Source organism: Porcincola intestinalis, assembly GCF_009696445.1.
GTDB classification, from domain to species: Bacteria; Bacillota; Clostridia; order Lachnospirales; family Lachnospiraceae; genus Porcincola; species Porcincola intestinalis.
The window spans coordinates 57,672-173,014 of sequence record NZ_VULZ01000004.1; the positions used below are offsets into that span (position 1 = coordinate 57,672).

The 115,343-nt window shown below is 49.5% G+C and carries 100 protein-coding genes and 2 pseudogenes (1 of these 102 only partly in view); 12 read left to right on the forward strand and 90 right to left on the reverse strand.

The window, feature by feature from the left end; all coding sequences use genetic code 11:
- Window positions 1-35: 35 nt before the first annotated feature.
- The 22 genes and pseudogenes from FYJ35_RS05155 to FYJ35_RS05255 form a co-directional block, all read right to left on the reverse strand.
- The gene (locus FYJ35_RS05155; protein WP_235906380.1) at window positions 36-1,118 is read right to left on the reverse strand and encodes an NAD-dependent epimerase/dehydratase family protein; all 1,083 of its coding nucleotides are present in this window, start codon (window positions 1,116-1,118) and stop codon (window positions 36-38) included.
- A 10-nt stretch (window positions 1,119-1,128) separates the two neighbouring features.
- Window positions 1,129-1,845 carry an IspD/TarI family cytidylyltransferase gene (locus tag FYJ35_RS05160; protein ID WP_154524153.1) on the reverse strand — a complete coding sequence of 239 codons (717 nt, stop codon included), beginning with the start codon at window positions 1,843-1,845 and terminating at the stop codon, window positions 1,129-1,131.
- Window positions 1,846-1,912: 67 nt separating this feature from the next.
- Window positions 1,913-3,340 (reverse strand): CDP-glycerol glycerophosphotransferase family protein, encoded by a 1,428-nt coding sequence (locus tag FYJ35_RS05165; protein ID WP_154524156.1) that lies wholly within the window; start codon window positions 3,338-3,340, stop codon window positions 1,913-1,915.
- A 32-nt stretch (window positions 3,341-3,372) separates the two neighbouring features.
- Window positions 3,373-5,463 carry a hypothetical protein gene (locus FYJ35_RS05170; RefSeq protein ID WP_154524159.1) on the reverse strand — a complete coding sequence of 697 codons (2,091 nt, stop codon included), beginning with the start codon at window positions 5,461-5,463 and terminating at the stop codon, window positions 3,373-3,375.
- An 84-nt stretch (window positions 5,464-5,547) separates the two neighbouring features.
- Window positions 5,548-6,432, reverse strand: coding sequence for a glucose-1-phosphate thymidylyltransferase RfbA (gene rfbA / locus FYJ35_RS05175; protein WP_154524162.1), 885 nt, complete (start codon window positions 6,430-6,432; stop codon window positions 5,548-5,550).
- Between the two features lie 49 nt (window positions 6,433-6,481).
- Window positions 6,482-7,645 carry a UDP-galactopyranose mutase gene (glf, locus tag FYJ35_RS05180; protein ID WP_154524165.1) on the reverse strand — a complete coding sequence of 388 codons (1,164 nt, stop codon included), beginning with the start codon at window positions 7,643-7,645 and terminating at the stop codon, window positions 6,482-6,484.
- A gap of 275 nt (window positions 7,646-7,920) precedes the next feature.
- Window positions 7,921-9,765, reverse strand: a complete 1,845-nt coding sequence (locus tag FYJ35_RS05185; protein ID WP_154524168.1) for a DUF4422 domain-containing protein — start codon at window positions 9,763-9,765, stop codon at window positions 7,921-7,923.
- Entirely contained in the window at window positions 9,762-11,054 is a 1,293-nt protein-coding gene (locus FYJ35_RS05190) for an ABC transporter ATP-binding protein (RefSeq protein WP_154524171.1), read from the reverse strand. Before FYJ35_RS05190 ends, FYJ35_RS05185 begins: the two co-directional genes overlap by 4 nt.
- Entirely contained in the window at window positions 11,054-11,827 is a 774-nt protein-coding gene (locus FYJ35_RS05195) for an ABC transporter permease (RefSeq protein WP_154524174.1), read from the reverse strand. Before FYJ35_RS05195 ends, FYJ35_RS05190 begins: the two co-directional genes overlap by 1 nt.
- A 235-nt stretch (window positions 11,828-12,062) precedes the next feature.
- On the reverse strand, window positions 12,063-14,315 hold the full coding sequence (locus FYJ35_RS05200; protein WP_154524177.1) for a DUF4422 domain-containing protein: 2,253 nt from the start codon (window positions 14,313-14,315) through the stop codon (window positions 12,063-12,065).
- A 15-nt stretch (window positions 14,316-14,330) separates the two neighbouring features.
- Complete coding sequence (locus tag FYJ35_RS15360; protein ID WP_154524180.1) at window positions 14,331-15,257, reverse strand: glycosyltransferase family 2 protein; 927 nt, start codon at window positions 15,255-15,257, stop codon at window positions 14,331-14,333.
- On the reverse strand, window positions 15,254-16,264 hold the full coding sequence (locus FYJ35_RS05210) for a glycosyltransferase family 2 protein (RefSeq protein WP_154524183.1): 1,011 nt from the start codon (window positions 16,262-16,264) through the stop codon (window positions 15,254-15,256). Before FYJ35_RS05210 ends, FYJ35_RS15360 begins: the two co-directional genes overlap by 4 nt.
- Window positions 16,261-17,070 carry a glycosyltransferase family 2 protein gene (locus tag FYJ35_RS05215; RefSeq protein WP_154524186.1) on the reverse strand — a complete coding sequence of 270 codons (810 nt, stop codon included), beginning with the start codon at window positions 17,068-17,070 and terminating at the stop codon, window positions 16,261-16,263. Before FYJ35_RS05215 ends, FYJ35_RS05210 begins: the two co-directional genes overlap by 4 nt.
- Window positions 17,071-17,098: 28 nt before the next feature.
- The gene (locus FYJ35_RS05220; RefSeq protein WP_154524189.1) at window positions 17,099-17,527 is read right to left on the reverse strand and encodes a DUF2304 domain-containing protein; all 429 of its coding nucleotides are present in this window, start codon (window positions 17,525-17,527) and stop codon (window positions 17,099-17,101) included.
- 30 nt (window positions 17,528-17,557) lie between these two features.
- Complete coding sequence (locus FYJ35_RS05225; RefSeq protein WP_328597048.1) at window positions 17,558-18,259, reverse strand: glycosyltransferase family 2 protein; 702 nt, start codon at window positions 18,257-18,259, stop codon at window positions 17,558-17,560.
- Window positions 18,260-18,356: 97 nt separating this feature from the next.
- Window positions 18,357-19,406 carry an acyltransferase family protein gene (locus FYJ35_RS05230; protein WP_154524195.1) on the reverse strand — a complete coding sequence of 350 codons (1,050 nt, stop codon included), beginning with the start codon at window positions 19,404-19,406 and terminating at the stop codon, window positions 18,357-18,359.
- Window positions 19,406-21,991 carry a YfhO family protein gene (locus tag FYJ35_RS05235; RefSeq protein ID WP_154524198.1) on the reverse strand — a complete coding sequence of 862 codons (2,586 nt, stop codon included), beginning with the start codon at window positions 21,989-21,991 and terminating at the stop codon, window positions 19,406-19,408. Before FYJ35_RS05235 ends, FYJ35_RS05230 begins: the two co-directional genes overlap by 1 nt.
- Window positions 21,991-22,332, reverse strand: coding sequence for a hypothetical protein (locus tag FYJ35_RS15365; RefSeq protein ID WP_331469143.1), 342 nt, complete (start codon window positions 22,330-22,332; stop codon window positions 21,991-21,993). The genes FYJ35_RS05235 and FYJ35_RS15365 overlap by 1 nt, the downstream gene beginning before the upstream one ends.
- A pseudogene (locus FYJ35_RS15185) lies at window positions 22,307-22,917 on the reverse strand (glycosyltransferase family 2 protein). Before FYJ35_RS15185 ends, FYJ35_RS15365 begins: the two are co-directional and overlap by 26 nt.
- A gap of 16 nt (window positions 22,918-22,933) precedes the next feature.
- Entirely contained in the window at window positions 22,934-23,848 is a 915-nt protein-coding gene (locus FYJ35_RS05245; RefSeq protein ID WP_154524201.1) for a glycosyltransferase family 2 protein, read from the reverse strand.
- 74 nt (window positions 23,849-23,922) lie between these two features.
- On the reverse strand, window positions 23,923-24,378 hold the full coding sequence (locus tag FYJ35_RS05250) for a GtrA family protein (protein WP_154524204.1): 456 nt from the start codon (window positions 24,376-24,378) through the stop codon (window positions 23,923-23,925).
- 255 nt (window positions 24,379-24,633) lie between these two features.
- Window positions 24,634-26,124: a glucosyltransferase domain-containing protein gene (locus FYJ35_RS05255; protein ID WP_154524207.1), complete on the reverse strand. Its 1,491-nt coding sequence runs from the start codon at window positions 26,122-26,124 to the stop codon at window positions 24,634-24,636.
- Window positions 26,125-26,547: 423 nt separating this feature from the next.
- On the opposite strand from FYJ35_RS05255, the gene FYJ35_RS05260 reads away from it, so the two are divergent.
- On the forward strand, window positions 26,548-27,045 hold the full coding sequence (locus tag FYJ35_RS05260) for a transposase (RefSeq protein WP_205839725.1): 498 nt from the start codon (window positions 26,548-26,550) through the stop codon (window positions 27,043-27,045).
- Window positions 27,046-27,126: 81 nt separating this feature from the next.
- On the opposite strand, the gene FYJ35_RS05265 is transcribed toward FYJ35_RS05260, so the two are convergent.
- The 13 genes from FYJ35_RS05265 to FYJ35_RS05325 form a co-directional block, all read right to left on the reverse strand.
- Window positions 27,127-27,891 (reverse strand): hypothetical protein, encoded by a 765-nt coding sequence (locus FYJ35_RS05265; protein ID WP_154524213.1) that lies wholly within the window; start codon window positions 27,889-27,891, stop codon window positions 27,127-27,129.
- Window positions 27,869-28,495: a hypothetical protein gene (locus FYJ35_RS05270; protein WP_154524216.1), complete on the reverse strand. Its 627-nt coding sequence runs from the start codon at window positions 28,493-28,495 to the stop codon at window positions 27,869-27,871. Before FYJ35_RS05270 ends, FYJ35_RS05265 begins: the two co-directional genes overlap by 23 nt.
- A 32-nt stretch (window positions 28,496-28,527) precedes the next feature.
- Window positions 28,528-28,671 (reverse strand): hypothetical protein, encoded by a 144-nt coding sequence (locus FYJ35_RS05275; protein WP_154524219.1) that lies wholly within the window; start codon window positions 28,669-28,671, stop codon window positions 28,528-28,530.
- 79 nt (window positions 28,672-28,750) lie between these two features.
- A complete protein-coding gene (locus FYJ35_RS05280) occupies window positions 28,751-29,131 on the reverse strand; it encodes an RloB family protein (RefSeq protein WP_154524222.1) in 381 nt (126 codons plus the stop codon).
- Complete coding sequence (locus tag FYJ35_RS05285) at window positions 29,128-30,417, reverse strand: AAA family ATPase (protein ID WP_154524225.1); 1,290 nt, start codon at window positions 30,415-30,417, stop codon at window positions 29,128-29,130. Before FYJ35_RS05285 ends, FYJ35_RS05280 begins: the two co-directional genes overlap by 4 nt.
- 544 nt (window positions 30,418-30,961) lie before the next feature.
- Window positions 30,962-32,653, reverse strand: coding sequence for a dihydroxy-acid dehydratase (ilvD, locus tag FYJ35_RS05290; RefSeq protein ID WP_154524228.1), 1,692 nt, complete (start codon window positions 32,651-32,653; stop codon window positions 30,962-30,964).
- A 12-nt stretch (window positions 32,654-32,665) separates the two neighbouring features.
- Window positions 32,666-33,313: a cyclase family protein gene (locus FYJ35_RS05295; RefSeq protein WP_205839726.1), complete on the reverse strand. Its 648-nt coding sequence runs from the start codon at window positions 33,311-33,313 to the stop codon at window positions 32,666-32,668.
- A gap of 164 nt (window positions 33,314-33,477) precedes the next feature.
- Window positions 33,478-34,383, reverse strand: coding sequence for a dihydrodipicolinate synthase family protein (locus FYJ35_RS05300; RefSeq protein ID WP_154524234.1), 906 nt, complete (start codon window positions 34,381-34,383; stop codon window positions 33,478-33,480).
- Window positions 34,384-34,445: 62 nt separating this feature from the next.
- Entirely contained in the window at window positions 34,446-35,414 is a 969-nt protein-coding gene (locus FYJ35_RS05305) for a phosphoglycerate dehydrogenase (protein ID WP_154524237.1), read from the reverse strand.
- Between the two features lie 26 nt (window positions 35,415-35,440).
- The gene (locus tag FYJ35_RS05310; protein WP_154524240.1) at window positions 35,441-36,430 is read right to left on the reverse strand and encodes an ABC transporter permease; all 990 of its coding nucleotides are present in this window, start codon (window positions 36,428-36,430) and stop codon (window positions 35,441-35,443) included.
- 15 nt (window positions 36,431-36,445) lie between these two features.
- The gene (locus FYJ35_RS05315) at window positions 36,446-37,432 is read right to left on the reverse strand and encodes an ABC transporter permease (RefSeq protein WP_154524243.1); all 987 of its coding nucleotides are present in this window, start codon (window positions 37,430-37,432) and stop codon (window positions 36,446-36,448) included.
- The gene (locus FYJ35_RS05320) at window positions 37,429-38,961 is read right to left on the reverse strand and encodes a sugar ABC transporter ATP-binding protein (RefSeq protein WP_154524246.1); all 1,533 of its coding nucleotides are present in this window, start codon (window positions 38,959-38,961) and stop codon (window positions 37,429-37,431) included. The genes FYJ35_RS05315 and FYJ35_RS05320 overlap by 4 nt, the downstream gene beginning before the upstream one ends.
- Window positions 38,962-39,099: 138 nt before the next feature.
- Complete coding sequence (locus tag FYJ35_RS05325) at window positions 39,100-40,251, reverse strand: sugar ABC transporter substrate-binding protein (RefSeq protein ID WP_154524249.1); 1,152 nt, start codon at window positions 40,249-40,251, stop codon at window positions 39,100-39,102.
- A gap of 428 nt (window positions 40,252-40,679) precedes the next feature.
- On the opposite strand from FYJ35_RS05325, the gene FYJ35_RS05330 reads away from it, so the two are divergent.
- Complete coding sequence (locus tag FYJ35_RS05330; RefSeq protein WP_154524252.1) at window positions 40,680-41,549, forward strand: helix-turn-helix domain-containing protein; 870 nt, start codon at window positions 40,680-40,682, stop codon at window positions 41,547-41,549.
- A 177-nt stretch (window positions 41,550-41,726) separates the two neighbouring features.
- Here FYJ35_RS05330 and FYJ35_RS15190 read toward each other — a convergent pair whose 3' ends face one another.
- The 6 genes and pseudogenes from FYJ35_RS15190 to FYJ35_RS05355 all read right to left on the reverse strand — a co-directional run bounded on the left by FYJ35_RS15190 (window position 41,727) and on the right by FYJ35_RS05355 (window position 49,042).
- On the reverse strand, window positions 41,727-42,791 hold the full coding sequence (locus FYJ35_RS15190) for a zinc-dependent alcohol dehydrogenase (RefSeq protein ID WP_328597049.1): 1,065 nt from the start codon (window positions 42,789-42,791) through the stop codon (window positions 41,727-41,729).
- Between the two features lie 24 nt (window positions 42,792-42,815).
- Window positions 42,816-44,420, reverse strand: a pseudogene (locus FYJ35_RS15195) (mannitol dehydrogenase family protein); the annotation flags it as partial.
- Window positions 44,421-44,448: 28 nt separating this feature from the next.
- Window positions 44,449-45,339, reverse strand: coding sequence for an alpha/beta hydrolase (locus FYJ35_RS05340; RefSeq protein ID WP_154524258.1), 891 nt, complete (start codon window positions 45,337-45,339; stop codon window positions 44,449-44,451).
- Between the two features lie 41 nt (window positions 45,340-45,380).
- A complete protein-coding gene (locus FYJ35_RS05345) occupies window positions 45,381-46,361 on the reverse strand; it encodes an ABC transporter permease (RefSeq protein ID WP_154524261.1) in 981 nt (326 codons plus the stop codon).
- A complete protein-coding gene (locus FYJ35_RS05350) occupies window positions 46,354-47,877 on the reverse strand; it encodes a sugar ABC transporter ATP-binding protein (RefSeq protein WP_154524264.1) in 1,524 nt (507 codons plus the stop codon). The genes FYJ35_RS05345 and FYJ35_RS05350 overlap by 8 nt, the downstream gene beginning before the upstream one ends.
- Before the next feature lie 130 nt (window positions 47,878-48,007).
- Window positions 48,008-49,042: a sugar ABC transporter substrate-binding protein gene (locus tag FYJ35_RS05355; RefSeq protein WP_205839727.1), complete on the reverse strand. Its 1,035-nt coding sequence runs from the start codon at window positions 49,040-49,042 to the stop codon at window positions 48,008-48,010.
- A 327-nt stretch (window positions 49,043-49,369) separates the two neighbouring features.
- Here FYJ35_RS05355 and FYJ35_RS05360 point away from each other — a divergent pair, with 327 nt between their 5' ends.
- The gene (locus FYJ35_RS05360) at window positions 49,370-50,557 is read left to right on the forward strand and encodes an ROK family protein (protein WP_154524270.1); all 1,188 of its coding nucleotides are present in this window, start codon (window positions 49,370-49,372) and stop codon (window positions 50,555-50,557) included.
- Window positions 50,558-50,892: 335 nt separating this feature from the next.
- Here FYJ35_RS05360 and FYJ35_RS05365 read toward each other — a convergent pair whose 3' ends face one another.
- The 3 genes from FYJ35_RS05365 to FYJ35_RS05375 all read right to left on the reverse strand — a co-directional run bounded on the left by FYJ35_RS05365 (window position 50,893) and on the right by FYJ35_RS05375 (window position 53,727).
- Window positions 50,893-51,342, reverse strand: a complete 450-nt coding sequence (locus FYJ35_RS05365; RefSeq protein ID WP_154524273.1) for a YhcH/YjgK/YiaL family protein — start codon at window positions 51,340-51,342, stop codon at window positions 50,893-50,895.
- 67 nt (window positions 51,343-51,409) lie between these two features.
- Window positions 51,410-52,441 carry an inositol 2-dehydrogenase gene (iolG, locus tag FYJ35_RS05370; protein WP_328597044.1) on the reverse strand — a complete coding sequence of 344 codons (1,032 nt, stop codon included), beginning with the start codon at window positions 52,439-52,441 and terminating at the stop codon, window positions 51,410-51,412.
- 377 nt (window positions 52,442-52,818) lie between these two features.
- Window positions 52,819-53,727 (reverse strand): D-2-hydroxyacid dehydrogenase, encoded by a 909-nt coding sequence (locus FYJ35_RS05375; RefSeq protein WP_154524276.1) that lies wholly within the window; start codon window positions 53,725-53,727, stop codon window positions 52,819-52,821.
- Between the two features lie 217 nt (window positions 53,728-53,944).
- Between FYJ35_RS05375 and FYJ35_RS05380 the strand changes: the two genes are divergently transcribed.
- Complete coding sequence (locus FYJ35_RS05380) at window positions 53,945-55,141, forward strand: MFS transporter (protein ID WP_154524279.1); 1,197 nt, start codon at window positions 53,945-53,947, stop codon at window positions 55,139-55,141.
- A gap of 123 nt (window positions 55,142-55,264) precedes the next feature.
- Here FYJ35_RS05380 and FYJ35_RS05385 read toward each other — a convergent pair whose 3' ends face one another.
- The 4 genes from FYJ35_RS05385 to FYJ35_RS05400 all read right to left on the reverse strand — a co-directional run bounded on the left by FYJ35_RS05385 (window position 55,265) and on the right by FYJ35_RS05400 (window position 58,806).
- Complete coding sequence (locus tag FYJ35_RS05385; RefSeq protein WP_154524282.1) at window positions 55,265-56,647, reverse strand: alpha-amylase family glycosyl hydrolase; 1,383 nt, start codon at window positions 56,645-56,647, stop codon at window positions 55,265-55,267.
- 167 nt (window positions 56,648-56,814) lie between these two features.
- Window positions 56,815-57,288, reverse strand: a complete 474-nt coding sequence (locus tag FYJ35_RS05390) for a threonine/serine exporter family protein (protein ID WP_154524285.1) — start codon at window positions 57,286-57,288, stop codon at window positions 56,815-56,817.
- Between the two features lie 70 nt (window positions 57,289-57,358).
- Window positions 57,359-57,712: a hypothetical protein gene (locus FYJ35_RS05395; protein ID WP_235906384.1), complete on the reverse strand. Its 354-nt coding sequence runs from the start codon at window positions 57,710-57,712 to the stop codon at window positions 57,359-57,361.
- 305 nt (window positions 57,713-58,017) lie between these two features.
- Window positions 58,018-58,806 carry a threonine/serine exporter family protein gene (locus FYJ35_RS05400; protein ID WP_154524288.1) on the reverse strand — a complete coding sequence of 263 codons (789 nt, stop codon included), beginning with the start codon at window positions 58,804-58,806 and terminating at the stop codon, window positions 58,018-58,020.
- 298 nt (window positions 58,807-59,104) lie between these two features.
- On the opposite strand from FYJ35_RS05400, the gene FYJ35_RS05405 reads away from it, so the two are divergent.
- Window positions 59,105-59,917 carry a tyrosine-protein phosphatase gene (locus FYJ35_RS05405; protein ID WP_154524291.1) on the forward strand — a complete coding sequence of 271 codons (813 nt, stop codon included), beginning with the start codon at window positions 59,105-59,107 and terminating at the stop codon, window positions 59,915-59,917.
- A 29-nt stretch (window positions 59,918-59,946) separates the two neighbouring features.
- Here FYJ35_RS05405 and FYJ35_RS05410 read toward each other — a convergent pair whose 3' ends face one another.
- The 14 genes from FYJ35_RS05410 to FYJ35_RS05475 all read right to left on the reverse strand — a co-directional run bounded on the left by FYJ35_RS05410 (window position 59,947) and on the right by FYJ35_RS05475 (window position 76,622).
- Window positions 59,947-60,687 (reverse strand): response regulator transcription factor, encoded by a 741-nt coding sequence (locus FYJ35_RS05410; protein ID WP_154524294.1) that lies wholly within the window; start codon window positions 60,685-60,687, stop codon window positions 59,947-59,949.
- A gap of 31 nt (window positions 60,688-60,718) precedes the next feature.
- Window positions 60,719-62,632, reverse strand: coding sequence for a sensor histidine kinase (locus FYJ35_RS14965; protein ID WP_154524297.1), 1,914 nt, complete (start codon window positions 62,630-62,632; stop codon window positions 60,719-60,721).
- A 71-nt stretch (window positions 62,633-62,703) separates the two neighbouring features.
- Window positions 62,704-63,321 carry a DUF624 domain-containing protein gene (locus FYJ35_RS05420; protein ID WP_154524300.1) on the reverse strand — a complete coding sequence of 206 codons (618 nt, stop codon included), beginning with the start codon at window positions 63,319-63,321 and terminating at the stop codon, window positions 62,704-62,706.
- 87 nt (window positions 63,322-63,408) lie between these two features.
- Entirely contained in the window at window positions 63,409-65,454 is a 2,046-nt protein-coding gene (locus FYJ35_RS05425) for a glycoside hydrolase family 31 protein (RefSeq protein ID WP_154524450.1), read from the reverse strand.
- Between the two features lie 49 nt (window positions 65,455-65,503).
- Complete coding sequence (locus FYJ35_RS05430) at window positions 65,504-66,388, reverse strand: carbohydrate ABC transporter permease (protein ID WP_154524303.1); 885 nt, start codon at window positions 66,386-66,388, stop codon at window positions 65,504-65,506.
- Window positions 66,385-67,290 (reverse strand): carbohydrate ABC transporter permease, encoded by a 906-nt coding sequence (locus FYJ35_RS05435; RefSeq protein WP_154524306.1) that lies wholly within the window; start codon window positions 67,288-67,290, stop codon window positions 66,385-66,387. Before FYJ35_RS05435 ends, FYJ35_RS05430 begins: the two co-directional genes overlap by 4 nt.
- 93 nt (window positions 67,291-67,383) lie before the next feature.
- Window positions 67,384-68,706 (reverse strand): ABC transporter substrate-binding protein, encoded by a 1,323-nt coding sequence (locus FYJ35_RS05440; protein ID WP_205839728.1) that lies wholly within the window; start codon window positions 68,704-68,706, stop codon window positions 67,384-67,386.
- 283 nt (window positions 68,707-68,989) lie between these two features.
- A complete protein-coding gene (locus FYJ35_RS05445; RefSeq protein ID WP_154524312.1) occupies window positions 68,990-71,002 on the reverse strand; it encodes a glycoside hydrolase family 127 protein in 2,013 nt (670 codons plus the stop codon).
- A 120-nt stretch (window positions 71,003-71,122) separates the two neighbouring features.
- Window positions 71,123-72,244 carry a LacI family DNA-binding transcriptional regulator gene (locus tag FYJ35_RS05450; RefSeq protein ID WP_154524315.1) on the reverse strand — a complete coding sequence of 374 codons (1,122 nt, stop codon included), beginning with the start codon at window positions 72,242-72,244 and terminating at the stop codon, window positions 71,123-71,125.
- Window positions 72,245-72,347: 103 nt separating this feature from the next.
- Window positions 72,348-73,196 (reverse strand): carbohydrate ABC transporter permease, encoded by an 849-nt coding sequence (locus tag FYJ35_RS05455; protein ID WP_154524318.1) that lies wholly within the window; start codon window positions 73,194-73,196, stop codon window positions 72,348-72,350.
- A 14-nt stretch (window positions 73,197-73,210) separates the two neighbouring features.
- Window positions 73,211-74,116 (reverse strand): carbohydrate ABC transporter permease, encoded by a 906-nt coding sequence (locus FYJ35_RS05460; RefSeq protein ID WP_205839729.1) that lies wholly within the window; start codon window positions 74,114-74,116, stop codon window positions 73,211-73,213.
- A 201-nt stretch (window positions 74,117-74,317) separates the two neighbouring features.
- Complete coding sequence (locus tag FYJ35_RS05465; protein ID WP_154524324.1) at window positions 74,318-75,583, reverse strand: ABC transporter substrate-binding protein; 1,266 nt, start codon at window positions 75,581-75,583, stop codon at window positions 74,318-74,320.
- Window positions 75,584-75,936: 353 nt separating this feature from the next.
- Window positions 75,937-76,329 carry a putative toxin-antitoxin system toxin component, PIN family gene (locus FYJ35_RS05470; protein ID WP_154524452.1) on the reverse strand — a complete coding sequence of 131 codons (393 nt, stop codon included), beginning with the start codon at window positions 76,327-76,329 and terminating at the stop codon, window positions 75,937-75,939.
- A gap of 5 nt (window positions 76,330-76,334) precedes the next feature.
- Entirely contained in the window at window positions 76,335-76,622 is a 288-nt protein-coding gene (locus tag FYJ35_RS05475) for an AbrB/MazE/SpoVT family DNA-binding domain-containing protein (protein ID WP_331469146.1), read from the reverse strand.
- Between the two features lie 176 nt (window positions 76,623-76,798).
- On the opposite strand from FYJ35_RS05475, the gene FYJ35_RS05480 reads away from it, so the two are divergent.
- Both FYJ35_RS05480 and FYJ35_RS05485 read left to right on the forward strand, forming a co-directional pair.
- Window positions 76,799-77,287 (forward strand): sigma-70 family RNA polymerase sigma factor, encoded by a 489-nt coding sequence (locus FYJ35_RS05480; protein ID WP_328597045.1) that lies wholly within the window; start codon window positions 76,799-76,801, stop codon window positions 77,285-77,287.
- A complete protein-coding gene (locus FYJ35_RS05485) occupies window positions 77,284-78,741 on the forward strand; it encodes a DUF4367 domain-containing protein (protein WP_154524327.1) in 1,458 nt (485 codons plus the stop codon). Before FYJ35_RS05480 ends, FYJ35_RS05485 begins: the two co-directional genes overlap by 4 nt.
- On the opposite strand, the gene trhA is transcribed toward FYJ35_RS05485, so the two are convergent.
- Entirely contained in the window at window positions 78,736-79,377 is a 642-nt protein-coding gene (gene trhA, locus FYJ35_RS05490; protein WP_154524330.1) for a PAQR family membrane homeostasis protein TrhA, read from the reverse strand. The genes FYJ35_RS05485 and trhA overlap by 6 nt on opposite strands.
- 342 nt (window positions 79,378-79,719) lie before the next feature.
- Here trhA and FYJ35_RS05495 point away from each other — a divergent pair, with 342 nt between their 5' ends.
- Complete coding sequence (locus tag FYJ35_RS05495; protein WP_154524333.1) at window positions 79,720-80,340, forward strand: DUF1836 domain-containing protein; 621 nt, start codon at window positions 79,720-79,722, stop codon at window positions 80,338-80,340.
- Between the two features lie 12 nt (window positions 80,341-80,352).
- On the opposite strand, the gene FYJ35_RS14640 is transcribed toward FYJ35_RS05495, so the two are convergent.
- The 6 genes from FYJ35_RS14640 to FYJ35_RS05525 form a co-directional block, all read right to left on the reverse strand.
- The gene (locus tag FYJ35_RS14640) at window positions 80,353-81,594 is read right to left on the reverse strand and encodes a nucleotidyltransferase family protein (RefSeq protein WP_331469149.1); all 1,242 of its coding nucleotides are present in this window, start codon (window positions 81,592-81,594) and stop codon (window positions 80,353-80,355) included.
- A 195-nt stretch (window positions 81,595-81,789) separates the two neighbouring features.
- On the reverse strand, window positions 81,790-82,563 hold the full coding sequence (locus FYJ35_RS05505; protein WP_235906409.1) for a sugar phosphate isomerase/epimerase family protein: 774 nt from the start codon (window positions 82,561-82,563) through the stop codon (window positions 81,790-81,792).
- On the reverse strand, window positions 82,460-83,779 hold the full coding sequence (locus FYJ35_RS05510) for an ABC transporter ATP-binding protein (protein ID WP_235906387.1): 1,320 nt from the start codon (window positions 83,777-83,779) through the stop codon (window positions 82,460-82,462). The genes FYJ35_RS05505 and FYJ35_RS05510 overlap by 104 nt, the downstream gene beginning before the upstream one ends.
- A 3-nt stretch (window positions 83,780-83,782) precedes the next feature.
- Entirely contained in the window at window positions 83,783-84,727 is a 945-nt protein-coding gene (locus tag FYJ35_RS05515) for a carbohydrate ABC transporter permease (protein ID WP_235906389.1), read from the reverse strand.
- The gene (locus tag FYJ35_RS05520) at window positions 84,717-85,604 is read right to left on the reverse strand and encodes a carbohydrate ABC transporter permease (RefSeq protein ID WP_154524339.1); all 888 of its coding nucleotides are present in this window, start codon (window positions 85,602-85,604) and stop codon (window positions 84,717-84,719) included. Before FYJ35_RS05520 ends, FYJ35_RS05515 begins: the two co-directional genes overlap by 11 nt.
- Before the next feature lie 117 nt (window positions 85,605-85,721).
- A complete protein-coding gene (locus FYJ35_RS05525) occupies window positions 85,722-86,984 on the reverse strand; it encodes an ABC transporter substrate-binding protein (protein WP_235906410.1) in 1,263 nt (420 codons plus the stop codon).
- Between the two features lie 228 nt (window positions 86,985-87,212).
- On the opposite strand from FYJ35_RS05525, the gene FYJ35_RS05530 reads away from it, so the two are divergent.
- Complete coding sequence (locus FYJ35_RS05530) at window positions 87,213-88,487, forward strand: MFS transporter (protein WP_154524344.1); 1,275 nt, start codon at window positions 87,213-87,215, stop codon at window positions 88,485-88,487.
- On the opposite strand, the gene FYJ35_RS05535 is transcribed toward FYJ35_RS05530, so the two are convergent.
- The gene (locus FYJ35_RS05535; RefSeq protein WP_154524346.1) at window positions 88,465-89,253 is read right to left on the reverse strand and encodes a nucleoside/nucleotide kinase family protein; all 789 of its coding nucleotides are present in this window, start codon (window positions 89,251-89,253) and stop codon (window positions 88,465-88,467) included. The genes FYJ35_RS05530 and FYJ35_RS05535 overlap by 23 nt on opposite strands.
- A 143-nt stretch (window positions 89,254-89,396) precedes the next feature.
- On the opposite strand from FYJ35_RS05535, the gene FYJ35_RS05540 reads away from it, so the two are divergent.
- A complete protein-coding gene (locus FYJ35_RS05540) occupies window positions 89,397-89,678 on the forward strand; it encodes a DUF2325 domain-containing protein (protein ID WP_154524348.1) in 282 nt (93 codons plus the stop codon).
- Window positions 89,679-89,781: 103 nt separating this feature from the next.
- On the opposite strand, the gene radA is transcribed toward FYJ35_RS05540, so the two are convergent.
- The 17 genes from radA to FYJ35_RS05625 form a co-directional block, all read right to left on the reverse strand.
- Entirely contained in the window at window positions 89,782-91,446 is a 1,665-nt protein-coding gene (gene radA, locus FYJ35_RS05545; protein ID WP_235906390.1) for a DNA repair protein RadA, read from the reverse strand.
- 71 nt (window positions 91,447-91,517) lie between these two features.
- Window positions 91,518-91,931 (reverse strand): endosialidase, encoded by a 414-nt coding sequence (locus FYJ35_RS05550; protein WP_154524350.1) that lies wholly within the window; start codon window positions 91,929-91,931, stop codon window positions 91,518-91,520.
- A 31-nt stretch (window positions 91,932-91,962) separates the two neighbouring features.
- On the reverse strand, window positions 91,963-94,491 hold the full coding sequence (locus FYJ35_RS05555; RefSeq protein ID WP_154524352.1) for an ATP-dependent Clp protease ATP-binding subunit: 2,529 nt from the start codon (window positions 94,489-94,491) through the stop codon (window positions 91,963-91,965).
- A 42-nt stretch (window positions 94,492-94,533) separates the two neighbouring features.
- Window positions 94,534-96,072: a cadherin-like beta sandwich domain-containing protein gene (locus FYJ35_RS05560; RefSeq protein WP_154524354.1), complete on the reverse strand. Its 1,539-nt coding sequence runs from the start codon at window positions 96,070-96,072 to the stop codon at window positions 94,534-94,536.
- A 6-nt stretch (window positions 96,073-96,078) separates the two neighbouring features.
- Window positions 96,079-97,356 carry a phosphoribosylamine--glycine ligase gene (purD, locus tag FYJ35_RS05565; protein WP_154524356.1) on the reverse strand — a complete coding sequence of 426 codons (1,278 nt, stop codon included), beginning with the start codon at window positions 97,354-97,356 and terminating at the stop codon, window positions 96,079-96,081.
- Window positions 97,353-98,018 (reverse strand): phosphoribosylglycinamide formyltransferase, encoded by a 666-nt coding sequence (gene purN, locus FYJ35_RS05570; protein WP_277067436.1) that lies wholly within the window; start codon window positions 98,016-98,018, stop codon window positions 97,353-97,355. The genes purD and purN overlap by 4 nt, the downstream gene beginning before the upstream one ends.
- Window positions 98,019-98,161: 143 nt before the next feature.
- The gene (gene purM, locus FYJ35_RS05575) at window positions 98,162-99,190 is read right to left on the reverse strand and encodes a phosphoribosylformylglycinamidine cyclo-ligase (protein ID WP_154524358.1); all 1,029 of its coding nucleotides are present in this window, start codon (window positions 99,188-99,190) and stop codon (window positions 98,162-98,164) included.
- 81 nt (window positions 99,191-99,271) lie between these two features.
- Window positions 99,272-99,778: a 5-(carboxyamino)imidazole ribonucleotide mutase gene (gene purE / locus FYJ35_RS05580; protein ID WP_154524360.1), complete on the reverse strand. Its 507-nt coding sequence runs from the start codon at window positions 99,776-99,778 to the stop codon at window positions 99,272-99,274.
- A 29-nt stretch (window positions 99,779-99,807) separates the two neighbouring features.
- A complete protein-coding gene (locus FYJ35_RS05585) occupies window positions 99,808-102,003 on the reverse strand; it encodes an aminopeptidase (RefSeq protein ID WP_154524362.1) in 2,196 nt (731 codons plus the stop codon).
- Window positions 102,004-102,044: 41 nt separating this feature from the next.
- Complete coding sequence (locus FYJ35_RS05590; RefSeq protein ID WP_154524364.1) at window positions 102,045-102,362, reverse strand: DUF6142 family protein; 318 nt, start codon at window positions 102,360-102,362, stop codon at window positions 102,045-102,047.
- 106 nt (window positions 102,363-102,468) lie between these two features.
- Window positions 102,469-102,963 (reverse strand): VanZ family protein, encoded by a 495-nt coding sequence (locus FYJ35_RS05595; protein ID WP_154524366.1) that lies wholly within the window; start codon window positions 102,961-102,963, stop codon window positions 102,469-102,471.
- Window positions 102,960-103,631: an orotate phosphoribosyltransferase gene (pyrE, locus tag FYJ35_RS05600; protein ID WP_154524368.1), complete on the reverse strand. Its 672-nt coding sequence runs from the start codon at window positions 103,629-103,631 to the stop codon at window positions 102,960-102,962. The genes FYJ35_RS05595 and pyrE overlap by 4 nt, the downstream gene beginning before the upstream one ends.
- A gap of 117 nt (window positions 103,632-103,748) precedes the next feature.
- Window positions 103,749-104,672 (reverse strand): dihydroorotate dehydrogenase, encoded by a 924-nt coding sequence (locus FYJ35_RS05605; protein WP_235906392.1) that lies wholly within the window; start codon window positions 104,670-104,672, stop codon window positions 103,749-103,751.
- A 171-nt stretch (window positions 104,673-104,843) separates the two neighbouring features.
- Window positions 104,844-105,683 (reverse strand): dihydroorotate dehydrogenase electron transfer subunit, encoded by an 840-nt coding sequence (locus FYJ35_RS05610; RefSeq protein ID WP_154524468.1) that lies wholly within the window; start codon window positions 105,681-105,683, stop codon window positions 104,844-104,846.
- Window positions 105,684-105,831: 148 nt separating this feature from the next.
- Window positions 105,832-106,902, reverse strand: coding sequence for an orotidine-5'-phosphate decarboxylase (gene pyrF / locus FYJ35_RS05615; protein WP_154524370.1), 1,071 nt, complete (start codon window positions 106,900-106,902; stop codon window positions 105,832-105,834).
- The gene (locus tag FYJ35_RS05620) at window positions 106,899-108,275 is read right to left on the reverse strand and encodes a dihydroorotase (RefSeq protein ID WP_154524372.1); all 1,377 of its coding nucleotides are present in this window, start codon (window positions 108,273-108,275) and stop codon (window positions 106,899-106,901) included. The genes pyrF and FYJ35_RS05620 overlap by 4 nt, the downstream gene beginning before the upstream one ends.
- Before the next feature lie 41 nt (window positions 108,276-108,316).
- Window positions 108,317-109,807: a polysaccharide deacetylase gene (locus FYJ35_RS05625; protein WP_328597046.1), complete on the reverse strand. Its 1,491-nt coding sequence runs from the start codon at window positions 109,805-109,807 to the stop codon at window positions 108,317-108,319.
- Window positions 109,808-110,001: 194 nt separating this feature from the next.
- Between FYJ35_RS05625 and FYJ35_RS05630 the strand changes: the two genes are divergently transcribed.
- The gene (locus FYJ35_RS05630) at window positions 110,002-110,538 is read left to right on the forward strand and encodes a DUF4364 family protein (RefSeq protein WP_205839730.1); all 537 of its coding nucleotides are present in this window, start codon (window positions 110,002-110,004) and stop codon (window positions 110,536-110,538) included.
- 113 nt (window positions 110,539-110,651) lie between these two features.
- Here the strand turns inward: FYJ35_RS05630 and FYJ35_RS05635 are convergent, their stop codons facing one another.
- Window positions 110,652-112,232 (reverse strand): cell wall hydrolase, encoded by a 1,581-nt coding sequence (locus tag FYJ35_RS05635; RefSeq protein ID WP_154524376.1) that lies wholly within the window; start codon window positions 112,230-112,232, stop codon window positions 110,652-110,654.
- A 318-nt stretch (window positions 112,233-112,550) separates the two neighbouring features.
- Here FYJ35_RS05635 and FYJ35_RS05640 point away from each other — a divergent pair, with 318 nt between their 5' ends.
- Window positions 112,551-112,916, forward strand: a complete 366-nt coding sequence (locus tag FYJ35_RS05640; RefSeq protein ID WP_154524378.1) for a zinc ribbon domain-containing protein — start codon at window positions 112,551-112,553, stop codon at window positions 112,914-112,916.
- A gap of 111 nt (window positions 112,917-113,027) precedes the next feature.
- Here FYJ35_RS05640 and FYJ35_RS05645 read toward each other — a convergent pair whose 3' ends face one another.
- Both FYJ35_RS05645 and mgtE read right to left on the reverse strand, forming a co-directional pair.
- A complete protein-coding gene (locus FYJ35_RS05645; RefSeq protein WP_235906393.1) occupies window positions 113,028-114,296 on the reverse strand; it encodes an ArsB/NhaD family transporter in 1,269 nt (422 codons plus the stop codon).
- Between the two features lie 418 nt (window positions 114,297-114,714).
- Window positions 114,715-115,343: the 3' portion of a magnesium transporter gene (gene mgtE / locus FYJ35_RS05650; RefSeq protein ID WP_154524382.1), read on the reverse strand. 727 nt of this gene lie beyond the right edge of the window; only the last 629 of its 1,356 coding nucleotides appear in the window; the start codon falls outside the window, past its right edge; its stop codon occupies window positions 114,715-114,717.

Genomic DNA, 115,343 nt, shown 5'->3' on the forward strand with positions numbered 1-115,343 from the left:
CCAGGCAGAAGCCCGGTCTACCTGCTCATGAGTCCTTACTGTACCGATCGGAGGATTTCCACCGTATGCCGCAGTCCTGTCTCCATGTCAAACCGCGCCCTCCAGCCCAGGTCTTCCAGCTTTCTGCTGTCAAGAAGCGCCTTGGTCGCCCTTGAATATCCGGCCGCTTCCACCTGGTCCGGAATCTCAAAGACCACCTTCGTGCCCGCTTCCTTCGCAATGAGCGCCGCCAGATCCTTCAGGGTGATATCGCAGCTTCGCGTCGCAATGTTGTAGGCTTCCCCACAATCTCCAAGCAGCAGAACTGTCAGCAAGCCAGAAACCGCATCGCAGACATAGGTATAGGAATAATTCTGGGTCCCCGCGCTCTTGAGCACGATGTCTTCCCGCTCTACACCCTTCCTGATAAACTGGGAAATCGCCTTCGTGTCACTCATCAGCATGGACGGGCCGAACGACCTGGTGAACCTCGGAACCACGACATCCAGCCCCTTCTGCCGGATATAAGCCTGGCAGAGCGCCTCGCCCGCCCGCTTGCTTTCCGGATAGCCGGCGCGCATCGTATTGCAGTCGATGTAGCCGCAGTACTTCTCATCAAACAGCTCCACATCGCCTCGATTCTCCCCATAGATTTCATTGGAGGAGGCAAATGCAAACCGCCTTGCCCCGGCCTTCGCCGCAAACTCCAGAAGATTGTTCAGACCGATGATGTTCGTCACGACCGTCCCGATCGGATCCGTCGCGTAGGCGACCGGGTGTGTGTTCGAAGCTGCATGAAAGACATAGTCCACATGCTTCAGTCCCGCTACCCGGAGCGATTCCTTCAGATTCTCCACGTCATCAATATCACACTGGATAAATGTAAACAGCGGATCGCCCCAGTATTCCTCGAACCTTGACTTTCCTTTCTGTGCATTTCTCCCCAGTGCGAGGAGATGGCAGCCCAGACCATCCTCGCGGTTTTTCTTCATCAGCACATGAATCAATGTGCTCCCGATCATCCCGGTTGCACCCGAGATCATGAAGGATGCGCCCCGGAGCTTCTCCCACGGGAGCGCCAGTGCGGTCACGCCGCTCAGATCCTGCTGAAACAGTTCACTCTCCAGAAGTCTCATCATCAAAATACCCTTACTTCAGCCAGTTATCCCTGTCCATCTTCAGATACGCCTTGAACATCTCCAGATCATCCTTCGTTGTCAGCTTGATGTTCTTGTCAGAGCCCGCCGCAAAATACAGCCGCTCCCCCAGCTCCACCATCATGGTGTTCGTGTATGAGGAACCCTTGATCCCGATCCCCTCCGCGAATGCCTTGTGATACGCCCAGTCCAGCTTCCCGAACTTGTATGCCTGCGGCGTCTGTACCCGTCTCAGCGTCTCACGCGGTATATACTTCACCGTCGAGATCTCGTCATCCTTGACGAAAATCTGCTCATTGTAGGGCATGGAAGTGACGCCATTGCCATACTTCCGGCACGTCTCAATTACGTCCGAGAGCACAGAAGCATCCACCAGCGGACGAATGCCATCGTGGATGATGACAATATCATCCTCCGCACACTTGTCCTCCAGGCCGTAGACACCATTCCGGATCGATTCCTGTCCGGAATTCCCGCCCGGCACGATCCACTTCAGCTTGTCGATACCGAACTGCTTTGCATACGCCCAGACCACATCGTGCCATCCGTCGATGCAGACCAGCTCAATCGCATCGATCAGCGGGTGTTTCTGAAACCCCTCCAGCGTATAGATCAGCACCGGCTTGTCATACACATTGATAAACTGCTTCGGAATATCCTGTCCCATGCGGTGGCCGGAGCCACCCGCGATAATCAGTGCAACGTTCATATATCCATCCTCATAAAAAATGTATCATAGACGTCCACCATACCACAAAGTCCAGAATCGGGCAATCTTACGTATCTACAGCTCCGGAAGTCTCCCTATCTTCCCCGAAGCAATGTTCCCTGATCCTCTCTGCAATGCGCGCGGTCGACTGCCCATCGCAGGCAGACAGGTACCGCTTCAGGAATGCATCCCTTTTCTTTGCCTGGCTACCTATCCAGCTCGCTGTCTGTCCCCCGTTCCCTGATTCCAGTGCCCCGTCATCCACTTTGCTTTCGCCGGTGCACAATCCCGGACCGTCATCTCCTGCAGCCCGTCTGACCGCATCTGCCAGCCTGTCAGCATCCTTCACAATCTCTCCCGGAATCTCATGGATATCCATGTAGGTTCCACGCTGCGCCATGTAGGTATCGAGATCCGGAACATATAGCACCAGACCACCATGCACGCCCAGGCTGCCATGCAGATCCTGCTGATTTCGAATCTGCGCTGCCAGCAGGTACTCATAGATCAGAGACGAATAATCCGCGATCAGCACATCCACAACCGGGTAAAGCTGCTCCGTCGGGATCGGGCAGTGATTCTTCACCGCCTTCCGTGCCTCCTTCATATGCGGGTGCACCCGTGTCAGGACAAGGTACTCTTTCCCGAGCTGTCTCTGAAGCTTCTCTGTATCCAGATCCATCAGGCCCGGCTGCCCCGCATTCCCGCGAAATGTCGGCGCCCAGAGCACAACCTTCCGGCGTTTTCTCAGGCTGTCTGTCTTTCTGCCGCCCCTGGCTCCTGTCTCCCTTCCGCTTCCAGCTCCTGCCTCTCCGCCACTTCCTGCATCTGACTCTCTGCCACTTCCAGCACCAGTTTCCTCGTAGACGTCCGGGTACAGCTCCCGGAACGCCTCAATGCACCTGTATCTCCATTTTCTCGAGAAATACAGGTCTGTCCGGCTGACGCCAATCGCCTGCACCTCCCCGTGTGTCCGGTGCATCGCGGACGAAAATGGTTCCACCGCCGCTTCCGCGCTGACGGTAACCAGGCTCAGGTTCCGGTACACATCTCCATGATACCCCTCCGGAATATCGTCCTTCGCATCATACCCGAACTTCTTATAGCAGCCGCAGGCATGCCACAGCTGGACAACCATCGTGTCCCTCTTCTTCCGGCAGGAAGCAACCGGCAGGAAATTGTCGCAGACAACGACCACTGAAGCTCTGGCGTACAGTTTCATGAATCGCGTCGAATATTCCATGACCTCCGCTTTCGACGCCCTGCCAAAATCCAGGTACATCTCTACGATATGGTAAGCCGGCTGAACACGGCTCTGTTTCAGTCTCCGGTACAGCAGCTCCATCGCTTCCGGCCTGCCGTCATGGTGGGCATCCGCGAAGACAACCAGATTCCGCTCTACCCTGCAGCAGCGGTGAAGGTCATACACCGCCGGCAGATACACATTCTGAGAAAACATCTTGGCCTGCTGCTTCAGCTGAAATTCTGCTCCCACAAGTGTCTCCCTTCCAGTATGCCATTGCAAGGTCACGCCGCCTCATCCGCATCCTCATCTTCGGCAGGTTCCATTCCGACACTCCCGCTGGTCCTGCTTCTTTCTGAAGCGGTCTGACCGGCTGTTTCGATCTCATCCCCTGCGCTGGTTTTCCCATCTGTATTCCTCAAAACAGGAACTGCGTTTTGATTCATCTGCTTCATCAGATCAAGGCCAGCCACCATCCCATTCTCATACCGGACTTGATACAGCTGCCCGTCCGAAATCTGATCCGGGGTGACGTTCATAACGAATACGGTCTCCAGATTCTCCGCCAGATATTCATCCGCCGCGTACAGCCAGATGTACTGATAATTGCCCTCCGCAAGAATCTGCGGCAGATTCTCCAGCTTCGGCGTATCATACTCCTGAATCCGGATCTCACAGCCGTTCTCCGTGAAGCGCCACGGATCACTCAGGTAATTGCTGGACTGCCTGCCAAGATGGTAGAACGCAATGTTCTGCGGATACTCATTATCGGTGCGCTGATTCAGGAAGTAAACCCTCTCTCCTTGCACCGCCTTACTGACTTTCCTGACTTCCGTATTGGCCTCCGTGATGTCCTCGCTCCCGCTGATCTGATAATCATTGAATGCCGTCGCAGACGACAAGAACTTGTCATTGATTCCCCAGGAAAAGAACAGAAGAAGTCCCAGTGCGCCTGCCTGAACAATCCTGCGCCTCGTCGTCACTCTGGAAAGAAGGAGCGTCTCACCCCCCTCTTCTGTGACACTTTCTCCTGCGGAAAACCACAGCGTCAGCACAATCATCAGGTCATAGATCATGAGAATGCTGAAATACCGCTTGATACCCCTGACAATGACCGCCTCCTCATAATTGAACAGGCAGATATAGGACGCCGCCAGGAACACAAGAAACAGAACCGCTGTTGCAATGAGGTACCCGATCCTTGCTTTCGCTGCATTCCTCCTCCCAGTCAGCCAGCCAAGCCCAATCAGCAGGACGAAGAACAGCAGCATGAACATAAATGGATAAAGTTCGAGCCTGGACGCTCCGCCGAGCTTCTTCCCGAAGAACGCATTGCCAAGCGCCCCCATCACTCTTACAGCCTTTTGAATAGAAGGCTCCCCCGCGTTCAGCAGCTTCTTTACAGATGCAGGGAAAATCCCGGGGACATAGCCCTTGCAGATCAGGAGGAGAAATGCTCCTGCACCTGCTACGACAAGGAGCAGAAGAGCAGCTTCCACAACACCTGTCCTCACACGAAACCTTCTATCACGAAATCTTATGTTTTCGATGATCCTCTCTGTAAGTAAAAACAACGCAACGATCAGCGCCATCAGAGCGCCCACATAGGACTTCAGAAATACCAGCGTAAGGAGACCTGCCACCAGAACGATCGTCTCCTGCTTCCTGCGTTCCTCTTTCCTGTTCAGCCACCAGCCTGCAAGCCCGCCTGCCCAGGCGGCCGCCGGAAGATCTGTATACAATGTTTTATAAGGATACAGATAAAGCGAATAAAGCGACACAAACAGAATCATACTGTATAGAAGAACAGACTTCCATTCTTTCTTACCCTTGTAAGACCAGGGCAATAGCAGCCCAATCCACAGCATCAGAAAAGAAGCCGCATACATCCCTTGTTCACTGTATCCGGTCAGCTTCTGGAAGAAAAGCTGGAAGAACGATGCCGCATAAAACTGCCCTGCGATTCCGATCTCCGTCCAGTTAACCAGACGGTCCTGTTTCTCCATATACCGAACTGTTGCTCCCCACAGATGGAATTCATCGATGTGCTGAAGCGGTGCATGCCAGAACATAGCCATTCCATAGAGTAAAACCAGCACAAGTATCCAGAATACCGGTACGTTCCATGCATTCCCGATATCTCGTCCCCGGATTTCAGCGATCAGATTCCAAAAGAGACCAACGACACCCAGCACCACCAAAATCGCTTGTCCATAGAAAAAGGTTCCTGTCTTTCCACTTAGAAAAAGAAGCCCCACCACAACCGAAACCGCCAGAAACATTCCTTCGCCAAACCTGACTCGCAGTAAACGCATCAGGAGAACCGCTATTCCTGACAGAATGAAAAATCCCGGGATCATCATCAGTATGTTCATATCGCTTCCGATCCTTTCACTTGACACAAAACAAAAATCGGCGCAACCACACTGATCTCAACGGGCTGCGCCAGAATTATCTACTTACTCTGCATCTTCCTGCTCCGCGGCAATCCCGTACAGGTACTGTCCATACTGCGTCTTCTCAAGAGACTTCGCCTGTTCCAGCAGATTGTCGATTGTAATCCAGCGCTTTTTCAGCGCCACTTCCTCTATGCAGCCAATCATCTTCCCGCTCCGCTGCGCCTTCCGGATCTCTCCCGCAGCATCATACAGGCTGTCAGCCGTCCCTGCATCGAACCAGGAATATTCATCACCGAGTGTCACGACATTCAGCTCGCCCCGCTCCAGATACGCATTGTTTACGGATGTAATCTCCAGCTCACCTCTTGCGGATGGCTTCACCTGCCGGGCAATGTCTACAACCCTGTTATCGTAAAAATAGAGCCCTGGAACAATATAGTTGGACTTCGGGTGCTTCGGCTTCTCCTCAATTGAAATCGCCTTCCCATCCTGGTCAAACTCCACAACGCCAAACGCCCTCGGGTCTGGGACATAGTATCCGAATATCGTCGCACCCTTTCCGTTATCCAGCTTCGCTGCCGTCTTCAGTTTCCGGTTAAATACCGGCCCGAAGAAGATATTGTCACCAAGCGCCAGACATACGGAATCGTCTCCGATAAAATCCGCTCCGATCAGAAATGCATCTGCAATGCCCCGCTGCACCTTCTGCTCTTTGTATTCAATCCGGATTCCAAGCTGCGAGCCGTCCCCAAGCAAATCCTGAAATGGCTGCACATCATCTGGCGGAACAATCACAAGGATGTCCCGGATTCCCGCCTGCATCAGCACTGATAGAGGATAATAGATCATCGGTTTGTCGTACACCGGAAGCAGCGGTTTGCAGATCGGAAGTGTGATTGGATACAGCCGGGTTCCCTTACCCGCAGCCAAAATAATACCTTTCATGCCTCATCCTCCATTCCTGATTCCCTCGTCAGACCAGCCCGCCGAATTCTCACTCGGCAAGCACTTTCCTGCTGAACTGCAGCGACGATGCTATAACCTTATCCATATCATAATACCTGTATTCTCCAAGCCTCCCGCCGAACAATACCCTGTCCTCCCGATCGGCAAGTGTGCGATACCGTTTATACAGGTTTTCATTCTTCTCATCATTGACCGGATAGTACGGCTCATCGCCCGGCTTCCACTCAGAAGAGTACTCGCGGGAGATCACTGTCTTCGGAAGGTCATTCCCATCCGAATCCTTTCCAAACTCAAACCACTTGTGTTCAATGATCCTTGTCCAAGGGGTCTCCCTGTCCGTGTAATTGACCGCTGCATTCCCCTGGAAGTTCGGGGTATCAAGAAGCTCCGTCTCAAAGCGAACACTTCGGTATTCCAACGTTCCATGACTATAGTCATAAAATGCATCAATCGGTCCTGTGAAGACCACTTTCTCTGCAATCTGATTCCAGTGTTCTCTGTCCTTCAGATAGTCCTCATTCAGCCGGACCTCAATGCCCTCCAGCATCCTTTCGACCATCCGGGTGTATCCGCCCACCGGAATCCCCTGGTACAGTGCGTTGAAATAATTGTTATCAAAGGTCAGACGCACCGGCAACCGACGAATGATGAATGCAGGAAGCTCCGTGCATGGTCTCCCCCACTGCTTTTCTGTATAGCCCTTGATCAGCTTCTCGTAGATATCTGTCCCGATCAGAGAAATCGCCTGTTCCTCCAGGTTCTTCGGCTCGAATGGCACATCTGCAGACAGTCCCCTATCCTGCTGTTTCTTGGCTATATAATCCTTCTTCTGCTCTTCAATCTTTGCAGCTGCTTCCTGTGGTGTCACAACGCCCCACATCTTGTTGAACGTATACATGTTAAAAGGAAGCGAGTACAGCTCCCCATGATAATTTGCAACAGGCGAGTTCGTAAAGCGGTTGAAAACAGCAAACCGGTTCACATAGTCCCACACTTCCTTGTCATTCGTGTGAAAAATATGCGCGCCATAACGGTGGACATGGATTCCTTCCACGTCCTCCGTATATACATTGCCGGCTATATTCGGCCGTTTGTCAATCACAAGAACCGACTTGCCTGCAGCCTTCGCCTCATGCGCAAAAGTAGCGCCAAACAGACCTGCCCCTACTACCAGGTAAGCATACTCTGACATGTTAATATTCTCCTATTATCCAGATTCAGGCTCTTGTTTTAACTTTCATATTAAAATGATTTAGGTCCCATAAGATCGTAGTGCTACTTCGATATAAAGTACTTTTCCATCTTTGCTCTGCTCTTTGACAAATGAATACTTTTCAGGAATCGATTGATTTTTCTGCTAGTCCCCAAGAGCCTGTGGATTGGTCAATGGTCGCCACTATAAAACTTTTTCCGCCCAAATCAAATATTATGTTAGTTTAGAAATTCGCTAAATCAATTAAAAACGAATCAATTAAAAATTTTACTATAAATCACATCTAATATCGCTCTCCTATGGGTTCCAGCCGGAAAGACACGATTTACTATTGGCCTTGCTTTTGGAAATCCCCTCCACTCCTTTTTTGCAGCTACTGCTTCCTGATATGCCAAGCGTTGGATTAAGACTTCATAATAAATCGAATTTCTTGCGTACTTCCAGAATAATTCAGCATAATCTGAGTACGGTTGCTGCCATGGCTTATCAGGCCCTGCGTAGTGAATTATTTTAGGATGACTTCTAGCATCCATATACTCATCTCGTAAATATTTAGGCGCTCTGTTGATAATATTCGGAATACGTATTCCACGCCAATTTGTCATAACATTCCAAGACATATCTATAATCTTTGTTTTATCCTGTGCCAAAAAATTTAGTACATCTTGATCAAGAAGCTGCCATTTGTATGATGCAGCGAATTCTAACATTTCTTTTGTACTGTACGTATCTCTGAATTCCTTTAAATTAAAAAGTAATACCCCAGCCTGAAAGTATTCGTACGGCTGTTTAATTTTTAGCACATTATCCATGTACTCTTTCTTATCTGGTTCAAATCCATTATACAAACCAGCTGTATCTGCATCATGGCATCCTGCAAGTAGATAACCGTCTATATCTTCATTATAAAGCTCTGCCAAATCGGCATTCACAACAATATCCGAATCTAGATAGAGAACTTTATCGTAATCAGGTAAGATACTGGGCATCAGCAATCTAAAGTATGTTTCTAATGCAAAGTGTCCCCGTAAAAATAAATGAGCAAATTGCTTCTCATATTTGCTTACATCAAGAAAACGCAATGATACATTATTAATGTCAGAAAACTGTTCAGAAAGTCTTCTCTTACTTTCTGGTGATATATCCCGATTCATGATAATAATATCGTAATTATAATAACTCGAAATATGATCCCTTATTGATAAAAGCAATGTTGACACATATGGAACATAATAATCATTTGCAGAAAGTGCTATTGCAATATTATGTTCAGCGTACGCTGGTATAAGTTGAACTTCCGGATCTGTATTTAAAAAAGCAACTGTTTGAAGCTCTTTGATAGAATAGTCTCCATGGTCTTTTAAATACAAACAATATATATTCAACAATCTTTCTGCCAGATGTCCTGGTGTTCTGATTGCCTCTACTGAATAGTCTTTGTAATCTATTCTTTTATCACATTCTTTAAGTATGTCAAAGAGCCACTGACTATAGTTCTCAAAAATTTGTTTTTTCATAATGAACATGTTGTTTAAATAAGTCATATGTCCATTTTCATATTTTTCCGCATATTTAACAAAGTCCGGATATTTCTCATTTAGAACATCCATCATAATATCCAGATCAGTAGCATGTAAATATCCAGATCCCAGGTATTGCTCTCTCATATTTTTGCCCATATGGGGCATTTTCGTAATATCCTTTTTTTCGGGGAGTATAATATCATATCGTTCGATAAGAGATGATATTGTCTTCCCATCAAGTCCATATTTTTTTTCTGCTGAGCGATCAAGAATGTCTTCTACTACATTTCCCCAAATATCAGTTTTATACCTTTTCACTGTATTAAATGAGAGATATCTGCGATAATGAAAAAATCCGTAATAATCCTGATCAGTGATATTCTTCCATGCAAAATACTGTGCAGTTAACTCGCAATATCTCGGATTGCTTAATGATATATTATCACCCACGTCATCGTATATCATCCCTTCAAAACGTTCCTTGCGCAATGCACTACCAACTTCAATCGGTTTTAAAATATCATTTTTTATGAAAGAGCATTCTTTATGACAAGAAATAAAAATTGTACTTTTCATAGCTGATCTCCTTTTGTTAAACTCCACTTATTTTCAATAGCAACAGGTCTCGACCCAAATGAATACTTTGCAGAAACGTGAAAATAGATAAAATGTGTCAAGCAATCGAAATCTTCCCCCTCCGGAGAACGAATTACCGCTTCTAGAATATACTCACCAGCTGCTAACGGTAGATGTGTCAATCGCATTGTCCCCTGCCAAATATGATCAAGATTTAAATAATACCCATACTGTAAATAGCTTTCAAATGACGCTAACCATATTCCGTCTTTTGTAATGATGTTAAATATCACATTTCCCTTCAGGTTCTTACGTTCAGATACAATTGAAAATGTAATATTAGCCTCTTCATTATAAAAAAACATCCTACAAGGTTTCCCCCCCGCATCTCGAAGAGAGATCTCCTGAAATCTTGCAATCATGTTTCCAGATCTACGGGCACTACTACCTGCCTGGTTCGTAATTTGCTTAATAGGATACTGGACATTAGGATCCTGAATAACAGTTTTAAAAAGCTCTGACTCCTCCATTCTCATCCTAGCTTGGGCCATATCATCCATTGCAGTTAAATAATCACTACATACCTGATATGCATCACCATCTCTGCGTATTTTACCCGCATCAAGCCAGATCACACGATCACATATGCTTTTAATTTGATCCATTGAATGAGATACTATTACAATTGTTGTTCCAGCTTTTTTTATTTCCTCCATTTTATCGAAGCATTTTTTTTGAAAGTTAGCATCCCCGACAGCTAATATTTCATCTACCAATAAAATATCGGCACTGACATTAATTGCTATTGAAAATGCCAGTCTCATATACATTCCTGAAGAATACGTTCTGACAGGACTATCAATATACTCCTCTAGCTCAGAAAACCTAATAATATCGTCTAATCTCTCATCTATTTCGTGCTTTTTTAGTCCAAATATGGTAGCGTTAATGTAAATATTTTCTCTTCCTGTCATATCCGGATGAAATCCAGCTCCTAATTCAATCAAACTAGATATCTTCCCATGCATGTATATGGTTCCGGAATCTGGATATAGTATCTTATTCAATAACTTTAGTGTAGTGCTTTTCCCACATCCATTATGTCCGATTAATCCAAGGGCTTGCCCCTTTTTCACCGTAAAACTAACATCATTAAGTACTTGATTCAAAACATAATTATGCCTTTTTCTAAACAGCACCCAATCCTTAAAAGTATGACTTTTGTCTTTATATATCCGAAAGTTCTTACTAACATGGTTTACTTCTATTGCAATTTTATTTGTGTTCATTACAGTTCCTCTGCAAAACGTTTTTTAATTTTATTGAACACTGAATACCCAATCATCAGTATTACAATACCCTCAATGAGAGGAATCAAATATTCTCGCGGAGCAGTCCACCTATGAAAATATAGAATATCATGGTAGCATGTTATTACCTGTGTAAGTGGGTTTAAAAACAAAATTCGTTTCATTGGATAAGTAACATCATCCAACGAATACATTATTGGAGTCGCCCAGATCCACGCCATAAGAACAACCTGTATAACATACTCCAAGTCACGAAAATACACAGTAATTGCCGATACAAAAAATGAAGCACCTAAGCACAAGATCAGTTCTATTAGAACAACAATCGGTAACAATACGATTTGGTCTGAAAACCCAATTCCCGAAATAACTAGGAACACTGCCATGACTGCAAAAGATAGTAACATATTTATTAATTTTGCAATTACCTCTGATATTACTAGTACTTCTCTAGGAAAATATATTTTTTTCACCATTTCAGCATTGTAGATAATTGCTCCTGTTCCCTGTCCTAACGAGTCAGAAAAAAAGGTCCATGGTAATATTCCTGACATTAGAAAAATATAGAAATTGGGCATATTGTTATGGAATATATTTGTAAAAACAAGAGAATATATTAAAATTTGAAAAAGCGGACCTAAAAAAGCCCACAAAAATCCAAGCACTGACTTCTCATATTTTCCACGCAGTTCACGTCTCACCAGACTCCAAATCATATCTCGATAGCTATAAATCTCTACTATATTTTTCATATGTTCTATTTGCTACCTCAATTATCCATTATGCCAATAAAATCTATTCCTCTTTATTCCGCATACAACTTTCTATAACAATTCAATTATTAGAAGAAAAACTATTATTTTTCTACCTAAAGAACCATACTCCAAAGTATACCCTATAATACTTAAGGCTAATGTTATATATCAACTATATGCGCTAGAAAAAGAACAACCACAGGTTCCCAAATAAATAATGCGTCCACCTTTCCTATGCTGTTATCTGATGAACGAGCTTCATCATAGAGACCAGGACCTTTCTGGTTGTCTTCTGTTCTGGTTCTGTATGCGAAAACACAACACTCTGAAGCTCTTTGACTTTATACCTCCCATTTCTTCTGATTCTGGTGAAATATACCCCCCACAAGCGCTCCGCGATATGCCCTGGCGTACGCAGTTTCTGGTCGTTATACTGACTCATGTCCGTCCTCTCACAGAATTCCTTTAGTATCGGGAAGAGCCACTCACAATATTCTTGAAATATATCTGCCCGGCAGACGAACATATTGCAATAGTATGCTGTTCTTCCGTTTAGATACTCCATTGCGTCCTGGTAATATTCTGGTGATCGTTCCTTTATTATCTCCAGCGTACGGAGAAGGTCCTCCTCCTTTAAGTACGGTGCAGCCGCATACTGTTCTCTGACTGTATACGGCTGAACTGCCTTCACAGACTTGCTCCGAATACCATCCTCCGCACCAACCACTCTTCTCTTCACAGTCACGATATCGTACTTCATCATCACATGCTGAATGTTTTGATCCGTCCATCCGTACCTGTCCATGATCTGACGAGTGAAGTGCTGGTTGTCCAGAAGAAATGGTTCATATACATTACCATATCTGTCTTCCGGATAACTTTTCTCAGAGAAACTCAAATACCTTCTGTAGTGAAAAAAGCCATAATAATCAGCCTTTAAATTTTTCCACGCCCAATATTGTGCTGTCAGTTCACAGTAGGACTTATTCAGATAAGATATCTGATCCCCCTCATCGTCATGAAGCATATCTGCATATTTCTGTTCACTGAACACTGCTCCGACCTGAATCGGCTGCAGAACAGTTGAACGAATTGCTACTGACGGCTTATGGCAACTGATCAGGATTTTTACATTTGGCCTTTTTTTCGCCTTCTCCTGTTTAGCAGCTTCACTGTAAAGCCCAATATACTGCTCTGCAACTTTTTGGATATCATACCGTTCTGCCACTTTCTGTGCCACTTTGCACATTCTTTGATATCGTTTGGGATCTTCCGCAATTCGGACAATTGCCCTCGCCAGTTTTCTGACAGGAACGGCGCCCTTTTCCGTCAGTGGAAATGTATAACCTGCGGCTCCTGATTCTGTTTTCACCATCTCCGGGATCTCTCCCAAAGCTGATGCCAGCACAGGCTTTCCACACATAAAACTGTCAATCAATGACAGTGGAAAGCTCTCGCCCGCGTATTTGGAGGGAAGAAATCCCATATCAGATGCCATCAGATACTGCCTGGTGTTATTCTGTGCTCCAACACAATGTATGTGTGAATCCTTGATATTTTTCAGTCCATCATACGCCTCACCATCCCCGACAAGAATCAGATGGATCGCCACTGTTGACCATTGGTTCGCCAATCTTACGGCTTCAACTGCTTCTTTCCAACCCTTTTCCCAGATTGCACGGCTGACAAGACATAGAACAAAATCATCCGCCCCTATTCCCAGCTTCTGCCGCTCCACAGCCATGCCCCCGCCAGATGGAAGACCATTGGGGATCTTCGTAAAGCGTTTGTCAATCTGTATTCCCGCCTCTTCAAACGGCTCCAGATTTTTATCCGCAATATAGGCAAAATAGTCCGTATACGGAGAAACAGATTTCACCAGCATTCTTCTTCTCGGAGCATCAAGCGCCTCATACATTCCATGAAGTGTGATAACCAGGCCTGCATCCATCTTGCCGGTTTCGATTGCCCGCGCGGTCGCGAGGTCGATCATTGCGTGGTGGCTGTGAATAACCTTGATGTTATAATCGTTCGTAACCTGCGAAAGCTGCGCATAACTGTCAAGTGAAAGACATGGAACATCTGGATTCACCAAGGATCTGATTCTCGGATCCTCCTTTTGCATACCGCAGCTGATCAGTATAACCGGAACCCCTGTTTTCCAGAGGCAGTTTGCCAGATTAATCGGGAATATTTCCCCACCGCCAATCGCAAAGCTGTGAAGAGCGATTCCGACAGACGGATATTTTCCATCTGCAGACCGCTTTCTGAACATATCAAACGCCTTCTTGTTGTTTTCTTTGGCTGTCAGCCAATTGCAGGCAATACTGCTATGTTCAATGTTTTCAGAATCAACAGCATGCTTAATGTCATCAATCCACTTTTCCGCCACTATTTTTTCCAGTTCCCGTCCAAGCAAACCGGTGTGACTGACAAGAACATTCTTCAGATTATAGATGCTTTGTGAAATATCTCTTCCACCCATACTGAACACCAATAATTACCTTCCGCTGCGCAGATATTGCAGGTACACTTCTGCCGCGTCTCTAGTCCGCTCAAGACGAAATTTCATCTGAGATATACTTGTATGATATGTATGCCTGGTCGCCGCTCCGCTTTCATGAAGAGCCTTTAATTGAGGTACATATCGAATCAGATATCCCAGTCTCTGACACCTTAACGCAAGAATATATTCCTCATAAAAAAACATCGTTTCTGGCTGAAATGCTTTTTTCTGTTCCGCTACAAAGGCTGGTGTTAAGATCAGACAAGCCCCAAACGGGACAATATTCTCACATGGTTCTGTTTGTTTTTTCTGAATGGTGCACCGTTCCGTCTCCCTACGGTCCCATCTTCTCAGATAAGGGTATGACAGTGGAAAAAGTGCCAATGCTGCACGATTCAGTCGAATCGTATGCATCGCTTCCTTTTCTGTCCGAATCCGTGTATCAAGAGGATTCTGATGTTCCTGCGTATGAGCTTTCACAATATCCGGAGCCAGCACATAACACTTCTTTTTCTGATATTCACAAGCCAGTATTTGGAGAAAATCCTTCTGCGGAAACACAATATCATTGTTCAACATAAGGATAAAACCACAACCCTCATCCCGTGCGTACGTATACCCAAGATTATTGGCCTCGGAAAACCCACCTTTGCCATCGTTCTTTAAGACTATGATGTTTGACTGTGTTTCGAAATGTCTCCGTGTGCTCTCCCGTTCTTCCGCACTTCTTTGGACCTCGTTGTCCACAATCACAATCAGTGTCTGCTCCCATCCTACCATACGAAGAATCGATTGTACGCAGTTATCCGTAGTCGTCATGTCACCATAGTGCAGTATCACAAAGCCGACTCTGTTATCCATACATCTCTCCGTATATCTTCTAAAGCTTCTTTTTACTTTAACTTTTTTATGGCTCTTCATATCATGCTGAGGAGATCTGCCACGGGGTAAATGAGTCTTGTATAGATCAGCATACGCATAACAGAAACCGCCATCCTCTGGATAAACGGAATATCCAAACTCGAGCGCAGGTTCATTTTCGAGTTTCTCATATAATCCGGCAGATACGTTTCAACGATCCGAACAGTGTACTTCGCGATCCTTCGAAGCATCTTTCTGTCCGCCCCTCTCGCAAGGTCAAAAAAGCATGTACTGAGAATCCGCATCACAAATAGCTCGAAGAACTCCCGGTCATTTACAATTCCGATCTTTTCCGCCTTCGTGATGGACTCTTCCAGCGACCGGAGCGGCAGATTCCAGGTTTTCAGCCCGCGGAATTTTCCCATCGCTGAATCCGCATGCTGAACATATGCATATCCCGCATACGGAAGGATTTCGATCCTCCTGCACACTGCACTGAAAAAAAGAGCAACCGGCATATCCTCACCGCGCTCCCCAACCGCGAATCGGACATGATACTTTTCCCAGATCTGTCTCCTGTAGAAATGAGAACACGCAGCCGAAATCCGGAATGTCCACTCTTCATGGACACCCCTCTGGTAGTAATCCGGAACGATCCTCTTCAGAATTCTTCCATCTTCATCCACATAGCACAGCCCGCAGATCACCATATCTGCTCCTGTGTTTTCACACCTCTTTTGTAGTCTTTCAATATAATCTCTGGCAATATAGTCATCCGAATCTACAAATGTCAGATATTCCCCTGTCGCTTCCTCCAAGCCACAATTTCTCGCCGCAGATGTTCCTCTGTTTTCCTCACACAGAAGCCTTATACGATGATCTCTTCCGGCAATCCCCCTGATGATTTCGGTTGTCCCGTCTGTACTGCCATCATCCACAACAATCACTTCCAGATTCTGATATGTTTGCCTCAGAATCGAATTCAAGCACTTCTCTATGTATTTCTCTGAATTGAAAGCCGGGACAATGATTGTTACCAGACCTCTCTGAACTGTACTCTGATTCATAATTTTCCATTGATCTCATTCGATTTTTCAGCAGACTGATAGAAATGTTCAATAATTCCCGCGATCCATTCAGGCCAGAACTTCCGATACATGTACAAATCCTCGACTCTCCGCTGATCTTTCTCAAGCAGCTGTGATGTTGTCGAATCCCTATGAATCCTGTGCAGCATCAGAGCAGATGGAATATAGGCAAACTCCCCTTTCTCGCGGGACAGTTTCTCCCATGCCTGCCAATCAATGTTGCTTTTCATATTGTTCTCAAAGACGGGAAGACTGACATTCTTTTTTACAATTGTCACTGACGGGCAGCAAATCGCAGATCCCATTGAAAGAATTCTACGCCTGACCCAGATGCTTCTCCGGCATGCTTTTATCTTCAGAGGACTCAGCATCAGACGCTTAACTCGCAACAGCCGATTGCCACGTACAATCTTTCCACCCCGCAGCTCGTCGTAATCAGTGAACAAGATCAACGGATGACTGCAAAAACTAGCCGTTTGCAGAACCGCTTCCAAATAGTGCCTGCCATAGATATCATCCTGATGGGCGATCGTGACAAGCGGAGTTTTCGCTGTCTCGATCGCAAAATTCCAGTCGCCTGCAATGCCGGCTTCACCATGGTTGCATATAAGAGGTATCTGATACTTATCAGCAGTCTTTCGGATAAATGTATTCGGAGTTGAGGTAACAATTATCACTGAGGAACAGACGGTCTGACCTGTGACTGAACGGATACAGTCCTCCAGATAAGGGCTTTCCTTATATGCACATATCACAAAAGTGTGATCCTCGTTCCCGTATTTCATACGATCACCTGTGTTTCCGATGATGTCATCAGGACTTGTGAGGCTGATCATTCTCTGAAACAGCTGTTTCCGTACTCTTCGCATCCATGCTCTTAATCTGCTGCTCTTCCTCTTTACTGACCTGCTCATCCGCATGTGAACGAAGCGCAACCTCTGCCGACAGCACCGTCACCTTATCCTCTAGCTGCGAAGTAATAATAGACAAGGTAAACACTTTCTCAATCAGAAGAAAGATGATAATCAGAAAAATCAGATTCGCCGGAGACTGCATCTGGAATACGCCTGTCAGCCAGTATGTAAATTCAGGGCAAATGCCCATAATCAACAGAATTGCTGCAAAGCATACCCAGAATATGGCATCTTCCATCTTCACCTTGCATTTTCGTATTTTCAGAAGAATCCACCATGCTGAGAACACAGCAGCGATCAGAAGCATTATACGCAAAACTCTGGACATCGTCTACTTTCCTCCGTCAAAAATACAGCACTAAGTCTCGTTTTTCTTTCTGACCCACTGGAATAAAAAGATAGAAAACATCATCTGCAGCATATACCGTGCAGAAGCCAGTGGATTTTTATAAATACTAGTTCCAGCAGTCCGATCATGCATTTGTACCTGAATTTCTTCAATGTGAAATCCGCAGTTCAAAAGATATGCCAGCGTGTCTGGCTCCGGACTGTAATGAATGTCATACCCAAACCGTTTGATCATCCGTTTGTTGAACAGTCTCATTCCACTTGTGACATCCTGAATTTTCCTGCCTGTTGTCATATGGATTGCGCCACTAATGATTCTGCTTCCCAACATCCGAAGGCCGCCCGGCTTTTTTTCAGTCTTGAACCGTGACCCGATTACGATGTCGCAATCCACCTCTTCCATCAGCCCAGCCATTGCAGCGATATACTTTGGATCATGCTGTCCATCACCATCGATCTGAACAACATAGTCGTACCCGTAATAGTTCGCATATCGCATTCCGGCTTTGATTGCACCTGACAGTCCTACGTTTACAGGAAGGTCGAGGAAATTATATCCCCGGCACGCACAAATCTTTCGAGTATCGTCAGATGAGCCGTCATTGATGACAACATAGTCATATTCTGGGTATTTCGTAATCAAATTGTCAACAACGCGCTCGATGTTTTCTGCTTCATTATAAGCAGGGATAATTATTAATATCTTTTCTATACTCATTTCAGACCTTATTTATTTTTGACACTCACTTTTTATATCAATAACCCCAGTATGACATTAGATAAATACGTAAACATACCTGATGACATTATCACTTTCCCATTTGAGTATTATTATCTTGCCCTGTCTTATTAAACCCTCTAATAATGATACTCTTTAATAATTCAATGAGTATTGATATTGTAATCACAATTGCTACCCTAGATAAGCACTGTAAATATATGTTATTTGTTCTTCCCCACAAATTTATGACAAAGCTATCTAAATGATGCACACACAAGACTGTCATTGTTATTCTTCCTAATGGAGCCAAGGCATGTGTTGCAATCCAAGAAAAAGATATTCTCTGCGATAACCAGAATAATATCAGTGTACCTGACAAAGCCTCGATGACACTGATCAAGATACCCGGGTAACTTCTTGAAGCCATTTCAATATATAGCCCGCTTCGTAAGCAGCTTAGCCAGAACCCAATTGTTAACACTTGAAAAGAGGCATTATTCTTAGTACCTAAAAAGTTCTTCAACTCCCACCCGATTACAATAAAAATGGTTGCCATTAATGAAACATCAAAGTTAAAGGGTAAATACTTCCCTTTTACTCCTAAAAATATTCCAAGTATACCCACAAGAATGGGAATAACTTTATACCCATCGCTCGGGAAAATAATATTTAATAGATTGAATATAGTTCTGGCAGAAAATAGGCTGATTAAAAACCACATCATCCCTAATGCAGGCGAATCATAGACACTTACTCCGGACGCCCAAAACAGAGCTCTTCCCATTCCACAAAAGATAGTAAAGAAATTATTACGCGAATGGTCCGTTGAAAACAAAAATTGCAAACCAATTGAGATAAATGATACATATAGCACAGGTAAAATCAGTCTTACCGCATCCTTCTTTACTCTTTTAGCAAAACTCTCCCAATTAGTCGATAGATGAAATGTATACCCTGATAAAATAAAGAATAGAGGCATATGAAACGAAAAAATAACATTCCTCCCCAACGTACCATATCCCAATGAATGACCAATAATTGTTAATATTATAGTTATACCTTTCGCAATATCAATCCAAGGAATCCTATTACTCTGTGCGTTGGAATTGGTTAATCTGTTACTTCTTCTATACCTCATCAGCGTTTCTTACCCCGTTTCTGTTGCAGTACCAAACAGAAAATGCCTAATACGCCTATGATGCTCACAATAGCACCCAATCTAGATCCTGGTACTTGATATTTCATTTGTATATCATTTTCACCATCTACAAGCTCAATCGAATACATACAATCTGCAAATAGCTCTGGTGAAACCTTTTTTCCATTTACTGTTACAGCCCATCCACTATCGAATGGAACAGAAACATATAAAGATTCACCCTTTTTTGCTTGGGTATGTATAGCCACATTGCCATTTGTCATAGAGATTGAATCTGCCCGTTTTGCCTGAAGTTTCTTGACCACTTCTGAGAATGTATCTAAATCCAAGGCGTAAAACTGCTCATCTCCTTGCTTTAAATCCACAGTATTCGATGATGTAACTGTTATTCTTGCTTCCTTGTCTCCCTTTTCTGTTGGAACATAAAAAACCGAAGGAGACAACCAGCACGCATAACGTGTTTTGTATTTATTATTAATATCAAGGATCCCATCGAATTCGGAATTCCATGGAAGGTTTCCATAGATTACATGATTATACTTCGGCACTTGAATATTGTATGTCAAACTCCCGTTTTCATTTACTCTTCTTTTATATGAAAGTGGAGCAAATATCTTTAGATCTTTCCCTGCTAATTGACTATATAACTGGTTCTGATATTCAAACGGGTTTTCGCTTGTAGATTCTGTAATATCCTTTTGCTGTTTATAAGTAAATGCCATTGGGAGAACATATGGATTTAAATAAGTACTTTTATTATTGTAAACATTCTCTTTTAATTTTTCGTATCCCTTGATCGGATATTCAGAAAAAATATATTTTACACCTAGCAATGCATCTGCGCTGATTATTGAAGTATTCACAATACATAAACTACCTCCATTCTCTCGATAGCCAAGTCTATTTAAAAGGTCTCTCTGAATGTCATCCGGAGAAGATGTATATCCACTGATTGACCAATAGTTATAAGCTAACGATTCATTATAATAGGCTGTCAAGTTATCAGTTCCCATATTTCTTGTTGACGTTTGTGAAATTCTATATACCTCGTTGTCGCTTTTTTGAACCCTATTCACTTGTTCCTCGGCAGCCTTTGAATACTCCCTATATTTACCAACATCCGAAGTATGATATTCAGTCATCAACAACTTCGTGCTATATGCACATTCAAAAAAGACCATGCATATTAAGCATAATGATACTGTTTTGTACCCAGTCGACCGACTATGATACAAATATATCGACACTCCACATAAACATCCAACGATCCCCATAATCACAGCCGAATATTGAATCCACCTTATATTTTCAACTGACTGTGTATAATTAACAAGCAAAAGCAAAGCAGCAAAAAAAACTCCACTTTTAGTTATTGTAAACCAGTCTTCCCAGTGCATGTATTGCAAGTAGAAATTGGCAGCTACAAACACTAATGCAAAAATTCCCACATATGAATAGCGGTACCAATAGCTGTCAGCACTTTTCAATAATGAAAATAGAACAAAGAGCGGACGCCAGTAAAATAGCATCAATATAAATGCTAATAACGATCCAAAATAAACTTTTTGCTTCTTATCTATTTCCTTTTTAAAAAAGAAGCTTATACATCCAATTATTACGATACTTCCACAGTATAACGATACCCTTCCATAAGAGCTTTTTGCGCCAAGAGAATACGCTTCGATAGCAGACACTATCGGACCAGTAAAAGAATAATCCTTCAATAATCCAACGTTTAGAGAGCCTCTCCCACTTTTTTTAAGTGCTGCAATAGTAGGGAAGAACAGGACGGCGCTCAAACAGATGCCGATAGTCATTGATATGGTATAGTTTATAATTGTTCTCAGAATGCTGCTGTTCGTATTATCTTTATTATGGTTCATCAAGCGATAATTGAATAGTTCAAAAAAGAACCAGATAGCTGAAAACAAACAGTTTATTCCGCCCGTGTACCAATTAAAAATAATGGAAAGCCCGACAGCAACGGAAAGAAAGCCCCTTTTTCGGTAATAAATCAGTCGATATACTCCCAGTAGGATTAAAGGCAACAGATAGACTCCCTCCAACCACATTATATTACTACTCTGTGCCAAAGAGTACTGAGATAAGGCATAGCAAACTGAAAGTAGGTAGCAGAATACTTTTTTACTTTTTTCTGACTGACTTACAGAAAACCGTTCTCTGAGGAATATATGCATCGTCACTGCGGCAATTCCACACTTTAATGCAACTAAAATGTCAAAAAAAGAATTAAGATTCGATTTACTAAAAAATATGACCAGCAGGTTCAATGGAGAAGCTAAGTAATACGAAAACACTGCAGCATTTGTCCCACCTAGTGTTTTCCCAAATGAATAAGATATATTATTTTTCCCTACAAGAACATCTTTCAGATATGCAAAAAAGTCAATGTACTGGATATTAGCATCCATTGTTGCTAAAGAATTGTTTCCAAAGGGTGCATAGTGATAAATTGTAAACAGAATCATAAGAATAAGAATGGAAGTAAAAAAGCAAGCCAGTTCACCAAAAACACACCTATTCTTTTCAATCTTAGCAGGCATTATTTCTCCTCTTTAATTATATATACTTGGCGTTTTTTTGTCTCAGTATAGATTTTTGAAATGTACAAACCTAACGTTCCAATCCCAGACATCATAATTCCACCAACAAAGATAATAATTGACAGAAGAGACGCCCAGCTCATCGCTGAATATTTCGTTACGATTGAATTAAAAATATCAACAATCAGCAGTATCAATCCAATACTACACATGCTAATTCCAAGTATTAATTCTAAATATAATGGTGCTACAGAATATGCCAGTATGCCATCTACCGCATACTTAAATAATCCCCAGAATGACCACTTTGTTTTTTCAGCACTTCTTTCTATAATTCTCATAGGAAATCCAATAAGTCTCAAACCCTACCCACGAAAAAATCCCTTTTGAGAAGCGATTATATTCACCATCGGCGACAATTGCATCCACCATCCGACGTGACATCATGCGATAATCCCTTGCTCCATCTACTATCTTTGTATCAGAAATACGGTTTATTAATTGATAAAATCTTCTGGCAAAAAAAGACCGTATAGCAGGTTCTCCTGTTCTTGTTTTCCGCCGAGTTGCTACACAGTCATAAGTTGAATCCGATTTCGTCAAAATATTGAACATTTCTGGAAGCAATTCGGGAGGATCCTGGAGGTCAAAATCCATAGTCGCAACATAGCTCCCCGTGCCATCTTCAACCCAGCCAGCAACGCGGCCTCCTTACCAAAATTACGAGAAAATGAACAATAATATACCCTGGAATCAGTATCGCACAATTTTCTCATTATATTTAAGGTTGAATCTTTTGATCCGTCATCAATAAAGCAATATTCAATATCGCCGGAAATTTGATTCTCATATTTCCGCATTGTGTGATAAAAAATAGGCAATGCTTCTTCTTCATTGAAACACGGTACAATAATAGACAACAGCATTTAACTTTCTCCTAAGCTATATTGATCTGGAAACAATATAACGCGGTCTTCTCTTTGCCTCCTCATAAATTCTAGCAAGATAGTACCCGATCACGCCCAGCGAGATCATGATGATGCTGCCTGTCAGAAGCACCAGGAGGATCACTGTCGTGAAGCCTTCCACTGCGTGTCCGGTGAAATAGCGGATAAGTGTCTGGATCCCCAGGATGACTGCAAAGGCCAGAAATGCCACACCCGCCCAGGTCACACACTGCATCGGGGCCGTTGAATAGCCGGCGATGTTGCTGATCGCATAGCGGATCAGCTTCCGGGTCGACCATTTTGAAACACCGGCTTCCCGCTCCTGGACATCGAACTCCACCTGTGTCTGCCGGAATCCGATCCAGGCACTCATCGCCCGGAAGAAGGCATTCTGCTCCGGCATGTCAAGCAGCGTGTTCACCGCTCTTCTGTCGAGCAGCTTGAAGTCCGAGGCACGCGACATATCGATCTTTGTCGCTCTTGACATCAGACTGTAAAACATCCCTGCCGCTGCCCTGTGCGCGCTGCTCTCCTTCCCGCGGCTCTTCTTGACACCCTCGATGACTTCGTAGCCCTGCTGCCAGAGCCGGTACATCTGAACCAGAGTCTGCGGTGGATGCTGCAGGTCACAGTCCATCACAGCTGCACAGTTTCCCTTCGCGGCTGCAAGTCCTGCAAAGATTGCCGCTTCCTTCCCGAAGTTCCTCGAGAAATGGACGCCATGCACCCGGTCATTTGCCTGATGGGCCGTCAGGATCTCGCTCCAGGTCAAATCCCTCGAGCCATCGTCCACGAAGACAAGCTCATAGTCAATCTTCTCACCCTCCAGTATCTGTGCCAGCACCCTTGCTGTCTTCGGAAGCATCGCTTCCTCATTGTATGCCGGCAGAATCACCGATAATGATGGCATAACTGTTCCTCCTGCTGATCCGCCCTTTGTCTTGTCCCCCACAGTATTTTACATCATACGTCAGCGCTCGACAGTCAGACACGTCCGTCTGCCTGCTTTCCCTTCCTCCGGAAGATGATCAGCTTCGAGAACACATAGTTCAGGATCACGACCAGGATACTGACCACAACCTTGGCGAGCATCCCCTTGACCCCGAACAGTTTCTGATCCAGCCCGGCCTTCACCAGGAGCGGAACCCCGGCCATCTCAATGACGCCGGTCATGAGCCTTGCCGAAATAAACAGAGCCACTTCCCGAAGGACGAACCCGACTTTCCAGCTGTAGGAGTGAAAGACCCAGACTTTATTGGTCAGGTAGGCGAAGATGACCGCGCAGACCCACGACAATATGTTCGAAACCGTGATTTCCATTCCAAGGTTTCTGGCGAACAGGGCGTAGGTTCCCCAGCTCACGACCGTCGTGAGACCGCCCATCACAAGATAGCGGATGATCTCCCCGAAATCCATACTTTGGGAATGATTATCATTCATTATTTCATCTTTCTTTTCTAATACCTCAGTATTCTCTGAATCAACCATCTTTGCCCCTAATCTTCCATCCTTAATCATAAATTAGTTTATCATACTCTTATCCATGATTTATCAATTATAGCATACGTAACAAAAGATAAAATCAATTCAGCTTATATATCCGGGTTCTTTCTCCAAGATATCGCTTCTTTCTGATTCTTGACCCCTTCTGAATTTCCTCATGCTATTCTGTTGTTTATTTCAGTTCACACCTCGTCACTTCTTAACATGCACTACATAGACTGAGCCTTCCTGCTCAATTGTATGAAACCTTGTATCCTTGACAACCTTTCGATCAGTCAGTTGATCAACCAGAATATACGGATTAAACTGAGCCGCTCCGTCCATATAGTGAGTTGCGAAGTAGTATCCGCCGAAGTAATCTTTTCCCACCTTAGGCAACATCATTCGTTTTAGCATCGGCGTTCTCTGAACCAATTTTTTTATACTGGGTGAGTAGCCGCATGTTCCCGTGAACAGGTACTCCATATGCCTGGAATCCTTTATTTCCGGCAGGTTATTCATGTCTTCCATAATCAGTAAACAGCGCTCATCAACATAGTGCATCTGCTCAGATACCGCATTGCCATAGGTGAGACTGTACACCAGAAAGCACCAGCTTATACCTACAAATGCAATCTTGCCGATTGGAAACTTCTGAGTGAATGACAGGCAAACCGCCATTGCAAGAAAGGGGGTTCCGATCCCATAAGAATACCTGGCAATGAAGTTTTGTCCTTCAAATGCTATCAGCGGCCCTACTACCAGAACGCTGGACGTTGCGATGCATAGAAGGCACATCACTGCCGAAACAAATCGGTTTCGTTTTGTGTTTACTACCACCGATATAAAAAAGCTGATCATCAGAACAAGCAACAGTAGTTTCCATGCTCGGTTCAGATCCGCTCTGAAAGCCCGGTAGATCACCCGGTAATTCGCCATAACTCCCGCCGGCAGCTTTTTTAGAGGAAACACTTTTCCCTGCGCATATGGGATGACATAGCGCACGAAAAGAATGCGGTAGATTACCAATGCCCCCAGATATGACACAATTGATATTCCCAAAATACGAAAACACTTTCCCGCTTTCCACTTTCCCTTCATCCAGTATCCGAATATTAAAAAGAGAACCAGTACAGGATATATGCCAAGAGAAGCCTGGTAGGTCATACAGGTTAGCAGCGTACCCAGAAAAGACGCTAGAAAATAGGAACGTGCACGATTCTGAACGTACAGAAGAGGGACTGTTCCTGCCAGCACGGATAATGCCATATATGGTGCGTCAAATTTATAGGAAAGACAGACAAGAAAATATGGAAATAAAACTCGGGGAAGCGCAGCCGTAATCTGAAGCCATCCTATCCTTTTCCCATCAGCAAATATCAGGATCGTAAGATAAGCGGCAATGGACGCAATGAACACAGCGAGGATTTGCGGAAGCGGCGATATATCGCTGATTTTGCATCCTGCATGCAGCATAGCGGAAAGAATGTCGTTGATATATCGATTTCCAAGATACCAATTCCGGTATCCGTCCACCGCACGCCAAAGATCATCCCGGTATGTCATGCCAGTTCGCAGTAATGCACTCAGAGCAAGCAATGATATCCCTGCAATCAGCAAGATTGATTTATAGCTTTGTTTCCAGAATCGCTCCCACCTGCTCAATACCCGAGAGCCTGCCCTTCTTACTTTCCCTGCTTCCATTCTTCATTCTCTCCCTGAGAACCATCGGCATCCGCATATCAGCTTTCCGACTGTCCCAATACTTTCTTCTTATCCTCCGCAGCTTTCATTAAGTGCATTTCAAAATCCTGCCGGTTCTTCTGAACCATGTTCTGCAGCTGCAACCCTGTGAAAAATGACTGACTAAAACTTCCCACACCAGAAAGGTGTGTCGAACCTTGAAAACTTAATAATGTAGGCAATTAGAAAGGCATAGATCCTGTCCCTTTGGTATAATTGAATTGTCCAAGAACAACCACACCTCAGGTTTCTATGCCAATTTCAATTTTACCACATGGCAAAGACGGACAGGAACTTTTTAATGCAATTTCATCGTTTTTCTCAGTTTTCAGGATAGGTAACCTTCTCCGCAAATGCAATGTCCAGAAGGAGAAGGGTGTTTCGGTGATTGATATATCCAAGTACAAGCTCTGCAATGTTTTCGCCGGCCGCAATATGTATATGCAGCAGAAGACCAGTTTCTTCAAAGAGGCGTTCTCAATGAATACCTTCTATCGGTTCCTGAACAGCCCGAAAACGAACTGGCTGCGTTTTACTACCCTTCTGTCTAAAAAGGTCGCTGACATCATTGTTCCGCTTACGTCGGAAAAACGAGTGAATGCGTTTGTTGTGGATGACAGCCTTTCTGAACCTACGAGCTGTAAGCAAACGGAACTCGGTTCCCGCGTGTTCGACCATACATCTATGAAATATCGCATGGGTTATCGTCCGATGACACTCGGATGGACCGACGGAAATACGTTTCTACCGGTGAACAGCTGTCTTTTGGCTTCTTCAAAAGAGAGCAATCTTATCAGCCCGATTGGTCAATACGATGGCCGTTCCCTTGCGGCAAGACGAAGAAAGCTTGTCCAGACAAAGGGTACAGAAGCCATGATCTAACTACAATAAGGATCCTATCTGATTGCCTGTGTTATTGAGTTTTCAAGGCGCGAATCCCATTTTTGATATGAGAAGTTTTAGTTACTTGTTATATGAGATCTCTAATTGCTCAACTACTTCTTGTAACCCTAAGAGAATACAAACCATGATCGCGAATAGGAAAAAAGTAAATGTCCTATATCCTGAGGCATAAATCGTCGGAGAAAGACCCATCATCTCTCTGGAGCCGGCAGCCAGAAACAGAAGCATCCCTATTATAGATGTCCTAATACGATTTCTTACCAGCAATACAATAGCAAACACAATACTCAATATCATAATGACAGAAAGAGCAAGTGCAATAAGATATTTTGTGTTTTTGAGGAAAGGGCCAATCTCTGGCATCTTAAATGCATAATCATAATATACAACAAAATGTTTATAGCCGAGTGCCCATATTAATAACTGCAATATTAATGGAAAACATCCTATAGATGCGCTTATATATTGTTTTTTAGAAGTGATCATCTCTTGTTTTGCCTGGAGAATGGCCTTAACAGAGAGGAGGGATAAAACAATCAGGAACATAAACATAATTACATTTGTCTTAAAAAACAAGACTGCTACCGTTGAACTATACCCATGATAAATCTTCTTCAATAATGACCAGTCTGCAAATGCAGGAAGATAGAGATCCCTCTCTTCGGTACTCGTCATTCTGTTAATATGGCCCGGCATATTCCATTGCCACAGATACAATATTACTGAAATGATCAATGTTGCCCATAAGCATAACAACACCTCTTTTCTAAAATGATCTTTTCGCCCTTTTTCAATCTTCTTCTCATATAACAGATAGCAAAGCATCAGGAAACACCCCCCCCATTAAAACCATTGCATATTGATCATGATTGGTTGCATATAGTAATCCAAATAAAGCCAATATGCTGATACCTACCACCTTTTTCTTATCAGAAAAAACAGGATATTCTTTTAAGGCTAAAACTATAGGAAGCACCGCAATCAATACTGCAAAAAATGTATAGATGTAATTTGTCGTTGTTGCTATATACCCGGCAGAAGAAAGATAATCTCTAGGGAATAATAAAATCAAAGAACAAACTGTTATCGTCTGCCACAGCTTTTCCTCTGAGAAATAAAATACCAACAAGCGAGCAATTCCTACATAAACAAGACTATCCACTACTTTCCACAACCAGAATGGAACATAAAAATAGAAAAATTCCGCCGCCATATCCGTAAATATTCTACCATTAAATGTATAACGCCATTCAAATATCTGTCGAAAAGTCCATTCAGCATGATTTGCAATATTCACACGATCATCACTGATAATTTGCATATCAAAATGTCGAAGTAAAATTAGAATGAAAAAGAAACTATATACATATATAGTATATTGTATATTTTGTTTTCTCTTAAATGGATGAGGACACGGTTTCTTCATCACATAAGCCTCCCTTAGTGTGATTTTCCTAAAAATTAACTCTCGGTCTCGACATCCGGCGCATCACCTTCTGCGGAGTCTTCCTGAAGGAACTTTATGATTTCCTCGAATCTCTTGCCACTGTCTTCGATCGCCTTCATGAGTTCCTTTTTCCGGAGTTCGTCACGCTTATTCATCATTTTCTCTAGTTTCGACACTTCAGCATCATAGCGGTCCTTTATCCTGCTTACAACCTGTTCCTGCTGATCAATCCACTCATCAAGGGTTCACCTTGTCATCACACCGCCTCCTTCGCTCTTTCGCAGAGTCCATCGTTGATCCCATTGGCCCATTTCTTGATATTGACTTCATTGATCCCGAAATCTTTTCATAGTCCGGTATATTTTTCCGAAGCTCCCTCAATACTTCTTCATTTGATTGAAACTGTTTACTTGTATATCCAAAATGAAGGATAAACCATACCTCAAAGCAGGGATTTGAGAGAACGATTTCCACATTGCTGTGTCCTGCCTGATGAATCGCTTCATCGATTTCACGCTGTTTGATCGGGGCAGTATCTGTGTCAAACACACAATACACCAGATTGCCAAACTCAGAATCGCACTTCTCTGATTGCCAGGCAACTTCCGCCTTTTTCACAAGGTGAATCGGATCCGCCTCACCATTCCATCTCCTATCGCGGGGATTGCACCATACCGTCCCTGCAGATACCCCCTCCGAATGTCTGCATTCTTCCGTGGTGCAAACTCATCCAGAGAATACAAATCCGTCACTCCGGTTTTGTTATCTTTCTCCACAAAATAAATCTGATCTCTGCGAAAACGGTTAAGGCTCAGTAAGCTGACATCCTGGGTTGTGACAATTAATTGTGCCCCGTTCGGATTTTGTTCCCTGTCACTGAATATACCAAGAATATAATCTACCAGAAATGGATGCAGGCTTGCATCTATCTCGTCGATGATGACTGTCTTTCCGCTTTCAATTGCCGCCTTAACAATCGGGCTGATGTACACAAACCTTCTGGTACCTTCAGACTCCATCCGGAACGGAAGTGAATATCTCTTCTTCCCTTCCGGCCCTTCAATCACATGTTCTGTAGTAATTTCATACTTTTTCAACGTTCCGGCTTTCCCATCGGTAATCTGCTGCATCAGGTTCAGTTCCCCTATTATAGGAATCTTCTTCAGATCTTCCGATGTAAAGTCACTGGCCTGCACAGTATATCCTGAAACATTAATATCTGCTATGTGCAACATAGACGTTACATACTTTTGCAAAGAACCATTCGGATCGTTCGCCAGAATTGGGGTCATCATGCTTTCCAACGTCCCACTATTGTATACGTCAATGCCTTCTGCAAACCACCGATATGCTATCTCCGTCTTCTTACAATTCCATGCCGTTGCTGTCGCCAGGAGTAACTTATTGACTGTGTTTTTTTCTGCGTACCCGTAAAACTTATGTCTGTCTGTCTGCACAAACTGATATTTTGAAACCTCTGTTCGTTCAAATATCATGGACGGCTTTGCACTGTAGTAAGCATATAAGTACTCTTCATATACTCTATCTTTATCTGCAGAAAAACCATATGAATACTTTACATCGCCGACTGTGAAGAGGAAATCAAATCTGCTTGGTTCTGTCCTCTTCTTTTCATCAAACACAAAAGGAATCATTCGATTCAACGAATCTGTTACCTGCCTGCCATTTGATTCACGAATGGTCATAATAGCTGCCGCAAGTGCCCGGATCACATTGGTTTTCCCTGCAGCATTGGCACCATATATAACAATATTTGGAAGAATACGCGCTTTTCTGAACGGAACCAGTGTATCTTCATGTTCCGTGTCGCGGTCAGCCAGCATGCTCAGAGTCACTTCATCCCGAATTGACGCAAAGTTGCTTACTGTAAACTGAATTAACATCGCACCGCCTCCTGAAACGTATCTGAAACTTGCTTATAATGCAATATGTACCCATAGGGCTATATTGGTAATTATACCAAATATCAGGAGAACGTGTGATATTTATTCGAAATTCGCGCTTATAATGCACTATCTCAAATAATTTCTATAACAACCACACCCGTTTTACAGAAGAAATACAAAAAGGTTCAGACATGTATACAAACTATAATCATGATAACGTTCGCATAGCTTGCAGAAAATTATTCGAAATTTGACTTCGATTGTCACTTCACAAAACTTTGCTGTTATCCACTGACATCGTCCGCCCTCGACCAACTACCTCTCTTAGCCATGACCATCTTATAGAAAAATACAAAAAGGCACTTCCTTCATAATGATGAAGAAAATGCCCACAGAGCATGACCGCCCCGGTTCAGTGATGCTGTCAGAAGCGATTCACGAGTATGTATTACACCATGCCTATTATGGTCGTTATGTGTATTATAACCAAACATACATCATGATACCTTTTCATCCTCCAGTTAAGATAAGGGCATATGGCTCAGAAACCTTCACCGACAATCGCGCCACCTGCCGCCGACCCGACCAGTCTTGCATATCTGGCAAGGTATCCTTTCTCCGAAAGTGGATGCTCCTTCAGTCCTTTGTTTCGTCTCCGCGCGAATTCTTCCTCTGTCACATCAATATGAAGAGTTCCATCTGGAATATCAATCGTAATCCAGTCACCATCGCGGGCATAGGCAATCGGACCTCCGGAAGCCGCCTCTGGTGAGATATGGCCGACAAAACACCCGTTGTTTGAGCCGGAAAAACGCCCGTCCGTTACAACTGCCGTTGTCAAAGCTTTCCCCTGTCCGTACAGCTTCTTCATAATTCGAACCATTTCCCGCATACCGGGCCCACCTTTTGGTCCCTCATACCGAATCACCATGACAGTTTGGTCTGGAACTCGATGCTGTTCCACAGCATCTGCAGCATCCTCCTCCGAATCAAAACACATTGCCCTTCCAGTGAAAATCAACATAGACGGATCAATGGCTGTCGGCTTGGTGATTCCCCCGTCTGGCGCAAGATTTCCACGGACAACTGCAAGGCTTCCATTTTGATGGAAGGGGTGTTGAAGCGAATGAATGATTTCATTTTCCACCGGCTTGACATCCCTCAAAGCCTCCCTCCACGACACACCTGCACAGGTCATCGCTTCAGCATGAATAAGACTTTCCAGATGTTTCATAACCAGCGGGACGCCACCTGCCTTATAAAACTCCGGCACATTCTTCGATCCATTCGGATAGATATTGGCAATGTGAGCGGTCCCTCTTCCGATCAAATCAATGTCATCGATGCCAAAACGGACATTCGCCTCTCTGGCAATCGCCGGAAAGTGAAGAGCCATGTTCGTTGAACCACCAATCGCCATCCCGAGCCGAAGGGCATTCTCGAGTCCTTCCTGATTGATCATATTTCTAGCCGTGATATTCCTTCGAACCAATTCAACAATCTGTCTTCCGCTCTTCTGTGCAACTCTCAAACGTTCTGCAAAAACCGCAGGAATCATAGATCCCCCAGGCAGAATCATCCCCATTGCTTCTGCGACCGCGCACATCGTATTAGCTGTTCCCAGGTAAGAACAGGATCCACAGGTCGGATTAGAGAAGTCTTCCAACTGATCATATTCCATCTGCGTAATTTTTCCATCACGGAGCATTGCAAGGGCTTCCACCATAGTGGAATTATCAGAAGCCCGCCCGCAGAATTCAATGCCCCCGAGTGCAGGCCCTCCATTCACCAGAATTGTTGGCCGGTCAAGCCGGGCTGCCGCCATCAGCAGCCCGGGAATCACCTTATCACAGGATCCAAGCAGAACAAGGCCATCAAAATGCTGTAATTCAGCAATCGTTTCAACCGAATCTGCAATCAGTTCTCTGGATGGAAGAATATAATGCATACCGGTGTTTCCGCACCCGATCCCATCACATGGGCCTATTGTTCCGACATCGACTGGATTGCCGCCTGCCTGCAGTACACCTCGTCGAACATATTCAGCAACCTGATTCAAATTAAAATGCCCTGGATTACCGCTATTATAAGTATTAAAAATACCAATCTGGGGGCAAGCCAATTCATGATCCGAATACCCCATCGCTTTATACAGAGCTCGCACGCTGGACCATTCCGGCTTTTTTAGAATGGATTGGCTGATACGGTTGTCTGCTTGTTCCGTCTCCTTCATTCTCTATTCGCCTCACTCACCTGCAAACTTCATCAGGACAGCTCGGACAGGAGAACCATCGCTTCCCACAATCTTCAACGGAAGTGCACATAGGAAATAATCTCCGACCGGCACATCGTCTAGCAGAAGTCCCTCAATGATTCCGATCTCATGTTCCAGAAGCGTATGGTGAATAATTCCGTCTTTTGAGTAAAACCGCTCGACACCAACATAATCCACTCCTATACAACGAATTTTCTTTCTCACAAGATACTCTGCCCCACTCCTCCCAATTGATACGTACTGCTTGTGAAAAACCCCATCTGTCAATAATCCCTTGTTTTTTGTCTTGAGAAGAATGGCATCGCCTTCCTCGATGTCAAGCTTTGCCAAGTCTACCTCTTCAATCAGATCTCCTTCGGTAATAACCTCTCTTACTTTTGAATTGCCCATGAATCTTGAAAGGTCTACACTTGCCATGTCCTTCCCATCATCAATATAGTGTTTCGGAGCATCCGCGTGTGTCATGCAATGAACCGTGCAGAATACAGACGATGAATTACAGATCGCCCCGTCCTTGATCTGTACACGCGGTTCAAAATGGAAATGATTATCTCCCGGCCACACTGGCGTGCAATCCGACAACGGAACACTAATATCAAAAAATTGCTCAACCTTCATTTTCATTCCTCCATAAAAATCAGTCTTTCGGCATTCTCTCCCATGATGGAAGCTATTGGAGACGAAAAAGGATACTTGTCACTCTCAATCTGGTTTTAGCTCCTATACAATGATTGTTTGCCAGCACATGCTTGTTACGAACAAAATTCTTCAGCCTGAAGGTCTCAGATGATGATATGTCGATAATTAAGCTCTTTCATCTTATCAAGCAATTCTCTCTCCTGTTCCGGAGTAAGATTTTCCATCGGTCGGCGCATATTCGTAGTTGCGATCACACCTTCTGCCTTCAGAATCACCTTATACGCAGCAATGTTATTGATTGCACACATGATTCCATTCAGCACATTGGTTCTTCTCTGAAGCTTTGTTGCCTTGTCGAAATCTTTGTCCTGTATCGCCTTCCATAAAGCAGCATAGTGCTCCGGAATGCACATTGCATTGCCTGAAACCGTCCCCTCTCCTCCTACCGCGCAGACCGCTTCAAACAGATGGTCTGGTCCGACCAGGACAGAAAACTGCTGGTTTCTGACCAGCATAAACTGCTGCAGTTTGGTAAAATCCGGATAACTGTACTTGATTCCAACCACATTCGGGCAAGCCTCCGCGACTCTTTCACATACAGAGGCATTCAGGTCGTTCACCGCATTCTGAGGAATCGCATATAGATAGACTGGAAAATCCTTCGGAACGCTGTCCGCAACCGATTTGTAGAAATTGAACAAGCCATCATCACTCAGTATATAAAATACAGGCGTAACGACACCGATCCCATCCGCTCCAATCTCCACTGCATGCTGTGCCAACTCGATGGTGTCCTTCTGATTCCATGCACCCACATGGACAAACACAGGAGCGCGCCCCGCTGCCTGCTTTACTGTAACGTCCGCAATGAGCTTCCTTTCTTCTACTGTAAGATACATCATCTCTCCAGTCGTACCACACGGATACAGGCATTGAAGTCCGTTGTCAATTACGTGGTCTACCAGTCTTTTCAGGGATTCCTGATCAATCGTATCCTCATCCGTAAGCGGAGTAATAATCGGCACAACTGTGCCATAAAGTTTTTTCATAGTTTGTTTTACCCTTTCTTTTTGGGGAATTCGCAATCGGCATTGTATCTTTGAAACATCTGTCAACCCACAGCATGAACCGGCTTTCTTCCTTCCAGAACCGCGATAATATCCTTAGCAGTTGTCATACTGACGTTATAGTAGGATTCTACCGTCTCTGCACCCGTATGGGGTGTCAGGACAATATTGCTGCAAGCAAGGATCGGGCTATCAAGTGGAAGCGGCTCCGTCTCGAATGCATCCAGCGCAGCTCCGGCAATTTTGCCACTCTGAATCGCTTCCGCCAGATCATCCAGATCCACAAGAGCGCCTCTTGCAGCATTGATAAGATATGCACCATCCTTCATCTTCGCAAACATATCGCTATTGAACTGATGAACATTATCCTTGGTCGCCGGCACATGAAGGCTAATCACATCGCTTTCCTTCACAACATGATCCAGCGTGGTCATCTCCACCCCGAGGCGCTCCGCCTCTTTTCTGTCCGGGTACAAATCAAATGCAAGTATCTGAACATCAAACCCTCTCAGTTTCTCCGCTACAAGACGAGCAATTGCACCGAAACCGACAAGGCCGACTGTCTTCCCTTTCATTTCGCTCCCCATCACACGGGGCCATTTTCCTTCTGTCATCTTCTCATGGAGAGGGACAATATGACGCAGCACATCAATGATAAAGCCCACGGTGAGTTCAGCCACAGCATTGGAATTCTGTCCTGGCGCATTGAGCACTCTGACACCATGTCGTTTTGCCATTGCAATATCGACGTTATCCACCCCGACGCCGAACTTGGCTACTGCCTTGAGATTCGGCAGCAATCTGTATTTCTCCTCATCACGGTAGTCATCCATCCCGATCAGGGCAGCTGCGAACTCTTCCCGATCCCCCATTGCGCGAATTTCTTCGGTCGAATAAGCTGGGAATTCTTTGCCCGGATCATATATCACTTCAAGATGATGCTCTTCAAACAATTTCCACGCATCTTGGCACAGCGTGTCAAAGTGAGATGCGGATACCAGTACTTTCTGCATGTTCTCTCCTTCCGTCTTATTGAACATCAACCAATGCTCTTACTTTGTTTTCTATGAATCAGCGTAACAAGCGATATCGCAAAAAGCAGTAACCCTCCCTGAGCAAGGTCAAATGCGAAGCTCGGCGCTCCCAGCATCGTAAGGCCAAAACTGATGATGCGGAGCAGAACAGATGCCACAATCGTACCTGGAATATTAAATACGCCTGGTTTGATAAAAGTTGCACCCAGCATCAGAACCGTCAGTGAACTGTTCAAGGTATCGCTCCCCATATATGGCGTTGCGCTTCGGAGCATTGACGTCTGCATAATACCGGCAATCGCACAGAGTAACGCGCAGAGAATGAATGCTTTCACTTTTTGTGCGGCTACATTAATGCCGACATATTTACAAGTTACCGGGCTGGACCCGACTGCGTAGAACAATTTGCCATTCTTGGTCTTCTCCGAATATACCCACATTGCAATCGTAATCGCTAAAGTTACGGCTACTGAAATCGGGATCACACCTGCGATATACCCCTGTCCGATCAGGGTATACACAGCAGGCCATCTCCTTGAAGAAATACTTCCGCCGTCAGTCAGATATTTTCCTATTCCAGTGGCAATCAAGGAGGTCCCTAGTGTTGCCACGAAGGATGGAATCTTGATCTTCGCGTGCAGGAATACATTAACTGCACCAAATGCCGCACCGACAATCAGTGTCAGAATAAAAACCGGGAAATACATACGGGACATTCCTGGATTATCCAGTACCCTGGCAATAAAGACAGCGGACAGGGACAGTTCCATGCCAACTGCAAAATCTGTCTCTCCAACGCAGAAGATCAAGGTTTCACCCATGCCTGTGAGCGCGAGAATACAGGTTGAACTCAGCATGGACATGATATTATTCACCGAAAGAAAACGTGGCTGCAGTATCGAGAATACTATGAAAACAAGGATTGTGAAGAAGAACAGCCAGTATTTTGTCAGGAAGCCTCCCGCACGACCTCTTGGGGATACTTGTGTACTCATTTTTGTCTGCCTCCCTTACTTATTAAACTTCACACTTGGCAAGCCGCCTTTTTGTGTCATGGATATGAACCCGACTGCAACCACGATGACAATGCCCTGTACCAGATCGTCCACAAAATCCGAGGTGCCAAGCGTGATCGTGCCATTACTGATAATAGAAAGCAGCAGTGCTGATACAATGGTTCCCTGCAGGTTATAACGTCCCGGCCTATAGAAAGTTGCTCCCATCATGACCGCCGCAAAAACAGTCATAAGGAGATCGCTTCCAAGCGTCGGAGAAACTGTCTTAACTTCAGAAGATAAGACAATACCTCCGAATCCTGCAATCACTGCACACATCAGATAAGCAACTACCACAATCCTGTCCACATTGATTCCAACATTTCTGCAGGCTGCCGGGCTCATGCCGACTGAATTGATATAGCGGCCGATTTTCGTTCTGTCCTGCATGACTATCGTCAATATGCCGACAATCACCAGCACAATGACCGGCACCGGAATCACATTGAACACCCTTGTCTGTCCAAGAAAAGTAAAGGACTTCGGCCAGTACTGGGAGAACATATAACGATTGCCAGTTGTGATTTTGATAAAGCCATTGATGAACGTAGACATTGCAATCGTCCCGATGAAGGATGGTATCCCAATTTTTACAACAAAGAATGCATTCAGGATTCCGACAGCCAACGCCGCTCCGAGGCCTATGAGAACCGCTAGAAAATAATTGTTGAACGATGGGCCTTCCAGTACCTTTCCCACAACTGCTGCTGCAATCGTGGCCTCGGCTCCAACTGACAAATCCATCTGCCCTGTCTGCATGACAATCGTCATGCCGATACCAAGCATGGCAGTAATCGCCGTTGAATTCACAATATTCATGATATTATTGACAGATGCGAATACAGGGCTCGCGATCGCGAAGAACGCAAAGATCACAACTGCTACAAGCAGCAGCATATATTTCGTCAGTCCAACTTTCAGAGACCTTTTTCCGTCCTTCATGTCTTCTCCCCCTTTCTGCCGCCCATCGCATCCGCCAGGATCTGCTCCTTGTTGAACTCCTCGCGGCTGTACTGTGCAACAATATCTCCGTCATAGAAAACACAGAGTTCATCGCAGGTCGTTAATAGTTCATCAAGTTCTGATGAGATGAAGATTACACTCTTGCTCTCGTCATCGACCAAATGGCGGATTTTTACATAGACCTCGCTCTTGGCTCCAAGATCCATTCCAGCAGTCGGTTCATCTAAAACCAACAATCGAAGATTATCCAGTTCAATGGATCTGCCAATAATCACCTTCTGGATATTTCCACCTGATAATTCAGTGATATTTTGGTCAATACTTGTATATTTAACTTCATTTTTATCCAGAATCTTTTTTGCAAAAGCCAGCATTTTTTCAACATACATAAAACCTGCCTTGCTGGAAAGTTTATCGATAAAAAGATTGCAAATATTGTCTTCTACAGAAAGCCCTGGGAAAGCACCATTAATTCTTTTCTCCGCAGTCAGGATGAAACCTCTGTGAATCATCTGAACCGGCTCTGTCTTCGTAATCCTTTCCCCTGCGAAAGTCACATCCATTCCATCGGATAAACGAATTCCTCCAATTGTTTCCATGGTCTCCGTTCTTCCCGACCCGACCAGCCCGTAAAAGCCCACTGCTTCACCTTTCCGGACTTTCATCGGCACATGATGTTTTTTTCCATCATAGGATACTTCTCTGGCTTCAAGAACTACTTCTGCATTCGTAAAATCCTTCTTCGGAACCACTATGGTCTTCTGACGGCCTGCACGAATCATAGCTTTCACACATTCATCCTGAGATAACTTGTCCTTCGGCGATGTCAGAATATGCCGGCCATCCGCAAAAACCGTAATCACATCAGATATGGCATACACTTCCTCCAACTTGTGTGAGATGAACAGAATAGCCATACCAAGGTCATCTCTGAGACTTCGAATGAAATCCAAAAAAGGTTCCACTTCTCCTTCCCCTAGAGAAGCAGTCGGTTCATCAAGAATCAGCACAGAAGGATTGCCATAGAAAGCGCGGATGATCTCTATAATCTGTTGCTGACCAGCTCCTAATTCTTCAACTGGTACATCCAACGGAATCTCAATCCCAAGTCTTGACCGAATCTCCTCCGCCTTGGCTACAATCGCCTTTTCGTCAATCAGACCACCCTTACGTGGTTCGTGTCCGAGGCATATATTTTGAGCGCCAGTCAGATGCCCGACAAGATTTCGTTCCTGATACACCATACTGATTCCAGCTGCCAGAGAATCTGCCGGCGCCTGGAATTGTATCTCCTTCCCATTAACAAAGATTTTTCCTTCATCCGGGTGGTAGACACCTGTCAGCATCTTGCAGAATGTACTCTTACCCGCACCGTTTTCACCACACAGAGAATGGATCTCATGGCGGTTGAATGTAAGGCTGATATTGTCATTCGCAAGAATACCGATAAACTTTTTGGTAAGGTTCTCCACCCGGAGAACCTCCTGATTGTTTTCTTGTGTTGGCATAATCTTCTTCCTCTTTATTTCATTGCGGAATACCAAATCATTTAGAATCCCCAGCTATCCTATGAGGGTAGCTGGGGACCAGAAAACAAAATGTTCATTCTGCCTGCTTTTTTGCTTCTGCTTCAGGCATCATTCACTTTATGACTCCGCCTCATAATCCGAGACAACATACGCCCCATCACCATCATTCCAGTTGTACCATGCGTCTTCGTCTTCAGGATCGCCGCCATAATAATTGAACACCTCATGAATGTTTGTCCCTACCGCCGGGCAATTACTGCGATCAATGACAACACCTTCACAATAGATAATTTCTCCGACATGGCTGATTGCGCAGCCTTCATCTCCCGGGTTCATTCCCTGAACCTGGATGTCATCGATCACTTCCAGGGCGTTATGGATAAACAACTCGTCCGGAACCGCATAACTGTACTGAAGTGGTGTGTTATTCCGAATATAAGACCAGCATTGAGATCCCCCGTCAAACCCGGAAACCCATACATCATCGCCTACTGAAGCCTGTGTCAGAGCCTCTGCGATCGGGCATCCAAAATAGTCGGTACTCGTGATAATACCATTGATCTGGTCGCCATACTGTGTTACCCATGTCTTTGCGAAATCGTTAGCCGCCTGAAGCTCATCATAGGTAACAGCTGCGATATCCTGCTCTGCCAGCACACTCATGCCCGGATAACACTCCGCAATTGCCTTCATAACATCGGTTCGCTCATAATGAACCTGGATGGACTTCTTTGTCAGAACAGCCACACCCTGCTGCCAGTTATGAACCTCACCGATATGATACATAAGAGCTGCCCCTGCAAGGCCATCTGGCATAGCAGAATTACTGATGACGCCGTCTACAACCTGTGTATCCGTGTTATACCAGCCAATTCCAGCAGAACGTGCCTGTTCAACCAAATCTTGCTTAGAATCCATGTTGGTCAATGAAAACGTCACAATAGCATCAACCTGCTGATTGATCAGATTCTGGATCTTATCACGAAGATCCTGCTCGTTTTCATAAACCACTTCGACCAGATCCCATCCACGATGTGTACATTCCAGGCGAAGCTGCTGAAGAATTCTTTGAATAGACTCAAATTCAGGTTTGTCTGAAACGAAACCAATCTTCAGATTCCCATCAGACTTGACAACCGGATGCGGATAACTATCAAAAGCTTCTGTTTCATCAGCCATAGCAGTCGACGCACCGAATGTGCCGGCAATCACCATCGTAGACAATGCGAATGCAGCAAACTGTTTCAATACCCTTAAGAATCTTCCCATTTATAACCTCCGCTTTCCTGTTATATAAACTGTTTCGTTTTTTGATACATTTTGCAATTTTATGCCATCAAGGCAAATTTAATAAAGCTGAATAAGACGGCTTTATCCCAAGCTTTTTAGATATATTACTAGTTATTTTCTAAAATATGTATTAAATATGCCTTATAAAATCGCTAATGTATCGTTATCTTTATTCATAATATTACATTGTTTCCGTTTTTGAACAATAGCGGTATTCGACGTCAAAATATCAATTCTGGACATCTGCCATTACATTCTTGAAAACGTTCACGTTGAATGTTCTCTCATGCAGGACACCGGTATGATATATAATGTAGTTGTTTCCCCATATATAGGGTCTCGATATATGATCTCTTTCATACAACAACCTTCTATTGCGAGATAAAATACACAGTATAATAAGCACTATGAGCAAAAACGATCGTCTTTTCAAACATCTCAATATGTCAATGACCGGAAATATCATGACAACCGATATTTCCTGGTTCCGGATCATTTTCTCCGGTAACGAGAATCTGAATACCAGTATGCACAAACACATCGTGCATGAGCTGCAGTATGTCTATAAGGGTTGTCTACCTATTCTGATCGGACAGAAGATTCTCTCGATCAAGGCGGGTGAATATGCGCTCATTCCTGCGGGCATACAACATAAAGTCATATCACCAGACGTCCCAACTCGAAAACTAGTCATTGGTTTCAGTATTGAATCAGACGATCTCTATGTAAAAAACACATATAACCATCTGGCGTCTCCAGTATTTCAGACTGCAACACCCGTCTTTCAACAACTCGCGGATGTTCTGGTCGAAAAATATTCTGCCAGCTATATATCGACACCGTCTGCCTCTGCTATGTCCTGCATTCTTCATATCCTTCTTCTCGATATCACAGATGAAATCTCATCCGCCGATCAAATCCAGACAATGACGCAGGCAGCGGAGAGCTATCAACGTTTTAACCAGATTCTCTCCTTTATCAACGAAAGGGCATTCAATAATATCTCCATTCAAGATGTGGCAGATAATCTGAGTTTGAGTGTTCGTCAGACTTCGCGAATTTGCCACAACCTCTTCGGTTGTACCATCAACCAACTGATCTCCCAGGTACGAATTCAGCAGATTTGCTTTCTTCTAACCCGTTCCGACAATAGCATCTCCAAGATTGCGGAAATGGCTGGCTTCTCCAATCCTTACACCTTCTCCCGCTTTTTCTCACATCAGACAGGAGTCAGCCCAAGCACTTATCGGAAAAATTATGAAATCAAAAAAGAATAAAACCGAGTCACTGCTTCATCATGTTCAATTGATGAAACCTTTTTCTAAACCGGCACTAATAGAAGGCCAATCGTTTTCTCATCTTATGTATGACTGGATGCTATTTTCCCTATATCATACAAAAACCTGCGTCTTCTTACTCAGACGCAGGTTTTCTCTTATATTCTTCGTCGGTTGTCAGGCTTGTCCTGAATTATCATCTGTTTTTTTCAATGAAGAGTCCGGATCAACATCGATAAGCACCTTCATGGTCGTCTCTCTGTTGGCATCAATATACTGATATGCCTTCAAATAGTCTCTGAACGGAAAATGAACACTCATCAGAGGCTTTAATCTGATCTTTCCATTACTGACAAGGCGAATCGCATCCTCATAATCTTCATGTCGATACATCATCGTCGTATTCAGGTCGAGTTCTGAATCATTCAGCTTGGCAAGATCGACATTCGCCAGCTTTCCGAATACGGCAACAAGAATAATCGTACTACCCTTTCTTGCATTGCGAATAGCACTGTTTATCGAGTCATCATTACCAGCACAGTCATACGCAATGTCTGCCTTGTCCGCTCCAAAACACTTTATCAACGCTTCCCCGAAATCTTGCACCTTTGTGTTGACAATATAATCTGCCCCCACATCCTTCGCAATCCGAAGTCGGTAATCCGATATATCTGTTGCCAGAACTTCTGATGCCCCAAGAGCTTTCAAGGACTGACACAAGAGAATTCCTATAGGCCCACACCCGAGTACGACTACCTTTTTCTCCACGACGCTGATTCTTTTCGCAGCATGAATCGCAACTGCCAGAGGCTCAATCATGGCGCCCTCGTCATACGTCATGTTAGCCGGTATCGAAGTACACTTTGACTCATCAACTGCAAAATATTCGCTTGCTGTCCCTGTCGTTTGAAATCCCATGACTTTCAGACCTTCACAGAGATTATACTTTCCGTGCATGCAAGGATAGCAATGTCCACAGAAAACCTGCGGTTCTATCACAACTCTCTGCCCGACCTCGAATTTCTTTGAATCAGAGCCCCTCTGTACAATCTGGCCTGAAACCTCATGTCCCTGTGTCACCGGATAGCCAGTATAGGGATGCGTTCCATGATAGACATGAATATCACTTCCACAGATGCCGATTCTTTTGATCTTTACAAGCACCTGGTGCGGTTCCGGCACAGGTACTGATATCTCCCGAAACACAATCTCACCCGGTTTGACCATAACCTGCTGCGTCATTGTCTCCGGAACAGTGTTCTCAAACAGATACTTCGTAAGTGTTCGTCTCACGGCTCCCGGTCCTTCAATTTCTTCACTTACCATTTTCTCAATCTTTTCACCCAGTCCATCATCATAGAGATTGCTTCCGAAGATATTTTCATTCGACAGCAATGGCCTGAGTCTGTTTCCCACCGATGAGGGATCCCCAAATTTCAGCCCTGCAAGAGTCTTCTGAAGTTCCGGGATCATTGGATCGGGTGCGAGGTCAAAATGTTGTCCCTTATCATCCACCTCCAACAGGTAACGAATCCAGCCTGCGATTGCAAGGGGAATTGCAGTCAGCTTCCTTGCCGTCCCATCCCGCTTCACATATGATTTGATCGTCTCTCCAAAACGTATGCCTACCATCTGTGAAATATCAACTGCAATCCGCTGTGATGTATCACCGAGATATGGATTGGAGACCCGTTCATGAATCACTTCATCCAGAAAAGTTTTCGGTGACAGGATTCCAGGATCCTCCACGACGGGAAGGCCTTCTACATAGCCGATCTGCCTTGCAAGTTCCGCAATCAGCGGATCCTTCATACCATCTGCAAACAATTCATAGCCGAGCATGCAATCATAGGTGCAAAGCCCGGTATGGATCGGGTTCAGGCAGGTGTTGACTTTCATCCGTTCCGCCTTATTGACCGTCCCCCGATCTGTCATATAGACGCCACCCGACTCAAGCTGCGGACGTCCGTTTGGGAACGTATCCTCAATGACTAGATACTGCTCCTTCTCGGCATTTCCGAACGGCGCAATGAATGTTTTCTTTGAAGTGATGATCGAGGACATTCCTTCTACGCCATTCTCTGTAAGTATGGCAGCAATACGATCCTCCGGCCTTGGAGTAATCTTATCAATCATTGTCCACGGAAAAGCAACCTTGTCTGAATCATGGATGTAGTTTAGGAATCCCTCATCCACATACCCTTTTTTGAGCCACTCATCACAGATGGTGAAGACAGCTTTCATCAGCCGTTCTCCGTTGTGGGAACAGTTATCCATCGAAACAAGGGCAATCGGAGCCGCATTCGACTGATAACGTCCATACAGCATTGAAGTAACAACGGCCATTGCTCCTCTGCATCTCTCAGGTCCATTGTTGATATCTGACAGAACTCCCCTCGTGTAAGTTCCATCCAGACCAGTCAACGCATATCCCTTTTCCGTAATCGTAAAAGAAACCATCTGAAGTGTCCTTGCTCTGAATACTTCCTTCAGCCGGTTCCACTCCCGCCCATCTGTATAATCCGCTTTCAACACCTCTCCAAAAGGAGCCAGTACACGCTTTTCGCAGGATCCGTCTCCATTCAGAATCACACCAAGCTCCAGGTTATCATATGGCTTATAGATCTTGTCTACGATCTCATAGTCAAATGATTCCACACAAGTGATGCCCGTATCCAGTTTTTTATCTCTGATCAGCTTATCCGCGATACTTCCGATGAAGATCCGAAATATGTTCCCGATTCCGAAGTGTACCCACCTCGGATCTGCTTTTGTTTTATTGTAAAGCCCCTGTATATCATAGTCTGGAACATCTATACCGGCTTTCTCCCAGACCGCTTTGTCCTTCAGCCCATTCATTGTTAATTTCATCTGTTTTTCCTCTGGTGATGATTGTTCTTTATAAATTATTTCTTAGAAAATCCAGAACGAGATCCTTGACTTCAGGCTGAATGAATGCCGCATCCGCATGATCAACGTCCTGAATCTCATAGAAATCCGCGTGAACTCCGCTTTCTATTAGTTTCTGATACAAAAGCTCACTATGCTGTTCTGGTACCTGGGAGTCATCTGACCCATGCAGGATCAGAAACGGAGGCGTATGTGATTGTATAAACGTTCGCGGATCCATTTCTCTGCCCAATTCCGGGTACTCTTTCAGGTATGGCACACCTGCGGCAACGGACTGCGGCTGCAAGTGTCCACGCAGCAGTGACTGGTCTGGGAAATCCCCGGTTCCCGGCGCCGCAAAGTGGTACATATCTACAGCCGGATAAAAGCATACAGCTGCTTTTACTTCCGAACTTTGATCCAAATAGTCTCCAGACTCATATTCTTCCATGCCGCCTGTTACTGCAGTCATAGCCGCCAGATGTCCACCTGCCGACTCCCCCATAACCGCAATCCTTTCTGGGTCAATATTCCACTCCTCGGCATGAGCGCGTAGATAACGAATCGACTGTTTGATGTCGGTCAACATCTCCCTGAAGAACCAGGTAGCCGGAAGGCTATACGACACACTCGCAACAATGTATCCATGTTTTACATAGTAGACAAGCTCCGGGAGCCAAACATTATGGTCTACTTCTGTCCAACCACCACCGGCTAGAAAAACTATGCAAGGCTGCTTTTTTACCTTTTCATCGTATGAGAAAAACATTCTTGGATGCAGAATACTGAGTTTCAGCTGATACCGGGTGGCATTGCACCAGTATGGTTTCTGGCAAAACACCAGATCTGTACACTGCAGAACGACTGGTTCGGTTTTTCTTATATGGATTACTTTCTTCATAACTGCCTCCGAAACATGATTCTGCCTATACCTCTAAAATATCAGGCTTTCGCTGCTTTACTTGCACGTATTCTTGAGTAGTAATCCAGGCCCACTGCAATCACAAGTACGATGCCATTCATTACATACTGCCAGTATGTATTCAGCCCCATAAGCGTCAGGCCATTGTTCATGACACCGATGATCATAACACCGAAGAATACAGCGAACAGACGCCCGGCGCCACCGCTTACAGATACGCCTCCCAGAACAACTGCTGTAATCACTTCAAACTCAAACCCTCGTCCTGTGTTCGGCGTCCCGGACATTAATCTTGACAGCATCAGAAGGCCTGCTACACATGTGAATAAAGAATCCATAATGTAAGCAATAATCAGCACACGGTCTACCTTGATTCCGGAAAGCCTTGCAGCCTCCATGTTACCTCCGATTGCGTACAGACTTCTGCCAAATGTCGTCCTTGTAAGAATAATACCTCCCGCGACAAATGTAAGAATCATGATTACGGTCGGGATGGGGACCTCTCCAATATAGCCCTGACCCATCTTCGCAAAAGAGTCTGGGAATCCAAATACAGGTTGCCCACCAGATATGATGTATGCGCCTCCATAAAGGATATTCATAAACGCCATTGTTGCAATCATAGGAGGGATATGCGCTTTTGTAATCAAAATTCCGTTTGCAAGGCCTACAGCCAGAGACAGGCAGAAGCTGATCAGAATAGCCATGAATGGCGACATCCCATATGACACCATCAGGGTCGGACATACGATATTCAATATTTCAATCGTAGATCCGATAGAAAGATCAATTCCACCTGTCAGGATGACCATTGTCATACCGACCGCAGCGATTCCTCTGAACGATATTTGCCTTGTGATATTAAGAAGATTATCGACATTCAAGAATGTCGGGGAGATAATGCTGAATATCACGAAGATTCCAAGAAATGCAAAAACAATTACATTATGATTGATCCACTTTTTTACAGCATTCGATCGTGATCCATTTGTTTTATTCATACTTGTGCTCTTTCTCTGTTGAATTGTTCACGGAAGCAAGTGAAAGCACACTTTCCTGCGAGAACTCACTCTTCTTCAGTTCTCCTGTAACTTTTCCTTCACAAAAAACAACGATCCTGTCAGACATTCCGAGAAGCTCTTCCATATCCGAAGAAATCATTATCACCGACTTCCCAGACTCGACCAGCTTCACCATGATTTCATAGATCTCTGCCTTGGCTGCTACATCAATCCCTCGTGTTGGCTCATCCAGAATGATCACTTCGGGATCACGCGCCAGCCATTTTGCCAGAACAATCTTTTGTTGATTCCCGCCGGAAAGATTTCTCACCAACTGCTCCTGTGAAGGTGTTTTGATTGATAAAGATTCTATATATTTTCTGATAATCTGATTTGTTCTACTGAAATTGATAAAACCTAGCTTCGAACAAACATGATAACTCGGAAAAGCTATATTCTCGCCAACGCTCATGTGAAGCATGAGGCCCTGTTCTTTTCTGTCTTCCGGTGCCATGACAATTCCTTTATTAATGGCATCCAACGGATCTCTGGCGACAAAGTCCTTTCCTTTATATGTGATCTTTCCCCCTGTCAGCCTGTTGATCCCGCAAATCAGCTGAACTGTTTCGGTTCTTCCCGCACCTACAAGCCCTCCAAAACCGAGGATTTCTCCCTTTCGCAGGGTAAAAGACGCATCCTTGACTTTGGGGCCTGATAGATGTTCCGCCCTCAATACAACCTCTTCCTCCGTACTACCAGACCGATCCGGGAACTGTTCACTGAATTGTCTCCCAACCATCAGAGAAATCAGTTGATCCTTTGTTTTAGAAGCAGTCGGGTAGGTTCCAATCATATGTCCGTCTCTCAGAACACTGACTCTGTCTGAAATCTCAAATATTTCTTCCAGACGATGGGATATATAGACAACTGTCACTCCCTTTGATTCAAGCTTATGGATAATGCTAAACAATGTATCAACTTCGTTTGTTGTCAGCGATGCGGACGGTTCATCCATAATCAATATTTTCACATCATGTGTGAATGCTTTGGCGATCTCAACCAACTGCTTATAACCTGTCGTAAGATCTTTGACCTGACTCATCACATTCACATTGATCCCAAGCATATCAAATATTTCCTGGCTTTTTTTCACCATCGCCTTCTTGTTGATAAAGCCATGTAAAGCGATTGGATCTCCTAAAAATATATTTTCCGCAATCGACAGTTCATTGACCAGATTGAATTCCTGGTAGATAACTGCCACCCCTTTCTCTCTGGCCTTTGCGGGACTCAGCCTCGTGAACCTCTCTCCGTCAATTGTGATGGAGCCTGATGTCGGTATTACAGCACCTGTTGTCATCTTTATCAGTGTAGATTTACCTGCGCCGTTCTCTCCGACAATCGCATGGACTTCTCCTTTGCGAAAAGCGAGGCTGACATGACTCAGTGCCATAACGCCAGGATAGCTTTTTACTACGTCATTAAATTCCAGAATATTTTCTTCCGAGCCTGTCATGATGCACCTCTGCAGCTACTATATACGAAGGGCTCCTTGCCAAAGTGGTGTTCTGTTTACGACAGCATATCAGAACGCAGGAGCCCCTTGTTGAAATCAGTCCCTTATGATAATGTACTTTCTCCAGGAATCACTGCAATTTGGACAGATCAATCTGATCCTCATATCCCCATTCTGCGATACGATCTTTCAAGTTACTCAGATCAATTTCTTCAGTAGGAGTAAGCTGTTCCGGGTTGTCAATTCCATCATTCAATGCATTGATGCAAACCGTAATGACTTCGTCACCAAGCTGCCAGCCCGCTCCGAAAGCGATTTCTTCCTTGATCGGATCACCATTCGCCATGAGCTGAAGAGCCTCAATAGTCCCATCAATCGCAAATATTCCGAATCCGTCTGCCTTCCCGGCTGCCTTTACCGCCTGATTTGCTCCAATTCCACCACCATCGCCGATCGACATGATTGCCTTCATATCAGGATACTGCTGCAGCCAGTTTTCAACGATCGTCATAGCCTTGTCAGCAACAACGCATGAGTCCTCCGCTACAACCTCAGCATCCGGTGCTACCTCCGCTAGCGCCTTCTTCATCTCCTCGCCTCGAATCTTACATTCCTGGTTTTCGTAGAATGTGAGAAGGCCAACCTGCGCCTTTCCATCATAATTGTCATTGATAAATTCTCCAGTTCTCTCACCGATAATCTTTCCAGCACCAGCGTTATCATTTGTCAGCGAAATATCATATGTTTTGGTGTGTACGCCATAACACATAACCATAATCCCTGCATCCTGCGCTTTTTTCAGGACATCGTCAACGGAATTGATATCAATAGCCTGAATAATTATGGCGTCCTTCTTCTGTTGAATGAAATCTTCTACCTGTGAAACCTGCGTAGACGGATCATTATTTGCTGCTTCTACAGTCACTTTGCTTCCTGCTTCTTCGCCCTTCTTCTCAACCTCATTGCAAACCTCGGCCCAGATCGGATTCGTTAAATCAGCGACTGTCATTCCAATATCATATGGCTTGTCTGATGTTAACTCCTCTGCTTCCGCCTGTGTGGAAGCCTCCGTCGATTCTGCATAAACATTACCGCCGCACGCCATTATTCCCATTGCGAATGCGCCAGCAACAGCCATCAGTTTCTTTGCTACTCGTGTCTTCATAGCATCCTCCTTTGTATAAAAATCGCTTTTCGCTGCTAGGTAATGTAAATTCATTTTATTAAAGTACTTACATTACCTTTGTTGATTGAATCTTACCATAGGGTTTGTTACTCTGCTATTGCCGTTCTATTCAAATAAAACAACAAAATATTGGTACAATTTTTTGTTATATAAAGTTTTTTCAATATATTTTATAAAACATTGTGCAGTCAGTTTTATGAATATATTTTATTATATAGATGTGGTTATTGTGATTTCAGCTCGGCTTTTGGGGATGAGAATCTGAAACGCTATCTGAATACAAAGATAAAATAGGAGGGAGCGATTTTGAATAATACAACAAACGAAATCAAGAACTTTAATAAATCTCAGGTGTACCGTCTCATTTATGAAAATAACGGTATTACCAAGCAGTCCATCGCGTACCATCTCCACATTAGTCTTCCCACAATTACGAAGTGTCTAAACGCACTTATGTCCGAGGGGAAAATCATCTGCAGTTCTTCTAAAGCCTCAACCGGCGGCCGACCAGCAGTTCTGTATCACTTTAACGAAACCGCTCGCATCGCGATTGGCGTAGAAGTATTGGCTGACCGCCTGAATATCGCTGTTGTGAACCTGATTGGGGATGTCATTAAGGAAGAATCGATCGAAATCAGCTTCTTAGACTCTGAAAGCTATTTTTCAATTTACCGCAATGTCCTTAGCCGCGTCATTGACTCCCTTCATGTCGGAAAATCCACGGTTCTTGGAATCACAATCTGCATGCAGGGAATCGTTGCCCCGGATGGAGAGCATGTTTTTTTCGGAAAACTGTTGAACAGTACCTCTTTTACTAGATCGAGCTTCAGTAAAGGAATCAGCTATCCCATCTCCCTTGTCCACGACGCAGAGGTTGCGGCACTAGCTGAGCTATGGAGTCTCCAGCAGATTCAGACAGGAATTTTTATCTCTTTGAATACCTATGTTGGAACAGCAGTTATCATCGGCGGTCAGGTTATCCACACAGAGAATCTGTCTTCCGGCGCCTATGAGCATATGATTCTTCATCCAAATGGCGATATTTGTTACTGCGGGAAGAAAGGCTGTGCCGATGCTTATATATCAGCGAACTCAATCAAACGTTCCTCAAGAGAAAACTTGGAAGTATTTTTTGAAAATAAAGCGGCCGGAGCACGCATGGAAACAGAAATATGGGATGAATACCTAAAAGATCTCGCTTCCTTCATCGACAACGCCAGAATGGTCATCTGCGGGGATATCATTCTAAGTGGTACTTTATCTAAATATCTGTCCAGAAGTGATTTTGAGAACATTCGATCATATATAGAATCCACTACAACCTTCAGAAATTTGAATTATCACATATACAAAGGTCGCTTTGGTGAAAAAGCAGCTCTGATCGGTGCCGCTCTGACCCGTATCCAAACCTATCTGCGTTCAGAAGGTCTGAAGTCCGATATATTTATACCTGGGGCTTCTGATCGATATACCGTTCCACAGTCTCTACAATGAGCTTTATCTTTCTTTACGTATCTGGGTTGTCGCATAGCAAAGGCCCCTCCGGGAGAGTGGTGCTGCCCTGTACGGACAGGGACAGCCTTCGCACTTTTCAGGCGGGGTGTATATTGTCAATAGGTAATCCTTTTTATACGCCAAAATACCCTGCTATCAAAAGAAAAAAGCATTTCCAGTTATTCCAAATGGCATGATTGCATGAAGAACCCAGAGTTTTTTGAAAATAACCGGATGGTTGAAGAATGCATTGCTCCTTCGCAGTTGTATTCTAATCGTTTTCAGGCATCTGAATTATCCCTTCATTATTACTGCTCATCATCATTCACACTACATCATAATTCATCCAGATATGGCACCTTCACAACCGCCTTCTGCACCTTCTCAGGCGTTCCTTCGCAGACTCCTGGCATGTGGGCATCCTTCGGGAAGAGAATCAGAAAGTCTCCTGGTCCCAGCTGGTATTCCTTACCCTTATTGTTTCCTTCATACAGCTCGATGTCGCCGGTCTCACCATACCTGCGGATGCACGTCCCCGCCCTCATGGTCTCCAGTGACTCTACGGAGATGATCTCATGCCCTGAGATGATGTACTGAATATCGATGTATTTCCTGTGCGCTTCAAAGGTTCCTTCAGACTTCGGCTTTGGCATATAGGTCTGAATATTGGCAAACACGCCATCTGGAAGATCATAATGACCATCCTGGCAGTCCTTTGGATTTATGCTGCTCAGAAAACGGTATGCCGCCTCCGACACATTTCTCACTTCATTCAGATCGTCCATATTTCCTCCGTTTTTGGCTGTACTGCCGGTATATTACCTTATCCCTCTGCGCATACATTGAAACCTGTCAGTCTGAGGTGACATCCGGGTCGTCCAGACGGACCGGTCTTCCCGTTTCAAGTGATTTTCTGGCAGCTTTCGCGATCAGAACGGCTTTCAGACCATCCTTTCCTCCGACCGGAACCGGTGCATCGCTCAGACAGGCTTTCACGAAAGCCCGCTCTTCTTCCACAAACGCGTCATTGTAGCGTTCCAGGAAAAACCAGGTTGGCTTCGCGCCCAGCGTTCCGGAAGCCGTAGCCAGCCGGGCTTCGTCTTCCAGCTGATTTTCATCTCTCACGCAGCCCTTCTCCCCGTGTACCTCGACACGCTGGTCATAGCCATAGGGTGCCTGGCGACAGTTGTCGATCACTCCAAGTGCGCCGTTTTCAAACCGGAGCGTCACGATCGCCGTATCCACATCTCCGTAGTCTGCGAAATGAGAATCCACCAGACATCCGCCTGCCGCATAGACCTCTGTCACCTCGCTGCCGGACAGATAGCGGACCATATCAAAATCGTGGATCATCATGTCCATGAAGATGCCGCCAGACTTTTCAACATAGGACATCGGCGGTGCCTCCGGATCACGCGAACACACCTTCACCACATATACTTTTCCGATTTTCCCGGATGCGGCCGCATCGTGGACAGCTTTATGGCTTTTGTCAAAGCGGCGCACAAAGCCAACCTGCAGCTTCACCCCAGCCTTCTCAACTGCCCGGAGTGACCTGTTGATATCTGACACGTTCACAGCAATCGGCTTTTCACAGAATATATTTTTTCCAGCTTTCGCAGCCCGCACAATGAAGTCTGCATGCGTATCTGTGGATGAGCAGATGAACACTGCGTCAATGTCCGGATCCTCGAATATATCCTCCGGATCTCTGCTGCAACGGGCAATTCCGACACTCTTCGCCCACCGCTCCTTGTCCTCATCCAGATACAGGTCTGCCGCACAGACAATTTCTGCCCCTTTTACAAGGCTCTGAAGATTGCTTCCGTGTAGTTTTCCGATCCTGCCCATGCCAATCAGTCCAATCCGAAGTACTCCATTCACGATGTTTTTTCCCCCTCTAAAAAAATGGAAGCCTGCCAACAGGCAGGCTTCCTTACACGTAAACGATATTCTACGCCGGAGCGCCCCGTCGTTTGCGGAGGCTAAATATATACGCTCATAATATTCTAGCCGTCATGACCGGCGAGCTATCATCTAACTCGTAATATAGCACAGAGAGCAACAAGACGCCACCACATTTTTCTACCGGAAACCAAAGGCTCAAAAGCCCCGCCGGGAGAGTGATGCTGCCCTGTACGGACAGCCTTCACACTCTTCTGGCGGGGCAAGGGGGTGTCACGCGCAGAAAGCCTGCTCTTGGAAAGAAGCATAGCTCTGGTGTTCTTCCGGGGTCTCCTCTGGCATGGCCAGTCTCACAGTCATCCGAACTTCTCTGTCACGAGTTTTACAATCTCTTCCCCGATTCTTCTCTGAGCTTCCTTCGTGGAAGCGCCGATGTGCGGGGTCATGCAGACCTTCGGATGGTGCAGAAGGCGCTCGTCCTTGCAGGGCTCTTCCGGATAGACGTCAATCCCGGCACCGGCCAGCTTTCCTGAGTCGAGTGCGTCGCACAGTGCAGCCGAGTCCACCAGCGCACCGCGGGCGGTATTGATCAGGTACGCGCCGTCTTTCATCTTACTGATGGCTTCCGCATCGATGACAGGAGGTGCCCCCTTGACTGCCGGCATATGAAGCGAGACATAGTCCGATTCTGCCAGCAGTTCATCCTTCGTCTTCCACGGGTACAGGACATGGATGTGCGGGCCGGAACGGTTCGTGTAGATGACATTCATCCCGAGCGCCTCGGCGCGCTTTGCGACTTCCATCCCGATGCGGCCGAGCCCGACAAGCCCGAGAGTCTTGCCGCTCAGCTCTACGCCCTTGTACGCCTTCTTCTCCCACTTTCCCTCGCGCATGGTGACATTCGCGATATACAGGAAACGGGAGACTGCCAGCATATGAGCAATCGCCAGCTCTGCGACGGCAGCGCTCGATGCGTTCGGGGTATTTGCAACGGTCAGTCCCTTGCCGCGGGCATAGTCGACATCGATGTTGTCCATACCGACGCCTCCGCGGATGATCATCTTCAGCCGGCCTGCCGCCACTGCCTGGTCGATGACCGGCTCACGTACCTTTGTTGCAGAGCGGACGAGCAGCACATCGACATCCTCGAGTGCCTTCCCAAGCTCATCTGGTTCATAGTGCTGCTGCAGGACCTCGTATCCGCGTTCCTCCAGCTTGCGGACTGCAGAGGCATCCAGTCCGTCTGCTGCCAGTATTCTTACCATCGAATCACCCTCCTTTTTATCTTTTTTCACCCTTCCCAGGTTTCCCTTTTTTCTTAGCTTCACTATAGCAGATTAAGCATGTGTAAACAACTATTTTGTTATCGGCTCCAACTATTTTTCTGGAAGGTGCACTTGCGGAACAGGGATATAGTATCGTAGTATGATCGTACGATTGAATGAAGCAAAAAACGCCCCACGGGAGATTCAGACAAGACAAATGAATATAAAAAGAAAATACAGGAGAACACTGCTTGCATGCTATCTCGGCTTTATCACACAGGCGATCTGCTCGAATTTTGTCCCGCTTCTCTATGTGACCTTCAGCCGGTCCTACGGGATCACGCTCTCAAAGCTGGCACTCATTTCGACCTGCTTCTTCTCCACACAGCTGGTCACAGATGCCATATGCGCAAAGGTTACAGACCGCATGGGCTACCGCGCCGCTGCAATCGCGGCAGAAATCACCTCCGGGCTCGGCCTGCTCTGTCTGGCATTTGTACCGGATCTGACGCCGGATCCCTTTATCGGAATCTTGGTCTGTGTCGTCATCTATGCAGTCGGAAGCGGTCTGACTGAGGTCATCGGAAGTCCGATTGTGGAGGCCTGTCCGTTTGAGAATAAGGCTTCCGTCATGAGTCTCCTGCATTCCTTCTACTGCTGGGGTTCGGTTGGTGTCATTCTGGGCTCCACCCTCTTCTTTACTCTGTTTGGAATCCGGAACTGGCGCATCCTGGCTGTCATCTGGTCCGCCGTCCCGCTCTTAAATGTCTTCAACTTCGCGGTCTGCCCGCTTGAAAAGCTGGTGGAGGACGGAGAGGGGATGTCCATGGGAGAACTGCTGAAGACAAAGCTGTTCTGGATCTTTATCGTGCTGATGGTCTGCGCCGGCTCCTCCGAGCTTGCGATGGCACAATGGGCATCTGCATTTGCAGAATCAGCCCTGCATGTCTCCAAGTCGGTCGGAGACCTCGCCGGTCCCTGCGGCTTCGCAGCACTAATGGGGCTCAGCCGCGTCCTCTACGGCAAGTTCGGGGAGAAGGTCAACCTGACAACCTTTATGACGGCTTCCGGTATCCTGTGCCTGGTCTGCTACCTCATCGCCGGTCTGTCGAAGAATCCGGTTCTGGGTCTGATCGGCTGCGCAGTCAGCGGCTTCTCAGTCGGAATCATGTGGCCGGGTTCGATCAGCATCTCGTCGCGGATTCTCCCGAAGGGCGGCACCGCCCTCTTCGCGCTGCTCGCGCTCGGCGGAGACCTGGGCGGTTCTCTCGGCCCTTCCATCATCGGCAATGTCTCTCAGCGCGCAGGCGACAACCTGCAGATGGGCGTCCTTTCAGGCATCGGCTTCCCGATTGTCCTGGTGATCTGCGTTTTAGGCGTGCGCCGCAGGTACATGACTGTCAGCCCTCGTTGACGGCTTTGCTGTTGTCCGGGGCGAGGCCCGGACGATGACCAGCCCGGTGGGCTGCCCTCCGGGGCGAGGCCAGCCGGGCGGATGCCCTCCGGGACGATGGCAGCCGGGTTGGCTGCCCTGCTTTCAGCAGAAGAAAATGACTGGTTCCCCGGTAAGCCGGACCGTGTGTTCAAAAACATCCACGCTTCTGCCGCTGATCAGGTCTGTATAGGTTCCGTCCGGCAGATCGACCTGCACGGCCTTGGCGCTGCCGAGCGTGCTGAACAGGCCTACGATTCGGTCACGGCAGTCCCCTGGCATGGAAGCTTTCTCCGCTGCCTCCCCTGCCGGTGATCCATTTCCCCGCCTCTCTCTGACCGCGAAGATCACATCGCCGGCCACCTCCTCCGCCTCGAAGGAGGAATCCGCAAACAGGTCCTGCTGCCTGATCGCGCGAAGCTTTCGCATCAACGGGGACAGATCCTTTCCCGTCTCGAAGTCGACCGGATCGCGGTCGAACAGTGTCGGGTGATGTGTCACCTCAAACTCCTGTCCGGCATAGACCATGGCGGTTCCCTTCTCAAAATACTGCCACGCCGTCCAGTTTCTGAGCGCACGTTCATCCGGCACAAGCTCTGCCGCCCGCGGGCGATCATGATTCTCAAGACATCTGAGCTTGACATAGTTCTCGGGAAGAATGCCCTCCTGCAAGTTGACACGGTTCAGATATTCCTTCAGAAATCCTGCACGTTCACCCGAAACCCTCACCGCTCCGCCCGGCAAGAACATGCAGCCCGTCTGAGCGGCCTTCTGCCAGTTGTAAGTATCATAGTCATAGCAGATGTCAAATGCCTGGTACAGCTCACTGTCGGAGGAGGTCGGTACGCCAGCCTTCCGGTTTGCGATCACCATCTCCGGCTCGACCGCCTCCGCCAGCCAGATGCAGCCCGGCCGGACCTGCTCCACTTCTGTGCGGGCACGCTTCCAGAATGCCAGCGGCACCATCGGCGCCACGTCGCAGCGGAAGCCATCCACATACTTTGCCCACATCTTCAGCGTTTCGATCTGGTAATCCCAGAGTGCCTCCGAGCTTTCATAATCCAGATCGACAACATCCCACCAGTCTCCGATCCGGTTTCCGAGAGAGCCATCCGCCTTGTGGAAGAACCATTCCGGGTGCGACTTGGCCAGAATCGAGTCCGGTGACGTGTGGTTGTAGACCACATCCAGCATCACCTTCAGCCCCTTCCGGTGTGCGGATTCGGTCAGCTCCACAAAATCCTGCATTGTTCCGATCGCCGGATCGACCGCGCGATAGTCCGAGATGGCATACGGCGATCCCATTGATCCCTTCCGGTGCAGAACGCCGGACGGCTGTACCGGAAGCAGATAGATGATATCGACACCGAGATCCCGGATTCGATCGAGATCCCGCTCCACATCCTTCAGCTTTCCGCTCCTGTAGTTTCTTGTAAAAATCTGGTAGATCACCTGCTGTCTCAGCGACTTGTCTGTATCCTGCGCCATATTTTCCTCCTGATCTGTTTCCCACAGACATCTCTGTGTGTCCGGTTGTTTTTCCGCCACAGCCCCTCTTGTACATGTCTGGCTCGTCTGTGCCGCCCATGCCTGCTCCGTTTTCGTGATCTTTTATGTTTTTCAGCATTACTGCCTGGATAAATCATCCGAGGGCATCAACTCTGCCTCCCGCTGTCTTGCGTACGCCTTTTATCCGAAATCCGTTCCTTCATGATGAAGACAGCCGCCACAAAGCTCGTTCCCATGGCGACAAATACCATCGTCAGAACCGTCGCGATGCCCCATTTCCATGCGGCATGCATCTCCCCGGTCACAAGACTGTTCATCGTCTGGTAAAGCGCATTTCCGGGGATCAGCGGAATGACTGCCGATATCAGGAACACCGTCGCCGGCTGCCTGAGTTTTCTTGCCCACAGCTCGCTCCACAGTCCGCAGAATACGGCTCCGAGAAATGAGGCAATCATATATCCCTTCCCTGCGTGGATAACCGCCAGATAGACCAGCCACGCCAGCGCCCCTCCCAGGGCTGCCGGGAGCAGACTCTTTCTGCCGATATGAAACAGAATCGCAAAGCCCATGGACCCTGTAAATGCCATGAGAAGCTGCACCAGCTCAGTGACAGTCAGCATATCGAACCCTCCGACAGGAATCTATGAAAACTGCCCGGGCAGTCAAACCTCCGGGCAGTCTGTTCCGCGATTATTTTAATAAATCCGCCTCATGGTCAAGGAGTTTTCCGCCCGCTGCACAGGCCGGGCAGATGCAGTACTTCTCGCCGTGGCTCTTTGCCGCCTTCGCATCCTCGGTCATCTTCGCGGCTCCGTCCGCTCCGAAGACCTGCTTTCCTTCCTCAGATCCTGCGAATGCGATCAGGTCGTCGATCGATGTGACGTCTTCCTTCATCTCCCTGATCAGGGACTCTGCCGCAGCCTTCTCCCCGGCTGTTCCGAAAGCCTTCAGATACGCTTCTCCTTCCGTCTTCAGCTCCGGGCAGCAGGACGGTGCCGCGATCATCTTCTCTACTTCTGCTTTGATTTCCTGTTTTGTCATCATATACCTCCTGTCTGGTTCCCTCTTTCGGAATTCCATGTGTTCCTCAGTCTTCGGGATTTGGCCGGCCGCAAATCGAAAACACCATCTTCTTGTATTTCTGCGCCTGCAGTCACCGTAATTATACCACTGATCGATCCTGCATTCATCATACCAAAGCATGTAGACAGCTGCAGCAAAACAGCCACGTCTTCAGCTTCGGCAAAACAGCCACACCCGCGGCTTCAGCAAAGCAGGCACGCCCGCGGCTTCAGCAAAGCAGGCACGCCCGCGGCTTCAGCAAAGCAGCCACACCCGCGTCTGTCACCTCATGCCGTCATGTGAATCGCAAGCATGAATCCGGCTGCGAGGGCGAGCGCCCAGGTGAAGCTTTCAATCAGCCTGATCTCACCTGAAATGGTGTTGCCGACCATCATTTCCCGGACGGCATTAATCATCGTGATGCCGGGGTTCAGCAGCATGATGTCACCGATCATGATCATCGGCCTGCTGAAATACGGGACGACCCGGCAGATCGCGCCGATCCCCAGTCCGACGATGGCTGAAACAACCATCGTATACAGAATCCGGTTGGTGGAGTACTTCCCAAGCGTGCACTGGAGCAGAACGATCAGAAGCGAGAAGAGTGCCGCTGCAAGCCCGTCCGGTACGCTCCCGCCAAAGAAGACGGAAAAGCTGAAGGCGCCGAGTGCATTGCCAAGAATCAGAATCCACACGGGATTTGTTCTCTGCCGGATCCGGTCAATCTCCCTCTCGAGCGCTGATACTGTCATCGGCGAGCTGCAGCAGCGTCTCGACAGGTCATTGAGTCTGTCCAGCCTTTCGAAGTCAATGTTGTCGTTGTCCCCGACGCGCCTCGTCTGCGTCACCGTCACGCCGTCCGAAAAACGAAGCGTGATGGCAATGCTGAAAACGATGACGTACACATCCGGTGTCGCACCATATGCGCGCCCCAGGCGGCAGAGCGTGTCCTCCACCCGGTTGATCTCCGCCCCGGACTGAAGCATCAGCTCCCCGATATCCAGAATCCGCTCCAGGAGACGCTCCTTGTTTATGGAATCAGAATCCCTGTTCTGTGAATGCTTGTTCTCTGTCATTTTTCTATACGATATCTGTCACTGCCGCCCAGATTCAGGAAAGGCAGCATCCTCTTCTAGCTGCCCCGATTTCTCACTGCATGGCGGCTCTTTCAACGCATCAAGCCCCATAAGGTTGTTGGAAGGCAGCATCCTGCACCCGCTGAAACCACCTCCTGCACTATACCAAAATTTGCTCCGCAGCGCGATGGAATTTTACACGATCGATCAAGATTGATCCGCAATGTGCCATGCTCTATAATATTTTTCGCGTGAAAACAATGGAATTCAAAGGGTTCAGATAACGGTGATATCAGGAATGTCAGAATTGTTAGATCAATCAGAAATACAGCAAGCGTCAGAACGAAATCCCTTCCCTGTGAGGGACGAGATCAATTTCAGAGATCTGGGCGGGTATCGGTCCTCAGACGGGCGAACCATTCGCCGGGGCTGTTTTTACAGAAGCGGCGGCCTCTACAAGATGAATGCTCAAGAGCTTGCCTTCCTGAAATCGCTCCGCATCCGCACGCTGCTTGATCTGCGAACTAAGGAGGAAGCTGCCAAAAAGCCGGATCCTGTTCTGCCAGGCGTTACAATCCTGCAGCACAGCGGTGTTGTGTCCGCCGGCGGCGAGGAGATTGATTTTTCACCGGCGGGAATGAAGCTTCTTGGGGAAGCCGGTCTCACTCAGATTGAGAATATGCACAGGTATTATCAGATGATGCCGTTTCACAACGAGGCTTTTCACATCCTGATGCAGGAAGTGATCAGCGGGAATGTTCCTGTCCTGTTTCATTGTGCAACCGGAAAAGACCGCACGGGCGTCTCCGCAATGATTCTCCTCCTGCTGCTTGGCGTACCGGAGCAGACCGTCCTTCAGGATTACCTGCTCAGCAATTATTACCGCCGCGATGTCATCCGGCGGCACATGGAAGAAGACCAGGCTGTCATTCGACAGCACCCGGAACGGGAAGCCCTCCTGCAGCTGCAGCATGGTGTCTCCCCGAAGATCGGCCTGGAAATTCTGGAAACCATCCGGAAGACCTGCGGCGGATATGAGGGGTATTTTGAGAAAGAGTACGGGCTGGGGCAAGCAGAGGTTGAGAAGGTAAGGGAAAGGTACCTGGTCTGACCGGCTTCGGTTCTTCCCTGCATCAGAGCTTACCGATTAAGTGAATCTATATATTCCGACGGTGTCATGTCCATCACCTCATGGAATACTTTGTTGAAATACTTTCTGTCTGTAAAACCAGTTTCATAAGCCACATCTTTTAGAGTTACACCGCCTTCCTTCAGCAGGAGAAGGGCACGGCTAATCCGGTAACTCTTGATAAACTTTGAAAACGTCTGACCAACATCTCTTGCAAAAAGATAGCTCAAATATTCAGGTGTAATGTTCAGCTGCTCGGCAATGTGCTGTTGATTAAGATTGCACTTGTATCCACTCTCAATTATATCCAGTGTGCTCTTCACCAACGGATGCGCTTCCGGAAACTGTCCTCGCAAGCTTTCTGTAGTTTCCTCCCGCCCTCCTGTTCCATTCGTTTCAATTTTTAAAAGAACTCTCTTCAATTCGTCCTTCATAGGTGGCTTCAGAATATAGTCATCGCATCCAAGCTGCATGGCTGCCCGCGCATATTCAAACTCGGCATAAGCACTCACAAGCACAAAATGCGTATGATAGTTCTGACTTCTTGCGGCCTCAATGAGCTCAATTCCGGACAAGTATGGCATTTTGATATCCGTAAAAACCACATCTGGATGCTGTTCCTGAATCATTTCCAATGCGGTTCTTCCATTCGACGCCAAACCGACAATCTGATAGTTTTCTCCGAGAGACCGAATCATTTCCCTGAGGCCTTCTCTCGCTCTCTGCTCGTCTTCTGCAATCACGATCTTCATTCACCAAAACCTCTATCCAGGAACCGTCCCACTACAGATACTCTTCTTCAGCGTCATCCTGTAAAAAACTATGAGGCAGAGGCAGTTCAAGAAGAAACCGGGTCCCCTTCCCTTCCTCCGTCCAAAACCGGATCTCCAATCTTTCTCCGTAAAAAATTCTCAACCTTGCAGCAACATTCTCAAGCCCGATCCCGGTGCCCTCCATATGGATAAATACTGCGGCAGACAACTTTTCCTGTACGGCATGACTCTGATCATCACTCATCCCGCAGCCATTATCTTCAATGAGGATTTCCATTCTGCCATCTTTCCCCATTCGTCCCGTTACGCTGATAAAACAGTCCTTTTCCTTCTCTACAAACCCGTGTCGGATTGAATTTTCAACGAACGGCTGAAGAAACAACTTGCAGCACGGCCATTCCAGATACTGAGGCGGAAATTCAACCCGATAATCAAACCGATCCATCAGTCGAAACTTCTGTAGCGCAAGGTACTGTGTAACCCAGTGTACTTCATCTCCAAGCGTTACCGCCCCCGTCGAGCTTGAGTAAGCATAACGCATAATATCGGATAGCTTTCTCAGCATCTCAGATACTTCCTCGTTCCCCTGTTCCGCAGCACTCATGTTAATCGCATTCAGCGTATTACACAGAAAATGGGCATTGATCTGAGATTCCAGTGCATGCATCTGCGCATCCGCGGTCTTCCTGACTGCCTGAATCTGTTCCTCATTCTGACGCGCATTTTTCTCTTTCCATTCTTCCAATGCATCAGCCATCTCATTGTAATTTTCAGCGAGTTTCCATATTTCGTCCTCCCCTTTGATCTCAATCCGCGTTTTCCACACGCCCTTTCTGACACTATTCATCGCTTTTTGGATACTTCGAATTGGAGAGAGCGCTCTTCTTGTCATAACAAATTGAACTGCACTGATTAACAAGATCGCCAGGAGCAGGACCGTGACGCCTTTGTGGTATCGCATACGGATGATCCCGTTTAATCTTTCTACATCCAATGCAATATTGAGGTTCCATCCTGTTTTATCAATTTCAGTCGATACAATTCGATATTTCCCCTCAGGCGCGACATTTTCCAATCTCCTCCCAACCATCCCAGATTCAGGAGCATACACCAAATATCCGTTTTGATCCGTAATATACGTATCTGTATAGTTATTCGACATGCCCGTAATCTGACTGAAAAAAGCGCTTACAGAAGACAATTCAAAACTCAGGACAAGGATGGAGTCAACCTGATCAGGCGACGTATTTCCCGGAAGGGAGAATGCAATATTGATCATATTTCTGCAGGTATATACAGGCGCCTCCTGAGTATGAAAGATAAACTGATTCGGTTCAGTGGTCCAGACACACTTCGGAACGGTATTCTGCTCCAACTGATCAAACAATTTACTTGAAAGGTTTTCAAGCAATCGCTCATTGCTCTGATTCCAATATGCTTCAGTCCCGGTCAAGTTACCGATCACACGGTTCCTTTGAAAAAGGATGTTCCCATCGGCAGTCATAAGCAGAACGTTAATCAGTTCTCCTCCACTCTCCTTAAAAGTCTGTTCCAGCTCATGTCTCAGCGTCAGCTTTGAAAGTGTGTCGTCCGGATCTTCCCGCAGCGCAGTTGCCGACTCTATCAAATCAGCATTCAGGGATAACTTTGCCCCAACTTGTATGACGTTATCGATATTTCTTCTGATTGTACTCTCCTCAGTGTTGAGAAGAACTTTATCTGTCTGTGTAGAATTTTCAATCAGATACTGCAGATATTGTGTTTGAAGATAAAACAGGAAGGCCATGGATGCTCCAACAAGTGAGAACATCATGATGATGGATACTCTCAGAAAATAGTTGGTACGGAGAGCCCTTATAAATCGCTTCAGAAATCCACCTGGACTTTTGATACGACTCCTTTTATATGCACCCTTCCAGTTCACCTGCTCCTCCCCATTCTGCAGTCATTCACATGGTTCTTATTTTAATGCAAATTCACCAATTGCAAAGATAATTATTCTTGTCCACCCTGAAAAGACCGGATTTTCTTTTCAACCAAGCCATTCAAAAACCAGGTGAAAAACCCGGGAACCAGAAGAACAGTCAGCGGAAACCGATATACTGCATAATATCCTGCCATCAACAATGCAATCCCTGCTATTGTTTGCAGAGGATAATGATAGGTACAAAATACTGCCGGTTTTAAGTACCATCCAAAAGGCATACGATATCTCGATATCAGCGGAAACAGATAGCAGCAGACTGCCATGACTGCCAGAAACAGTACCAGATAAAGTGCACATAATAACCATTGCACATGTCCATGGAATAATTTACTGCTTATCCCAAAATTCAGCAGAAACAAAGCCGACAGCAAAAAGCTGGACAGTCCGTGCAGACTTCCTATTTTTAACGAATTTTTCCAGGTAGCCCAGAAACGTTCGGTCACACTTTCTCTGTCTTCCACTACAGACCTGGAAACAGCATCATAAATTGCCGCTGCTGATGCCCCAATTGTGACAATCGGCAGGCTTCCAAGAATCCACCAGATTGAAACAAGCATAAGGTCAAACGCTTTACTTCCCCATGTAAATACCGGACCACTATATGCAAAAACACTCTTCTTGGACATATTGCTTACCTGCTATAAAGAAGGGATTCCCATCCATCATGTTTTTCCCTGCACATACAGAAAGATGAGAATCCCTGCATCAGTATGTTATTCGAAGCAGAACCCATTCCTTGTGAACACTGGAATCTGCTCAAGCGGAGCCGGAACCTCTACCCTTGATCCTCCTTCGTAGATATCCCCTGTCCAGTAATTCTTCCATGTAGCTCCTTTTGGGAAATATACTGAAAGCTTACGTTCTCCTTCATGCATGACAGGCGCAACCAGAATCTCCGGTCCGAACATGTATTCTGTCTCGCAGTCCCAGCATTCCTGATCTGCCGGGAAATCATAAAAGAGCGGCCGCATGACGGGTGTACCTTTATCATGTGCATCCTTCATTACTTCAGTGATATATGGTTTCATTGTTTCACGAAGGAACAGGTACTTCTTCAGAATCTCATATACCTCAGGTGTATAGCTCCAGACTTCGTTGGGTGCCCCAGACACACAGGTTGCCCCGCCACTTGTCCCAACCTGTGGCTGCATGGGCCAGCGAACGCCATGAAGCCGCATAACCGGACAGAAGGTTCCATACTCGAACCATCTGATAAGAAGTTCATGGAACTTCGGGTCATCCACCCATGCGCCAAAAAAGCCGCCAATGTCGGTTGTCCACCACGGAATCCCGGCAATTCCCATGCTTAATCCAGCCGCAAACTGATTCCGGAGGCTCTCAAAGGAAGACATAATGTCGCCAGACCAGACCAGTGCGCCATATTTCTGAGATCCAGCCCACGCACAGCGAAGCAGATTAATAATATTGTGCTGACCTTCCGCCTTCATCCCGTCAAAGAATGTCTTTGCGTACATCACCGGATAGATATTGCCAACCTCCACATCTGGCCCAAGGAAATACCGATAATTGTCGTAATCATAATATGTGTATTCCGGCTCTGCCTCATCGAGCCAGAATACCCTGATTCCCTTGTCGTAATAGTTCTGCTTTGCCTTCCCCCAGACATACTTCCTCGCATCTGGATTTGTAGCGTCAAAATGGAGCGTATTTCCCTGGAAATCCATTGAGATCGGGTATCCTCGATCTACACGGATCAGATATCCTTTTTCGTTCATTTCCTGGAAATTCTCACTTCTGTAATCCACCGTCGGCCAGATCGAAACCATCAGCTCGATCCCCATCTCCTTCAATTCCCTGATCATTGCGTCTGGATCCGGCCAGTAAACCGGGTCGAACTTCCATTCACCCTGCATTGGCCAGTGGAAAAAGTCAATTACAATCACAGAGATTGGGAGCCCTCTTTTTTTATATTCGCGGGCGACATCGAGGAGCTCGTCCTGTGTCTGATAACGCAACTTGCACTGCCAGAACCCCATCGCATAATCTGGCATCATCGGGACTTTCCCCGTTGCTGAAGCATACGCTTCCTCTATTTCTGAAGGCGTGTCTCCTGCTGTAATCCAGTAGTCCAGTTTCTTCGTAGATTCCGCCTCCCAGGTTGTAATATTTTTTCCGAAGTTTACTCGTCCTACAGCAGGATTATTCCAGAGGAATCCATATCCCAGAGACGAGATCATAAACGGAACTGAAGACTGTGAGTTTCGATGCGCCAGTTCCAGATCCATCCCCTTCTGGTTTAGGTAAGGCTGCTGATACTGTCCCATACCAAAAATTTTTTCCTCTGGATTTGATACAAATCTCGCCTTCAGATGATAATCTTCGCTTCCGATGATTGCCTTGAATTCGCGAGCATCCACCATCAGAGAACTCGTCGTACTGCTCTGCATATCATTCTTGTTTCGAAGATACTCCTCAAGCAGAAGTTCTCCCTTTTCGTTACGGAATTCAATTTTTCCGATGTTATTGATAATGGCAGTGATTTTGCCATTGGTGATCTGAGCCTCCAGCTCTCCAATCCTGATTTCCGAATTGCTCTCCGGAACCTCCTCCGTCAATGCCCATTTTTCCTGTGGCATCTCTGCACACTTCGTCGCTGTCACTCGGAAACTGTTCTGTCCCCATGGAGCAATCACCAGTTTCTCCGCCCCAAGCCTGTAGCAAAGAGCATTTGCTTCCGTAAAATAATACCCGAACCTGCGCCTGGTCTGTCCGGCGACTTCCGCAGATGCTGTTCCCATTGAATTCATGATAGCCTGTTCTCCCATATGTGTTTATCCTTTCTATTTATTATTCCTTTACTGCTCCCGCCGTCATCCCCCCGACAATATATTTTTGAAGGAAGATAAACATGAATATGACCGGAAGTACCAGAATCGCTCCATATGCCATAATACAGTTCCATTTTGTCCCGTACTTGCTCTGAAACTTGTGAATGTTTGCGGTCAGCGGCCTCATCTCCGGCTTGACATTAAAGGTCATAGAATACATCAGATCGTTCCACCCATTCAGGAAGGAAATCGTGACGATCGTGATAATCCCGGTTTTAACCGCGGGAATCATTACCAGAAAAAAAGCCTGCAATGCGTTACAGCCATCGATTCTGGCTGCTTCGTCAAGTGTGACGGGAACACTTTTAAAGTATGGCCTGAGTGTAACAACTGCAAAAGGTACCGCCCCTGCAGCGATCGCAATCGGTGGTGCAGCATAGGTTCCGAGAAGATGCATTTTGCTGAATGTCAGATACATCGGGGTCAGCATCAGGGATGCAGGAAGCATCTGTGCTACCAGAAAAATAAGCAGAAATGCCTGATAGCCTCTGACCTTATAGCGCCCCATTCCATATGCTGCCGGAATCCCGAAAAGCATCGTCAATATCATCGTAAAAAGGCCATTTAAAAAACTGTTTCTCAAGGATGCAATGAAGTCCTTGTCTCCCAGATTCGCCATCCACGGGTCAATTGTGAATTCATGCGGGAAATATGTCAGTACTTTGCCGAATGTTTCCATGTCCGACTTGAAAGAAAGCTGAAGCATCCAGTAAATCGGAAACAGAAAGACCACCGCGATGATGACTGCAATAACTGACAGCCTGAGATTTCTATGCCATTCCCTTGAATGCCTGCGTTTTTCGGAAGCAGGCAAGGATTTTATCCTGTCAGGCTCCTGATTCATGCCTCTTCCTCCTTGTCATCTTTTCTGAGCAACAGTAAATACAGGATTCCAATCAGCAGCAGGCAAAGAAACAGTACAATTGCGACTGCTGATCCCTTTGAGAATTGATACTGTGTAAAGGAGAGCATATAGGAGTAGGTTCCTAAAACATCCGTTGAATTCAGCGGGCCTCCCGCCGTCATGATAAACATCAGGTCGAATGCACGAAATGTGTAGATGAATCCGAGCATCAAAACCGCAAGAATAGAGTCTTTCATCAGTGGCATTGTGATCTTCCAGAATTGCTGCATCCTGCCGGCTCCGTCAATCGCAGAGGCTTCATAGACATCTTCCGATATATTCGACATTCCGGATATCAGAAGGAGCATATTAAACGGAATTCCCACCCAGCAATTCATAATCACAACAGCAATCATGGCAGTTGACGTAGATGTCAACCATGCCGGTCCTGCTATACCGACCTTTGAGAGTAAGTTATTTATCAGACCGCTATTTAAAAACAGATTCTGTCCGAGCAAGCCGGTGACAGCCATCGGCATCATGTACGGAATCAGCATGAGACCTCTGATTGGTCCGGATAATGTAAACTTTTTGTAGAAAAAAAGCGCCAGTAAATACCCGATCGTAAACTGAAAGATCAGGCTTCCGATTGTGAATACAAATGTATTCTTCAGAACCAGAATAAATGTCGGATTATGGAACAGCTCTATATAGTTCTGAAAGCCAATGAATTTCGATGTCCCGGTCGCAAGGTTACGGACACTGGTATCTTTGAAACTTAAAATAAAATTGTAGACAATCGGGTAGCCTACCACCACGAGCATGTACAGAACTCCCGGAAGAATAAAGCCATATGCCTCCCTTGTCCGCCTTCCATTCGATCTTCTTTTTTTTGCAGTCATGTCTTTTCCCCATCTTTCCTGATACAGTCTTGATATGGAGATTGCCGGTTCCCCCTGAGAGGAGAACCGGCAATCTCCGAAATGACTTTTATATTACTGCTCCGGAAGCGGGTCGCTCTCCAGAATTGGTGCAATCACATCATTTGCAGCCTTCAAAGCATCTGCCGCAGAGTCACCATTCAGGAACACCTTCTGCGCTGCCGTGTAAATCTGCTCGGAGATCGTCGGCCACTGATCATGTGGTCCGCGTGCAAGCGCTGTATCCATCTGTTTCTGGAAGATCTTGAAATTGTCCTCCTGATAAGTGTAAACCGGTACCGCATCCGATCTGGTAGCAAGTTTCCCGGATTGTACCGCCCAGCGTTCCTCGCTGTCCTTTGACATGAACCACTTCAGGAAATTCACTGCTTCATCGACATCCTTACATCCGGTGCAAACGCCAAAGTTCTCACCTCCAATTGTGGAGCTGGAGGTTCCCTCGTCGCCGGTTGGGAGAGTCGTGATCTGATACTCAAAAGCGCCGTTCACATCATTATCAATCGATGCCAGATGCCATGTTCCGATCTCAGCAAATGCAGCTTTCCCGGCACAGAACTGGTTGTAAGCATCCGCCTGTGTCCAGTTGACACACTCGGGACTCATCTGACCATTCTTTACAAACCCTCCGAGTACATCCAGCCCGATCGCTGCCTTCTCATCTGTCAGATTGGTCAAGGATGTTTTTGTTCCGTCATGTGTCGCGACAATCCACGGAAGGAGCTGGAAAGTACCTTCCTCCGTTGAGATCGCACACATTGCAAATCCAAACTGGCTCTTGTCTGAATTTGTTGTTTTCTCAACATCTTCCTTGAACTCATCAAGGCTTGTCGGAAGCTTGTCAATGCCAGCCTCCTTCAGTGCATCCATATTTGCAGCCAATGTCAGGCAATTGGAATTCTGTGGAAGGCCATAGATTTTACCGTCTGCATCCTTGCAGGACGAGAGCGGTCCCGGGAAAAACTTATCCAGATCTTCCCAATCACCAAGCTGCTTTGTGACATCTTCAAATACACCAAGCGATATATAAGATTCCATATCCGGAGAATCGACCATTCCGATATCAGGAAGCTCTCCGGAGACAGCACCGATTGTGTACTGATTCATCAATTCCTGGCGTGCAACATATGTTGGATTGATATACACTTTGTCCTGGAGTTCATTGTATTCATTAGCAAAGTCAATTATTGCTTTTGCATCAGCTGCCGCATCAAAATAATGCCATAACGTCAGCTCCTCTGCATTTTTTGTGTTTGGGTTCAGTGTTGCTCCTCCAGTTGCCGCAGCTTCCGTCTCCCCGGCAAATACGGGTGTACAACCAACTGCAAGGCTTAGTGCCATCGCTCCTGCTAATACAACAGATGCAGCTTTCTTTTTCATATTTTTCCTCCTTTTATTGTGCATGTTGCACATTATTTCTTTCTTATGAGCAAAGATTATCATTGTAATAACGTTTAAACAACTTACATTCTTGAAATAACGGTGATGATTTTCGGTTATAATTTTAATATTATGGGGATATTTTTAATATATTTTGTCATATTGACGATATACTCGGTAACTATCTTCTATCGTTTACGTGATTCATCACTATCGCATTCAATAAAAGAGCTGCCGTTTTCCTGCACGGCAGCTCTTCTCAAACTTAATCAGAACACAATGTTTATTCTTCCCGCATCCAGACCTGCATCTCTCCCTTTCCCCGGTTATTCCAACAGGCATATGGGATGGCCTTCAGATGGCAAGGCTGGTACACCGGCCGCTTAGCGCTGTAAAGCGGCTCGTCGCTGCCGACGCTGCGGTAATCGATTCTGCTTCCTGAGACAACCGCACACAGCGTTCCGCCCAGAAGATCCGGGTTCTCTTCGGTGCAAATTGGAGCCGAAGTATCGATCCTGCAGCCAGCAAGATATGCTCCGTTATCAGCCTCCTCGAAGCAATAGACAGATGGTCCTCTCATGATGCACACCTTTCCGATGTCATCGCGCACTTTCGGATTGCCATATACAAAACGGAAAGCCACATCCAGATCAAGCTCGATGAGATCCCCGTCCTGCCATCTGCGGTTGAGGTAGAGATACCCTTTGCGATACACCGCCCGCTCTCCGGAATCGATACCCCTCCGGTTTTCTTCATGACCTGCATCATCCTTTGCTACAGATATCCTTTGTCCGTTGACCAGGAGCTGATATCTCCCCGCAGAGTAGGCTGGCAGTCTCAGGGCAATCTCTGCATCCTGTCTGCTCTTCTCCGGATGTAGGCATATCCGGATTCTTCCGGTCGCCGGATAATCCGCCTCGACCGTCATCCGCATGGTTCCCTCTGGCAGCGGAGCCTCAATCTCTCCGGCGAGATACAGGTTCAGATACGCAGTGTTACCGCCAACATGAAACATATAGTTTCCCATTGACGCGAGCGTTCGAGTGATGTTCGGCGGGCAGCAGGCACAACCGAACCAGAGTTGGCGCTCTGTCTTCACATGCCGCATCGTCGGATTATGTTCCGCCACCTCCGGAACACATTCCAGCGGATTGACATAGAAAAAATGTCTTCCATCGAGCGCAATTCCGGATAGCAGGGTATTGTACAGTGCCAGTTCCACTACGTCCATATACTTTCCGTCTTTTGTAATCTGAAAGAGACGGTTTGAAAACATCGCCAGGCCGATTGTCGCGCAGGATTCCGAATAATTAGTATTATTCGGAAGATCATAATCTGTGGTGAACCGCTCTCCATAAGCCGCCGACCCGATGCTCCCGGTTACATACATCTTTCTGCGAACAATATTCTCCCAGAGCATCTCGCACTGACGGAGCATCCGTTCATCGCCTGTCTCAGCCGCAACATCAGCCATTCCGCTGTACAGGTACACAGCTCGGACAGCATGGCCCTCCGCCTTGTCCTGTTCTGCCAGCGGTCTGTCTGCCTGGCAGTAATCCATACCAAAATCCTTGAATTCCTTGAAGATGAAGGTTCCGTTCTGATAATTGCTTTCTGACAGGAAGTAGCAGGGCTGCTGCCCTCTGACATCAAGAAAATACTGTGCAAGACGCAGATAATCCTGCTTTCCTGTATACTTGTATAATTTATACAGCGCCAGCTCAATCTCAGGATGTCCTGGGTACCCGTGTATCTTTCCCTCTTCTGGTCCGAACACCGAACACAGATAATCCGCCAGCTTCGCACAGGAATTTACAAATTTACGTTTTCCTGTTGCTTCCGCATAGGCAACCGCCGCCTCTATCATATGACCAGCCGTATACAGCTCATGCCCCTCGAACAGATCGTAGAAGCGCCCTTTTCCCAGGATGGTATTGTAGGTATTGAGATACCCATCCGGTTCCTGTGCCCCGATAATCAAGTCGATCGCAGCATCCGCTGTCTTCTCCAATTCCTGGTCCGGCTTCTTCGCAAGAGAATATGCTGCCGCCTCCAGCCATTTTGCAACGTCTGTATCCTGAAAAACCGTCCCCTGGTGAGTCCCCTTCTCGAGGCCGCCCGCAACCCGGAAATTCTGCATACAATAGCTCTTTTCCGCTCCTGGAACACGGTCATTGATCAGATCCCATTCGAAGGGAAGAATCACGCTCTCCACAAGACCGATATATTTATCCCAGAACTGATCATGAATATGGATATTCCGCAGGGGGATGTTCTGAAGCCTCTTCTCATCCATCGTGTACTCCTTTTTCTGCGTCTGCCGTCATCTTACATACCGAAAGCCTCCCGGAAGGCGACCTTGTCCTCCGGTATCTCACTTGCTGCCCGTCTGACGGCAGGCATGATAATCTTACTGTCAGGTACCGTTCTCTTCCGTCTTCCTGTCATCTTTCACTGTACTGTCCCCTGTCCGAAAATCACTGACAGAAGCTCCTTCTATGATCCTGCACGGATAGATGATATTCGTCACCTGCTCGCTCTCATCCTCTATCCTCTCCAGCAGCAGAGACAATGCGGAGTATCCCATCTTGTGAAGCGGTCTTTGAGCCGTCATCAATGGTGGAATCAGCTGCTGGGTAAATTCAGCATCGTCGAAGCCTGTAACCGATAGATCTTCCGGTATGCGAAGCCCCAGCTCCGCAGCGGCATTATAGACGCCAAGTGCCATCTCATCATTCATTGCAACCATAGCGGTTGGTCGTTCCTGCCTCGGAAGGAGATCTTTTTTCGTTCCGCCGTCCTTCCCCGTCAGGATTCGGATCGCAGCGGCTTTTCCCTTTTGAAAATCATATTCTCCGCATTCATCCCAGCTTTTGGGCAAGGTGATTCCCGCTTCCTGCAGCGCCTTCAGAAATCCTTTCCGCCTCAGCCTTGCAGGTTCGGAGGTCACATATCCCCCGATCAGCGCAATTCTCCGATGTCCCCTGTCTATGACATTTCTGGTAATCCTGTATTCAGCCTTCTCATTGTCATAGCGCACGGACGAAGCCTCGCCATCAGCGGTATAGCAGTAACAGTAGACGACGGGCTTCCCTGCCTTCCTGAGCACGTTATCCATCAGGCGATCATGCATCCCGATATAGATAATCCCGTCAACCTGCAGCCCCAGAAGAGTCTGTACAGCTTTATCAATGTCCTTCTGGAATCCGGTCAGCTTGTCAAAGCTGTTGTCAATCTTGCGTACCATTTGCAGATTGCTGAGAATCGTATAGCAGTTTTTCTCATCCGCCAACCGATTGATTCCGTCTATGATATATGGCGTATGCCAGACCGTGATATCCTCGACCAGTATTCCGATCAGCCCAGTTCTGTTTTTGCGAAGACTTCCCGCCAGTTTATTCGTCCGGTACCCTGTCTGCCGGATGATATCCTGTACTTTCTTCCTTGTCTCCTCACTGATATGTCCGGAGTTGTTGATGACATAGGAAACTGTGGCGGTTGAAACACCCGCCCGCTGCGCGATCTCTTTGAGCGTCAAAGTTTTCACCTCTTTGTCTGATTTCTGACGGTCTATACCTTTTCATACCCCATACATCCATCTTCGTACAAACTTTTTCCGGAAGAAAACGTCCGTTCGTTTGTTATCCCTTCAGGCCGGAGGTTTTGATTCCTCCCTCAAGATGCTTCCCGGCTGTCAAATAGAGAATCATCGGCGGGATAATCATCAGGGAGGAGGCCGCCATGATGGAGGGCCAGTTGATTACGAAAGCGTTCCCGGAGGTGTACATATAAGATGTCATGAGTGCGATCGTAAGCGTCCTCCATTTGTCTGAATTGATATAGAACACAGGCTGCGTCAGCTCATTCCACCAGAATACAGAAGAGAGAATCCCGATTGTGACAAAGGTCGGCTTTGATATCGGAACGATGATTCTTGAAAACACCTGGAACTTCGAGCATCCATCCATAATGGCTGCTTCATCCAGTTCTTTCGGAATAGAGCGAAAATACTGTCGAAGTAAAAACACATTGTACGGATACGCAAAGAAAGAAGGGACGATCATCGGCAACAGAGAATCCAGCCAGCCAATCTTTCCGAACATAATATACTGCGGAATGATCAGTGCGATGTTTGGAATCATCATGGTTGCAACGATGATTGAGAATATGACGTTCTTCCCTCTGAACTCCAGCCTTGCAAGCGCGTAGGCAACCAGGGAGGAAGACAGCAGCGTTCCTACAGTATTGCCGACAATCAGAAGCAGTGTGTTCCGGACATAGAGCCCGATTTTTGACTGTGTGAAGATATAGATGTAGTTTTCAAGTGTCATTTTCTCTGGAATGATCTTAGCACTGGTTGTAAATTCCGTCAGCGTTTTAAATCCGCCGGAGAAAATCCAGACAATCGGGGCAAACATGATCACAGCTACAAGGATCATCACTGCGTACAGTGCAATCCCTCTTCCTGTTTTCTTATGTGAAGCTTTCATTACACGGCTCCTCCTCATGTTTCGTAGTAGACGGTCTTCTTTGAGATCGCGAAGATCGCAATCCCAAACAAGGCGGCAATTACAAACAGTACAACCGACAAGGCACAGGCATACCCAACTTTCATATTGCTGAATGCCTCTTTATAAATCAGGAGGCTCAGCACCTGTGTCATGCCTTTCGGATCCCCATTTTCCCCTGAAAGCGGATAGAGAAGCGCAAAGGAACCATTCAATGCACTGATGGCACCGTTGACAGCGTTAAACAAAACAAGCGGAGATATCATCGGAAGCGTGATGTGCCAGAATTTCGTCCAGGATCCAGCTCCATCGAGCTCGACAGCCTCATAAAGATCCTTCGGCACATCGGCAATTCCAGAACGGAAGATCAACATCATCTGCCCGGTATTATAGGTAAAGAGCGTCACAAAGAACACTGCCAGATATACTGTCTTTGGATCCATCAGCCAGTTGATCGTTACGTTTTTTCCTGACAAATTCCCCAGAATCCCATTCAGAAGACCTCCGTCTTTTCCGAACATCGTTCTGAATGCGTATGCCAGAGCAACCGTCGGTACAACAGAAGGAAGGAAGTAGAAGAACTGGAACAGGCCGTTCAGCTTTATCTTATTGTTCAGTAGGATCGCCAGAACCAGTGCCCAGACAGTCGTGATCACCAGCATGACTATGGTGTAAAACAACGTGACTCTCAGTGAATTCCAGAACACCTTGCTTCTGAACATATTCCGGTAGTTGGCCAGTCCCACAAAGCTTGATGTTCCCGTCAGCTTGCGATTGGTCAGGGAATTATAGATCATGAACCCAATTGGAAAAAGCGTAAAGCACACAAAACCAATCAGCCATGGCAGGCAGAACACATAAGCGATCTGAAATTTTTTCTTCGTCCCCTTCATATCTGACATCCTTCCCTTCCCCGCAGAACACTCCTCCATGTCTCTGTTGGCATTCGAGTTGGACAAATTGACTCTGTCCAACTCGATACGGCGATTCCGCCGTCATCTTGTGCTCTGCACTCGATGATGAGCGGTCGCCTTCATAAAAAGGGGAGCGGGTCTTCATCCTGGCCCGCCCCTCCGAGCACTTCCATCACCTGACTGGGATAATCAATACCCAATTGTCTCAGCCGCATAGTCCGACGCGTTTTTGACTGCGTCCTCCGGGGACTCCTGTCCCAAAAGCGCATTATCAAATTCTGATACCGCGTTACTGGTCACTCCGGATGGCAGACAAGTATACCCGAATACACCCGATTCGAGAGCGTCTGTGACTGCATCCCAGTTTTCGACTGGAGCTCCGTCTACCTTCCATGCACCTTCAGCCGCGATCGACTTGATGGCAGACATATTACCGGAGGCTTTGGAATTAATCGTCTGTCCCTCTTCGCCCATCAGATACTCAATGACCTTGAAGGCCGCATCCTGTTTTTCGGAATTTGCATTGATGGTATAAAAGCCAGTGTGAAGGGTATTGTACTTGACCTTGTTCGTCGGAATCGTCGCGATATCCCAATTGAATCCAAGTGTGTCCTTATAGCTTCCGATCATCCAGGTTCCCTGCCAGCTCATAGCAGCTTTCCCAGCACCGAAAAGATCTGAGGTATCGGAAGACGGTTCCGGCATGATTCCGTCCTTCACCATCTTTGCACAATCGCTTACAAACGAAACGGCACCATCTCCAATCACCAGCTTTCCGCTTTCCGGATCATATACCTGGTCACCTGCACCGCCGATTCCAGCCCACCAGGTCTGGGTATTCGGAAGATCCATACCATAGACTGCTGTCGTTCCATCTTCATTCTTCTGTGTCAGCTTTTCCGCTGCAGCCTTGAAATCCTTATAACTCCAGTCGTTCGTCGGATAATCGATTCCCGCCGCATCGAACATATCCTTGTTGTAGTACATAACTTCCGCAGCCGCGCACCATGGAAGGCCATAGGTTCCGCCCAGCCCTTCTGTCAGTTTTGAAACCGCATCGATCATGTCACCTGTATTTATGGATGAATCTTTCAAATCATCATCCAAATTGATAATACCGCCTGTCTCTGCAAAATTCTTGATATCAGTCTCCCAGACCACATAAATATCTGTAGATGAGTCCTTCGTGGCAACCATCTGATTCAGTTTGGACGAATAATCACTTTCTGGAATAACGGTCACATCAACCTGAATACCTGTTGCCTTCTCACACTGCTTATACATATTCAGCGCATCATCTTTGTTTGGCTCATTCCAGACAGCCAGTGTCACGCTCTCTCCCGTGCTGACAGTTTCAGAAGCCCCTTCCGTGGATGCAGCCAGTGCTGATCCGGAAAGCATTCCGGCCGCAAGGGTTCCTGCAAGTCCGATTGAGACAAGTTTTTTTCTCATCATGAATTCTCCCTTCAAAACATAATAGATATATCACTTTTAGTTAATCGATTAACTTTGCTGGAGATATCATACTCTTCCACTTCAAGGCTTGTCAATATGATGCTATTACCATAAAATACAAACATATATTGTGCAATATGATGTTTGTATCTCCTAATAGTCCCGTTTCTGATGCCCGCACTCTTGTTATAGGATATTTTTGTCGCAATATTCCCTCATGTGTCTCTTTCAAAAAGCTTTTCTTCCGTTGTTTTTTGTAGCGCATTAGTTAATCGTTTATTCTATGTGAATCTCAGAAATCACCAAAAAACAGGCAAGGGTCCCGGATCCTCTCCGTGGTCCCTGCCTGTTTTTTACTGTGCCAGGAAATCCCTTACACTTATGATTCTTGGATCTGTCACTGATGATTCCAGAAAATCCTTGTCACCGGTCAGAAACAAATCTGCCCCGACCCCCAGTGCAGCACGCAGAATCGGCCTGTCCTTTATATCCCGAATCTTCAGCTCTGCCTCTGCTTCCTCTCCCGGTATGGGTATGACCTCGATGGATTGCAGAGCTGCGAACAGAAATGCCTCCAGCTCGACCATCTTGTCCGGGAACTTCTCCCGAAACTTACGATGCAACTCATCCACAACATAGTCGCATACCACTGGCTCATACGGCGGCATCAGTGCCTTCATCAGAGCAGCCGCCACCCGCCCATTCGGAAAGAGCGCCGCAGATATGAAAATATTCGTATCAATCATTACCTTCACTGCGCGTTATCCTCTCTTCTGGCCTTCGTGATCCACTCCGCGATATCATCCTCAGACATGAAACCAGCCTTTTTCGCCTCTCCCTTCATCTGCTTCTGAAAGCGCTTCAGCGCATACACAGCAGAGTTCATCATTCGAATTTCATTCCCGTCCACGATAAATGTGACCCTGTCACCGACATCAATGCCGAGTGCCTCCCGGACATTTTTTGGGATCGTCACCTGTCCCTTGGACATGACCTTCGCGTCATTCACAAATTCAGTCGTCATTGTTGCTGCCATCATATCAGCTCCTCTCAAAACATAAAAGTAGGGTTTCCCTACTTCAGGTTATACAGAGAAATATGAATCATCGCAAGCGGAATTTAATAATTCAGATTCCTTACTATGGGATAATTAACCCAATCCTGCATCTAATATATGTAAACAGATTCTTCAGGCAGACAGGAGGTGGTGAGAAGGTGACCAAAAAGCAATTGGGAACGCTGGTTCTCGGATCTGAGAGGCAGCTATATTCGACTGCCAAGGCAATTCTCTGCAGCGATCAGGACTGTGCAGACGCCATTCAGGAAACGATTGCAAAGGCATTCTCAAAGATCGGAACGCTTCGGAATGACCGGTATGCGAAGACGTGGCTGACCAGGATTTTGATCAATGAATGTTACGCAATCCTGAGAAAATCGGACAGGTTTGTCCCCCTGGACGAGGAGAATGGGAGGGTGGCAATGAATCTGGAGCCGGAATCGGATTATATGGAGCTATACAGAGCACTTCACTCTCTAAAAGATGAATTGCAGATTCCCATGATTTTGTACTACATCGAAGGTTTCAGCATCAGAGAGATTGCCCAGGTTCTGGAGATCTCTGAAGGTGCCGTTCAAAAAAGACTCGCCCGCGCTCGCGGAAAGCTCAGGCAGGATTTACAGGAAATGGAGGTGCTGACAATATGAAACTTGAGGATATGAAGTACAAAATCCCCTCAACGCCAGACTTTATCCATGAGATGATTCATGATGAGGTAGACCGGCAGCTGAGGCAATCGAAGACAATCGACTTTCCGTCAGGGAAAAAACGAAAGTGGTCCCGTACCAGTGTTGCTGCGATGGTAGCTGCCTTCGGGCTGGCTTTGTCGACAGCCGCTTACGCAGGTGTACAGCTTTATCATTTATTTACAGAGAAACGTGGGACATATGGCATTGCAACCGGGCTTCAGACGGCAGACACCAAAAACATCACGCTTCCTGAGGAGGTACATGATATCCGTATCACCACCGGCTATATTCCGGAGGGCATGGAATGGACTGATGAATCGCATCTCCAATATTCAGACAGCAAACAGAGGGGCGGTTTCTCCTTCTCCTCAGAACTGATCGATCAGGATGCTCTGAACCATCTCATCAAGGACGACAACGTCGTGAAATATGAAAAAAGATCATTCGGCGGGTACGAGGGCGTATACCTTCAATATCACGACCTCAAGATCAACAAGGACAGCCGGATTTTCAATCAAAGAATATATCTTCTGTGTCCGGAGGAATACCGCATCATTACCATATTCATTGGGAACGACGTATCAAAGGAAGATGCCTTCAAAGTGGCAGACCATCTGGTGATTACCGAGACGGACAAGATGATCAAAACGGCAGATATGTATAGCTGGAGCGATGTAACATCAGATGAAGAAACAGAGTCTGAAGCCCCCGGTATCTCTGAGGATCAGCTTCCGGTATTACAAGTCGGAAAGACATTCGAGATATCATCAGTCGGGATATCATCGGGGGACGAGCTCGAGGAATGTACTGCCTCGGCCTGTGTAGATTCGGTAAAACTGTCGGATGATCTGCACCTTCTCTCTCAGGACAGGATCCCGGAAGCATGGAAAACTGTGGTTGACGCAGACGGTCGTATCAAAGACAACACGCTCTACTACATTCAGTCCGGCAACGGAATCGACACCGTAGACAAGGTCATCAAAACAGAAAGCGTGAAGCAGAAACTCGTCTATGTGACCGTAACCTATACCAATAACACAGACCGTGAGCTTCGCCACATTCTGTATTGTGGCACCCTGATGCTTCTGGATCACAAAGGCGGCCAGTATCAGATAACGGACCCGGCAAAGCTGTCGGGAACGGACTGCGACTATGTTAACTGGGATGGCGTTTCTAATACGGAAACGATGGCCTATTCCGATGTTTCCGAAGATTATGGCAATGGAGGAAATTATATCCCGTCACTGGCCCCAGGAAAAAGTATACAGATTCATATGGCATGGATTGTCAACGAAAACCTGTTGGATCACCTGTATCTGAACCTGAATGGAGATTGCAACGCCTACGCATTCTCGGATACGCTGACCAAATCCGGAGTTGTGGACGTCCGGCCTGCGGTCCCCCTCTCATAGAAGAAACATCATCACAAAGTGGCAGAAGCTCCCGGCCATGACAAACAGGTGAAAGATCTCATGGTTTCCAAAGTTCGGGTGCCGGCGGTTGAAGTTCTCCATCTTCAGGGCATAGATGATGCCGCCGATGGTGTAAACGATGCCGCCGGCAACGAGCCAGGACAAGGCGGGTGTCGAAAGGCAGCCCGCCAGCCGCGGAAGTGAAAAGGCGGCCATCCACCCCATCGCGATGTAGATCACCGCAGAGATCCACTTCGGGAAATGACGGACAAACAAAGTTGCCAGAATGCCGGCCAGGCCGATTGTCCAGACGACTGCCAGAAGTTCGTAGCCATACGGTTTGTCGAGAGATATGACACAGATCGGCGTGTAGCTCCCTGCGATCAGCAGATAAATACTCGCGTGGTCAAACCGCTGAAGGTGCAGCGACGAACGCGGGCTAGCGCAGATGGCATGAAAGAGCGTGCTGGCAAGGTACAAAGTTGCCATGCTCCACACAAAGACGGTCAGAGCGGCTTTTCTGTCCGGTGTAAATCCTGCCACGCGAATCAGCGGCCCTGCTGCCGCCAGTGTCAGAATCAACGCAATCAGATGCGTCACCGCGCTTCCGGGTTCTCTCAGCTTTCGAATCGTCATAACCGTCTCCTCCTTTCAGCGCCTCCTCCTTCGGGAGGCGCTTTCCATTTCACGTCTCATATCTTAATGCTTCATATTACTTCCTCATTCACAACCGATATGCTCATAATAGGATTGTTCGCTCTGCGTGTCAAGCTTTTTAAAAACCGTTCACAAGCTTTTCACATTTACTATATAGGATTCACACATTCGCTGTACAGGATTGCGATGATTATGTTATGATATAAGCTGACAATGAAAGGAACGGACATACGTGCATCCATCGACACGAGAAGGGTTTCTACGCTCACCTGAACTATGTTGTTCCGTACTGCATTCTGATCGAATAGGAGCAAATCTTTTATGCTTAAATTCCAGCTTCCTGCTTACCAGGAAATCCCGAACGTCGGTCTTTATCTGGAGCAGACATTAAAGTATATCAACGATACGTTCTCAGCCTTCCGAAGTGTCGAGCTCACCAAGTCCATGATCAGCAATTATGTAAAGCTGGGCTATCTGCGCCGACCGGTGAAGAAACAGTATGACCGGGAACAGATTGCCGCACTTCTGTTCATTGCCGTCAGCAAACAGGTGCTGAGCATGGACAATATCGGGAAGCTCTTCCGGATGCAGGTGGAACTCGGTTCAATGGAGGAAAGCTATACCGCCTTCAAGGCTGATTTTGACTATCTGCTGGACAGTATCTGGAATCAGAAGGTGATGGACAGCGGCCAGGTCAGTGCGTTTATGCAGCCGCAAGGGGCGTACCTGGCATATGAAGAACAAAAAGCGGAGGAGCAGACTTCCAACAACGAAAAAGAAGACAGGTCCCAGGATGGTTTCCCATCCAGTCCTGTCTCCCCTGAGGAAGCCTATATGCTGCTGTGGCAAGTTGCTTCCGCGGATGCCTACAGCATCTATCTCAACGAGCTGTTCAGCCACTTGTCCGAAACACCCACGCAGAAGGACAGCACGGATCACTGAGAATCATTCTCCTTACCCAATCAGGTCGTTCTGGAACCGGGAAAGGTGCTCGAACGGCAGGATGAGCCTGCCGTGATACAGACCGCAGCCGTCATTCATGAGCTCGTTGTTGTATGCGGTGAACATGTTGACGTCAATTTTTGAAAGATCCAAACACTGCAGTACCATGCCGCGCTCGTATGCTTCGTCGAACAGCGGGCACGCCCCCTCCGGAACCGCGCCTCTGCGGCGCCGGATGATGTTCTGCTCTTTTTCATACTGGCTGTGGTTCGCTGTTCCGATCTCCGCGAAATTGTCCATCTCATGGGTACGCAGCTGAACCTCGATATAACTGGATGCTGCCTCGTCAAAGAAGGCGATGTGAAGCGACCGGTATCCGGACTCCTTCGGGTGCGCGACATAATCCCGGTAGTACGGGCGAACCTGCGGTTTCAGGCCAGAAGGTATGCTGCCGGAAACTGTCTCTTCAGTTGTCTCGCAGGACAGCACTCCTGTGGCGCCGGTTGAGTTGTTTTTTTCTACGGTCATTCCGGCTGAGCCGTCAGCCGCCCCGGATCTGCCGCCGGCAGCCTCGATTCCGGCTTCGTCCGCTTCCCCGCCCTGCCGAATGGCCGGCTCTGCCGTGAACGACCGCTTCTCGAGAAACGCCGGCAGTGCGTTGGCAATCTCATAGAGATAGCGGATTTCTTCCTGCTCTCTGTCCTGTCCCGGGCGTAGGTGGCAGGCGGGCATGGACAGTACAATCCGGTATGCAATAAAGTCCCGGAAGTGATTCAGCTGCTTCTGCAGTCCTTCAACCGGCGGAAAGGAATGGTGTTTCACGTAGTAATCGTAGATGTACTCTGTGATATACCCGTTGAACTTCTCCTCCGACCGGATGACAGACTTGATCCTGCCCCTGAAGGTGAAGGCTAAAAACGGATATTCGGAGGCCATGTACTTGTAGAACTCCCGGATCCGGTTGGACTGGAAGGTCAAAAAGTCATTGTGCTCAAGCTGGTACAGGATCCCCTCCAGAAAACGGCTGTGCTGAAAGTCAATGGCCGCCCGTCCGAACGCAGTATCCACCGTCTGACTGCCATCCGGAACACATCCCTGCATACGCATTTCCGCATCCGCGCCAAGGTCCGCCGAATACCGCCTTAAAATCTTCAGAACCGTATCCCCGGCATACAGATAATTGTTCAGGCTGATCATATCATCCACCCCCTGCGGCAGCTTTCTCACCATCCGTCCAGCACAGGGTCTGTTCATCTGCGCTGGCTTCTCTGCACTCCACCATGGATTGATTCAAAACACCCTCAGTATATGCGAAATCGTGTTATCAGACAATGCCGGGCTCATGAGCAGTCGCCTTCTCGTACTCCGTACTCGATGATGAACGTTCGCCTTTACAAAAAAGCAGCCGGGATCCCCCGGCTGCCAGCGTCACTGATTCAATATTGATTTTTATCCCGCAAACTCCAGCAGCTCTTCCAGATCTGCCCGGATACCTGCTTCATCCGGCTCCACCTGTGCCGCGTATTCCACGACAAGATCCACGGGTCTTCCGATGTCCCTGACCGTTCTCAGAAATGCATCAAAATCAAGTGTTCCGTCATGGATGCGCCGGTGGCTGTCATGGATCCCGTCGTTGTTGTGCAGATGATAGGCGTGAATCTGATCCCCGAGCGTCCGGCAGAGGCGGCCGATGTCCCAGCCGTTCGCATGGGCATGTCCGATGTCGATCAGCACCGGATATTGCTGCTCCCGGCAGAGCCGGATAAATGCCTCTTCCTCCAGGAGCACATTGCCTCTGGAGCGGACGCCCACATTCTCGACAAGAAGCGGGATACCCGCCTTTTTTGCCATGGCCTCGACCTTGCGGTACTGGACGCACGCTCTTTCCAGCATCTGTGCTTTTATTGCCGGATCCTCTGGTACCCTGCAGTTGTTGTGATGGAACACGATGTGCCTGGCCTTCAGCTTTTCAGCTGCGCGGACCGTCTTTTGAAACATCTCACATGTCCGCTCACAGACCTCTGAGCCTTCCGGCGCAGTGTGGTCTGCCTGATAGTAGGGCTCGTGAAAGGTTACTGGAACCTTCTCCAGTGTCGGGAGCAGACGATTCAATGCCGCATCAAAGTCCCGGTCGTGAAAAAGCGGGAAGACTTCGACGCCCACGGCTCCCTGGAAATAGTCCAGATACCGCTGAATCCTCGGAAATGTCTTCGTGCTGTACATATTCGTGCTGAGCAGGATACTCATCTGGTCCTCCAATTTCCATGACAGCTTCAGAAACCTCCCGGATGCAGGCAGCCGGCCAGCCGAGGCTTTTCCCATCCTCCGGACTGAACAGATGGAAGTTTCTGAAATCGATCTTCAGCGATACCAGCTCTCCTTCCCGTGGAGGGCGGCTGTTTTCCATCACCACAAGATCCTGCGCCAGCCCCTCCGGCCGGACATACACCGCTGCCTGATTTCCATAGTTCTCGATATACCGGACCTGGCCGCGAATCCGGCTGGAAGCGTTCTCTCCTTCCGGGTCTGCATCCTGATCCTGCCGCTCCCACTCACCCAATCCTGTCCGGATCAGCTTCAGATGCTCCGGGCGGATTCCGATGGTATAGGTGGAATCCGGGTGCTGATCTACAACCTCCGCCCGCCATTCCTCCGGCAGATAGACGCGCGATGTTCCGATCACCAGTGATTCCCGATTGTAAGGAACCTTCTCGATGATGTTCATTGGCGGAGATCCGATGAACCTGGCGCAGAATACATTGGCCGGAAAATGATAGATGTTTCCCGGCGTGTCCAGCATCTCGATGCTGCCCGCGTTCATCAGCGCGATCCGCTGGCCGACCGTCATTGCCTCCACCTGGTCATGCGTCACATAGATCATGGTCGGATGATATTTCTCGTGGATTTTCACCAGCTCCTTGCGGGAATGCATCCGAAGTTGCGCGTCCAGGTTGGAAAGCGGCTCATCCAGCAGGAAATAGTCGGCCTGCTTGACCACTGCCCGCGCCAGCGCCACACGCTGCCGCTGCCCGCCGGACAAATCCTTCGGCTTTCTGTCTGCGTATTCCGTCAGCCGCAGCATATCCAGCACCTCGTCCAGACGCCGCTCGATGACTGCACTGTCCAGATGGCTGACCTTCAGCCCGTAGGTGATGTTCTTCCGGACAGTCATATGCGGATAGATTGCATAGTTCTGGAAGACCATGGATACATTTCTCTTGCCGGCAGGTACATGGTTGACAATTCTGTCCCCCATCCGGATTGTTCCGCCCGTGACCGGCTCGAGCCCGGCGATCATCCGGAGCAGCGTCGACTTTCCGCAGCCGGACGGTCCGAGCAGGATCAGCCGCTCGCCCTCCCGGATCTCCATGCTCAGATCCTCGATGACCGTTGTCTTCCCGTATTCCTTATGAACGTGTTCCAGTGTTAGATTCTTCATGGTTCAGCCCTTCACGCCTGTCATGGCAAATATACTGATGATGTATTTCTGGAAAATCAGGTACAGCACAAGCGGGATCAGCATCGTCAGCACCGACACTGCCATCGCCAGCGGGAAATCCGTCCCGCCCTCCGCGCTGATGTACATCTGAAGCGCCAGCGGAAGTGTGTAGTGCTCCACCGACTTCAGAATCAGCACCGGCCAGACATACTCATTCCAGGAATTGATGAAAAAGATGATGCCCGTCGAGATGACAGCCGGCCGGACAAGCGGCATGATGATATCCTTCATGATCTTCAAATCCGGGATGTTGTCCAGCTTGGCTGCCTCGATCAGGGACTTGGGGATCCCTCTCATCGCCTGCCGCAGCAGGAAGATCCCCAGCACATCGGCCATCTGCGGAAGCGCGACGCCCCAGATGTTGTCCCGGAGTCCCATTTGCGTGATCAGAAGGTAATTGGGAATCATCGTCACCGTGAAAGGCACGAACATCGTGATCAGCATCAGGAAATACAGCACCTTCTTCCCCCTGTACTGAAAGAAGACGAACGAGTATGCCGCCAGAAGGGAAGTCAGGGTCTTGCAGGCCGTCACGGAAGCCGCGATCAGGAAGGTATTAAGGGCGATCCTGACAAATGGAAGTTTCGCGAACACCTGCCTGTATCCGTCCAGTGTCGGCCTGCGGGGAATCAGCTCCAGAATCGTGTTGTAGGCATCGGAGGAAGTCTTGAAGGAGTTCGATACCGCGAATGCGATCGGAAACAGAATGAGGCAGGTGTACAGAATCAGAAATACGTGCCAGCCGGCCGCCCCGGCGCTTCCTGTCTCCCCTGTTCCCTGTGTCTTGCTATTTCCATCCCTGTCTGTCATGCCGCCCGCATCCAGAGGCAGCTTCATCCAAGCGTTCCTTCCGGCATCCCCTGCGCGGATCCTCTGATCAGTTCTCATAGTAGACGCCCCTTTCAACGAAGCGGAATTCCAGAAGCAGCAGAATCACGAACAGCAGCATTGTCAGCACGGATGCCGCGGAGGCTGTACCCGTCTTGAAAAGGGTAAACGCGTTGTGGTAGGACATATAGATCAGGTTCGAGCTGGCATAATTCGGTCCGCCCTGCGTGATAACCTTGATCGGTGTGAACACATACTGAAGTCCCTGCACGATCGTGATGATGAACACATAGATTCCCGTTGCGGAGCTCATCGGGACAACGATATCGAAGAAAATGCGCCTGAGCGGAACATTGTCGAGTCTGGCAGCCTCGATCACCTCCGGAGACACCCCGGAGATTCCCGCCAGCAGCACAATCAGATTGTAGCCGAATGTCTTCCACGTCGTGATGATGCACAGCCCGGCGATCACCCATCCGTCCGTTTTGGTCCAGAAGGGAAGCCGGATCCCCAGCGGCTTCAGAAGAATCGCCACCGGCCCCGACACCGGGTTCAGAATCCAAGTATACAGGATCGACCCGACGACGAGTGAGATAATGCTGGGCAGAAACAGGGCTGATTTGTAGAATCCGCGCATCCGGCCCACGACAAACGACAGGACAAAGGAAACCAGGTACGGAAGCGCCCAGTTGAGGATCAGCAGAATCACGATATACCAGAAGGTATTCCCGAGAATCTTCCAGGTATTCGGAGCCCTGAGCAGGATTACGTAATTCTGAAATCCGACGAATTTCTTCTGCGGCTGAATCATGTTCCAGTCAAAGAAACTCAGATATACTGTATAAAAAAGTGGATAAAACATAAACACGCAGAATGCCGCAAGTGACGGAATCAAGAACACATATCCCAAAACACTCTGCTTTTTCTGATCTGCCATGAACACAATCCTCTTCCCTGTCTCTATTCTGAAAGCCTGTGATGGACCTCCCTTCGAGGGAACAGCCCCATCACAGGCCTGCGCACACTGCTTCAGCCGTATATTCAGGCTGGACACTTACTGTGCATTCAGCAGCTCATTGATCTGATCCTGCGTAGATGTCATCGCATCCTTCGCGGAGGCCTGACCGCCGAGAATCTGGTCTCTCATATCAAGCAGAAGCTGCTCCGCCTGGAGGCCTGCGTCCCCCGGAAATGCCGTCCACGGAACAACGCCGTCCATCTGCTCAATCGCCGCGTTCATCATCTTATTCTCTGCCAGGAAGTCCTTCAGCCCATTCTCCGCATCCGCGACATCCTTTCTCGGCGGCACATATCCGGTCCCGATCGTCCAGGCTGCCATCGATTCAACACTGTAGAGATATTTCTCGAATTCCCATGCCGCCTGAATCTGGTCATCGCCCTGCGCAGTGATGGCCAGGAAGCATCCACCGGCTGGAACCTTTCTGTCCTTTCCTTCCCAGACAGGAGACTTGACCGTTGCCACATCAAACTTCGCGCCGTCCTGAACAGAAGCTCTGCGGGCAATGGTGGTGTACAGCATTGCACAGTTGCCGTCGATGAAGCTCTGGCAGCCCTCATCCCAGCCGACATGAAGCGCCGAACCGTCCTTCACCATGTCGGCCACAAGCTGCATCGCCTCAGCGCCTTCATCGGAGGCAAAGGACGCCTGCGCCTTTCCATCTGCATCCTTCGTCAGCATGGAAGCGCCGTTGCTCTCGATCAGCGCCTGCTGCGCCCAGAAATCCGCCGGCTCCTGCATATAGAAGCCATACTTTCCGGTCTTCTCCTTGACTGCTTTCGCAAACTGCGCGACCTCCTCCCAGGTTGCCGGCCCATCCTCGCTGACTCCTGCCTCCTTCAGCAGGTCTTTGTTGATGTAGAGAACCGGGTTGCTCAGCGAATAAGGAATGCCGACCTGATCGCCCTTGCTGTTGACCGCGAGGTTCAGAACATTTGGAAGGAAATTGTCGGAAAGGAAGGTGGAATCTTCAGAATCAAACTTGTCGATGGCGTCCTGAGGGGACGTGTAGGAGAAATTGTTGGAGAAATAGTCGAGAAACGCCCAGCCGATCTGTACAACCGCCGGATAGCTGCCGGTCGCTGCCTCTGCCTGGAGGTTCTGCATCAGGCCCTTGTACATATCCGGGTTGTACTTTGCCGTGACCTCGATGTGGTCGTTGCTCTCGTTGAATTTCTGGACGAGCTCATCAACCGTCTTGCCGCCCTGCTCCTCGGAGTTGCAGTGCCAGTACTCGATCTTGATCTTGTCTGTATCGCCTGCATAGGATACTGCCGGGACAGCCATCGCCGCCGCCATCGCGCCGGTCAGGATCATCGCTGCAAATCTGGAACCGTTTCTTTTCATGAATTCCTCCTCTTGTAAGCAATTGGTTCAAAATAATCAGCTAACAGAGGAGAGAATATCAAAATTGTCTGTAAAGTACCATCTGATTTCAGAGGGATTCTGGTAAGACTTTTGTAAATTGAAACACGTCGGGGTATAATCGAAATCAGAATTTTATCAACGTAAAAAGGGAGATCCTATATGACCATGAAGCATCGTGCCCGGGCTTCCCGGGACCTGACATTCCCTTATGCACTCCTGCAGATGTTTTACTGGATGAACATGGCAGTGACAGCAGGCTATGCAAGTTTCTTTCTTCTCGGAGCAAAACTGACCAACTCTCAGATTGGACTCCTGCTGGCAGCGGGAGGGCTCCTGTCTGCCCTGATCCAGCCTCTTCTGGCAGCCTTCGCCGACAAATCTTCCAGCTTGTCCGTCCGCTTCCTGATGATGCTGATGTCTGCCCTGCTGCTGGTCTGTTCCCTTCTGCTGGTGTTTCTCTTCCACGGGAACATAGCCGCTGTCTCCGTGATCTACCTGCTGGCCTATCTGATTCTGCTGCTGCAGCAGCCGTTTTTGAATGCAATCGGCGCTGAGAGCATCGATGCCGGAAGGCGCCTGAACTTCGGCCTTTCGAGAGCCTTCGGCTCCGCCGGCTATATGGCAGCTGCTTTCCTGCTTGGACAATTCTCGGTGCATACCGGCCCGGTTCTTGTGCCGGCCGGTATCGCAGCCGCCTCCTTTGCCCTGCTTTTGTCCTCCGCTGCCTATCCGCAGTCCTCGAAGCGCAGCCAGAAAGTCGCCCGCCCTTCCGAAGACCATGTGGGCTCTGCGCCTTCGGAGAATTCTCCAGCTACATCGCAGCTCCGCGCAGAGGGCAGCATCTTCTCCTTCTTCGCCCGCTATCCGCAGTATGCCGTAGCGCTCGCCGGCCTGCTGCCGATCTTCATCGGACACATCTACATCAACAACTACCTGCTGCAGATTGTAAGGAGCAAGGGAGCCGGAAGCAGCAGCATGGGAAACCTCATGTCCGTCGCAGCCTTGCTGGAACTGACCGTCATGCTGATCTACGGGAAACTCCGGACATGGAGACCGGATTCCTTCTGGTTCCGGATTTCAGGCATCTTCTTCACACTCAAGGTTCTGCTGACGCTCCTGGCTCCCACGATTGGCTTCCTGTATCCTGTGCAGCTGATTCAGCCGCTCGGCTGGGGGCTTTTGTCCGTCTCCTCCGTCTACTATATCAGCGAGGCGATGGCTCCTTCTGACAAAGTCAAGGGACAGGCCTTCTTCACCGCAGTCTTCACGCTCGGCAACGTTCTGGGCAACCTGACGGCCGGTTTCCTTCTGGATCACGGCGGCGTCTTTGCCATGCTGCTGTGCGGCTCAATCGTCTCCGCCATCGGCGCCGCGCTGCTTCTGCTCTCCGGTAGTCACAAACTTTGTCCATTCACCCGGAAAAGCCACCGTTGACAACCCGGAATCCATCCCGCCCGGATTCCAGGACCAGATCTGCGTCCAGCGAATGCCGGAGCACCAGCCGCGCGTTCGCCATATCGCTGTAATCGACAAACCGCTCTGCCTCCGGCCGCGGCGTCCCTGTCCGAATCCGGCGCTCCAGAAGCCGTTCTCTGAGCACTTTCTCATCCGCAACCAGTTTCATCGTGAAATCTGCGTAGTTCCGGAGATCCCGCCAGCCCGGCTGATCCAGCAGCAGGTAATTTCCCTCCAGCACCACGATCTTGCTGGAAGCGTCAATCCGAAATACATCCTCTCTCGGATTCTCAATCGTGCGGTCATAGTCCGGCCAGCTGCAGTCCTCTCCGGCTGCAACCTTCCGAATCCGCTCCTCGAGAAGCGCCCTGTCAAATGTCTCCGGCGCACCCTTCACCCTCGCCATCAGAATCTCCTGCCCGTCCCGGACGGTCGTATGCGTGTCCAGAAAAGACTGATAGTGGTGGAACCCGTCAATCCCAATTGTTGTAATTGGAGTCCTGTCCTGTTCCTCTGAGGAAGGTGTCCCCGGCAGAATCTCTCCGCATGACAGCTGCCTGAGAAACGCAAGGAGCGTGCTCTTCCCCGTCCCGGGCGGCGCCGCAAGAAAAACCAGGATCCGGCGTCCCTTCCTCTCCTGCATCGCCTTCCACTTTTCCAGAAGCGGGAGAAAAATCTTCTGAACGTCTTCATCCCGATACTGAACCGTTCCTTTGATTCCATTAATGGATGCTTGAAACTTCATGTTGTCCTTTCCTCCTTCTGCATTCTTCTTGCCTGATGGTCACAATTCTGTCATCGGAAATGCAAAAAGTTATTTACATATAATAATTGTTAGACTATACTAATTATATCCTTTTCACCGGTAAATTTCAAAGGAGAGTCTGTATGAGCATTGTCATTATCGGCGGAAATGAATGTATGGAGCGGGATTATCTGAATCTGTGCAAGGAACATGGATGTAACGCCAAGGTTTTCTGCAAGTATAAATCCTGCATGAAAGACCGGATCGGCAACCCAGATCTGATGATTCTGTTCACACACACCGTGTCCCACAAGATGATAAAAGTGGCCCTTGATTCAGCCGGTACCGGCACACAGATCGTCCGGACCCATACCTCATCCAAAACATCCCTCAGGTCCATCCTGCGCACATACGCTCAGACCTGACGACCGTGATTTGATTCCGTCCGCGATGCACTTGCCGGGGTCCCTACAGCTGACAGCTGACGCAGCTGCCGCTCACTGCTGACTGGGGCACCACAGCTATCCTTCAGCATCCCCTGCCATTGACTGCAGTGACGACATCCCGGACCGTCCTGACACCGATCAGGCGGATTCCCTCTGTCCGGCCGACACTCTTCATGCACGCCTGCGGAAGGATCACGGTTGAAAAGCCAAGCTTTTCCGCCTCGCGCACGCGCAGAGGCGCCTGACTGACCGAGCGGATCTCGCCGGACAGCCCGACCTCCCCGAACACAAGTGTCCGCGGGTCGATGACGATGTCCTTGTAGGAGGAGATCACCGCGATGATGATGCCCAGATCAATCGCCGGCTCCTTCATCCTGACTCCCCCGGCAATATTTACATAGACGTCCGCCTGGGACAGCGACAGCCCCAGCCGCCTCTCCAGAACCGCCAGCAGCAGGTTCACCCGGTTCAGGTCCGCGCCGTCAACTGTCCGCCTTGGATACGCAAGGTTGGAGGGCGCTGTCAGCGCCTGCACCTCGATCAGAATCGGCCGTGTCCCCTCGATCGAGCAGGCGACAACAGAGCCGGAGGCTCCCTCCGGACGTCCCTCCAGCATGAATTCCGAAGGATTGAGAACCTCGCGAAGTCCATTTCCCTTCATCTCGAACACACCGATCTCATCGGTGGATCCAAAACGGTTCTTGACGGCGTGAAGGATGCGGTAGCTGGCATGCCGGTCTCCTTCAAAATACAGGACCGTATCAACCATATGCTCAAGCACCCTCGGCCCGGCGACCGCTCCCTCTTTCGTCACATGTCCGATGATGAAGATGGTGACGCCCAGCCCCTTGGCGAGCTGCATCAGGACCCCTGTCGCTTCCCGGACCTGGGAAACCGAACCCGGAGCCGAGGAAACGGTCTCGCTGTACATCGTCTGAATCGAGTCGATGATGACAACCTGCGGCTCAAGAACGGCGATCGCCTCCTGAATATCGCTCAGATTCGTCTCGCACATCACCAGCAGGCTGTCTGAAAAATCTCCCATCCGGTTTGCACGCAGCTTGATCTGCTGCTGGGATTCCTCCCCGGAAACATAGAGGACCCGCGCCGGCACCCCGCCCATCTGCTTCTCATCTGTCAGGTTTCTGCACATCTGAAGAAGAAGCGTGGACTTTCCGATTCCCGGATCGCCCCCGACCAGCACCAGAGAGCCCGGCACAATGCCGCCTCCGAGTACCCGGTCCATCTCTCCGATGCCGGATGAGACACGCTCCGCATCGGAAGCCGTGATGCGGCTCAGCGGAAGCGCCTTCGATCGGGAAGCGCGGCGCGCCGAAGCCGAAATCGGCTCCTTCCGACTGCCGAAGCCGGATGCAGCACCGGACATGCTGACGCGGTCACCCATTTCCTCTGACATGGATGCTCCGGATCCGCTTTGTCCTCCGAACTTGACGGACGTCACGGACGTGCCTGCCTCGCCTTTTGTCCCGCCCTGCGGAATGGCCGCCGGCTTTCCGGAACGGAGCGAATATGCACCTGTCTTCCCTGTCCTGTCCCCCAGTGTCTCCCACTTCACGACGCCCGCCGTCGGCTTTTTTGTTCCTGAAGACGAAGTGGATGCGACCTGTGCAACCGGCTCCTCCACGAAGGTATTCCACTCGTGGCATGCCGGGCACTGTCCCATCCACTTTGCCGACTCATAGCCGCAGTTCTGACAGAAGAACGCCGTTTCTTTTCCTTTTGCCATATTGTTCTCCGAAACAGCTTGCTCAGCTGCCTGTCACTGTCCGGCGGCAAGCCTCGCCGCCGGGCCCTTTCTCAGTCCTTCTTCACCTCGACCAGCACGCTCTCCGCTGCCTGAAGCTCCACGGACAGAACCAGCTTTCCGCCCATGCCGGTTTCCATAATGCCCTGATCTTCTCCGTCGATGCAGACACGGTAGGAGGCATTGTCAGCCAGCCCCAGAATAATCTGCGCATCCTCAGGTCCTTCCACCCTGAACGTCACGCCTGTCTCATCTTCCTGGAAATGAGAGACCGCGGTTCCCGGCTCGGATTCATATACAAGCATGTCATTGCACTCAAGTCTTGTGACCTCGCTGAAGGTTTTGACCTTGTAGCTGTCGCCGTGAACCTCCACGTCACTCTTCTTGGTCTTCTGAGAAAGCTCATAATCTCCGAAGCTGATGCTTCCGTCTTCCTCTGGTCTGATCAGTTCCTTTACGACTGCCATAATGGCTCCTTTCCTGGTATCTTGTCTGTCTTTACTCTGTTTCCTGGCCTGTCTGTTCTGCTTTTTCTGCCTGCTCCGGCTTTCTTGTTTTCCTGCTCTTTTCCCTGTCCGGTGCCTGTCGGAAGGTGACTTTCCCATCCTGATAATCGCAGAAGATGGTCTTTCCCTTTTTCACGCCGCCCTGCAGGATCTCCTCGGAAAGCGGGTCCTCGATCTCACTCTGAACAGCCCGCTTCAGCGGCCGCGCCCCGAACTTCGGGTCAAAGCCCTTCTGAGCGATATAGTCCCGGACAGCCGGCTTCACCTTCAGAATGATTCCGGTCTGACTCTTTGCCCGTCCTGCCAGTCTGTCAATGATCAGATCCGCGATCTGCCGGATCTCCGGCTTTCGGAGCGGATGGAACACGATGATGTCATCGATCCGATTCAGAAACTCCGGGCGGAAGATGCGATTCACCTCACCCATCACGGAGCTCTTCATCGCCTCATAGTCCGCCTTCTCGTCATTTCCGCTGCCGAATCCGAGTTTCTTCGGGGATATGATCTGCTGCGCACCGGCATTCGATGTCATGATAATGACCGTATTGCGGAAATCAACCTTCCGGCCCTGTGCGTCAGTGAAATTTCCTTCATCCAGCACCTGCAGCAGCACATTGAATATGTCCGGATGCGCTTTCTCGATCTCATCAAACAGCACGACGGAGTAAGGGTGCCGCCGCACCTGCTCGGACAGCTGTCCGCCCTCATCGTACCCGACATAGCCGGGCGGCGAGCCGATCATCTTCGAGACATCGAACTTCTCCATATACTCCGACATGTCGACGCGGATGATATTCTTCTCGCTGCCGAAGACTGCCTCCGCCAGCGCCTTCGAGAGCTCTGTCTTTCCGACACCGGTCGGTCCCAGGAAGAGAAATGACCCCACCGGTCTCTTCGGATCCCTGAGTCCTGCGCGTCCGCGGCGGATGGCTCTGCTGACCGCCTCGACGGCCTCATTCTGGCCAATGATTCTCTTATGAAGCGTCTTCTCCAGACCGACCAGCTTCCTGCTTTCGCTCTCTGTCAGCCTTGTGACCGGAATCTTCGTCCACTCAGAGACTGTGACGGCGATGTCCTCCGCCGTGACGGTCCGTGCGCGCCCGCCGGCCCCCTGGGAATGCCGGGCTGCCTTTTTCTCCAGCGTCTCGATTCCGGCGTGGACTTCCCGCGCCTTCTCAAGATCGCCCGCCGACAGAGCGGCTTCCAGCTCTCTTCTGAGACCGGCAAGATCCCCTGTCTCCTTCTCCGGCTGCCCGTTTTTCTGGTAATAGGACTGAAGCTGCCGCCTGGAGCAGGCCTCATCCATCAGATCAATCGCCTTGTCAGGCAGAACCCGGTCTGTCACATACCGTCTGCTCAGCTTTACGCAGGCTTCGATCGCTTCGTCCGAAATCTTCACCTCATGGTGCTTCTCGTATGCCGGCCGGATCCCCTCGAGAATCCGGACACACTGCTCCGGTGTCGGCTCCTCGACCAGAATCGACTGAAAACGCCGCTCCAGCGCGGCATCCTTCTCGATATGCTTTCTGTACTCATCGACCGTGGTCGCCCCGATCACCTGAATCTCTCCGCGCGAGAGCATCGGCTTCATGATATTCGCCGCGTCCAGCGCACCTTCCGAGCTCCCCGCGCCGATGATGGTGTGAATCTCGTCAATGAAAAGCAGCACGTCACTGCTGTCCGCTGCCTCCTGCATGGCACCCTTGATGCGTTCCTCAAAATCTCCCCGGAACTTGGCGCCGGCGACCATACCCGCAATGTCCAGCATGACCAGCCGCTTTCCCTTCAGCGGGTCCGGGACATCTCCCCGGACAATCCTCTGGGCAAGTCCCTCGACGATCGCTGTCTTTCCCACACCCGGTTCACCGATCAGGCAGGGATTATTCTTTGTCTTCCGGCAGAGGATGCGGCAGATCCGCTCCGTCTCCTCCTCCCGGCCCACCACCGGGTCAATCTTTCCGGACCGGACGTCCTCCGTCAGGTCCCGCGAGTACTGATCCAGCGTCGGAGTGGCGCCTGTCTGCCCCTGTGCCGTCTGCAGGACGTTGGACAGATAGTCGGCCGCCATGTCATCAGGCACGCCGATGATATCAAGGATCCGCTGGTACATCTCCTGAAAATCGACATGCAGCGTATGCAGCAGCTTTGCCGCATTGCAGTCGATATCCCGCATCAGCGCCAGCAGAATGTGCTCCGTCCCGATGTCAGAGGAGTAAAAGTACTTCGCCTGCACGCCGGAAGCCTTCAGCGCCGCCACTGCCCGCGGCGTATAGCTGTCCTTCTCCGTCGTCTCCGCGCTGCCTTCTCCGATCAGCTTCTCCACCAGATCCGAGAGACTCTCCTCCGTGACACCACAGTCCTTCAGGACAACCGCGGCTGTCCCCTCGCTGCGGGAGAGAAGCCCCAGCAGGATGTGCTCGGTTCCGACACTCTGCACGTGATATTTTTCTGCCAGCTTACGCGCTTCCTTCAGCGCAAGCTCTGCCGGCTTCGTATATTTGTTGTTACGGATTGTATCCATATCCTGTCTTTCTGATTGCCTGTCTGATCCCTTTTCTGACACTTACAGGTCGATCATGTCTACCTTGACGCCGTCCTCCTTCTGATCCGGATTGAAACGGCTAGGCTGTGGCTGTCCCTGAGGCTGTACAGCTGGCTGTTGCTGCGGCGGCTGTACCGGAGCCTGCGGCTGCTGTGACTGTCCCTGAGGCTGTGACGGAGCCTGAACCTGAGACGGCTGTGACTGTCCCTGAGGCTGTGACGGAACCTGAGACGGCTGCTGGTTCCGGGAGACAGTATCCTTCATGTCACCGTCGGCCGGCATCACACCCGGATACCCCTGCTGACCTGCATACGGATTCTCACCCGGCGCCGGAGCCTTCTTCCATCTGCTTTCCTGCTCTTCCTTCTTCGCCTTTCTGGCTTCCTTCTCTGCCTTTCTGGCAGCGGCCTTTTCCGCCCTTGTCAGCTTCTTTCCCGGAAGAACAATCGTCTGATCTCCCGGTGCCGGAGCCTTCTTCATCCCCTCCGCATGCTGCGGGACACTGTAGCGCCGTGTCTCATCCATGGAAGTGCTGCCTGCGCCCTGCGTTCCATGCCCGCCGGCCGGCTTCGTCTGCCTTCCGGTCTTCGCATATCCGTTGTACGGTGTATATTCCTTCGGCGGCATGACCGGAGTTCCGACCTGCTGCTGCGTCCAGGATGTCTGGGCGTTCTGACGCGTCCCCGGCGCTACTGGCGGAACGTCCATGATCAGATCGTCCGTCTCACCGTAGCTCGGGACGGTCATCCCTCTTTTATTCTTCTTCTGTTTCCTCGAAGCCCTCTCATCCGGCTCATCATCCAGCCACCCATCCTGCGGGATCACATCGCCGGTATCATCGAAGCCCTCCGGAAGTTTCCGCTGCTTTTTGTATGTATTCAGCTCGGCAGCGATGTCCTTCTTCCGGATCAGAAGATTCACAACCAGAAAGAGCAGAACAACACAGCCTGCAATCAGCGCATAGATCACATATGTGAATGTATGGCTTCTGTCCTTGTACACCTGCAGGTCACTCTGGAGCCTGGAAATGGTATCCTCCGCATCCTTCAGTGTATTCTTGTCCACCTTGACGTAGCGCGAATCTTCCGTCTCCGTGACCGGCTGCGTCTCAGACTGAGTCTGCGCCTGCGTCTCCGACGCACGCTGGGATTCCTTCTCCGAGATGGCTGTCGCCGGGTCCACATTCGTATCAGCGGCAGTCGTCACGTTCAGGGTATAGGCCGTCATGGCACCGCTCGGCGCCGTGACCGTGATGGTGACCGTGCCGGTCCCATTGGTAAGCGTCGTTCCATCAATGCTGTTGATGGTCGCGTTCGGGTTGGACAGAACCGGATCCAGCGCAAGCTCGGTAGTTCCTGCCGGGACGACCACATCATAAGTCAGATGGTCATATGAAAAATCGGGACTCACCGTCACGCCCTGTGTCGTAATCCCGAGGCTGGAAAGTGAATTGTCATCGCTCTGGCCTTCCGCCCACGCTGCCAGCTGAATGCTGAATGTCAGCACGATGACAGCAACCAGCGCCATCAGCCCTCTGGCCGTCTTCCGTCCGCATTTCATGTCTGTTTATTCCCCCATTATCTCTTTCTTGCCAATATCCCGGCGATACATCTCATCCTCAAAGCTGACCTCTGAGACAGCCTTGTAGGCGCGCTCCCGTGCCTCTTTGAGATCCTTCCCGAGCGCTGTGATCCCCAGCACTCTTCCGCCATTGGTGACCACCTGTCCATCCTTCTTTGCAGTCCCGGAATGGAAGCACCAGCAGCCTTCCTTTCCCCGGACATGCTCAAGCCCGCTGATCGGAAGCCCTTTTCTGTACTTCACCGGATAGCCGCCGGACGCAAGAATGACGCAGACGGCAGCCTCGTCTCTGAACTTCAACTCGACCTGGTCCAGCCGCCCGTCAATGCAGGCTTCAAAGACATCGACGATGTCGTTCTCCATCCGCGGGAGAATGACCTGCGCCTCCGGGTCGCCGAAGCGGCAGTTGTACTCCAGTACCTTCGGCCCGTCCTTCGTCAGCATCAGGCCGAAGAAGATGACACCGACAAATGCTCTTCCCTCCGCCCGCATCGCGTCCACGGTCGGCTGGAAGATCTTCTCCTCGCAAAAGGCACGGACCTCATCCGTATAGAACGGGCTCGGGGAGATATTTCCCATTCCGCCCGTGTTGAGTCCGGTGTCGTTGTCCCCTGCGCGCTTGTAGTCCTGCGAGGAGGACATCTCCCGGAAGGTCTTCCCGTCACAGAAGGTCAGGACAGACACCTCATGACCGGTCATGAACTCCTCGATGACCATCTGGCTGCCGGCATCGCCGAACTTTCTTTCGCCCATGATTTCTTCCGCGCCGCGGAGCGCTTCCTCCAGGTTCCGGCAGATCAGGACGCCCTTGCCGAGCGCAAGACCGGATGCCTTCAGGACAATCGGGAAGGACGCCTTCGTCTTTAAATATTCGATGGCGGCTTCCTGATCCGAAAAGGTCTCATACGCGGCCGTCGGAATGTGATATTTTTTCATCAGGTCCTTGGAGAATGCCTTGCTCCCCTCGAGGGTCGCGGCCTTCTTCTCAGGTCCGAATACCCGAAGCCCTCTGGCCCTGAAAACATCGACAATCCCGCCCACAAGCGGGTCGTCCATCCCCACAACTGTCAGATCAATCTTCTTCTCGCAGGCAAAATCTGCCAGCTTTTCAAATTCCATCGCACCGATCGGCACGCATTCCGCAAGCTCTGCGATGCCGGCATTCCCCGGCGCACAGTAAATCTTCTCAACCCTGCTGCTCTGCGAAATCTTCCACGCAAGCGCATGTTCTCTTCCGCCGCTGCCTACAATCAGAATTTTCATACCTGACTCCCTTTCTGAGAACCGCCTTCCTCATCCTGCCCGATGACGGTCACCTTCCGGCCGTCCACCTTCACCTTCCCGTGCGCAATCAGATCAATCACTCTCGGCAGAATTTTCCACTCCGCCTGCTCCATGATCCTCAGCTGAAGCGTCTTCGGCGTATCATCCGGAAGCACGGCGACCGCCTTCTGCATGATAATCGGTCCTGTATCGGTCCCGCTGTCCACAAAATGAACGGTAGCCCCCGAGATCTTCACGCCGCGCTCAAGTGCGGCCTCGTGGACCTTCAGCCCATAATAGCCCTTTCCGCAGAAGGACGGAATCAGGGACGGATGGATGTTGATGATCCTGTTTCTGTACGCCTCGACCATCTCATCCGGAATCGCGCAGAGGAATCCGGCCAGCACGACCAGATCCGGCTGATGCTCCCGCACGCAGTCCAGAAGTGCCTCGTTGAAGGCCGCTCTGGCTGCAAATGACTTCGGTGAAACAACCGCCGCCGGGATCCCGCGCCTGCGTGCCCGCTCCAGTGCGAAGGCGCCCTCGTTGTTGGACAGGACAAGCGCGATCTCCGTGTCTTTGATGGTCCCCTGATCGATGGCATCGATGATGGCCTGCAGATTCGTCCCGCCTCCGGAAACCAGTACCGCTATTCTGAACACTGCCGTCTCCTTCCCCTTCCCGCAGCCGTCCGTTGTCATCCCTGCCTTGTCCATACTCTGCACAGCAAGGACAGCCGCCGGCACGAACTGATATCACTTTCCCCGGGCTTGGCCGGTCTTCCCCTGCCTGATTTTCAAGTTGTTCAGATGACCTCCGCGCACTTCTGCGTGCTTTCCTCAACCGATCCGATGACATACGCGCGCTCGCCTGCACGGCTGACCGCCTCAATCGCGGCATCCGCATCCTTCGGATCCAGGGCAAGCACCATGCCGATGCCCATATTGAAGGTGTTGTACATGATCTTCCCGGAGATATCTCCCTCCTTCTGAAGAAGATGGAAGATCGGTGGAACCTCGTAGCTGTCCTTCCGGATCACAGCCTTCACACCCTCCGGCAGCATGCGCGGCACATTCTCATAGAAACCGCCGCCCGTCACATGGCTGCAGCCCTTGATTCTCACGCCCGCGTCCTTCACGCTCCGAAGTGCCTTCACATAGATCTTCGTCGGGCGCAGGAGCACCTCTCCCAGCGTCGCACCGAGCGACTCATGATAGGTGCCCAGCGTCTTTTCGTCGCAGGAAAAGACCGAGCGCACCAGAGAGAAGCCGTTGCTGTGCACGCCTGAGGAAGCGATCCCCACCAGCACATCGCCCGGCCGGATGTCCGCGCCTGTGATCAGGTCCTTTTTATCTGCCACACCGACCGAGAAGCCGGCCAGGTCATATTCGTTCTCCGGATAGAAGCCCGGCATCTCTGCCGTCTCACCGCCGATCAGCGCCGAGCCGGACTGCACGCAGCCCTCCGCCACGCCGGATACAATCTTCGCAATCTTCTCCGGGTTATTCTTCCCGCACGCGATATAGTCCAGGAAGAACAGCGGCTCGCCGCCTGCGCAGGCCACGTCGTTGACACACATCGCGACACAGTCGATTCCGACTGTATCATGGCGGTCCATCACGAAGGCCAGCTTCAGCTTCGTTCCGACACCGTCCGTCCCGGACAAAAGCGTCGGGTGTTCCATTCCCTTCACCGCATCCATCGAAAAGGCACCCGAGAAGCCGCCAAGGTCGGTCATGACCTCCGGTCTCATGGTGCGAGCGACAAACTGCTTCATCAGTCTGACAGATTCATACCCTGCCTCGATGTCAACCCCTGCGCTTCTGTAATCCATAAAGGCCCCCTATCCCGCGTTCCAGCTCACACCCTGCTGATAACCTGCCGCAGCTCTCCTTCGCCTGGGCAGAATCCAGCCTCAGTACTCCTTGTACCCGACTTCCTGCAGCCTTGCATCCTTCTTCTGAACGGCATCACACTGCTTTCCGGCATACGCCTTCAGCTTTTCCAGAAGCTCCGGATTGCTGATTGCCAGCATCCGGACGGCGAGAAGCGCCGCATTCTTGGTTCCGTCGATCGCAACCGTCGCGACCGGAATGCCGGAAGGCATCTGGAGGATCGAGTACAGGCTGTCCTCCCCGCCCAGCGTCTTTGAGTAAAGAGGGACACCGATGACCGGCAGCGGGAACAGCGCCGCGCACATCCCCGGCAGATGGGCTGCCATGCCGGCACCGGCGATGATCACCTTCAGGCCTCTTGCCTCCGCGCCCTTCGCGTACTCAAAGAACACATCCGGCTCCCTGTGAGCGGATATGACTCTCATCTCATACGGGACTCCGAATTCCTCCAGAATCGCCGCAGCTTTCGACATGACTGGCAGATCTGAATCACTGCCCATCACAATTCCGACAACCGGCTTCTCCATCTTCCGTCTCCTCCTGATTTTTTCCCGCTTTATCCTACCTTAATTGGGTCGCTTTCGCAAGCCATGCCTGATGCATCCATGTCAAGGGGTCCGTTCAGTTCCTCCGTTCCCTCCAGTGCAAACCGGCCGTCCCGGATAATCGCCTGTCTCCAGCTTCCATCCTCGTTTTCCACCTCGATCAGCCCCAGCTCCTCATAAGGAATCGTGATGTCCGTATGACAGTTGAAGTAAGCCTTCGAGGGATCCTCCTTCCGGAGCCTCGAGAAATCATTCTCCCGGGCGACGATCTTCTTTCCGTCCGGATTGCGCGTCACATTGTCCTCGTCCCAGCTGTAGCAGGTGTCGCCCACCGCAAAGTGCGGTCCTGTCTTCTCTGCGATCAGGATATCCATCTTCGGTCCGATCTGGTACTTCTGGATCATCGCGTAGGCGGTCGTGTTGGTCCCGATCGCAAACTCACCCATCGGCAGCGTCTTGTGATGGAACAGGATGTTTTCCTCGATGTATGCCCGGTTTTCCTCCTCCGTCTCGAAGTTGGAGCAGGAATAATCGGTGATACAGCCGTCCTTGAAATGAAGCTCCAGATTCCGGAAGCTCAGTCCCTGCAGATAGACCTGGCTGACAAACAGCACGCCGTCCGTCCCCTTCAGAACCGGAGACGTGAACACCTCGCCCACCGGAATGTTGACATCCGCACCGCAGTTCTCAAAGATAGTCTCCTGTGCCGGATCCTGAAGCCTCCACAGCTGCACCGTCAGATCCGTGCGGTTCTTACCCCTCCCGAGAATGTGAACCTTCGTTCCCTTGTCAAGCGTATCGATCATTACCTGCTGAATCGCACTGTATTTCTTCGCATCCAGGGTGTTGACCTTCATCGTCTCACGGAAGATCTCCTCATATCGTTCTTCGTCGATCGTCGGAACCGGGAACGAAATGACCGTAAAGGAGCGTTCCTGCCCGTAGATGGCATCATTGACGATACGCGCCGTCTCATTTTTCAGCTTTACGGAAAGCGCCTGCTGCTTCTCCGAATATTTCAGCGCCTCCTTCTTCGAGACCGGGTCAAACGGAGGTTCCCCGAAGACCTCCAGCACAGCAGGACCGCCGTACCGGTGTGCCTGCTCAAGGAATTCGCCGTACACCGCCTCCGTCACTTCGAGCTTCCGCTCCACAAACCGGGAATCAAGAAACAGCGCCGCATCCTCGCGGTGATCATAATCATACTGCGGATTCGGGGACGCTCCTGTAAAGCCTCCGGTCCTTGACATCCCCGTCACGGCAGACACCCCGCAGCGGACAATGGTGGGACGCAGCCCCATTTTCAGGAAATTCCGGACCGCTGCCTGCATCATCCGCTCAAATCCCGCATGATAGATCAGCGAGACCGTCCGCTTTTTATACAGCGGTTTCTCACCAAGAATGAAGCCTTCCCGGTATCCTTCTGTGAATGTATCTGCCATCCGCTGGATTTCCGCTTCCGGGAGCGATGCCAGATACCGGAACGTTCTCAGCTCGTTTTCCGTAATATACTCTCCGCTCCTGTAAAGGGATGCCGGATCGTTGGTATCGAGTGTCATCAATGTATAAACAGCATCGTCACAGGCCGGATCGATCTGCCCCCGGATGCGGTTTCTAAGAATCACATCCGTGTTGTCGCTCTCAAACCAGTACAGCGTCTCCCGGACATCCTCCGGCTTCGGCAGCCCTTCCGCAAACAGCCCGTACACCTGAATGAAGAGCTCCATGTGCGCGGCCAGCTCCTCCACCTTGTCTTCGAACACATAGGCGATCAGGCCGCGCTCCTGCGTATACAGAAAACACAGAAGAGAACCGAAATCAGCACCAAGCATGCGTTCTGCACAGGCGGGATTTGCAAAGCTCTGCTCATAATGGTCCGGGAGGATATCCTCATACATCCGCCTGTTCATTTCCGGCCACTTTTCCGGATGACTGTCATAGTAACCGCTCTTCAGGCTGGCCCTGATCCCGCACAGCTCCGCGATAAAGGACGCGGTGTCTCTGAAAAAAGCCTTGAATGCCTCCGGCAGCGGATGGGCGGCATTCGGATCCGCTCCCGGCATACCGGTCTCTTTCCCTTCTCCGGCTGTAGAATTCGTCCCCGCAGCCCCCAGCTCCGCTGCAATTTCCCGGATCCGGCCCTCCGCCAGCCCGTACCGCTCCTCGCAGAGGTCGATCGCGTCATAATCTGCCCAGATATTCCCCATGTCTCTTTCCTCATCTAAATGTACGGCCGCCCGCCGTCTTCTCAGGCGGCAAGCCCCCGGCAGAACAGGATAAACCAGACGGCCACCATCATTCCATTGATGATCGTCCCCGTCTTGCTGAACCCATAGGACGGCTGTCTGTCACGAAAGCTCCTCAGCCCTATGATCACACCGGCCAGGGCTGCCATCATGCCTGAAAAACCGACCGCCCCTGCCCACAGACCCGCCTGCCCCTTCAGCGCCGTGCAGGCTGTCAGAAGTCCCAGAAACAGGATGATTGTGATGCCTGAGAGCACCACGCTCACAACACCCTTCCTTCCTGCCCTTGGGTGAATCTTATATGTATATGCCTTTGCCATCTGAATTGTCTCCTCCTTGCCGGTCCCGTTCACCGCGCCAGCCTTCCAGTCCCGGAATTTCAGTCACGCTGTGACGATCAGCCGCGCTCTGCCGGCGTTCCGCTGTTCATCCGGGCTCTGCCGGTGTTCCGCTGTCTTTCTGCCCCGGCGCAGTCCGCCGCGCCAGCCTTCTGCTCAGGGCAAACAGAAGGTACCCCAGCAGTCCGCCCAGCGTATTGAGGATCACGTCGTCGACATCACAGCTCCCTCTCCTTGTCACCAGCTGCGTCAGCTCGACGCCGCAGGAAAACAGAAAGCTCACCGATACGGTTCGGTACACACGCCTGAAATACCGGTGCATCGACGGCAGAAAGAAGCCAAATGGAAGAAGCCCGATGATGTTTCCGTATACGTTCAGGAAGACAGCCCGAAACCCGAGGATCTTCCGGTAGACAAGGAATCGTCTGATCTCCACGAAGGGAACCAGGTTGTAGCGCATTTCCACGCTTGGGGTCCTGCCATATTCGTCTGCAAAAAACAGAAAATAGATGAGCACCGCAAGATAAAGAAAAAAAAGCACACCCGACACTCTCTGAATGTGCTTCTTCCTCCGTGGCGTCATACACCGTACTCCTTATAGTAAGCGTCAATTCTCGCCTTGATATCGTCGTCGATCAGGACTCTGCCGCCGACCTCTCTGTTATAGAGATAGGAGACGACCTCCTTCATTGTGACAATCGCCGTCGTCTTCAGCCCGTATGTCTCCTGAATCTCCTCCAGCGCACTTTTTGTTCCGGTCCCGCGCTCGCAGCGGTCGACCGAGACGACAAGCCCGCATACCTGCGCATCCGCCGTGTCCCGGATGATCGGGAGCGTCTCCCGGATCGAGGTGCCGGCTGTTGTGACATCCTCGATGATTACAACCTTGTCACCATCCTTGATCGGACCGCCGAGCAGGATGCCCTTGTCGCCGTGATCCTTGATCTCCTTGCGGTTGGAGCAATACCGGATCTCCTTCCCGCAGTCCTCGGAAAGCGCAATCGTCGTCGCAACCGAGAGCGGAATTCCCTTGTAGGCAGGTCCGAACAGGACATCAAAGTCCGTCCCGAAGGCATCCTCGATCGCCTTTGCATAGTACTCGCCAAGCTTCTTCAGCTGGCCGCCCGTCCGGTAAAATCCCGTATTGACAAAGAACGGCGTCCTTCGCCCGCTCTTTGTGACAAAGTCTCCGAACTTCAGAACCTCACAGTCCACCATGAATTCAATAAATGATTCCTTGTACTTCTCCATAACCTCTCCTCACTGCCGATTCATCCGGCAATCTGAAGCCGTCCCGGCTGCCGTCACCACCCGCCGCTTCTCCCGGCAATCTGCTGCTATTCCGGCTGCCGCGTCGGCTGTTTATCGTCACCTTACGCAGCCGACCAGCTCCCTGACCGATCCGATCTGGTTCTCCTCCAGATAAGCCCTGATCCCGTCGATGACGCGGACCACCGTTGTCTGATCCCGGAAATTCGCTGTTCCAACCGAAACAGCGCTGGCGCCTGCCATGATCATCTCCAGGGCACCTTCCGCGTCAGCGATGCCGCCCATCCCGATGATCGGGATCTTCACACTCTGCGCGCACTCCCAGACCATCCGGACTGCCACCGGGTGAATCGCCGGGCCACTCAGCCCTCCGGTCCGGTTCGCCAGCGCAAAGGTTCTTCTTCTCACATCGATCTTCATACCGGTGATGGTGTTGATCATCGACAGCGCGTCCGCGCCGCCCGCCTCCGCCGCCTTCGCAATCTCCCGGATATCGGTCACGTTCGGGCTCAGCTTCATGATCACCGGCTGCCGGGCCGCCTTTTTCACCGCCGCTGTGATCTGCTCGACCGCCCGGGGATTCGTCCCGAACGAAATGCCGCCCTCCTTCACGTTCGGGCAGGATATGTTGATTTCCAGAAGATCCGCGCGCTTTTCGTCCGCGAGCCTTCTCACGCAGTCGACGTACTCCTCCGTGCTGTGTCCGCAGACATTCACGACTACCTTCGTGTCAAACTGCTCCAGGAACTTCAGATCCCGCTTCGCAAATGTCTCTTCCCCCGGATTCTGAAGCCCGATGGCATTCAGCATCCCGGAGGGCGTCTCGCAGATTCTCGGGGTCGGGTTTCCCGGCCACGGAACGGAGGACACGCCCTTTGTCACAACCGCGCCTAGCCGGTTCAGATCGACAAATTCCGAAAACTCCTGTCCGGACCCGAAGGTTCCGGACGCCGTCATGACCGGGTTCTTCAGCAAAACCCCGGCAATCTCCACACTCATATCCGGCTGCATATTCCTGTTCATCCTCTCCAGCGACGCCCGTTTCGCCTAGGCGCACTCGTTTACCTGCCTGCTGCCTTCCCGGCATTCCGACACTTATCCAGTCTCTCCGGGTGCCGTCCCGGCTTCCAGGGGCCGTCCCGGCTTCCGGTACAATTCTGATTCCCCGGATCCCGGGCCATTCCTTACAGCTCATCACAATTCGATATCAATCGAATTGAATACCGGTCCCTCCGTGCAGACTCTCTTGTTCCTTACCCTGGAATGTTCATCGATATCAGTCGATTTGCAAACACAGCTGAGGCAGGCACCGATCCCGCAGGCCATCTTCTCCTCGAGAGACAGCCAGCACTCGGCTCCGGTCTCCTGTGCGTACACCCGAAGCGCGCGCAGCATGGGGGTCGGCCCGCAGGCGCAGATCACATCAGCCTTCAGGTTTCTCCCGCGGATCGCATCGAGCACGTTGCCCTTCGTCCCGCAGCTGCCGTCCTCCGTTGCAATGACCACTTCTGAGTACGCTTTCAGATCGTCCACAAGAAACAGCTCGTCCCGGAATCCCAATACCGAGATCAGCCGCGGCGCACCCTTTTCATCATCGCCTGCCGCCAGTGTCCTTGCCAGCTGCACCATCGGCGGGATCCCGATTCCGCCCCCGATGAGAAAAACCGTCTTTCCCGCCTGTCCCTTCAGGACAGACTCCGGAAATCCATTTCCAAGCGGTCCCGTCAGATCTACCCTGTCTCCCGCCGACAGACGGGAAAATTCCTCCGTTCCCCTTCCGGCGACGCGGAATACCAGCCGCAGCTCCCCGCTCTCCGGGTCTGCGCCGCAGATGCTGATCGGGCGCGGCAGAAGCCGGGAGTGATCGTTGCTGTAAACCGACACAAACTGTCCCGGCTTCGCGGCCGCCGCGATCTGCTTCGTCTTCAGCCTGAGATCATAGATGCCTTTCGCAATCCTCGTATTCTGAAGAACTTCCGCCTTTTCCCTGAACTTTTGAACCGCTCTGATCCCCGTTTCCTGTCCGGCCTGCATACCCGTCTCCTGTTCGTTCACAACACGTTTCTTGTGTTCGCCCGGAATCCCCCGAACGATCACCCTGTTTTTCCTGATTTCCCGGAATTCTCCGCCATATTTTGCGCCGGCATCTTTGACCTTACCGGGCGGCAGTACCCGCAACCTTTCAGCCGATGGCTTCCCGGATGTCCTTCCGCATGGCCTTGACCGCGGCGCGGCTTGCATCCGCGAAATTTTCCGGCATGTATTTGTCACAGTATGGCTCCTGCTTATAGGCTGCGATGATGCCCCTGCTGGAGTTTACGATCGCGCCGAGCCCGTCTTTGTTGAAGAAATGCGTGAGATCCTTTCCCTTTCCGCCCTGGGCGCCGTATCCCGGAACCAGGATGAAGGAATGCGGCATGATCTTCCGGAGCACCTTTCCCATCTCCGGGTAAGTCGCACCGACAACCGCGCCCACCTCCGAATAACCGCTCTTTCCCATCAGCCTCGGCTCCCGCGCCCATCTGGCGACTTCCTCCGCCACAATCTCATACATCGGGCGGAGCACATAGCTGCGAAGCCCGTCCTTGCCGGCCGCCAGCACAATGCTCTCAAGCGAAAGGCCGCCCTTGTTTTTCTTTCCTGTAAAGAACGCTGTGTCGATGCTGCCGCCTGCGTCCTCGTCAAACTCCCCCGCCCTGACCAGCACCAGCCTGTCCTGGAACTCTCCACTGGAAGGGTTCGAGGTCTTGACCAGCACGAAGATTCCCTTGTCCTGCGCATCGCAGACCTTCAGGAAGGGGACCACGCCGTCCGAGCCGAGGTACGGGTTCACTGTCGCAAAGTCCGCGTCAAACAGCTTGTACTCACGCTCTCCGACCATGACCCTTCCAAGGTGAGCGTCAGCATACGCCTCTGAGGTCGATCCGATGTCACCCCTCTTGACATCTCCAATTACAACCAGTCCCCTGGACTTGCAGTAATCAATGGTCCGCTGATAGGCTGCCAGCCCCGGAATTCCGAAGCGCTCGTACATGGCAATCTGCGGCTTTACAGCCGGAACCAGGTCACAGACCGCATCGACAATCGCCTTGTTGAAACGGAACAGAATCTCACCTGCAGCCTCAAGCGTCTCGCCCATCTCATCAAAGACAGGGTTCTTGACCTCGTCCGGAATAAACTTCATCTGCGGATCCAGTCCGACAACGATCGGTGCCTCCGTCTTCTTGATTCCCGCAACCAGCTGATCGATCATGATGTTTGTCTCCTTTTGTCTGTGTACACAATCTCGCCGTCACAAATCGTCACCTTCACCCGCCCGCGCACCTTCCAGCCCTCGAACGGGGTATTCCTGCCCTTGGACAGGAACTGCTTTTTATCAATCGTCCACTCCTCATCCGGCCGGACAATTGTAATATCCGCCGGATTCCCGACCTCTATCTTTCCGTCCCCGTACTGGCGGGTCAGGTCTGCGACCTGCGCCGGTGCGGTGCTCATCACCCTGGCAAGATCAAGCGGGCTCAGAATTCCCGGCTCGACAAGCCTCGTGACCGCCAGCGGAAGCGCCGTCTCCAGCCCGACGATACCGAATGCAGACGTCAGCATTGAGCCGAACTTCTCGCTGACCGCATGAGGCGCATGATCCGTCGCGATGCAGTCGATTGTTCCGTCGCGGAGTCCCTCGATCAGTGCCTCCCTGTCCGCAGCTGTCCGGACCGGCGGATTCATCTTGAACATCGGGTCGTCCGCCAGGATATCGTCTGAACAGAGCGTGAAATGATGCGGCGTGACCTCCGCAGTCACGTGGACGCCCTTCGACTTGGCAAACCGGATCATCTCCACCGATTCCCGCGTCGAGACATGGCAAAGATGGAGATGCGCGCCCGTCTCCCGCGCCAGCAGGATGTCCCTGGCCGCGATCACGTCCTCGGCGCTGTCCGGAATCCCCGGAAGCCCCAGGCGGACTGCATTCTCATCCTCGTTTACGACGCCCTTTCCGGCCAGCTTCTTGTCCTCACAGTGATCAAACACCGGAATTCCGGCCTTCACTGCCTCCCGCATCGCCTGCTTCATCAGCGCTGCATTCTCAACAGACCGGCCGTCCTCGGATATGGCCGGTGCGCCGGCATCCGCAAGTCCGGCGATGTCGGAGAGCTCTTCCCCCTTCTCACCCTTTGTGATCGAGCCGATCTGCATCACATGGATCGGGGAGAGCGCCGCGCTTTTGAACCGCACATAATTCAGCTTGTCCGGATTGTCAATGACCGGTTTCGTGTTGGGCATCGCGCAGATTGTCGTGAACCCGCCGCAGGCTGCTGCCTGCGAGCCTGTCCCGATATCCTCCTTGTATGTCTGCCCCGGATCACGCAGATGAACATGGAGATCGACAAATCCCGGCATCACCCAGCACCCGGATGCGTCAATCGTGACAGCCATATCGGTCGAAGCCTCATCAACCGTTTCGCCCGAGACGGAGGCTTCCTTGACGATCTTCTTCTTTTTCGGAGCAGGGAATGTCAGCCCATCCCCGATCTGCGTTACGCACCCATCCTCAATCAGGACATCTGTGACCTTGTCGGTTCCCGAAAGCGGATCCAGCAGCCGTCCCCCGCGGATCAATATCTGCATATTTGACGCCCCCTTTCATTCATTTCCACACATGTCAGCTCTCAGCCCATCTTCGGCACCGGCGTCGGCCGGTTGGAATCCCAGACCGACTTCACGTCAAACAGGTCGGACAGCAGATCCGGATTGTAATACATACGGTAGCCGTCCAGGTTCCGTCTTGCCTGTCTCATATAGTCCGGGCCGAACTGCACCCAGCTCTTGACTGAACCATCGACGTTGCAGTAGATACTGAACTTCTTCGACTTGAGATAATCAAAGTACGCGTTGTCATGGGTGTACGGATGCCAGTCCCCGATATCCGCTCCGAAGGCGAAGATCAGCACATCCGTATCCCCGACAATCGGCGCGACATTGTTCAGCCAGCGCTCCGTATCCTGCTTCACCGCGTCGAGCGAATACTGCAGCGGTGCGATATGCCCCCATGTGTGGGATGCGAATTCCCAACCCTCCGCTTTCATCGCATCCGCGACAGCCTTGGCATCGGCGCAGTCCTTGTCATAATCAAAATCCGGATTCTCGTCAAAGAACTCCTGCTGGTACTCTGTCACCCTGGCCGGATCCCTTGTCTTGTAGACCTCGTCTGTCCGGTACCCGAGCACCCCCTCGTACCCGGTGAGCGCCAGGATTCCCTTGCGCCCATGATATGAAAAATCCGGATGCTGCTCCACAAATGTATCAATCAGCGGCACGACATCGTAATCTCCGATGCTCACTGTTCCGTCATCCTGGAGCAGGGAATTCTTGACCTTCCCCTCCTCCGTCACAACCAGCTTCTGCGGAAAGCCATCGTCCTTCATATAGTGGTAGTAGCTGCAGTCATCCTGCGACAATACAAAGGGTTTCTTTCCAGGCGGCAGCAGAATCTCCTTTTTCGAGACCGTTCCGTCGTCCGCCACCTCACACATATCGTGGAGGCTGACCATCACATACCCCTTGTCATACATCTGCTGGATGATTCCGTTAAACTCGGAGATGGTTGTCATGACCTGATTGTACCCAGCTGCGGTTGCATCCGAATCAAATGCCTTTGCATCGTTGACAACCAGCGAGTGAAAGAATACATGTGTGATCTGGTCGATCGGATACGGCTGGCAGCTGCTCTTCGTCTTCTCATAGGAGTTGGCAAGCGCCTTGAGCTGGTCGTTCTTCCCGAAGTCCTTCTGAGACTTGAGCAGATTGACCGCACCGTCATAATCATACTGCGTGGCAAGCAGATTCGCCTGCGCCTTCACACCTTCAAGATCCGAATCGCTGCCGGCGCTGCTCTCCTCCTTCGCCGCAGCAGCCTGCTTTTCCTCCAGTGCCTTCGCATACGGATTCGAATAGGTCTTCATCTTTCTGGTTTCATAGATGAGAAGTCCGGCCAGAAGCGCCAGGATCACAATCAGCAGGGCAATCATGCTCCTGAGCAGCACGTAGCTCCGTCTCCTCCTGTATGCTCTCTCCGTCAGAGTTGAATATTTCTTCTTCACTTTCTTTCCCCTTGAAAACCTTGATGACACACGCTCCCCATGGGTTTCCGTCCCCTTCACCAGGCTCTCCGGCAAACCCATCTTTCATGCCACTGAGAGTTTATCATACTTTGCAAAGCGGTAAAAGGAGTAGTCGAGCCGGACCTCCGCATTTCACGGCGCTGTGGCCTGGCCCTGTGCCGTTTGTCTCCCGCTCTTTCATATGCTAAGATAGGCCTGTTTCCGGAATATGATCAATGAAAATGGAGAAATCGATGGCTGACCAGCTTCAGGTTCTTTATAAGCTCATGACGCTCTACACGCTGAGCCGTGTGGATTTTGCAATGACCAATAAACAGATCGCCGGCATCTTCACAGACCTCGGCTATACGAACTATTTCAATGCCCAGTACACCATCAGCGATTTGGTGGACGCCGGGCTGATCCACGAGGAAGCCTGCCCGGACTGCTTCTACTACTCCCTGACCGATGCCGGCCGGGCAAGCCTTGACGCGCTGAAGAATGACCTCGGACCGGATATCCGCTCCGATATCGATGCCTACCTGAAGAAAAACAGGCTGAGCTTCCGCGAGGCCGTCAGCACACGGGCACAGTACTACCGGACAACCTCGGGCGACTACGCTGCCGCATGCGCGGTTCTTGAGCACTCAGAGCCCCTGATGGAGCTGACGCTCACCGTCCCGACCGAGCAGCAGGCAAAGATGATCACAAAACAGTGGAAGGAGAAGAGCCCGGAGATCTATTCATATCTCTTCCGGACTCTGTCCGACTTCACCGGCGAAGAGTCCTGAACCGGCATTCAGAAACAAAAAACGGAAAGCGGCACCACCGGGGAGGTGATGCCGCTTTCCATATAGTTGATTTTGTAACATCCCAGACCGCTTGCGCGGCCCGGGGGATTACCTTATGAGAAATAATGCGCACCCAGCTTTGTTGTGCCGCTGTGGGTGTTGAAGTACAGCGCGCCCGGAACAGGCTGTGCCCCGTTCAGTGCATCCTGCGCTGCCTGGTAGCAGGTGGAATTGACACCGGAAGCAAGCGCGCTCTGCAACGTCCCGGATGAATACGGGGTGAACTGTCCCGGCTGCTCAAGCACTTCCGCGATCGTGTTCGGGAAGCTGGAGCTTGCGACACGGTTCATGACAACCTCGCCGACCGCAACCATGCCGTCATACGGCTGGTTCCCGGCCTCGCACCAGATGATCGCCGCCAGCAGATCCAGATCACTGTAGTCTGCGTAGGAACCTGTCTTTCCGGAAGAAGATCCCGTACTCTGGGAAGCCTCTGTCTGAGGCGCTTCTGTCTGGGGTGCCTCCGTCTGAGGCGTCTCTGTCTGAGGTGCTTCCGTCTGAGCCGGCGCGGAGGTCTCCTGCTGAACCGGCTGTGCATCTTCCTGCCCCTGTGATGCGGAAGAAGTGCCATTCGCTGCCGCTACATATGCGTTATACGCCTGAACAGCCGCTGCCGCCTTGTCCTTGGCATCCTGCTCGCTCGTGCAGTTCATCGCTGCGTTCTGTGCGGCGATATAGGCATCATAGAGTGCCTGCACATTTGGATCGCTGCTGACTGTCTGGCTAGCGTAGGTTTCCTGTGAAGCGGACGCCGCATCGCTGCCGGATGCACCCACAGCGGCAGAATCCGTCTCTGTCGACGCGGACGCCGTGTCAGATGCCCCCGAGTCGTAGGAAGCAGACGCATCGGAGTACCCGTCACCTGCATCCGATGCCACGGAGCTGTCCGAATATCCCGCATCCGATGCAGAAGACGCATCCGCGCCGGTTTCGTCTGCAGCACGGCTGTTGTCCGAAGAAGAGTCTGATGTCGCGGCAGCCGCATCCGTTCCATCTGCAGGAGCCACAGCTGTTCCGCCAAGATTCTCCGTATAGGTCGAGGCAATATCCTCACCGTCTGCCGGGACAGCGGTATCAACCAGAAGCATCCTGGACGCATCGTCCTCTGACACGTATCCGGCGCTGTCCGCCCCCTGCTGCACCAGCAGCCAGTGGCCTTCGTCGGAGACCAGCGGGAACGCGGTTCCATCCGAAACGGTCCTGGAAATGGAGCCTGCACTCTTGTCCGTGAAGACATTCACATCGTTCCAGTTCGCCACAACGCCTTCCTTGCCGTAGTAGTCCGCAAGGCCCTTCGCTGCTTCTCCGTAGACCAGGTAATCATTCATCACGTAACCGGTCACGGCACCGGACTGGATCTGTGTCCAGGCATCACCCTTATCCAGGACATTGACCGCAGCACCTCTGTACAGATACCCCACAACATCCGAATCTGTCGACGCGGAGGAGCGGATGATCGCACCGGATGTGACGGTGTCATCGTTCGTCATCGCAATGCTGTTCCAATCCTGCTGTGACCAGTTCGCCACATCCAGACTGAAAGCCTTGTCTGCTGCGAATGCACTCACACCGCACACTGCACTGAGCGCCATCCCCATCGAAAGAACTGCTGCTATCTTTCCGGCGTTCCTCATATCCGTCAACCTCCAAAATCTTGAACAAATCTTTGAATCTTATTTCTTTTTCGTTTCAAATATTACAAAATTATTAAAATCTGTGCTTATAATATTACAGACTTCTCACATTGTCAAGTATCCATCTGTGATCCGCACGTTTTCCATATCATATCCGGCGACTATACCGGTTTCTGGCGGCCGCTTTGCTGACTGGTTCCTGGTTCCGCCTTTCCTTTTTCCTCTGCTGCATTTTAGAATGCGTATGGCGCAGCGGTTCAATATTCCTTATACTGATACATATTAACCGGCCTGTTTACATATCAAGGAGGAATCATCATGTATTGTTCAAACTGCGGAAAACCGCTCCCGGATGGGAGCCGCGCCTGCCCATACTGTGGAGCGCCTTCCGGTGGCTTTGCCCCTTTTACGGCATATCAGCCGAACATCACGGAGGATAACATTCCTGACGAATGGAAGCCCATCTCCATGTGGGGCTATTTCGGTTACGAGATTCTCTTCAGCATCCCGCTGATCGGGCTGATTCTGCTGATCGTTTTTTCCGTCGGCGGAACGAAGAACCGCAATCTCCGGAACTTTGCACGGTCCTATTTCTGCTTTCTGATCGTCGCCATCATCGTGATCGCAATCATTCTTGCAGTCACCAGCACCAGCACTTTCTTCACAGATATTCTCCGTGCCTGATCTCCTGCGGCAACATTCTCTCAGGGCATCGCTGAACAAAAAAGGACAGCTGGCTATATTCAAAAGCCAGTTGTCCTCTTTTATGTCGTCTCTTTCTATGTACAGCAGTTCTCAGTGCCACACAGCCCAGATAAACAGATACCCTGCCAGCACCGCCGTCAGTGTAAGCGGGACTCCGATCCTGGCAAAATCGCTGAATGACACACGCTCTCCGTTTTTCTCCAGAATCCCGATGACGGTGATATTGGCGGAGGCGCCGACCGGTGTCAGGTTCCCGCCAAGTGTGGCCCCGGTCAGCAGACCGAAGTAAAGCAGGTAGGGCTCGATCCCGAGCATCGTCGAGACACCCTGCATCACAGGAAGCATCGTCGCAACATAAGGGATATTATCGATAAATGCAGAAATCGCAACACTTCCAAAGACGACGACCGTATACAGAAGAAACAGGCTGCTTCCGCCTATCCTGCTGATCGCCGCCGCAACGTCGTCGATGATCCCCACCGCCTTGATCCCTCCGATGACGGTGAAGAGGCCGATAAGCAGATAGATCGTGCTGAAGTCAATCCCCTTCAGTGCCCTGACAAGCCCCTTCGTCTTTTTCGTCCGAATCAGATCATAAAGGATGGAGACTCCGGCCATGCAGCAGCAGATCAGGCCGTTGGTGATGTCCGGTTTGCCCGGAATAAAGGATGCCGTAATCAATGCCGCGACAACGCTGAGCAGCATGAAGGAAGGGACGAAGTCCGACACCTTTGTCATTTCGTCAGCATGAACCGGCTCCTTCTGTTTCCGGAAGAGCAGCATCAGGACCGGGATGGTTGCGAGTGCGCCGAGCTCCACCGCCCAGAAGATTCCCGGACGCCCCTTCATAAAAAAGAAACTGGTGAAGTCCATGCGGGCGTAGGCGCCGAGCATAATGGAGGTCGTGTCCCCGACCAGCGTTGCCGCGCCCTGGAGATTAGAGAAGACGGCAATGCTGATCAGCATTCCGACCGGACTGATCTTCAGCTTCCTGCAGACCGCAAGACCGACCGGGGCAACCATCAGAACCGTCGCGACATTATCAATGAAGGCGGAGATGACGCCCGCAAACAGAGACATATAGATTGTCACCCACATGACATTGTCAGCCTTGTCCAGCAGAATGTCCGCGATGCGGTTGGGCATCTTTGATTCAATGAAGTAATCGACAACCACCATCGTCCCGGCAATCATCAGAATGACATTCCAGTCAATTTCATTGAATACGCTCCGCACCGGCAGAATTCCCGTAACCAGAAAGATGGCTCCCGTGATGAGGGCGGCCAGCGTTCTCCACTTCGGCCGTACAATCATGACGACATACATTGCGACAAACAGGATAATGGCTGCAGTTTTCAATTCAAATTCTCCTTCTGTATATGTGTCCTGCCCCCGGATTTCGATCTTCAGGTCTTCAGACGCCATCAATTGTTCACAGGTTCAGCACAGTCTGTACACATTCTGCCTCTATAGTATAGCCATCAGATGAACAAAAGCATTTGATAACACTTTTCATACTCATGCCGGTCGGCGAGAGCCGGCCGGCACTCCCTCCCAGAATACAACTTCCGCCCGGGCAGTGATCCATCCGATCGCTGCTCGGGCGTTTTTTTAGAAGGTTCCGGGACATCCCCAGTTCTGCAGGCTGCCGCATATCGCCCGAACCGCCTCATCTGCTCGTCTGGGTGGGACTGGAACTGCATACCGCCCGAGTCTCACGCTGGGATCGCCCGGAATCTGCATGACGCCCGAGCATCACCCCGGAATGATTAGGGCTTCACCCCGGGATGTGCAGCAGTGCCCGCGAGATACTGAGAAATATCAGCAGCGAACAGGAGTCCACGATGGTCGTGATCAGTGGGGAGGCCATCATGGCCGGATCGAGGTGGAGTTTTGTCGCGATCAGCGGCAGGACACCACCAATGACCTTCGCCATGACGACCGTGCAGAGCATCGCAATTGCAACGGTCAGCCCGATCAGCTCATGTCCCGGATACTGAATCAGAATACGGATATAATTCAGGGCACCCAGAATCAGTCCGCAGATCAATGCAACCCGCAGCTCCTTCCAGATAACCTTCAGTGCATCCTTCACGCTGATTTCATGCAGCGCCAGTGACCGGATAACCAGCGTGCTGGACTGCGCGCCTGCATTCCCGCCCGTGTCGGTCAGCATCGGAATAAATGTAATCAGGATCGGGATCGCCGTCAGCGTATCCTCGAATTTCCCGAGAATTCCGCCGGAGACCATGTCCGCCATCATCAGCACGATCAGCCAGATAATCCGGTGACCGACCATCCGGATGACCGGCGTCTTCAGGTATGGCGCATCCTCCGGCGTGGTTCCGGCCATCTTCTGGAAGTCTTCCGTAGCCTCCTCGGTCAGGACATCAATGGCATCATCGA

Bases quoted from the DNA above. Each gene is read 5' to 3' on its own strand.
- FYJ35_RS05155 (WP_235906380.1), bottom strand. From the start codon at position 1,118: ATGATGAGACTTCTGGAGAGTGAACTGTTTCAGCAGGATCTGAGCGGC.
- FYJ35_RS05160 (WP_154524153.1), bottom strand. From the start codon at position 1,845: ATGAACGTTGCACTGATTATCGCGGGTGGCTCCGGCCACCGCATGGGA.
- FYJ35_RS05170 (WP_154524159.1), bottom strand. From the start codon at position 5,463: ATGAACATACTGATGATGATCCCGGGATTTTTCATTCTGTCAGGAATA.
- rfbA (WP_154524162.1), bottom strand. From the start codon at position 6,432: ATGAAAGGTATTATTTTGGCTGCGGGTAAGGGAACCCGGCTGTATCCA.
- glf (WP_154524165.1), bottom strand. From the start codon at position 7,645: ATGTCAGAGTATGCTTACCTGGTAGTAGGGGCAGGTCTGTTTGGCGCT.
- FYJ35_RS05185 (WP_154524168.1), bottom strand. From the start codon at position 9,765: ATGAAAAGTACAATTTTTATTTCTTGTCATAAAGAATGCTCTTTCATA.
- FYJ35_RS05190 (WP_154524171.1), bottom strand. From the start codon at position 11,054: ATGAACACAAATAAAATTGCAATAGAAGTAAACCATGTTAGTAAGAAC.
- FYJ35_RS05195 (WP_154524174.1), bottom strand. From the start codon at position 11,827: ATGAAAAATATAGTAGAGATTTATAGCTATCGAGATATGATTTGGAGT.
- FYJ35_RS05200 (WP_154524177.1), bottom strand. From the start codon at position 14,315: ATGGGTGGAAGAGATATTTCACAAAGCATCTATAATCTGAAGAATGTT.
- FYJ35_RS15360 (WP_154524180.1), bottom strand. From the start codon at position 15,257: ATGAAGAGCCATAAAAAAGTTAAAGTAAAAAGAAGCTTTAGAAGATAT.
- FYJ35_RS05210 (WP_154524183.1), bottom strand. From the start codon at position 16,264: ATGAATCAGAGTACAGTTCAGAGAGGTCTGGTAACAATCATTGTCCCG.
- FYJ35_RS05215 (WP_154524186.1), bottom strand. From the start codon at position 17,070: ATGAAATACGGGAACGAGGATCACACTTTTGTGATATGTGCATATAAG.
- FYJ35_RS05220 (WP_154524189.1), bottom strand. From the start codon at position 17,527: ATGTCCAGAGTTTTGCGTATAATGCTTCTGATCGCTGCTGTGTTCTCA.
- FYJ35_RS05230 (WP_154524195.1), bottom strand. From the start codon at position 19,406: ATGAGGTATAGAAGAAGTAACAGATTAACCAATTCCAACGCACAGAGT.
- FYJ35_RS05235 (WP_154524198.1), bottom strand. From the start codon at position 21,991: ATGCCTGCTAAGATTGAAAAGAATAGGTGTGTTTTTGGTGAACTGGCT.
- FYJ35_RS15365 (WP_331469143.1), bottom strand. From the start codon at position 22,332: ATGAGAATTATAGAAAGAAGTGCTGAAAAAACAAAGTGGTCATTCTGG.
- FYJ35_RS05245 (WP_154524201.1), bottom strand. From the start codon at position 23,848: ATGCCATCATTATCGGTGATTCTGCCGGCATACAATGAGGAAGCGATG.
- FYJ35_RS05250 (WP_154524204.1), bottom strand. From the start codon at position 24,378: ATGAATGATAATCATTCCCAAAGTATGGATTTCGGGGAGATCATCCGC.
- FYJ35_RS05255 (WP_154524207.1), bottom strand. From the start codon at position 26,124: ATGGAAGCAGGGAAAGTAAGAAGGGCAGGCTCTCGGGTATTGAGCAGG.
- FYJ35_RS05265 (WP_154524213.1), bottom strand. From the start codon at position 27,891: ATGCTTTGCTATCTGTTATATGAGAAGAAGATTGAAAAAGGGCGAAAA.
- FYJ35_RS05275 (WP_154524219.1), bottom strand. From the start codon at position 28,671: ATGATGAATAAGCGTGACGAACTCCGGAAAAAGGAACTCATGAAGGCG.
- FYJ35_RS05285 (WP_154524225.1), bottom strand. From the start codon at position 30,417: ATGTTAATTCAGTTTACAGTAAGCAACTTTGCGTCAATTCGGGATGAA.
- ilvD (WP_154524228.1), bottom strand. From the start codon at position 32,653: ATGAAGGAGACGGAACAAGCAGACAACCGTATCAGCCAATCCATTCTA.
- FYJ35_RS05295 (WP_205839726.1), bottom strand. From the start codon at position 33,313: ATGAAGGTTGAGCAATTTTTTGATATTAGTGTTCCGTTGTCGGATTGC.
- FYJ35_RS05300 (WP_154524234.1), bottom strand. From the start codon at position 34,383: ATGAAAAAACTTTATGGCACAGTTGTGCCGATTATTACTCCGCTTACG.
- FYJ35_RS05305 (WP_154524237.1), bottom strand. From the start codon at position 35,414: ATGCAGAAAGTACTGGTATCCGCATCTCACTTTGACACGCTGTGCCAA.
- FYJ35_RS05310 (WP_154524240.1), bottom strand. From the start codon at position 36,430: ATGAGTACACAAGTATCCCCAAGAGGTCGTGCGGGAGGCTTCCTGACA.
- FYJ35_RS05315 (WP_154524243.1), bottom strand. From the start codon at position 37,432: ATGAAGGACGGAAAAAGGTCTCTGAAAGTTGGACTGACGAAATATATG.
- FYJ35_RS05320 (WP_154524246.1), bottom strand. From the start codon at position 38,961: ATGCCAACACAAGAAAACAATCAGGAGGTTCTCCGGGTGGAGAACCTT.
- FYJ35_RS05325 (WP_154524249.1), bottom strand. From the start codon at position 40,251: ATGGGAAGATTCTTAAGGGTATTGAAACAGTTTGCTGCATTCGCATTG.
- FYJ35_RS05330 (WP_154524252.1), top strand. From the start codon at position 40,680: ATGAGCAAAAACGATCGTCTTTTCAAACATCTCAATATGTCAATGACC.
- FYJ35_RS15190 (WP_328597049.1), bottom strand. From the start codon at position 42,791: ATGACGCAGCAGGTTATGGTCAAACCGGGTGAGATTGTGTTTCGGGAG.
- FYJ35_RS05340 (WP_154524258.1), bottom strand. From the start codon at position 45,339: ATGAAGAAAGTAATCCATATAAGAAAAACCGAACCAGTCGTTCTGCAG.
- FYJ35_RS05345 (WP_154524261.1), bottom strand. From the start codon at position 46,361: ATGAATAAAACAAATGGATCACGATCGAATGCTGTAAAAAAGTGGATC.
- FYJ35_RS05350 (WP_154524264.1), bottom strand. From the start codon at position 47,877: ATGACAGGCTCGGAAGAAAATATTCTGGAATTTAATGACGTAGTAAAA.
- FYJ35_RS05355 (WP_205839727.1), bottom strand. From the start codon at position 49,042: ATGAAGACACGAGTAGCAAAGAAACTGATGGCTGTTGCTGGCGCATTC.
- FYJ35_RS05365 (WP_154524273.1), bottom strand. From the start codon at position 51,342: ATGGACGATCTGAATGAAGTGAGAAATGTGTCGGAGGCGGCATACCGT.
- FYJ35_RS05375 (WP_154524276.1), bottom strand. From the start codon at position 53,727: ATGGTAAGAATACTGGCAGCAGACGGACTGGATGCCTCTGCAGTCCGC.
- FYJ35_RS05380 (WP_154524279.1), top strand. From the start codon at position 53,945: ATGAATATAAAAAGAAAATACAGGAGAACACTGCTTGCATGCTATCTC.
- FYJ35_RS05385 (WP_154524282.1), bottom strand. From the start codon at position 56,647: ATGGCGCAGGATACAGACAAGTCGCTGAGACAGCAGGTGATCTACCAG.
- FYJ35_RS05390 (WP_154524285.1), bottom strand. From the start codon at position 57,288: ATGCTGACTGTCACTGAGCTGGTGCAGCTTCTCATGGCATTTACAGGG.
- FYJ35_RS05395 (WP_235906384.1), bottom strand. From the start codon at position 57,712: ATGATGACAAAACAGGAAATCAAAGCAGAAGTAGAGAAGATGATCGCG.
- FYJ35_RS05400 (WP_154524288.1), bottom strand. From the start codon at position 58,806: ATGACAGAGAACAAGCATTCACAGAACAGGGATTCTGATTCCATAAAC.
- FYJ35_RS05405 (WP_154524291.1), top strand. From the start codon at position 59,105: ATGTCAGAATTGTTAGATCAATCAGAAATACAGCAAGCGTCAGAACGA.
- FYJ35_RS05410 (WP_154524294.1), bottom strand. From the start codon at position 60,687: ATGAAGATCGTGATTGCAGAAGACGAGCAGAGAGCGAGAGAAGGCCTC.
- FYJ35_RS05420 (WP_154524300.1), bottom strand. From the start codon at position 63,321: ATGTCCAAGAAGAGTGTTTTTGCATATAGTGGTCCGGTATTTACATGG.
- FYJ35_RS05425 (WP_154524450.1), bottom strand. From the start codon at position 65,454: ATGGGAACAGCATCTGCGGAAGTCGCCGGACAGACCAGGCGCAGGTTC.
- FYJ35_RS05430 (WP_154524303.1), bottom strand. From the start codon at position 66,388: ATGAATCAGGAGCCTGACAGGATAAAATCCTTGCCTGCTTCCGAAAAA.
- FYJ35_RS05435 (WP_154524306.1), bottom strand. From the start codon at position 67,290: ATGACTGCAAAAAAAAGAAGATCGAATGGAAGGCGGACAAGGGAGGCA.
- FYJ35_RS05440 (WP_205839728.1), bottom strand. From the start codon at position 68,706: ATGAAAAAGAAAGCTGCATCTGTTGTATTAGCAGGAGCGATGGCACTA.
- FYJ35_RS05445 (WP_154524312.1), bottom strand. From the start codon at position 71,002: ATGGATGAGAAGAGGCTTCAGAACATCCCCCTGCGGAATATCCATATT.
- FYJ35_RS05455 (WP_154524318.1), bottom strand. From the start codon at position 73,196: ATGAAAGCTTCACATAAGAAAACAGGAAGAGGGATTGCACTGTACGCA.
- FYJ35_RS05460 (WP_205839729.1), bottom strand. From the start codon at position 74,116: ATGTCAGATATGAAGGGGACGAAGAAAAAATTTCAGATCGCTTATGTG.
- FYJ35_RS05465 (WP_154524324.1), bottom strand. From the start codon at position 75,583: ATGATGAGAAAAAAACTTGTCTCAATCGGACTTGCAGGAACCCTTGCG.
- FYJ35_RS05470 (WP_154524452.1), bottom strand. From the start codon at position 76,329: ATGATTGATACGAATATTTTCATATCTGCGGCGCTCTTTCCGAATGGG.
- FYJ35_RS05475 (WP_331469146.1), bottom strand. From the start codon at position 76,622: ATGATGGCAGCAACAATGACGACTGAATTTGTGAATGACGCGAAGGTC.
- FYJ35_RS05485 (WP_154524327.1), top strand. From the start codon at position 77,284: ATGAAACTTGAGGATATGAAGTACAAAATCCCCTCAACGCCAGACTTT.
- trhA (WP_154524330.1), bottom strand. From the start codon at position 79,377: ATGACGATTCGAAAGCTGAGAGAACCCGGAAGCGCGGTGACGCATCTG.
- FYJ35_RS05495 (WP_154524333.1), top strand. From the start codon at position 79,720: ATGCTTAAATTCCAGCTTCCTGCTTACCAGGAAATCCCGAACGTCGGT.
- FYJ35_RS14640 (WP_331469149.1), bottom strand. From the start codon at position 81,594: ATGAACAGACCCTGTGCTGGACGGATGGTGAGAAAGCTGCCGCAGGGG.
- FYJ35_RS05505 (WP_235906409.1), bottom strand. From the start codon at position 82,563: ATGTACAGCACGAAGACATTTCCGAGGATTCAGCGGTATCTGGACTAT.
- FYJ35_RS05510 (WP_235906387.1), bottom strand. From the start codon at position 83,779: ATGAAGAATCTAACACTGGAACACGTTCATAAGGAATACGGGAAGACA.
- FYJ35_RS05515 (WP_235906389.1), bottom strand. From the start codon at position 84,727: ATGAGAACTGATCAGAGGATCCGCGCAGGGGATGCCGGAAGGAACGCT.
- FYJ35_RS05520 (WP_154524339.1), bottom strand. From the start codon at position 85,604: ATGGCAGATCAGAAAAAGCAGAGTGTTTTGGGATATGTGTTCTTGATT.
- FYJ35_RS05525 (WP_235906410.1), bottom strand. From the start codon at position 86,984: ATGGCGGCGGCGATGGCTGTCCCGGCAGTATCCTATGCAGGCGATACA.
- FYJ35_RS05530 (WP_154524344.1), top strand. From the start codon at position 87,213: ATGACCATGAAGCATCGTGCCCGGGCTTCCCGGGACCTGACATTCCCT.
- FYJ35_RS05535 (WP_154524346.1), bottom strand. From the start codon at position 89,253: ATGAAGTTTCAAGCATCCATTAATGGAATCAAAGGAACGGTTCAGTAT.
- FYJ35_RS05540 (WP_154524348.1), top strand. From the start codon at position 89,397: ATGAGCATTGTCATTATCGGCGGAAATGAATGTATGGAGCGGGATTAT.
- radA (WP_235906390.1), bottom strand. From the start codon at position 91,446: ATGGCAAAAGGAAAAGAAACGGCGTTCTTCTGTCAGAACTGCGGCTAT.
- FYJ35_RS05550 (WP_154524350.1), bottom strand. From the start codon at position 91,931: ATGGCAGTCGTAAAGGAACTGATCAGACCAGAGGAAGACGGAAGCATC.
- FYJ35_RS05555 (WP_154524352.1), bottom strand. From the start codon at position 94,491: ATGGATACAATCCGTAACAACAAATATACGAAGCCGGCAGAGCTTGCG.
- FYJ35_RS05560 (WP_154524354.1), bottom strand. From the start codon at position 96,072: ATGAAATGCGGACGGAAGACGGCCAGAGGGCTGATGGCGCTGGTTGCT.
- purD (WP_154524356.1), bottom strand. From the start codon at position 97,356: ATGAAAATTCTGATTGTAGGCAGCGGCGGAAGAGAACATGCGCTTGCG.
- purM (WP_154524358.1), bottom strand. From the start codon at position 99,190: ATGGATTACAGAAGCGCAGGGGTTGACATCGAGGCAGGGTATGAATCT.
- purE (WP_154524360.1), bottom strand. From the start codon at position 99,778: ATGGAGAAGCCGGTTGTCGGAATTGTGATGGGCAGTGATTCAGATCTG.
- FYJ35_RS05585 (WP_154524362.1), bottom strand. From the start codon at position 102,003: ATGGGGAATATCTGGGCAGATTATGACGCGATCGACCTCTGCGAGGAG.
- FYJ35_RS05590 (WP_154524364.1), bottom strand. From the start codon at position 102,362: ATGGCAAAGGCATATACATATAAGATTCACCCAAGGGCAGGAAGGAAG.
- FYJ35_RS05595 (WP_154524366.1), bottom strand. From the start codon at position 102,963: ATGACGCCACGGAGGAAGAAGCACATTCAGAGAGTGTCGGGTGTGCTT.
- pyrE (WP_154524368.1), bottom strand. From the start codon at position 103,631: ATGGAGAAGTACAAGGAATCATTTATTGAATTCATGGTGGACTGTGAG.
- FYJ35_RS05605 (WP_235906392.1), bottom strand. From the start codon at position 104,672: ATGAACAGGAATATGCAGCCGGATATGAGTGTGGAGATTGCCGGGGTT.
- FYJ35_RS05610 (WP_154524468.1), bottom strand. From the start codon at position 105,683: ATGCAGGCCGGACAGGAAACGGGGATCAGAGCGGTTCAAAAGTTCAGG.
- pyrF (WP_154524370.1), bottom strand. From the start codon at position 106,902: ATGATCGATCAGCTGGTTGCGGGAATCAAGAAGACGGAGGCACCGATC.
- FYJ35_RS05620 (WP_154524372.1), bottom strand. From the start codon at position 108,275: ATGCAGATATTGATCCGCGGGGGACGGCTGCTGGATCCGCTTTCGGGA.
- FYJ35_RS05630 (WP_205839730.1), top strand. From the start codon at position 110,002: ATGGCTGACCAGCTTCAGGTTCTTTATAAGCTCATGACGCTCTACACG.
- FYJ35_RS05635 (WP_154524376.1), bottom strand. From the start codon at position 112,232: ATGAGGAACGCCGGAAAGATAGCAGCAGTTCTTTCGATGGGGATGGCG.
- FYJ35_RS05640 (WP_154524378.1), top strand. From the start codon at position 112,551: ATGTATTGTTCAAACTGCGGAAAACCGCTCCCGGATGGGAGCCGCGCC.